We start from the raw sequence: 115343 nt of genomic DNA, 5'->3' as shown, positions 1-115343 counted from the left end.
CGGTGCATCGGCAAGCCGCACGCCTTCTCCGAGGTGGCGGTCATCGATGACGACGGCGAGAAGCTCGGCACCGGACAGGTCGGTCAGCTCGTCATCAACGCGCCCACGCTGTCGCCCGGTTACTGGAACGACTCCGTGACCACCTACCGCACCCGCCGGGACGGCTACTTCCTGACCGGCGACCTCGTCTTCCGGGACGGGGAGGGGTACTACTACCACGTCGACCGCGCGGTGGACGCCGTGGACCTCGGTGAGGGCAGGAAGCTCTTCACGATGCTCTGCGAGGAGCAGGTCCTCGCGCAGTGCGAGGACGTGCGCGAGTGCACCGTCGTCGCCCTGCGGACGGAGGGCCGGGTCGTCACCTCCGTCCTGCTGATCCTCGACCCGGCGGCGGACCAGGAGGCCGACCGGACCGAGGAGGTGCTCGCCGCCCTCGAACCCCATGTCGGCCGCACCGTCGAACGTGTGGTGGTCGTCAGCCCGGAGAGCATTCCGCTCGGGACCACCGGGAAGGTCCGCAAGATCCTGCTGCGCCAGCGCTTCCTCGACGGTGAGCTTCTCGGTACCGAGAAGAGCGCTGAGCAGGTGGGCGTATGAACGGGCGCACCACGGAGTCGGCCGCCGTCATCACGGGCATCGGCACCTTCAGCTCGCTCGGCCGCGGCGCGGCGGACACCTTCGACGCGCTGTGCCACGGCAAGTCCGGCCTGGTCAGGCCGCCGGCGGGGCACCTCCTCGACGGAACCGTTGACGTGGCCGGCATCGCGCCGGACATCGCGGCCGGTGAGGTGCTGCCGCCGAGCGAGGGCCGGCTCGTCGACCGCTACGCCCTGATGGCCCTGGCCGCGGCGGACGACGCGATGGCCGATGCGGGCCTGGTCGTCGGGCGCGATGCCGACCCGCACCGGGTCGCGGTGATCATCTCCAGCGGGGCGGGCGGTCTGACCACGTACGAGGCGCAGGCGCTGGCGCGTGCGGAGCGCGGCCCGACCGCGGTCAGCCCCTATCTGCTCCCGGGCATGCTGCCGAACATGGCGGCCGCCCGGATCGCCATCAAGTACGGGATACGTGGCTGGAGTTCGGCCATCGCGACGGCGTGCGCCGCCGGTGCCCACGCGGTGGCGGAGGCGGCGCGGCTGATCCGGTACGGCGAGGCGGACGTGGTGGTCTGCGGCGGCTCCGAGGCCCCGCTCAACCCCACCTCCGCGCTGGCGTTCGCGCACGCCCGGGCGCTGTCCCACGACTGGGACGACCCGGAGGCGGCCAGCCGCCCCTTCGACCGGCGCCGCAACGGGTTCGTGCTGGCCGAGGGCGCGGGCGTGCTCGTCGTCGAGCGTGCCGGGCACGCGGAGGCACGCGGTGCGGCGGGCTATGCCGATCTCCTCGGCTGGGGCGCCACCACCGACGCGTACCGGCCGACGGCACCGCGCCCCGACGGTGAGGGCGCCGCGATGAGCATGCGCGGCGCGCTCGCCACGGCCGGGCTCGGCCCGCAGGACATCGGCTACATCAACGCGCACGGCACGGCGACCAAGCTGGGCGACATCGCCGAGACGAAGGCCGTGCACGCCGTCTTCGGGGACCGCTCCCCGGCCGTCAGCAGTACGAAGTCGATGACGGGCCATCTGCTGGGCGGTTCCGGCGCGCTGGAGGCGGCCGTCTGCGCGCTGGCGATCTCGCAGGGCCGGATGCCGCCGACGCACAACCTCGACGAGGTGGACCCGGCCTGCGATCTGGACCATGTGCGCGGCGAGGCCAGGCAGCAGCGGATCGAGGCCGCGATCTCGAACTCGTTCGCCTTCGGCGGCCACAACGTCAGCCTCCTGCTCGGTGCGGCGAGCACCCCCAAGAAGCGCTAGAGGAAAGGGAACAACGCGTGAACATCGGAGCCGTGGACCATATCGAGTTCTACGTAGGGGACGCCCAGCAGTCGGCGTTCTACCTCTGCACCGCGTTCGGATTCCGTGTGTGCGGCCAGGCCGGTCCCGAGACGGGGCAGGCCGGCCGGCGCTCCCTGCTGCTGAAGCAGGGAGGCATCAAGGTCGTGCTGACCTCCGCGCTGAGCGCGGAGCACCCGGCGGCGGCCTATGTGGCGCAGCACGGTGACGGCGTGGCCAACATCGCGTTCGAGGTGACCGATGCCGCCAAGGCGTTCGCGCTCGCCGTCGAGCGGGGCGCCGTCGCGGTCGAGGAGCCGAGGACGCACAGCAGGGACGGTGCCGAGGTCGTCACCGCGTCCGTGCTCGGCTTCGGCGACGTCGCCCACCGGTTCGTGCAGCGCACCGGGGACCCGGAGCAGTTCATGCCCGGTGAGATGGACATCATCGCCGAGGACCCGGACGAGGGCGCGCACCTGCTGAGCACGGTGGACCATGCGGCGATATGCCTGCCGGTCGGCCAGCTGCGTCCCACGGTCGCCTTCTACGAGAAGGTCTTCGGCTTCAGCCAGATCTTCGAGGAGTTCATCGAGGTCGGGGAGCAGGCCATGGACTCCATGGTGGTGCAGAGCCCCTCGGGGAAGGTCACCTTCACCCTCATCGAGCCGGTGGCGGACCGCAAGCCCGGCCAGATCGACGGTTTCCTGGAACGTCACAACGGTGCCGGTGTGCAGCACCTCGCCCTGCTCACCGACGACATCGTGGCGACCGTGCCGGCGCTGGAGGACCGCGGGGTCAAGTTCCTCGGGACGCCCGACGCCTACTACAGCGAGCTGGAGGAGCGCCTCGGCAGCCCGGACCTGAGGATCGAGGACCTCAGGCGCACCAACGTCCTGGTCGACCAGGACCACTGGGGCCAGGTCTTCCAGATCTTCACGCAGTCCGTGTACGTGCGGAAGACCTTCTTCTGGGAGGTCATCGACCGGCACGGTGCCCGCACCTTCGGCAGCGGCAACATCAAGGCCCTCTACGAAGCGGTCGCCCGCGAGAAGGCGACCGCCTGACCTACGGGGCCTCTCGTCCGCATCATGCCGGGCTCGCGGGATCCGGCCTGATCCGAACGGAAGACCCAGGCGTGGTCTGCCGCGCGCAGAGCCGCCACTCCCGAACGAATTCGTCTCACTTGTACCGAAGGAAGACCGTGACTGTTCAGGACGCCTCTCTGTTCACCCTGACCGAGGAGGAGCGGGAGCTCCTTCCCTCCGACGAAGACGTCGCCTTCTACGCCGAGCACGGCTGGTACCTCTCGAAGAAGCTCTTCACCGACGAGGAAGTGGATCTCCTCGAGTCGGCCAGTGAGCGCTTCTACGCCGGCCACCGCGACCGCACGCTGCCGGTGCGCCCGTCCAAGCTGGCGTACTGGGAGCCGGAGCACGGCGATGTGCAGCGGCACAACGACTACATCCACTACGAGGACGACACGATAGGCCGCATCCTGCGCAAGCCACTGCTCGGTGCCGTGGCCGCGCGGCTCGCCGAGGCCGAGGAGATCCGGGTCTTCCAGTCCACCCTGATCTTCAAGCCGCCGGTCGCGGAGGAGCAGTCGAACATCGTGCCCTGGCACTTCGACCGTCACTACTGGGCCACGTCGACGTCCGAGCGGATGCTGACCGCGTTCATCCCCTTCCACGACTGCGGCGAGGAGATGGGCACGATCACGATGGTGGACGGCAGTCACCGCTGGAAGGAGACAGCCGACAACGATGCCACGTCGCTGCACTTCGCCGAGCGCGACCGCAGCGAGCTCGACCTCATGCTGGAGGAGAACGCCCAGTACAACGGCGTCGAGGTGAAGAAGATCCCCGTGCACATCCCGAAGGGGCACGTGAACTTCCACCACTGCCGGACCTACCACGGCAGCGGTCCGAACGTCAGCGACCGTCCGCGCCGCGCCATCTCGTTCCACCTGCAGGACGGCGAGAACCGCTACCGCAGTTTCCTCCGCTCGGACGGCACCCAGGTCGCGTACAACCACGACGAGCTGGTGCGCAGGACCGCGGAAGGCACGCCCGACTACAGCGACCCGGAGTATCTGCCGGTGTTGTGGAGCAGCCGCTGATGCGCAGTGCCGCAGTGGTCGGAACCGGCCTGATCGGTACGTCGATAGCCCTGGCCCTGCGGGGCCGGGGCGTGGCCACCTACCTCATCGACCAGGACCCGGAGGCGGCCCGCACCGCCGCCGGTCTCGGCGCGGGCCTGGTGGCCGTTCCGCCGGTGCCGGTGGACCTGGCGATCCTCGCGGTTCCTCCGCAGCACGTGGCCTCGGCGCTGCGTGAGCACCAACTGCGGGACCTGGCGCATGACTTCACCGATGTGGCGAGCGTCAAGGCCGGGCCGCAGGAGGAGGCGGCGAAGCTGGGCTGCGACCTGAGCCGCTATGTGGGCGGGCATCCCATGGCCGGGCGCGAGCGGTCGGGTCCGCTCGCGTCCCAGGCCGACCTCTTCCAGGGCAAGCCCTGGGTGGTCACGCCGGGCCCGGGTGCCCGGCGGCAGGCGGTCGAGCGGGTGACGGAACTCGCCGAACTCTGCGGTGCCCGCCCGGTGGTGATGAGCCATGCTGAGCACGACCGGGCGGTGGCTCTCATCTCGCACACCCCTCACATGGTGGCGAGTCTGCTGGCCGCCCGTCTGCTTGACGGGGACGAGTCCCAACTCCAGCTCGCCGGGCAGGGGTTGCGGGACGTGATCCGGATCGCCGCGGGGGACGCCGAGCTGTGGACCGACATCCTCGGCTCCAACGCGACGGCCGTCGCCGACGTCCTCGCGGAGCTCGCCCTGGATCTCCGCGAGGTCGTGGACGCCCTGCGCGACCTGGGCGCGGCCGCTCCGGAGCGGCACCTCACCGGCAGGGCGCACCTGACCACGGCCCTGGCCCGCGGCGTGCAGGGCCATGGCCGGATCCCGGCGCGGACGCCGGGCGGGATGCGACTGAGCAGTGCGGCCGCGGGCAAGTGAGGCGCGGTCACCCCGTGGGCCGGGTGGTGGGCCCGCAACGACTTCCGATCCAGTGGAGAGACCGACCATGACCTGCCGACCGTTCGACGTCCGCCTCGCCGGGGCCGGCGCATGACCCGCGGGGCGCCGGCCGCGGGTGCCGTGCTGAACGCCCTGTCCGGGCCGGCTCCCGGTCTGGCGGGCCGTGCGGTCTTCTCCCTCTTCTGTCATCCGGTCCGGCGCGGCAAGGTGCTGCCCCGCGAGCAGGCCGTTCACGAGCGGGCGGGGACCGAGGAACTGACCGTCGGCGGGCAGCGGGTGCGGGTCTATCGCTGGGGCGACGGCGAACGCCCCGTCCTGATGCTGCACGGGTGGCAGTCGAGGGCCTCCCGGTACGCCGGCTTCGTGCCGCGGCTGCGGGAACTGGGCCTGACGCCCGTCTCCTTCGACGCCCCGGGGCACGGGGAGTCGGGGGGCCGGGGTGCGACGATCCTCGAGTACCGCGAGATCATCCGCCGGCTCCAGGACGAGTACGGCGCCTTCCACTCGGTGATCGCCCATTCGCTCGGCGCCACCAGCGTGCTCCTCGCGCTGCGGGGCGGCACCGAGGCGGGCCGGCTGGTCACGGTCGCCGCGGTGAAGGACTTCGGCCACTTCCCGGACAAGTTCGCGGAGATCCTGGGGCTCCGGCCCCGGCTGCGGCAGGACCTGCGCGACCGGATCGAGCACCGGCTGTTCGCGGAGGTGCCCCGTCCGTGGGAGTTCTTCGACGCCACCCGCAGGCCCGACGAGATCAAGGTGCCGATGCGGATCATCCACGACGAGGACGACGAGATGGTCCCGGTCGAGCAGGCGTACGCGCTCAAGGCGGCGTACGGGGACCGGGCGGAGCTGGTCATCACCGCGGGGCTCGGGCACCGCAAGGTCCTCGGTGAAGCGGCGGTCATCGACTCCGCGATGGACTTCATCGCCCGTCCGGTGCCGGGGGAGTGACCGCTTCGGACCCGCGCCCGCCGTCGTATCGGCCTTTTAAATGCACGCACGGTCGTTTAGTTTTATCCCTGGGTCCAACGTCGTGGACCCCTTGACGAAGGGACCACGCATGACCACCGCTTCACCGCAGTCACCCGGGGCGGGCCGGGCTGACGTCGCGGCGTCGGCCGGGGAACAGGCGCCGCAGGGCTCAGCGGAGGCATCGGCCGCCTCGAAGCTGGCGCTGTTCGTCGCGTCCGGGGCGACCTTCCTCGCGGTCCTCGACACCACGGTCGTGAACATCGCGTTCTCCGACCTGCGCGTCGACTTCCCCGACGCCTCGCTGTCCCAGCTGACCTGGGTCGTCACGTCGTACACGGTCGTGTTCGCGGCACTCCTCGCCGTCGCGGGCCGGGTCGCCGACGTCATCGGACGCAAGCGGCTCTTCCTCTGGTCCACGGTCCTGTTCACCCTCGCCTCCGTGCTGAGCGGGTTCGCCACCGGGGTGCCGATGCTCGTCGGCGCCCGTGCGCTCCAGGGCGTGGCGGCGGCCGGAATGATTCCCTCGGCGCTCGGTCTGGTGCTCCAGCACACCCCCGCGGCCCGCCGCCAGGTCGCCGTCGGTGTCTGGGGAGCGGTCGGCAGCATGGCCGCGGCCGTGGGGCCGAGCCTCGGCGGTCTGCTGGTGGACGTGTGGGGCTGGCGCAGCGTCTTCCTGATCAACCTGCCGATCGGGCTGGCCATCGTGGCGATCTCGGCGCGGCTCGCGGGTGATGCGCCGAGCGGCCGCAGGCTGCCCGACCCGGTCGGCACCCTCGCCCTCGCCCTGGGCATCGGCGGCGTCGTCTTCGGTGTGACCCAGGGAACGGACTGGGGCTGGGGCAGCGGACGGGTCCTCGCCCTGCTGGGCGGCGGCGCCGTACTGGTGCTGGTGGCCCTGCTGCTCTCCCGCCGGCACCCCGCGCCCGCCATCGAGTGGGACCTGTGGCGCAACCGTGCCTTCGCCGCCACCAACGTCTCCTCACTGCTCTTCGGTGCGGCCATGTACTCCTACCTCCTCGGCTCCCTGCTCTTCCTCAACGCCGTGTGGGGGTACTCGGAGTTGAAGGCCGGCCTGGCCGTCACGCCGGGGGCCTTCAGCGCCGCGGTCGGCGCCCTGGTGGTGGGGCGCCGGGTCGCACCCCGGGCCCAGTGGGCCGCGGTGGCCGTGGGCGCCGGGCTCTTCGGCGTCTCGTGCGCGGCGATGTACCTGCTGCTCGGCACGGAGCGGCAGTACGCGGCGGTCTGGCTGCCCATCGGAGTCGTGGCCGGTGTCGGCATCGGCGCGGCCCTGACCGCCATCTCGAACGCGGCCACCGCCTCGCTGGAGCCGCAGCGCTTCGCCTCCGGTACCGGACTCCTCATGACGACCCGCCAGATCGGCGGTGCGCTCGGCATCGCCGCCCTCGCGGCCATCCTCGAACGCCACAACGTCCTGGACGACCAGGGCTATCTGCAGGTGTTCCTCGCGTGCGCCATCGGGTCCGTCGCGGCCGCGGTGGTCGCGCCGGTGATCCGGGCGAGGTCCCAGCGGCCCTCGTAGGGCACAGCTCCACGGAACCCCGGCAGGGATCCGCAGCGGTGGGCCCGCACGGGCCCACCGTCTGCCCCCCGGGCCCGCCCGACCTCCTTCCCTTCCTGACGAGACGAACAGAGAGCGCAATGCCACCCAGCGACCTTTCAGGCCGTCCCGACCCTTCGGACCGTTCCGCAGCACGGGCCGAGAGCTCCCTGCTGGCCGAGCTCCAGCCCGTGGTGGAAAGCAACCTCCACCGCCACCTCGACGTCGCCAAGGAGTGGTTCCCGCACGAGTACATCCCGTGGGGCCAAGGCCGGGACTTCGAGGGCCCGCTCGGCGGTGAGGCATGGACCCAGGACGAGGCGAAGCTCCCGGAGGTGGCCCGTACCTCGCTCGTGGTCAACCTCCTGACCGAGGACAACCTGCCGGGCTACCACTTCGCGGTGGCCGAGTTCGGCAGGGACGGGGCCTGGGGCAACTGGGTCAACCGCTGGACGGCCGAAGAGGCCCGGCACGGCATCGCCCTGCGCGACTACCTCCTCGCCACCCGGGCCGTCGACCCCAGGGCCCTGGAGCGGGCCCGGATGGCACACATGTCGGCGGGATACGACCGCCCCGACGGCTTCAGCGCCCTGCACGCGATCGCGTACGCCTCCTTCCAGGAGCTCGCCACCCGGATCTCGCACCGCAACACCGGCCATGTGAGCGCCGATCCGGTCTGCGACGCACTGCTCGCCCGGATCGCGGCGGACGAGAACCTGCACATGGTCTTCTACCGGAACCTGGTCGACGCCGCGTTCGAGCTCGCTCCCGACCGGGCGATGGAGGCCGTACGCGATGTCGTGACCGGGTTCGAGATGCCCGGCTCGACGATCAGGGACTTCGGGCGCAAGTCCGCGGAGATCGCCATCGCGGGCATCTACGACCTGCGGCTGCACCACGACAGCGTGGTGATGCCGATCCTGCGCAATCTGCGCGTGTTCGAGCGGGACGGGTTCGGCCCGGCCGGCGACGCGGCACGCGAGGAACTCGCCGCGTTCGTGGCCCGGCTGGACAGCCAGGCCACGTCCTTCACGGACCGGCGCGAAGGCATCCGGGCCGCACGGGCCAAGCGAGCGGCGGCCGTCGCTGCCTGACGGAGAAGATCCGGGACCGGTCGCGCCCGGAAGAAGCCGGTGTGCCCAGCGCGGCACCCGCTCAAGACCAGGGGGAAGTCATCAGTACCGAGAACGTGCGGCTGTCGCCGTATCAGCGTGACATCTGGCTCGCGGAGTCCCGGACGCCGGGCACCCCGCAGTTCAACGGGGCCGTCTTCGAACGGTTCACGGGCGCCATCGACGGCGAGCTGCTGAGGGCGTGCTTCACCCGGGCCCTGGAGCGGCACGACGCCTTCCGGCTCAGATTCGACGAGTTCGACGGCGTTCCACGGCAGTGGATGGCCGAGGCGCTGACCGACGACGCCGCGCCCGCGGTCGACCTGGTCGACCTCTCCGCCGCACCCGACCCGGCCGCGGCGTGCCGGGCCTGGCGCGAGCAGGCCATGGCCACCCCGTTCGAGCTGCGGCGCCGCAGGCTCTTCCGCGCGGTCCTGCTGCGGGAGAGCGCGGACGCGCTCCAGCTGTTCCTGATGGGGCACCATCTGCTCGTCGACGGACGGGGCGCGGAGATCCTGCACACCGAGGTGATGGAGGACTACGCCCGCCGCTCCCGCGGCCAGGAACCCCGCGACCGGGGCGCCGCCCCGTCGGTGCTCACCGCGGTCACCGGCCGGGACGCCTACTTCGGCTCCCCGGAGCAGGAGGACGACCGGGCCTTCCACCGCGCCGAACTCGCTGCTGCGGAACCCCGATTCTTCGCCCGGCGCACCCAGGACGGTGTGCCCGCCACCGGACTCCACACGTTCACCCTGCCGGGAGCGGTGGCCGACCGCATCAAGGAGAGCGGCAGCACCCCCTTCGCCTTCTTCGCCGCCGCGCTCGGCACCTGGCTCGCCCGGGTGCACCGCACCGAGCAGGCCGTGATCGGTGTGCCGCTGCTCAACCGGCGCAGCAGGACGGAGCTGACCGCGGTCGCGCAGTACGCCAACACGCTGCCCCTGCGCATCGAGGTCCCCGACGGGAAGTCCCTGGCCGGGATCGCCACCGACGTCCAGGAGGCGGTGGGCCTGCTGCAGCAGCACCAGCGGCTGCCGATCGGGGACGTTCTGCGTGAGCTGCCCGCCGACGGCTCCCGGCAGCGCCGGCTCTTCGACGTCACGCTGACCTACATGACCCTGCGCAAGCCGCTGGACCTGGACGGCGTGGTACGCGGGGGAGCGGCGTTCACCGCGCCTCCGCACGACGACGAGGCGCTGGTCGTGAGCGTCGTGGGCACCCGGGGCCGGTCCGAGCTCCAGGTCGAACTGCGGTACGCCACCGATGTGTTCGACGCCGATCTGCCCGTCTCGTCCCTCGTCGAGCACCTCACCTCGCTGATCGCCCACGGGCTCGACAAGCCCGAACGGCCCGCCGGCGAACTGCTGATGCTCAGCGAGCGCGAGCAGGACCGGATCCAGGACTTCACCCGCGGCCCGCGCATCCCGTTCGCCGACGACACGACCCTGCACGCACTGTTCGAGGAGCAGGCCGCCCGGTATCCCGGCAGGGCCGCCGTGCACGGAGCGGAGGGCCGGGACGTGCTCGGCTACGCCGAGCTCGACGCCCGGGCCAACCAGGTGGCGCGGTCACTGCGGGCGCGGGGGATACGCGTCGGCCACCGGGTCGCCGTGCTGATGGAGCGCGGCCCCCGGATGCTCGCCGCCGTCCTCGGCATCCTCAAGTCGGGTGCGGCATACGTTCCGGTGGACCCGGGACATCCCGCGCGGCGTATCGCCTTCGTCCTGGAGGACAGCGCGGCCAGGGCCGTCGTGACGGACTCGGCGGACAGCGGGGTGCCGGTGCCCGAGGGCACCGAGGTGTGCCCGGTCGGCGAACTGCTGCAAGGCCCGGCGGACGCGGTGCGGGCCGGGGCAGGCGCCCGCGACCTCGCCTACGTCATCTACACCTCGGGGTCGACGGGCCGGCCCAAGGGCGTGATGGTCGAGCACCGGTCGGTGGTGAACCGCCTGGCGTGGATGCAGCGGGCGTTCCCGCTCGGCGCGGACGACGTCCTGCTGCAGAAGACGCCCGTCTCGTTCGACGTATCGGTGTGGGAGCTGTTCTGGTGGGCCGTCGAAGGAGCCTCGGTGGCGCTGCTGCCGCCGGACGGCGAGAAGGACCCGCGGCAGATCCTGCACACGATCGAACAGCGACAGGTCACCGTCGCACACTTCGTGCCCTCGATGCTGGGCCCCTTCCTCGACCTGATCGAGGAGTCGGACCGGCTGCGCGCGCGGGCCGGTTCGCTGCGCCACGTCTTCTGCAGCGGCGAGGCCCTGACCCCCCGCCACGTGGAACGGTTCCACCGGGTCTTCGGTGCCGCAGGCGCACCCGTCCTGGTCAATCTGTACGGGCCCACCGAAGCCACCGTCGACGTCTCCGCGCAGATCTGCCCCGCGCCGGACGGGCAGGCCGCCGGGCGGGTCCCCATCGGGCGGCCGATCGACAACATCGAGCTGCACGTCCTGGACCGGGGCGGCGAGCCGCAGCCCGTGGGCGTGCCGGGTGAGCTGTGCATCGGCGGTGTCGGCCTGGCCCGCGGGTACCTCGGCCGGCCCGAGCTGACCCGGGAGAAGTTCGTCGACGCGCCGTTCGTCGACGGCGGCCGGATGTACCGCACCGGCGACCTCGCCCGCTGGCTGGGCGACGGCACCCTGGAGTACCTCGGCCGCATCGACGGGCAGGTGAAGATACGCGGCAACCGCATCGAGCCGGGCGAGGTCCAGGACGCGCTGGCTCGCGTTCCCGGCGTGCGGTACGCCGCCGTCACGGACCACACGGAGCCGGGGCGCGGCACGTTCCTGGTCGGCCACTACGTGTCCGAGAGCGAACTGGAGACGGCGTTCCTGCGCGGCCGGCTGGCCGAGGAACTCCCCGAGGTCATGATCCCGGGGCGGTTCCGGCGGATCGACGCGCTCCCTCTGACGCCCAACGGCAAGCTGGACCGGAGCAGGCTCACCGCCCCGGACGCCGAGCCTGCCGGGGAGCCGGGCGCGGCACCCCGCAACGGCACCGAGGCGGTGCTCGCCGCCGTCTGGGCCGAGGTGCTCGGGCTGCGGCAGGTCGGGATCCACGACGACTACTACGCCCTCGGCGGCGACTCCCTCCTGATGCTCCGCATCCGCGCGCTGGCCGAACGGCAGGGCATCCACTTCTCCCTGAGCGACCTCGTGCACAACCCGACGGTGGCCGCCCTCGCGGCGCACACCACGGAGGAGTCCCGGCCCGCGGACGGCCTGGCCCCCTTCGCGCTCGTCCCGCACGTGGACCGGGCGCGCCTCGGGGACGCGACCGACGCCTGGCCGCTGACCCGGCTGCAACTGGGGCTCGTCTACCACAGCCGCCGGGACGAGCGCTCCGCCGTCTACCACGACGTCTTCCGGTACCGCCTGGCCATGCAGTGGGACGAGGCACGCTTCCAGGACGCCTTCGCGCGTCTGGTCGCCCGCCATCCCGCGCTGCGTTCCTCGTTCGACCTCGGCGGGCTCACCGAGCCGCTGCAGATCGTGCACACGAGCGCGCCGGGGGGCCTGGAGATCGCCGACCTGCGGGGGCACGGGGACGCCGACGCGGAGGCGGAGATCCGCCGGCACATCGAGGAACGGCGGTTCCACCCGTACGCGTTCGGCCGGCCGCCGCTCTACTTCTTCCGCGCCCATGTGCGCGACGACGCCGTCGACCTGGTCCTCAGCTTCCACCACGCGCTGCTCGACGGAGGCAGCGTCGCGAACCTGCTGCGGGAGCTCCTCCAGGACTATCTGCACACGCTCGGCGCGGACATCGCCCCGGTCCAGGACGGTGTACCGCCCACCGCGGCCCACCATGTGCGGGGTGAGCGCGAGGCGCAGGCGGACCCCGCCGCCCGCGCGTACTGGCAGCAGCGCCTGGCGGGAGCGGAGGTGCTCCGGCTCGACGGCTTCGCACCGTCCGAAGCGCCGCGCGGCGAGGCACAGGTGGTGCATCAGCTGGTGCTGCCCGACGGGCTGACCCGGCAGGCCCGCTCCCTGGCCAGGGAACACGCGCTACCGCTGAAGTCCGTGCTGCTGGCCGCGCACTGCCTGACGCTGCGGCTGTACTCCGGGCTCGACGACTTCACCACCGGCGTGATCACGCACGGACGGCCGGAGTACGCCGACGCCGAACGCATGGTGGGCCTCTTCCTCAACACCGTCCCGGTACGCCTCGGTGCCGACGGCGCCGGGGGCAGCCTGCTCGATGTCGTCCGGGAGCTCCACCGGCAGGAGACCGAGGGCCGGGCCCATCAGCGCTACCCGCTGAGCGCCATGCAGGCGGACCACGGCGGCCCGGTCCTGCACACCGCGTTCAACTACGTGCACTTCCATGTGCTCTCCGACGTGCTGCGTCTTCCCGACGTACGCCTGGAGGAGTTCACGACCTGGGAGGAGACCGACTTCCAGCTCCTGGTCAACGCCTTCCTGCACCCGCAGGACGGCACGATCGGACTGCGCATCGACGGTGACGGCCGCACCATCACCCCGGCCCAGGCAGAACTGTTCGGGGAGACCTACACCGAGGTGCTGCGCCGTCTCGTCACCGGACCGGGGGAGCCGCCCGGCTCCGCCTTCCCCGCCGGCACGCGGCAGAGCGCCACCCCCACCGCCGACGCGTTCACCGACGACGTCGTACGGCTCTTCGACCAGCAGGCCGACCTGACCCCCGACGCACCCGCCGTCACCACGGGCGAGCGCACCTGGACCTACCGCGAACTGCGGGCGTCCACCGAGCGGGTGGCCCGCCGGCTGACCGCTCTCGGCGCCCGCCCCGGCGCCCGGATCGGCATCGCGATGGACCGTTCACCGGAGACCGTCGCCGCCATCCTCGGCACCGCCAGGGCCGGCGCCGCCTGCGTGCCGCTGGACACCGCCTACCCCGAGGCGCGGATCGCCGCGATGGTGGAGCAGGCCGAGCCGTTCCGGATCATCGCGCGCACGGCGGACGCCGCACTCCTGCCGGACCCGCACCTGCTGCTGGCCGCGGAGTCGCTCTTCGGCCCGGAGCCGGCAGCCGCGGCGGGCGGGCGGCCGAGCGCGCTGCCGGACGCCATCGGCCCCGACAGCACCGCGTACATCCTGTTCACCTCGGGCTCCACGGGCCGGCCCAAGGGTGTGGTGATGCCCCACCGCTCCCTGGCCGCCCTGACCGGCTGGCAGATCCGGGCAGAGAGCGCGTCCGCCGGCCGGACCACCGTGCAGTACGCGCCGCTCAGCTTCGACGTCTCCTTCCAGGAGATCTACTCCACGCTCTGCGCGGGCGGCACGCTGCGCCTGGTCACGGAGGAGGAACGGCGCGACATGCCGGCGTTGCTGCGCCTGCTCGACGAGGCCGGCGTCGAAAGGATCTTCCTGCCGTACGTGGCGCTGCAGCAGCTGGCCGAGGCGTCCGGCGCCCTCGGCATCGTCCCGCGAGCTCTGCGCGTGATCGTCTCCTCCGGCGAGCAGCTGAGGGTCACGGACGAGATCCGGGCCCTCGTGGCCGCGCTGCCGGGAGCGATCCTGGAGAACCAGTACGGCCCCACCGAGTCGCACGTGGTGACCCGCCACACCATGACCGGGGACCCGGCCGGCTTCCCGTCGATCGTCCCGATCGGCACCCCCGTCCCCGGCGCGGAGGTCCGGGTCCTCGACCCGCTGGGCCGCCCCGTCCCGACGGGCGTGAAGGGCGAGCTGTACCTGTCCGGACCGGCGCTCGCCGACGGCTATCTCGGGGCCGCGGCACAGACCGCCGAACGGTTCGTGCGCCTGGACGGTCCCGACGGCGGGATCACCGCCTACCGGACCGGTGACCTGGGCCGCGTCCTGCCCGGCGGCGTCCTCGCCTACGCGGGCCGGGCCGACACCCAGGTGAAGATCCGCGGCTACCGGGTCGAGCCCGCCGAGGCGGAGGTCGCTCTGATCGGCCTCGCGGCACGCCATCCGGGCATCGACGTCCAGCAGGCCGCGGTGGTCGCCCGGAGCGGGACGGACGGGCGCACCGCACTGGTGGCCTTCCTCTCCGGCGACGCCGAGCGGACCGACCTGGACGTCCTGCGCACCGAACTGCGCGCGGTTCTGCCCGAGTTCATGGTCCCGCAGCACTTCGAGTGGCTCGACGCGCTGCCACTGACCCCGAGCGGCAAGCGTGACGACAAGGCACTGCGGGCCCGGCCACTGACCCGGGCGACCACCGGGGACGGCGACGAGCCCCGGGACGCGTACGAAAGAACCCTGGCGGAGATGCTCGGTGAACTCCTCGGCCTCGAACGGATCGGTATCCATGACGACATCTTCACGCTGGGCGCCACCTCCCTCACCACGATGCGGCTCGTCGTGCTGATCGAGCAGCGGTACGGGGTCCCGATCCCGATATCCGCCTTCATCACGGCACCGACGGTGGCGGCCGTGGCCGGGCTGCTGCGGAAGGGCGGAGCCACGCTCGCTTTCGACCCGCTGGTGCCGATCCGCCGCGCCGGCAACAGACCGCCGGTCTTCCTGGTGCACCCCATGGGCGGCAACGTGCTCTGCTACGTACCCTTCGCCCGCCATCTTCCCGACGACCAGCCGCTGTACGCCTTCCAGGCGTCCGGCGGCGACCTGGGCACCGAGCCCCTGCGCACGATGCGGGCGATCGCCGCGCACTATGTCGCCGCCATGCGCCGGGTCAGGCCCGAGGGCCCCTACGTCATCGGCGGCTGGTCCTTCGGCGGCTTCGTGGCCTTCGAGATGGCGCGACAGCTGCGGGCCGCCGGACAGGAGGTCAGCCGGGTGATCCTCCTGGACACGGTTGCCCTCGGACCGGCGGATCAGCACAGGGCGTTCACCGACGAGGCGCTGCTCGGCTGGTTCTTCTGGGAACTGCTACTGCTGGGCCGTGGCGGCGACTCGCCCCTGGAGGCCATTCCCGCCGAACTCACCACCCTTGAGGAGAAGTTCGACTTCATCGCCCAAGTCGCCGCCGACGAGGGCGTCCTGCCCGCCGACGGCGGGGGCTCGCTCGTCGGGCGCCTCTTCGGGGTGTACGAGGCCAACTGGCGCGCGACACAGCACTACCGGCCCGGACCGGTGGCGGACGACGTCACCCTGATCCGGGCCGTGGAGCCGCTGCCGCAGGTCCTGCACGCGATGCACGGCGCGGGCAGCACACAGCACAAGGACCCTGCCAACGGGTGGCACACCATGACCACCGGCCGGGTCGAGGTCATTCAGGTGCCGGGCGACCACCTCTCCCTCATGGAGGAGCCGTACGTGGCCGAAGTCGCCCGCATAGTCGGCGAGCTGGCGCGAACCGAGGGTGACGGCGATCCGCACCCCGCAGGCCCGCCCGCTCCCCGCACCGCAGAGAAGGGACACTGACGTGGCACAGCGAACCAGCCCCCGGGCCATCGTGATCGGAGCCGGGATCGGAGGGCTCGCGACCGCCGTGGCCCTGCGCCGGGTCGGCGTCGACGTGGAGGTGTACGAGCGCGCGCCCGATCTGCGGCCCGCGGGATTCGGCATCTCCGTGATGAGCAACGCCGTGGCGGCCCTGCGCGCCCTCGGGATCGACCTCGGTCTGGAGAAGCGCGGACAGACGATCCTGCACACCGGGATCATGACCGACAAGGGCCGGACCCTGCGGTCCCTGCCGGTCGAGACCGCCGGTGACCGGCTCGGTGCCCCCAGCGTCGCGATGTACCGGGGCGACCTGCAGGCCGCCCTGCTCGACGCCCTCGGCGGGATGCCCGTCTCGGTGGGCGCGGCCGCCACCGGGTACGAGATCACCGGGGACGGCGTACGGGTCCGCTTCGAGGACGGCAGGGAAGCCACCGGCGACCTCCTGATCGGCGCCGACGGCATCAACTCCGCGGTCCGCCGCCGCCGTACGGGCGATGACAGCGGCCCGCGGTACGGCGGATTCCTCTGCTGGCTCTCCGTCACCCCCTTCGCCCACCCGAAGATCACCAAGGGGTTCAACGCCCACTACTGGGGCCTCGGGAAGCGCTTCGGCATCCATGACGTGGGCCAGGGGCGTGCCTACTGGTGGGGCACCCTGAACATGTCGGCCGAGGCGGCCGGCCGCTGGGACGGGGACAAGGACCCCATCGTGCGCGCCTACGCCGGATGGGCGGACGAGGTGTGCGAGGCCATCTCGACCACCCCGGCCGAGGACATCGTCGCCGTACCGGCACAGGACCGCCCGTTCCTCGAGAACTGGGGCGAGGGCCCGGTGACCCTCCTGGGCGATGCCGCGCACCCGATGCTCCCCAGCCTGGGCCAGGGCGGCAGCACGGCCATCGAGGACGCCGTGGTGCTCGCCCAGTGCCTGGCGGCGGGCACGGACACCGTCGCCTCGCTGCGCAGGTACGAGAACCTGCGGCGCGAGCGCACCCGGGAAATGGTCGAGGTCTCCCGCAAGTTCGGCGGCTTCGAGCAGCTGGAGAACCCCGCCCTGCGCGTCGTGCGCGACCTGTACCTGCGTCACGCACCCCAGTCCGTGCTGTTCAAGCCCTTCCAGCGGGCCCTGACGCCGCAGTTGCTGGATGACACCCCGGCGAACTGACGAAGCTCCCGCCCCCCCGTACGACAGATCAGCGACAACCCGAGGAGAACCGATGACCCAGGCCGCCGAACGAACCCAGGAAGACCTCGACGCCAAGAGCGTGGTGCACCGCTACCTCCAGGGCCTGCGCGAGCGTGACGCGGCGGTGATCACCGGCGTCGTCGCCGCCGACGCCGTCTACCGCATACCCGGCAGCCATCCGGTGGCGGGGACCTGGACCGGGCTGGGCGAGATCGCCGAGAGGTTCCTGATCCCCATGGGAGAGCGCTTCGACCCGACGGCCGAGTACGCGGTCGACATCCTCCACGTGATCGCGGAGGGCGACGAGGTCTCGGTCGAGTGCGTCACCCGGGCCACGACCCGCGACGGTGCCCCGTACGTCCTGGACATCAGTGCGCAGTTCACCGTCCGGGACGGAAAGATCCGGAGCATGCGGGAGTACTTCGACACCGAGTACTTCGGCCGGACCCTCTTCGGCTAGGACCTTCCGTCTGGATAGGCCCGGCCTGATCCAAACGGAAGGCCCCAGGCGTGAGAAGCACCCGCTGCGGCCCGGACCACCCGGTCCGGGCCGCAGCGGACTGCCTCGGCCTCGTCACGGGCGGCGGGCCGCGATCAGCCGGATGCCGAGGGAGTGGTCCTCCCACGCCGTGCGGACATGGCCCAGGCCCGCGGCCCGGAGCAGGCCCTCGACCTCACCGTCCGCGGGTGCCGTCCCGCCCGTGACGGCCAGGCAGAGGCGTGCCGCCGCGACCCCGAGCGCGCGCTTCGGGAGGAGCGGGCACGGCAGGACGATCCACCCGCCGGGCATCAGCGCGGCGGCGCCGGCGGCAACGGACCGGCGCAGCCCGTCGCCCGGCACTGCGCCGACGGGCAACCAGACGAGCGCGAGCCGGTCGTCCTCCTCGAAGCCGGCCGGATCAGCGACCCGCACCCGTACCGGCCCGTCGGCCGTGGGCACGGGCAACTGGCGGGGCTCCAGCGCGAGTACCGGCAGTCCGGGCATCTGGCGCGACAGCGCGACCGCGGACCGCCCTCCGTCACCGGCCGCACAGCCGACCCGCGCGCCGGGCAGATCCAGCATCGCGGGCAGTCCTTCCAGCCGGCCCAGCAGGGAGTCGACCAGCGCCTCCGCGAGCGCCGGCGCCTCGCCGCCGCATCCGGGAGCAGGCTCGCCCTCCGGGGCTGCCGCGGCCCCGGACCGCAGCCGGGCGCCCCCGGTCACCGCGCGCCGCAGCCGTGCGGCGAACGCGGAGGCACGCGGGCCACCGATGAGCACGCGTTCCAGGCCCTCGGTGGCCACGTAGCGGCCCTCGCCGTCCCGCCGTACCAGTGCGGCCTCCGCGAGAACCCTCAGCAGCCCCTCGGCAAGGTCCACGGGCAGTGTGCCGGCGGCCTCCTTCGCCGTGCACGGCCCCAGCAGCCGGGCCAGCAGCCCGGTCCGTTCCGCGACGGCACACGCCAGCAGCGCCCATGCCTGCGCGGCCACCGGTGCGAGCGGCCCGTCGAGGAGATCCGCCGGCCCCTTCGGCAACGCGTCGGGCGCCGCCCCGGAACACACCGCGGCCCACAACGTGTGGGCGCGGCCGAGCAGCGCGTCCGCCTCGGCACGGGGACCCGGACCGATGGATGCGAGGCCGGCCGCCGACAGCACCTCGCGCACGGGGCCCGCCGGTTCGCCGGGACGCTCGTCCGCGACCGCCGCGTGCAGCGCCCACCAGGAGTCCGCCAGCCGGGCGACGACGCGCTCGGCGGCCTCCTGACGCACCCGCTTTCCCTCCAGGCCGACGATCGAACGCTGGCCCAGCTGGATGAGGAGTGTCTCCTGGGAGCCCTGACCGGAGACCAGACCCAGGACGTCACGCATGAAGCGTTCCCAGGGGAACGTGGCCATGTACGCCTCGCCGCCCTGTAGCCCCATCACCAACTGGCCCACACGCAGGGCGCTTTCGGCGGTCCGGTGCTTGGCGACGGTGGCGAGTTCGTCGAAGTGCGGGTCGCGGTCGGCGGAACGGGTGCCGTCGAGCGCCCGGTAGACGCTCGCCCGGGCGCTCTGCAGCAGCACGTGCATCTCGCCGACCGAGCGCTCCACATTGGTGTAGTCGAGGACCGGGCGCCCGCCGCGTCTGCGCGCGGCCAGTGACTCCACGCAGTTCTCCACCACCGCGTCCAGGGCGCCGAGCACCCCGCACGCGCTCATCGTGCGGCGGATGCGCGCGTACGTGTTGAGTTCGCTGAGCGCGTCGGCCCGCCACACGAGCCGCCACGGCGGCAGACGCACGTCGTGCAGGAGCACCTGGCCCAGGCCCATCGTGTGCAGGCCCATGGTGTCGAGCGGCACCGGGGTGACACCCGGATCGTCCTTCTCGACCACGAAGGCGAGCATGTCGTTGGACGCCTCGTCGCGCAGGAACAGGATGAACAGGTCGGCGAACGCGGCCCCGGCGAGGAACCGCTTGGCGCCGTTGAGCACCCAGGTGCCACCTTCGAGGCGTGCCGTGGACGTGTAGTCGTACGGGTCCCGGTTCTCGTAGGCGCCCTGCACGCCGAAGCGCCGGCCGGCCGCCAGGTCGGGCACGTAGCGCTCGATCAGTTCCGGCGTTCCGCTGGACAGGATCAGCTCGGTGATCTCGACGGTGATGTCGAGCAGCACGGCGAATCCCGGATCGCGCGAGAGACGGGCGATCTCCTCGACCACCACACCCCAGGCGAGCTTGTCCCGCCCGTCGCCCCCGGCCTCGGCCGGCAGGGAGAACCGCATCAGACCGAGCTCGCCCGCCTGCTCGAACACGCGGGTGTCGAGCGGCCGGCGGGCGTGGTTGCGGAAGTGCGAGCCGGGGTTGGCGACGTCCGACACGAAGCCGGCGAACCGGCGCCGGGCCTCGGACCGGACCTCCTCCACCTCCGCGTCGAGCGTGCGGTGCGGCCCGTGGCGGTCCGCACCGCCCCGGTTCATGACATCGGCGGCGCGGGCCCGGGCCGTCACGCGGACGCCCCGGCCGCCGGGGCGTCCGCCATGGCCCGGACGATGTCGTCGAGGGTCTCGTCGCCGAGGAAGCGGGTCAGCGGCACATGGACACCGGTGCGTTCCTCGGCCTCCACGGAGAGCTGGGCCGCGGTGAGGGAGTCGATGCCCAGCTCGCCCAGCGGCATGCCCGCCGGGAACGGTTCGTCGAGGCCCAGCAGGTCGGCGATCAGCGACGACAGCCAGGTGCCGAGGGGCTCGGTGGCGGGGTCCGCGGGGTTGGTGCGCGCGGTGGTGATGGCGTACTCCTAGGGTCTTTCGGCTGGGTCGGGCCGGGTCAGGGAGCGGGGGTGGGCGCGTGCGGCTGCAAGGCGAGGGGAGTCACTGCGGAGCATCGGCGACCGACGACAGCGCGGGAGGGGGCCCCTCCCGGGTCCCTCCCGGGCCGAGCGAAGCCCTTAGCTTCGTGCGGGCGAGGGATCACGGTGCTGCGGTGCGAGCCGCATCGGTACGAGGGAGAACGCCCGGTCCGTGTCGTCGAGTTCTTCGAGCCGGCGCACGAGCAGGTCCTCGGCCTCCGGGTCGGGCGGGACGGGCAGGCCGAGCCGTGCCACGACCCGGCGCAGCGCGAGCGAGAGCCAGGCCCGCTCGGTGGCCAGGCCGCCGAGCGCGGCACGGCGCTGGAGCCAGGTGTGGATGCAGCAGGCCGCCGCGTGGACCAGGCAGTGCCGCCGGGCGGCCTCGTAGGCCTCGGCCGTCCGCAGGGTGCCGAGACCGGCGAACGCCGTCCGGGTCTCGTCCCGGACCCGCAGGAGCGTGCGGGCCAGGGCGGCGAACCCGGGGTCGTCGGCCAGTTCCTCGACCGCGTCGTCCAGGAGGTCGACGACCTCGTCGGCGCCGCCGAAGGTGAGCGAGGGGCGCAGGTCCCGCGGTGCGGGCGACACCACCGGCTCGCCGAACCCGAAGAGCAGCGGGAGCGGCAGCGTCGCCGGCGCCCGGCGGCGTCGGGCCGCACCGCTCAGCTGGGCCCGGACCGTGTCCAGCTGGACCAGTTCGGTGCCCTCGAAGACCGGGGTGACCGCGACATCGCGCAGCAGCTTCTGGAACGCGCCGTCCGCGACTCCCCGGCGCAGGTGGGCGCGTGCGCTGAGCACCTCCGCGCAGGCGGTCACGGTGTCCACGGACAGCTGCGGCACCACGTACTTGGCCACCGCGGACCAGAGCGCCATGCGCTGCCGCGCCACGTCGAGCCCGCGCGCGGCGGACAGCTCGGTGCACTCCGCGACCAGCAGATCGGCGAAGCCGCGGGCGAGCAGGGAGCGGACCGGGGCCATGGCGAGGGCCGGCCGGCCGTAGAGCATCCGCCCACGGGCGTGGCGCAGCGCGATCCGCAATGCGGTGTCGGCCGCGCCGAGGCTGCTCGCGCCGACCAGGGTCCGGGTGAACTGCAGCATGCCGGAGACCATCTCGATGCCGCGGCCGGGCCGGCCGAGCACGGCCTCGGCGCCGACCGGGCAGCCGCTGAGGGCGAAGCCGCTGAGATCATGGCCGCGCAGCCCGTGGGTGCGTACCTTGTCGAGCCGCTTCACGGTGCTGCCGTCGAGGGCGTCGAAGTCGAGCAGGAACAGTCCGTACGAGGGATCGGATGCGGCGAGGACGGTGGCGAACGAGGAGCGGCGGCCGTTGCCGACCAGCCACTTCTCTCCGTCGAGCACATACCCGCCGGGGGCCGGGACGGCGCGGGTGCCGGTGGCGAGCAGGTCGCTGCCCGCCGCCTCCTCGCTGATGCCGGCGGTGCCCCAGGCACGGCCGAGGACGAGCTCGGCGACCCTGCTCCGCTGGGTGTCGTCGCCCCAGGCCCATACCGGGGTCGCGGCGAGGAGCGTCGACCCGAGACCGACGGAGACCGCCAGGTCGCGCCGCGAGGTCGCGCGCACCACGCCCGTCAGCGACTCGAACGAGCCGAGCCGGCCGCCCTCGGACACGGGGACCAGATGTTCGTGCAGGCCGGCCGACCAGGCGGCCTCGTAGGCGGCGGTGGGCTCCGCCTCCAGCTCGTCGGCCCGGACACCTCCGGCGAGCGATATACCGCTGTCCGGGTCGAAGGGGCAGCCGAGCGCCTGCTCCAGGCGTGCCGCGGCGTCGAACGTGGACGGTGTGCCCGTGGGTCCGGCCGGGGAGGTCATATGCGCTCCACCACGACGGCGTACGGCCCGCCGTCCTCGTTCACGTGCCCGCCCTCGCCCTCGTTCCCCGCGAGCCACAGCTCATGGACGAACGCGAGCTCGTCCCCGACCTGATGGGCGCTCGTGCGGACCTCGAACAGATCCCGGAACTGGCCGGCGCGCAGCCAGGTCACGTCCACCCGGCGGAGCGGCGCGGCCAGTGCGCGGCGCAGCCCGGGAAGCGTCCTGCCGTGCCGCATCACGAGCTCCTCGCGGGCGCCGGCGGCGAACCCGAGCGTCTCGGCCCAGTACCACTGGTCGGCGACTTCGCAGTGGTGCCGGTGCACCCGGAAGCGCGCGCTTCCCGAGGCGAGCTGCTCGCCGTCCCGGGCGAACCCGGCGCGCATGGCGCGGATCCGCGAACGGTGCGGGGTGAGCTCGGTCTCGTCCTCGTGGAAGGCACCGGCGAGCGCGCCCGGCAGCGGCCCGGGTGCGCCGGAGAGCGCCTCGTCGCCGCTGAGCCGCAGCGGCACGGAGGCGGCCCGGGTGCGCACCGCGACACCGGCCGGGCCTTCGAGGGTCATCTCCACCTCCAGCTGCGAGGCGCGCGGGCCGCGGACGCGCGCGGTCACCTCGACGCGTGCCTCGTCGGCGTCGAGGAACCGCAGCGGGTGGACGTACTCCAACTGCCAGGACCACAGCACGAATCCGACCCGGTGCTCGTGCACCAGGGTGCGGTGGCTGCACACGTGGTCGCGCATCCAGCGGGTGCCCGCCTGGAAGGCGAGCCGTCCGACGGCGGTGGGCTGCAACTGGGCCGGGGTGAAGAGGCTCGCGTCGAGAACGGCCTCGTACGAGGAGCTGCGTGGCAAGGCGCTAGCCTCCGGAGACCGCGGTGACGATGTCGACCCGGTCGTCCTCGGCGGCGGCGCGCTCCAGTTCGTTCCTGGTGAGCCGTTCGCCGTTGAGGGCGATCAGATGCGTCGGGCGTACCTCTCCCGTCCGGTCGAGCAGCACCTCGCCGAGGCGGGGATAGCGCTCGGTCAGCGCGGTCAGACCGGCCCGCACGGTCCCGCCGCCGACCTCGATCTCGTTCTCGTACTCCGTGAAGCGGAGCAGGACGCCCCTGACCTTGATGATCACCGGCCGGTCCCTTCGTGGGTGTGGTTGCTGTCGCTGTTGCGGGCGGGGGCCTGCCAGCGGGCGAGTTCCTGGAGTTCACCGGCGAGGTAGGCCCGGCGGGCCAGCCAGCGCTGTACCTTTCCGCTGGAGGTCTTGGGGATGCTGCGCGGCGCCGTCAGGACGACGGCGTGCGGCGGGACGCTCAACTCCCGTGACACCGCCCGCCGGATGCCGTCGACGGCCGCCCGGTACCCCGCCTCGTCGCCGGCGTCGGCCTCGTAGACCACCACCAGCCGCTCGGTGCCTCCCGCGGTGTCCTCCACAGCGAAGGCGGCTCCGCAGTTGCGGCGGATGCCGGGGACCTCGGATTCGCAGACCCGCTCGATGTCGACCGGGTCGAGGTTGCGGCCGTTGACGATGACCAGGTCCTTCAGGCGTCCCGCCACGAAGAGCTCGCCGCTGCGGACGAACCCGAGGTCGCCGGTGCGCAGGTACGGGCCGTCCCCGGCCGCCGTCGTCGCGCCGAAGGTCTCGGCGCTCTCCTGCGGGCGCCGCCAGTAGCCGTCGGCGACACCGGGTGAGTCGACCCAGATCTCGCCCACCGCGCCGTCCGGCAGCGGTTCCCGGGTGGCCGGGTCGGCGATCAGCAGCCGGGTGTCGGGGCCGGGGTGACCGCAGCCGACCAGCGGACGGGAACTCTGCGCCGGCCCGGCAGGTGTGGCCGTGCCCCGTGTCTCCAGTGCGTCGCGGTCGACCTCCACCGAGCGCCAGCCGTCCAGCGGCTTGCCGCCGGTCACGAACAGGGTCGCCTCGGCGAGGCCGTAGCAGGGGTAGAAGGACTCGCCCCGGAAGCCGCTCGGTCCGAAACGCTCCGTGAACCGTGCCAGCGTCTCGGGGCGCACCGGTTCGGCACCCGTGAAGGAGAGCTCGACACCGGACAGATCGAGGCCCGCCACATCGGCGTCCGTCGCCCGGCGGACACAGAGGTCGTACGCGAAGTTCGGGGCGCCGGTGATCGTCGCGCCGTACCGGGACAGCATGCGCAGCCAGGCCAGTGGACGGCGCAGAAAGGTCACGGGCGACATGAGCGTCACGGGTATCCCGGCGTACAGCGGGGTGAGGAGGCCGCCGATCAGTCCCATGTCGTGGTACGGCGGCAGCCAGAGGCCTCCCGAGCTGCCCGGGTGGATTCCGAACCCGCGCTCGATGTCCCGGCAGTTGGCCAGCAGCCGGGCGTGGCTGAGCATGACGCCACGCGGGAGCGCCGTCGAGCCGGAGGTGTACTGAAGCAGTGCGAGGCGGTCCGGAGGGATCACCGGCTGCGGCCCTTCGGCGCCGGTTCCGGCGTCCGCTCCGGCCGGTGCGTCGGTCGTGATCAGCCGGGGGGCGCGGCCGTCGAGCGTCGTCGCGAGCCAGTCCGTCATCAGCGGTGCGATGTCCGAGGTGGTCAGGACGACATCGGATCCGGTGTCCCGGACGATCGCGGCGAGCCGCGGCAGCGTACGTGCCAGGCGGGCCGGGTCCGGCGGGAACGCGGGCACCGCGGGCACGCCCGAGCAGAAGCAGCCGAACAGGCCCGCGAGGTAGTCGAGGCCCGGTGCGAAGAGCAGCAGCGCCGGGTCGGGCCGCCCCCGGGTGGCCTCCAGAAGGCGTGCCGAGACCCCCAGGGCCCGCCGGTGGAGCTCGCCGTAGGTGATCTCCTCGGCCGATTCGTCCTCGGCGACGAACCGGTAGGCGACGGCATCGGGTTGCTGCCGTGCCCGTTCGCGGAGCAGCGAGGCGAGGTCGTGGTCACCGGCCGGGAACACCGGGAGCCTGTTCCGCCGGGAGCGACGCCCACTTGCCGGGCCTCCCCAGCCACTCCTCGCCGTCGGGCAGAGGTTCCACGCGCGTGGTGGCCAGGGGGAGTTCGGCCGAGAGCCGGGCGTTCCACTCCAGGGCCGGCATGAGCTCGGGGGGCAGTTCGTCCTCCGGGTAGATCGCGTCGGCGGGACACGCCTCCACGCAGTTCCCGCAGTCGATGCACTCCTCGGGGTCGATGACGAGGAACGTCCCGCCTTCACGGAAGCAGGCGACGGGACAGTAGGTGATGCACTCCGTGAACTTGCAGTGGACGCACTCCTCGGTGACCACGTGTGTCACGGCAGGTCCTTCACGTTCGCGCCCGGTATGCCGGCCTGCCCCGTGGCCGCCCGAGTGAGCAGTCCGGCATGCCGGTCCAGGAAGAGGTGCCCGGCGTCGAGACCGAGTTCATAGGCCTTGACCAGGCCCTCCGGGGTCGCCGCGGCGTAGTCGACACCCAGCAGCTTGAGGTCGTCGTCCGGTTTGATCACCAGGACCCGGGCCTCGTCCAGGACGGAGCCGTCGGCGATCTCCTCGGAGGCGTAGAGGTCGCGGAAGAGCGGGAACGGGTCGCTGCCGATCGCGATGAGCACGTCGACGCCCTTGGCCGCGACCTCCCGGGCCGGACAGGCGCACGTGTACGACGCGTCGACGTAGGCCTCACCGTCGACCTCGGCGGGCACGGCCCAGGCGTGCAGCATGCGCGTCGAGGCGTAGGAGACGGCTTCGTAGTTGTCGGCCGTCAGCCGGAACTCCTCGCCGCCGGGCGCCGCGTGGGAGGAGAACACGGCGGCGGCCAGGTTCTTCTCGACCCAGCTCCGGTCCCCGGTGAAGATGTTGCGCAGGAGCTGCTTGCCGAGTGCCTTGGCCTCCGGGCCCTGGGTGACCTCCGCCGCCTCCGCGGTGGTGACCTTGCTGGTGGCGAGGAGGAACTCGGGGGCCCCGGGGCGGAAGAGCCCTTCGCGCATCGCGGGGCCGTGCTCCTTGATGCTGTCGAGCGCGACGCTGCTCATGCCCTTCTCGGTGGCCGCCCGGGCGGCGCCGAGCCAGTAGTCCACGCCGACCTCCACCGCCCGGCCGGTCGCGGCGAGACCACCGGACAGGCCGGAGGACGAGGCGGTGCCGTACACGTCCGCGCGCAGCCCGCGTGCCTCGAAGGCGGACAGCACTCCGTGGCTGTACACGCCCTTGAGCATGCCCGAGGCGACGGCGATGCCGATGCGCTCCGTGGTGTCCGTGCCGGTCATGGCAGCAGCCCCTTCTCGAGCTCCGGTGTGGTGGCGGGGACGGGCGCGGGACAGTCCTTGAGGAGCTGCGCGTCGATCAGGCCGTCCAGATGGTCCTTGATCCACTGGTTCGGGCCGGGGCCCGTGTCGATCACTTCGCCCGTGCGGGGAGAGGGGTGCGGGAGCGTCATACCGGCCTCCAGGAGGGGGAGTGGACGGAGCAGACGTTAGCACGACCGTCCGTGCAGTTTTCTAGTCCCGCGAAGGCATTGGTGCTAAATGTGAGCGAACGATCGTGCTAACATCTCGCCGCACGATGACCGATCTGGAGGGCGTGGAATGGATCCCGCAGCCGTAGGCGCGGCCCTGAGCGACAGGGGTGAGGAGGTCTTCGACCTCTTCCGGCGGCCGAAAGGGCGCAGCAGGACCCGGCCCGACGAGCGTGCGGCCATCGAGAGCGCACGGACGAGCGAGCTGACCGTCAACGGCAAGGTGGCGGTGGTCTACCGCTGGGGCGGCGGCGAGCGCCCGGTGCTCCTCGTCCACGGCTGGGAGTCGCGGGCATCGCGCTACGCGAAGGCCGTCGCCCGGCTGGTGGAGCTGGGCTACAGCCCGGTGTCCTTCGACGCGCCGGGCCACGGGGAGGCCACCGGAGACTCCACGACCCTGCTGGAGTACCGCGACATCATCACCGAACTCCACCGTGTGCACGGGGATTTCGAGGCTGTCGTGGCGCACTCCTTCGGTGTCACCGCGACCTTCTTCTCCCTGCGGTACGGGGTGCGGACCGGCCGGATCGTGGCGATCAGCACGGTCCCCGACTTCACGTACCTCGTCGACGCGTTCAGTGCCGGGATGGGCCTCGAACCGCGGCTCAAGGAGGAGCTCCGGGGGCGTATCGAACGGGATGTGTACCCGGGCGAGGCGGACATGTGGACCCGCTTCTCGGTCTTCCACGAGGCGGCGAACGTGCAGATCCCGCTCCTCGTCATCCATGACGAGGAGGACGGCATGGTCGACGCCGGTCAGGGGAGACGGGTCGCCGAGGCCTTCGGTGACCGCGCCCGCCTGGTCACCACCCGCAGGTTCGGGCACCGGCGCATTCTCGGCTCGCCCCAAGTCGTCGACGAAATAGCGAACTTCATGACCTCCGATGTCACGGAGGCCGGACGGAAGACCGAGGTGGCAGCGGGATGAGCGGAATACTCGCGGGCAAGCGCGTTCTGGTGACCGGAGTCCTGATGGAGTCCTCGATCGCCTTTCACACCGCCCGGCTCGCCCAGGAGCAGGGCGCCGAGGTGGTCCTCACCGGGTACGGCCGGCTGAGCCTGGTCGAACGCATCGCCAAGCGGCTGCCCCGGCCGGCGCCGCTGGTCGAGCTCGACGTCCAGGACAAGGGGCATCTCGACAGCCTCGCGGACCGGATCAGGGAGAGCGTCGGTCAGGATGCCCGCCTCGACGGTGTGGTGCACTCCATCGCCTTCGCGCCGCAGGACGCGCTCGGGGGCAACTTCCTGGAGACCGGCTGGGATTCCGTCGCGACGGCCGTCGAGGTGTCCGCGTACTCGCTGAAGGCGTTGGCCGTGGCCTGTCTGCCGCTCATGGAGGAGCGGGGCGGGTCGATCGTGGGGCTGGACTTCGACGCGCAGACGGCCTGGCCCGCGTACGACTGGATGGGGGTGGCCAAGGCGGCCCTGGAGTCCACCTCGCGCTATGTCGCCCGGGATCTCGGGCCGCGCGGCATCCGTTGCAACCTGGTCGCGGCGGGGCCGATCAAGACGATGGCGGCCAAGTCCATCCCGGGGTTCGAGACGTTCCGCGAGGTGTGGAACACGCGCTCGCCCATCGGCTGGGACCTGTCCGACCCGGAGCCGGCCGCCCGTGGGGTCGTCGCGCTGCTCTCGGACTGGTTTCCCCGGACGACGGGCGAGATCGTGCACGTCGATGGCGGGGTGCACGCCATCGGGGCATGAGGCCGCCCGCGGCGGCCCCTCCTCGCCCCGCCGCCGCCACGGCGGGGGAGGGCCGCCGTGGCATCAGGAGGCGGGAAGCACCGATGCGTCGGTGGCCGCGACGCGCAGACGGTTCAGGATGCCCTTGGACGCCTTGTCGTAGCAGGTGAACTCGTTGTGCAGGACGGATTCGGCGTTCGCCATCTCCATCAGCGCGACGAGCTCGAACGTGAGCTGGGCCGCGTCGGTCCCCTCCTCGACCTCGCCCGACTGCTGTGCTTCGCGCACGGTCTGTTCGACGAAGGCGAACCAGTTGGCGCGGGCCGAGGCGAGCGTGTCGTGGACCTTGCCCTCGCGGGCGTCGTACTCGGCCGTGACCGAGTAGAAGAAGCAGCCACCGGGGAACACCCGCCGCCGTGAGTAGTCGAGCCAGCCGGTGCACACCTGCCACAGGCGGTCGAGCCCCGGGGGCAGGTCGCGGGCGGGCTGGACGACGTGCTCCAGGTAGACCTTGATGGCCGCCCGGACCGTGGCGAGCTGCAGGTCCTCCTTGGAGCCGAACAGGGCGAACACCCCGCTCTTGCTGAGCTTCAGTTCGGTGGAGAGCCGTCCCAGCGAGAGGCCCTCCAGGCCTTCGACGGAGGCGATCTCCACGGCACGCTTGAGGACCAGCTGACGTGTCTGGTTACCGCGCGCGATCCGCCCGTCGGTGTGTGTCTCTGCCATGCCCTCTGCCAATCCCCTGGGCCAGACCCTCTTGGTGCCGCCGCCGAGAGTCCATTGTACCGATTAAGTAGACGATCGTGCGGTCAGTATGTAAGGGTGTAGATGGACGAACGATCGTGCGATCAGTTCACTGTCCGTGCCGTGCTGGGGGAAGGACAAAGGATGGCCGGGCCGGTCCGTTCCATGGTCGACGTGCTGCTGGCGCAGGCGGCTGCGCAGCCCGAGAGGGTCGCCTTTCGCTTTCTGGCCGACGGGGACTGCGACGGCAGGACCGAGGAATGGACCTACGGCCGGCTGGCCCGGCGTTCCCGGGCCATCGGCGGCCGGCTTCAGGAGCGTGGCCTCGCCGGCACCCGGGCCGTCCTGCTCTACCCGCCGGGCCTCGAGTTCATCGCCGCCTACCTGGGCTGTCTGTCGGCCGGGGTCGTCGCGGTGCCCGGGCTGCCACCGCAGGGCCGGTCGCAGAGCCGGCGTGCCCTCGGGCGGATTCGGCGGCTGATCGCCGACGCGGACGCCAAGGTGATCCTGGGCACCGGACAGATCCTCTCGGCGCTCGGCGCCATGGCCGAGCAACTGCCGGAGCTCGACACCGCGTTCCGCATCGCGACGGAGGACATCCCGGACGAGGCCGAGGCGTCCTGGCGGGAGTGCGACATCGCACCGGACTCGGTGGCCTTCCTGCAGTACACGTCGGGCTCCACCTCCGCGCCGCGCGGGGTGATGGTGACCCACCGGAACCTGATGGACAACCAGCGCGTCCTGTCCCGGGGCATGGGGCACACGCCCGAGACGGTCGAGGAGTGGGGAGGCGAGCTCTATGTCAGCTGGCTTCCCGTCTACCACGACCTCGGGCTCATCGCTCCCGTGCTGAACAACCTCTACATGGGCGGGACTTCGACGCTCTTCTCCCCGCTGCACTTCCTCCAGCAGCCCGAGCGCTGGCTGACCGCGATATCGCGGTACCGGGCACACACCAGCGGCGGCCCCAACTTCGCGTACGAACTGTGCCTGCGCGATGCCACCCCCGAGCTTCTCGACCGCCTCGATCTGAGCCGCTGGCGGGTGGCGCTCAACGCGGCCGAGCCGGTGCGGGCCACGACGCTGCGCCGGTTCGTCGGCACCTTCGCCGCGGCCGGGTTCCGCCGTGAGGCGCTGCACCCCGGCTACGGGCTCGCCGAGGCGACCCTGATGGTGAGCGGCGGGCCGGTGGGGCGGGAGCCGAGGACGGCCGGGCGGCCCGGGTCCGAGGCGCCGTCGGGCGGTGCGACGGGCGGGGACCTGGTGAGCTGCGGCCCGCCGGGCGCGGGCCTGACGGTGGTGATCGCCGACGGCGAGCGGCAACGGGAGTGCCCCGAGGGCGAGATCGGAGAGATCTGGGTCGCCGGGGAGAGCGTCACCGGCGGCTACTGGCGCAACGCCCGGGCGACCCGCGAGGTGTTCGGAGCCTCCCTGAAGGACGGCAGGGGCGGCTTCCTGCGCACCGGTGACCTGGGCTTCGTGCGGGACGGGGAGCTGTACGTCACCGGGCGGCTCAAGGACCTCCTGGTGATCGACGGGCGCAATCACTACCCGCAGGACCTGGAGCTGTCGGTGGAGACGGCCCATCCCGCGATCCGGCCGGGCTGCATCGCGGCGTTCTCCGTCGAGGACGGGACGGGCGGCGAACGCCCCGTCGTCGTGGCGGAGACGACGGCGACGACAGCGTCCCGGTACGCCGAGATCGAGGCGGCGGTACGGGGTGCCATCGGTGCGGCCCACGGCCTCTCGCTCCGGCAGGCCGTCCTGATCCGTCCCGGCACCATCCCCAAGACGTCCAGCGGCAAGATCCAGCGCAAGGTCTGCAGGACGGCCTACCTCGACGGAACCCTGGACACCGTCGGTGAGCCGCTGCCGGCCGCGGGCCCGGCCGGCCCGGTGTCCTGACCGGTGTCCGTGAGCTCCTGTCCGGCCCGCGGCGCCGGCACGCACTGAAGAAGTCCCGAGACCGAGCCTGCGAAGACGGGTGCCCAGATGCCTGCGAACGAGTCTGTCGAATCCCCGGCCGGAGCACCGCCGGGGACACCGCCCGGCACCTCGGCCGGCAGCGTGTCCGACGCTTCGGCCAGCGCTTCGGCCGATACCTCGGCCGATACCTCGGCCGACACGGACGTACGCCCTCTCACCGACCCCACGCCCGAGGACGTCGAGGCATGGCTGGCGGAGGCCGTCTCCCGCACGGCCGGCATCGAGCCGGCCCAGATCGGGCTGGACCGGCCGGTGGCCGACTTCGGCCTCGGCTCACGCGCGTTGATGACACTGGGCGTGCGCCTCTCCCGGGCTCTCGGCCGAAAGCTGGACCCGACACTCGTCTACGACCACCCCACCATCACGTCGATCGCCCGGGCGGTGTCGCAGACCGGCCCCGGCCTGCCGTCCGCAGCCGGGCCGGTGCCCGCACGGGAGACCTCCGCAGCCGGGCCGGCCGCCGCGCGCGAGTCTGCCGGGCGGGCGTCCTCGGAGGCCGACGCGGTGGCGGTCGTCTCGATGGCCTGCCGCTTTCCCGGCGCCGAGGATCCGCAGGCGCTGTGGCGGCTGCTGGACTCCGGTGCGGACGCCCTCTCGGATGCCCCCGCCGGCCGATGGGACACCGAGGCGCTCCACGACCCCGACCCGGAGGCCGTGGGCAAGGCGTACTCGCTGCGGGGTGGCTTCCTCACCGACATCGACCGCTTCGACGCGGAGTTCTTCGGCATCCCGTCGCAGGAGGCGGCCGCGATGGACCCGCAGCAGCGGCTGCTGCTGCAGACCGCCTGGGAGACGCTCGAACGGGCCGGGATACTGCCCGCGTCCCTGAGCGGCAGCTCCACCGGCGTCTACGTCGGCCTGTACGGGAGCGGATATCTGGGCGCGGCCCGGATGGAACAACTGGACGGGTACGTCGGCACCGGTACGTCGTCCGCCGTGGCCTCCGGCCGGATCGCGTACCAACTCGGCCTGCGGGGGCCGGCCCTCACGGTCGACACCGCCTGTTCCTCCTCGCTCGTGGCCCTGCATCTGGCAGCGCGGGCGCTGCTCGACGGCTCGTGCGACCTGGCCCTGGCCGGCGGTGCGACGCTGATGGTCAGCCCGCGTGGCCATGTCGAGTTCAGCCGGCTCGGCGGGCTGTCGGCGTCCGGGCAGTGCCGGCCGTTCGCCCAGGACGCCGACGGCGTCGTGTGGGGCGAGGGCTGCGGCCTGGTGCTGCTGAAGCGGCTCGGTGACGCGCGACGCGACGGCGACCGGGTGCTCGCGGTCATCAGGGGCTCCGCCGTCAACCAGGACGGCCGCAGCCAGGGGCTGAGCGCCCCCAGCGGGCCGGCGCAGGAGCGAGTGGTCCGGGCCGCGCTCGACGCCGCCGGTCTGCTCCCCGGTGACCTGGACTACGTCGAGGCGCACGGCACGGGCACCGCGCTGGGCGACCCCATCGAGGGCCGGGCGCTGGCCCGGGTCTTCGGGCCCGGCCGCCCCGCGGACCGGCCGCTCGCCGTGGGGTCGCTGAAGTCCCAGATCGGCCATGCGCAGGCCGCCGCCGGCATCGGCGGGGTCATCAAGGCGGTGCTGTCGCTGCAGCACGAACGGCTGCCGGCCTCGCTGCACGCCGAAACCCCGACCGAGCAGATCGACTGGGCGGCCGGTGGCCTCGAACTGTGCAGCCGTCCACGGCCCTGGCCGCGCGGTGCCCGGACCCGCCGCGCGGGGGTCAGCGCCTTCGGGATCAGCGGCACCAACGCCCACGTGATCCTCGAAGAAGCGCCGGACGCCCCGGCCCTGTCCGGTGAGGCCCCGGGTACCCCGGCCCTGTCCGGCGAGGCCCCGGGCACCCCGGCCCCGTTCGGTGAGGACCCGGGCACCCCGGCCGCCCTGGACGGTGACGACTCGCAGGCCCTTGAGCCGTCCGTCGCGCTGTTCCCGCTGTCGGCCCGCACCATGCCCGCGCTGCGCGGACAGGCCGAGCGGCTCCTCGACGCGCTGACGGCCGATCCCCGACTGCCGTTGCCTGCCCTCGCCCGGACCCTCGCGCACCACCGCACGCACTTCGAGCAGCGCGCGGTCGTCGTCGCCCGACGGCGGGAGGAGCTGCTGAGCGGGCTGCGTGCCCTGGCCGCCGGAGAGCCCGCGCCGGAACTGGTCAGCGCGCCCCGGCAGCCGCTCACCCGGGGCAAGGTGGCCTTCGTCTTCCCCGGGCAGGGCAGCCAGTGGACCGGGATGGCACGCGATCTGCTCGACCGGTCCCCGCTGTTCGCCGACGAGATCGACCGCTGCGACGCCGCGCTGCGCCCGCACGCCGGGTGGTCCGTCCTCGCGGTGCTGCGCGGTGACGCCGGGGCGCCGTCCGTGGACCGGGTCGATGTCGTCCAGCCGACGCTGTTCGCCGTCATGGTGTCGCTCGCGGCGGTGTGGCGGGCCCGGGGGGTACGGCCGGACGCCGTCATCGGCCACAGTCAGGGCGAGGCGGCCGCGGCCTGCGTCGCCGGAGCGATCGGCCTGAACGACGCCGCGGCCGTGGTGGCGCTGCGCGCCCGGGCGCTGACCTCGCTCGCGGGGACGGGCGGGATGGCCGTGGTGACCCTGCCGCAGGCAGACGTCGAGGCGCGCCTGGCGGAGTGGGCCGGGCGGCTGTCCGTGGCCGCGGTCAACAGCGGTACGTCGACGGTGGTGGCCGGTGACACGGAGCCGCTGGAGGCCCTCCTCGCCGGGCTGGAACGGGAGCGGGTGTTCGTCCGCCGGCTGGCCGTCGACTACGCCTCGCACAGCGCGCGGGTCGAGCCCGTGCGCGCGTCCCTCCTCGCCGATCTGGAAGGCATCACCACCCATGCCACGCCCGTCGCCTGGTACTCCACGGTCCTGGCCGGACCCGTCCCCGACGAGCCGCTGGAAGCCGACTACTGGTACCGCAACCTGCGCGAGCCCGTCCAGTACGCCCGCACCGTCGCGCGCATGGCGGCCGACGGATACCGCCACTTCGTCGAGCTGAGCCCGCACCCGGCGCTGATCACCGCCACCCGGGCCGTCGTCGAGGAGACCGGCCGCGACCTGCTCGCCGTCGGCTCCCTGCTGCGTGACGAGGACGGACCCGCCTGCCTGGACCGGGCCGCGGCCGAACTCCACGCGGCGGGCGGGGAGATCAACTGGCGGCGCCTCGTGCCGGGCGGCGGTGCCCCGTTGGACCTGCCGACGTACGCATGGGACGCGCGGCGCCACTGGACCGAGGCCGCACCGTCCGGGCCGGCCGGCCGGAGCGGGACGCCACTCGTCGACGTACACGTCGAGTCCAGTGACGAACCGGACCGGCACCTCTTCGACACCCTGGTCGACCTGCGCGACCCGCGGTTCGCCTATCTGACCGATCACCGGGTCGCCGGGACGGTCCGGCTGCCCGCTGCCGCCTTCCTGGAGATGGCGCTCGAAGCGGTGTCCTCGCTCCAGGAGACGGATGAACTCCATCTGGCGGACGTCGTGTTCGAGGAGCCGCTCCCGTTGCCCGCCGACCTCCCCGTCCGGCTGCAACTGGTCCTGCGACCCGCCGACGCGCACGGCGTCCGGAGCTTCACCATCGCATCGCGGCGGACCGGTGACCGGCGGACGCCCTGGGTCCGGCACGCCGTCGGCCGGGCCGTCCCCCTGACCGCCGGGGACGGGGCGGACGCCGCCGTGCCCCTGTCCGAGCTGCGGGAACACTGCACCGACCCGGCGGACGTACCCGGCGCCTACACGGGTCTGGCGGCTCTCGGGATCGACTACGGGCCGGCCTTCCGCCTTCTGGAGGAGGGCTGGAGCGGACGGTCCCGGGCGCTCGGCCGGCTGGCGAGGACACCCGGCGCGGGGCATCTGCTGCACCCCACGCTCCTGGACGCGGCCTTCCACACCGCCGCCCTGGTGGGGGACGCCCCCTCGGGCCGGGCCTTCGTACCGCGCAGGACCGGGCGGCTGCGCTTCACCGGACGGCGTACCGCGCCCGTATGGGCGGCCTGCCGGCTGCGTGCCGTGGACGGGGACACCGTCACGCTCGATCTGCACCTCCTCGACCGGGACGGGCAACCCGTCCTGGAGATCGAGGAGTTCGAGCTGGCCGCACTCTCCCCGCTGGACGGGGCGCTCTTCGAGGTGTGCTGGCAGCCCCGGCCCGCCGCTCAGGAGCAGCCGGTCAAGGGAAGCTGGCTGATCCTGGCCGACGACTCGGGCGTGGCGGACGACCTCTCCCGCCGCCTCGGTACGACCCCGCACGTGGTCGCTCGTACGGGCCGGACCTATGCCGTCGACGCGCCGGGACGCTACACGGCCGACCCGCAGGATCCGCGGCAGCTGGCGCGCCTGCTCGACGAGGCCTTCGCCGCGGGGCCGCCGGAGCGGGTGGTCCATCTGTCCGGCCTGGACGCACCGTCGGTCGACTCGGCCGAAGCGGCGGCGGAGGCCGCCCGGCTGTGCTGTGTCAGCACCCTGAACCTGGTGCGGGCGCTCGTCGACCGTTCGCACGGCCGGTCCCCGCGCCTCTTCATAGTGACCCGCGGCAGCCGGCCCGCCACCGGCAGCGAGGACGTGACCCACCCTCAGCAGGGGCTCGGCTGGGGTTTCGGCGCGACCGTGGCCCAGGAGCATCCGGAGCTGGACACCACGCTGATCGACCTGCCGGCCGCCGGGGGCGAGGACGCGCTGTGGACCCAGCTGTGGCACGCCGACGACGAACGTCTCGTCGCCCTGCGGGACAGCGGCCGGTTCGTGCCGAGGCTGGTGCACACGAGCCCCGACCGGTCGGGCCCGGGAGCGGTCCGGCCCGACGGCACGTATCTGATCACCGGTGGTCTCGGCGGCCTCGGCCGGGTCGTGGCGGGCCGCCTGGTGCGTCAAGGGGTGCGCCGGCTGGCCCTGTTGAGCCGTGGCGCACCCGATGCGGAGGCGGCACGGTGGATCGCCGCGTTGCGGGAGGACGGGGTCACCGTCCGGCTCGTACGGGCCGATGTCGCCGACCGGGAGGGCCTGCGGGCGGCTCTCGACGCGCTGCGCACGGCCTGCGGTCCGGTCACCGGTGTCATCCATGCCGCCGGCGTGCTCGACGACGCCACGCTGCCGGGGCTGACGCCGGAGCGCATCGGGCGCGTGCTGGCCCCCAAGGTGCTCGGCACCGTGCTGCTGACCGAGCTGGTTCCCGAGGTGGAGTCGTTGGTCCTGTTCTCCTCGGCCGCCGGCCTGCTCGGCTCGGCCGGGCAGGGCCCGTACTCCGCGGCGAACGCCTTCATGGACGCCTGGGCGCACCATCTCGCGCTCGCCGGCCGTCCGGCCCTGAGCCTCGACTGGGGCACCTGGGCGGAGGCCGGCCTGGTCGCCGCATCGACGACGCGCACGGCCGCGGCCGGCGGGTCGGGGCTCGTCGCCTTCACCTCGCAGCAGGGCGGCGAGCTGTTCGACCGGGTGCTGCCCACGGCCCGGCGTCAGCTCGTGCCGCTCTCGCTCGACCGAGAGGCGTTCGTCCGTGACCCGGACCTGGCCCGCTCACGTCCGCTCCTGCACGGCCTCGTCGCGCGTCCCACGGGCGCGCAAACCGCCTCCGGGCTGTTCGGCCAGGTGATGGCCGCCGGGACTGAGGAGGAGCGGATCGCCCTCCTCGAATCCCATGTGCGCTCCAGAATCGGCGAGTTGACCGGCCACGCCCCGGCGGACGTCCCGGCTGAAGGCCTGAAGGAACTCGGGCTCGACTCCCTCATGATCGTACGGCTGCGCAACACGCTCAGCCGTGAGGCGGGTGTCGAACTGTCCGCCTCGGCGGTGTTCTCCGCGGCCGACAGTCACGGTCTCGCCAAGGAGCTGTACGCGGCGCTGGCCGGGCGGACCACCTCCCCGGAGCCCGCCGGGCGGACGCCGGCAGGCATGGGACAGGCGGTGCCCGAGGCCGAACTGAAGCCGGTCACCCGTGATGTGGTCCGGCTGCTGCGCGCGGGCCGGCACGGCACCCCGAGCGCGGCGCACTCCATAGGCCTCGCGTTCCGGCTCACCGGGCCGACCACCCGCCGGCAGCTCACGGACATCCTCGCGCGCCTCGCGGGACGCCATGCCGCGCTGCGTACCGCCATCGTCAACGGACCTGGTTCCGAGCGGCGGTTGCGGGTGGAGCGGGCCCCGGACCGTCCCCTGCTGCGATGGTCGGAGCAGGCGCCCGGAGAGGAGGGGGAAGCCGGGGAGCGGCTGCACGAGTTGCTCGCTCCTCCCTTCGATCTGACGGCCGCCCCGCTGTGGCGGTTCGAGCTGATCGATCGTGCCGGCGCGGAGCAGACCCTGCTCATCGGGGCCCACCACGCGGTGAGCGATCTGCAGTCGCTGCTGCTCGTGGCCGCCGAGATCGATGCCGAACTGTCCGGTACGCCGCTCGGCGACGAGGTCTCCAATCGCGATGTCGACCTGCTGCTCGCTGCGCAGCCGGCACCCCCGGACGCGTCGCGGTCCGGTGCCCGCCCGGACGGTGCGGCGGCGGCCTGGCGGGACGCGTTCGACGGCAGCCGCCGGCTCGATCTGACGCTCACCCGGGCCCGGCCGGATGCGCGCTCCTTCCGGGCGGGCAGTCTGACCCTGGCGATCCCCGAGGGCCTCATGGACCGGGTGGGATCCGGGGCGCGACGGCTCGGGATCACTCCGGCCGCCTTCTGCCTGGGCGCCCTGACGGTGCTCCTCGCCCGCAAGCAGCAGCAGGACCGGTTCGTGCTGGCCGTCCCGGTCGACACCCGCATCCACGTCGACGCGGCCGGCGCGGTCGGCTTCTTCGGCGTGCCGGTGCCGTTCCCGGCCGAGGCCCTGCCGGGTGAGCGGATCGACGAGGTGCTGCGCCGCACCGACGGCCGGCTCGAACGGGTCCTCGCGAAGGGCGCCATGTTCTCCGACACCCTGCCGGTGCTCGCCGCGCAGGGACTGCACCGGGAGAACGCCCCGATGGTCGAGGTCTACTTCAACTACGTACGGTCCACGGCGGAACTCGGCCGCCTCGAAGTCCTTCCGGCCGGCACCGGCCACTCCGACCTCGACCTCATGATCATCATGATGCCGGACGCCGGCCGGCTCCGCTTCGACCACAACCTGGACATCATCGACGGGGCGGCCTGCGCCGGGCTCGCCGCCGACTTCCTCCGGCTGCTCGACGAGGCGGCCGACGACCCTGCCGCTCCGGCCCGGGCAGCGCTCCCGGCGCCGGCCGCCTCCGCACCCCACGCGCACGCGGCAGCACCGACGGAGGCCGGGGACGAGACCGGGGACGAGACCGGGAACCGGGCGGGGGAAGCGACCGGGAACGGAGCCGGGTCCTTGCCCGAGGGCCCGCCGCCGGTGCGGCCCGGCTCGCTCGCCGTCGCGGCCACCTTCGCCCTCGGCGACCTGCCGCTGCTGTGCGAGGCGGCCCTGGCCGACTGTGTGTCCGACGCCCCGCAGGCCACCGCGCCCCGCGTCGCCGAGGCGCCGTACCACCATGTGCTGGCAGCCCTCAAGGACCCTTCCGGCGTCTTCACGGAGGCCTCGACGGAGATCGGTGCCGTGCTGCTGCGGGCAGCCGACCTGGAACGGTTCGGGCCGGTGAACGACGCGCTGCTCGACGAGCTCCGCACGGAGTACGCGGCCGCCCTGCGGGCACTGTCCGAGCGGACGAGGCTGCCGTTGATCGTCGGGTTCCTGCCGTCCGCCCGGCCGGACGACCGCCACGAGCGGTGGCAGCGCGAGGTCGCCGCCCTGCTGTCGGACCTGCCCGGCATCGCGGTCCTGCACCCCGACGACTGGACCCGCCACCATGCCGTCGAGGACCGGTTCGACGACAGGACCGACGAGCTGGCCCACCTGCCGTTCAGCCCCGAGTTCCAGGCGGCCGTGGCCCTCACCGTGGCCGACGTCGCCACCGCGGTCCGCCGCCCACCGCCCAAGGTGATCGCGGTGGACGGCGACGAGACGCTGTGGGGCGGGGTGGCCGGGGAGGGCGGACCGGAGAGCGTGGACCTCGGCGGCGCCCGCGCGCTCCTGGCCCGCAGACTGCTCCGGTGGCGGGCGGCAGGGGTCCTGCTCGTCCTGGTCAGCAACAACGACGAGGACACCGTGCGTGCCGTGCTCGAACGGCCGGACAGCGTGCTGCGGGCGGAGCACTTCAGCGTGCTCGACGCCGGATGGGGCCGCAAGGCAGACCGGCTGGCGGCGGCGGCACGGTCCCTGAACCTCGGCCTCGACAGCTTCCTCTACCTCGACGACAACCCGGCCGAGATCGCCGCCGTGCGCTCCGCCCTGCCCGAGGTGCTCTCCGTCTCCTGCCCCGCCGCCGGCGAACTGGAGGCGTTCCTCGCCGAGTTGTGGCCCCTGGTGCCCGCGGCGGCCACGGCGGAGGACGCGTTGCGGGCGGGCTTCTACGAGCAGGAGCGGGCCCGGGACGCTGCCCGGGAGCAAGCGGGCTTCGAGGAGTTCCTCGACCAGCTGGAGCTGGACCTCGACATCCGGCCCCTGGAAGAGCCCGACGGCCTGCGGGCCGCCCAGCTCATCCGCCGTACCAACCAGTTCACCCTGCGCGCGCGGTCGGCGGACGGGGGCGACCTCGGGCGGTGGCGGGAGCAGGGCGAGGTCTGGACCGTCGCGGCCCGCGACCGGTTCGGCGACTACGGCCAGATCGGTCTGCTGGCCCTGCGCCCGGACGGCGACCGGCTGGAGGTCCTGGCCTGGCTGCTCAGTTGCCGGGTGCTCGGCCGCGGAGTGGAGGAACGGGTGCTCCAGTGGCTGGCCGGCCGTGCCGAGGGGCTCGGCTGCACCACCGTCGGCATGGCGGCGGACCGCACCCCGCGCAACGTACCGGCGCGCCGCCTGGTCGCGGCGCTGGGCGGAGGCGACCCGGACGGCCACCCGGAGGCCCGAACGACCCCGGAGCGGCTGCGGACGTTCCGGTCGTGGCGGCAGTGAGTCGTGGCGGCAGCGAGTCATGGCGGCAGTGATGACCCGAGCCAGTGCACATCTGAGAGGCGCACCATGGGCGAAGTGAACGAGGACGTGCCGCCGAGCCGCCCGAGTACCGGGCAGCAGCGGGCGGGTGAGGCGGCCGAGCGGGGCGGAGGCCGGCTGACGGTGTCGGGCCTGCTGGCCAGGGTCCGGCCGGCGACGGCCCCGGCCGCCTCGGGGCCGACGGCCGCCGGGCCGGAAGCCGGTGGGGAGGCGGTCGGCGGGGAGCCGGCCCGGCTGGCCGAGATCATCGCGGCCGAGGCAGCCCGTCTGCTGCCGGGCGGGTCGATGGGGCCCGACACCGACTTCTTCGACGCCGGAGGAACGTCGGTCGACGCGGTGGCGCTCGTCGCCAACCTGGCCCGGGACTCCGGCCTGGAGCTCAGCCTCGACGACGTGTTCGCCGACGCCAGACCGCGCCGCCTCGCCGCACGCGCGCTCGCGGCGGACGGGGGCCGGCCACAGGCGGTGCCCGCCCCGCACCGCGGTGCCGGAACCGGTGTCGCAGCGACCGCTGACACCGACCTCGAACTCATCCTGGCCGACCTCGCCCGCGCCGACGGGCTGCCCTGGGCCCGCCGGCCGGAGGCCGCCCCGCCCCGCAAGGTCCTGCTGACCGGGGCGACCGGCTTCCTCGGCGGCCACATGCTGCTCGATCTGCTGCGCCACAGCGACGCGCACGTGTTCTGCCTGGTGCGCGCGGACGACGCGGACGAAGGCACCGAACGGCTCGGCGCGGCGCTCAAGCGGTTCTCCCTGCCCTGGTCCGGTGAGATCCGCAGAAGGGTGACGGTCCTGCCGGGCGACCTCCGCCTGCCGCGCCTCGGACTGGTGGACGAGCGCTGGAACGAGCTGGCCGGGGAGCTGGACTCCGTCGTGAGCGTGGCCGCGGCGGTCGACTTCCTGCGCGGCTATCCGTCGTTGCGGCAGAGCAACGTGATCGGGCCGCTGACGCTCGCGGAACTGGCGGCCACCGGACGGCCGAAGCCGCTGCACCACATCTCCTCGATCGCGGTCTTCAACGAGATCGGCATCGAGTCCATGGGCGAGGACGACCCCGTCGCCCACATCGACGGCCTGGTCGCCGGGTACGACAAGTCGAAGTGGGCCGCGGAGGCCGTGCTCCGGCGGGCCCGCGAACACGGTCTGGTGGTCACCCTGCTGCGGCCGGGCGGCATCGGTGGGCACACCAGGACGGGGGCGAGCAACCCGCAGGACCTCAGCAGCGGCATGATGTCGGTGTTCAGCCGGTTCCGTACGGTGCCCGCGTTCCGCCACCTCAACGCCGCACCGGTGGACTGGGTGAGCCGGGTGGCGGTGGCCGCGATCTGCGAGCCCGAGGCCTGGGGCTACAACTACCACCTCAGCGGTACGCCGAACTCCCTGCCGGACGTGGTCCATGACATGAAGCTCGGCGGCATGAACGTGCGCGTCCAGGACTGGGAGGAGTGGCGGCTCGACGTCATGGCCCGGCTGCGGGACGAGCCGGTCGCCGAACTCGACTTCCTGGCACGGGTCCTGGCGAGCCCCACCGCCGTGAAACTGTGCGAGGCGACCCTGATGGGCCCGGCGGCCACCGGTGAGCGCACCGAGGCGTTCGTCGCCGCACAGAACCTGCCCGCCTCGACCCGGTACGGCATGCAGGAGCAGCTGAAGACCTTCGAACGGCTGGCCGGGGACGGCCTTGCCCGGCTCCCGCAGCGCACCGACCAGCCCTATCTGTGGTTCCCCGAGACGATGCGGGGCGGCCTGGGCCCGGCCGGCGGCCCCGCAGACACCCCGTGCGCCGCTTCGTTCACCCTGTCCATCGTGAGCATGTACCAACTGGTCAAGGAGCGCCGGGTGGACGTGCGGGGCGAGCTCTCCTGCACCCTCCTGCACCCCGACCCCCTCGTGGTCGAGCAGGGCGATGTGTGGGTCCGCCCCGAGGAAGGCATCCCGCTGGAGCACGGGGTGCACCATCCGCTGCTGCGATACCGGCTGCGGCTGCGTGACGCCGACGGCGGCGGGTGGTGGCTGGAGGGCAGGAAGTCCGCCCACGCGCGGCGTGACCTGTGGCGCCAGACGCGCGCGCTGACGGTCGAGCTCGGGCGCGAGGGCGAACCCGCGACGCTGGAGGGCGAGATCGTCGTGCCCTCCGACAGTTACGTACGGGACCAGGTCGACGGCATCCGCGTCGATCCACGCCTGTCCGGCCAGGAGAAGCGGCTCGCCAAGCTGAGCTGGCTCGCCTGGTTCGGCCTGGAGATCGGCCGCGGACTGCTCGGCCCGTTCGCCCGGGTCGGCGCGGACCTGCTCGACCTACGCCGGCACCCGACCCTGACGGAGCGCAAGCGATGATCCTGCGGCCCCTGTACACACGCCTCGACGAGACCGTCGTCGAGGAGATCCCCTTCCGGGCGGGCGACGGCACCCGGCTGGGGCTCACCCGGGTCGGGACCGGCCGCGGGGACCGGCCCGCCGTGCTGCTCCTGCACGGCCACACGGCCTCGTCGGACATGTTCCTGCAACCGGAGACCCGCAATCTCGTCGACGTGCTCCTCGACGAGGGGTACGAGCCGTGGCTGCTCGACTGGCGGGGCAGCTGCCGGCTGCCGTACAACGAGACCGGTCGCCGCTACACGTACGACGACGTCGCGCTGTACGACATCCCCGCAGCGGTCACGTACATCCGTCAACGGCTGGGCGGCCGACCGCTGTTCGTCGTGGCGCACTGCATCGGCGCGCTCTCGCTCTCGATGAGCATGACCGCGGGACTCGTGCCGGGCCTGGCGGGCGTGGTCGCGCAGGGGGTGTTCCTGACGCCCAAGCTGGCGGCCCGGACCTCGCTGAAGATGACGATGGCCGGCGAACTGTTCCGGTCCCGCTTCGACCACATCCCGGTGGACTTCCGCAAGGTCGGGTTCTGGTCGCGCTACACCCCGCTGTTCGCCCTGGCGTCGAAGGGGGCGAGCTGCCCCGACCCCACCTGTCAGATCCTGTCCAACTCGGCCTGGTGTGTGGGTGCTTCACTGTTCGTGCACGAGAACCTGTCGGACGCCACCCATGAACGCCTGGCGCAGCTCCTCGGCCCGGCACCGCTGTGGATCCTGCCGCATCTGCGGCGGGTCGCGCTGGCCCGCAGCGTGGTGCGCTGGAATCAGGGCGACGACCGTTACCGGGCACTGCCCGAGAACGCCCTGGACCGGGCCGGCCGGATCGACTGCCCCGTCCTGCTGGTCTCCGGCAGCGAGAACGGCATGTGGCTGGACTCCCAGAAGCTCTGCCACGAGGTGCTCGCCGCCCGGCAGCCCCAACTGGACGTGCGGTACGAGGAGATCCCGGGCTACGGCCACTTCGACGCGTTCGTCGGCCGGGGCGCCGCACTGGACGTGTTCGGGCACATCGTGGACTTCCTCGACGCGCACGCGTAACGGCGGGCGCGGGCCCCGGCGGCCGTGCGGGCGGCGGCGTCAGGGGCCGGCCCGCACGGCCGCGATCACTGGGTGGCGGCCGCCTCGCTGGCCGCTTCCGCCTCGGTGGGCGCGTCCGCGGAGCGGTCCGGTCCGTGCTCGACGAAGTCCAGCACGGTGCGCACGACGTCCGCATCGCCCAGGATCCGGCGGTGCCCGAGTCCGCTCGTGATGATCAGCCGCGCCTGACCGCCGAACGCGGCGGCGAGCCGGCGCCCCTGCTTCACGCTGATCCTGGTGTCGTCCTCGTCATGGATGACCAGGAGCGGGGGCTCCAGGTCCGTCACCGTGTTCACGGCGGAGAACGGCGTCAGCTCGGCCGGCATGCCGGGGAAGAGGTTCTTCGCGACACGCTGGTGCAGCTGAGCCTTCAGCGGGCCGCGCAGCTTGAGCGCGGAGGAGAACTCCTCGATCAGGTAGTCGTAGTCGCAGACCCCGCTGATGGTGACGATCCTCTTCGCCGTCACCCCGCCCTGCAACGCGAAGAACGAGCCGAGGGCGCCCAGCGAGTGTGCGATCACGGCCTCGAACTCGCCGTACTCGTTCTGGAGTCCGGTGATGATGTCGCGGTACTCGAGAATCGTGGTGCTGCGCCCGGTGGCGTCGCCGTGGCCGGGCGCGTCGAAGGTGATGACGCTGTAGCCCCGGTCGAGGAGGCCGGGGACGAAGTCCGCGAGGCGCGAGCCGCGCGACTGCCAGCCGTGCACCAGGAGGACGGGCCGTTCGCCGTCGCCCCACCGGTAGGTCACCGCGAGTTTGCCGTTGACCTTCAGCCGCCCGGTGTCGGCCTTGCCGAACAGCTCCCGTTCCGAGTTCCGCATTCTGCTCCGGGCCAGTGGCATGTGGAACAGCGTGTAGGTGCCCGCACCCGCGAGTCCGCCCGAGACCCGGGACACGGTGTTGAGCGCGGCGCTGGCGAGTGTCTCGGTGTGGACCATGCCCAGTACTCCTCGATAGGTATCCGGAGCATGATAAGTTAGCACGAACGACCGTGCTTTTATAGGTGGGGGGAGTCCGCCGCTCCGCTCTCACGAGGAGAAACACCATGTCGGCCACCCTCTGGTTCACACCGTGGAAGCCCGGTCCCGCGGCGGACGGCGCGGCCGTCGTCAGCGTCACCGAGTTCACCCCGCACCGGCCGTTGACCGCGTTCGGCGTCACCGTCGAGGGGATCGCCCTCCGGCGGATCTGGCAGGACCTGGAGGGCGCGGTCGGTCTGTGGCTGTGGGTGGATCCCGATCCGTTCCGACCGCGGTCGGGTTCGGTCTCCGTCTGGCGTACGGAGCGGGATCTGCACGCCTTCGTGGCGCGCCGCGACCACATGCGGATCGTGCGCTCCTACCGGGACCGGGGCAGCATGCGCGCGACCACCTGGCGGACCGACGGCTTCGACATGGACGCCACCCGGGAAGCCGCCCGGGCCCTGCTCTCCGGCCGCTCCGCGTGGCCCGACTGACGCCAGGCCCGGCGCCCCGCGCGCACGCTCGGTGCGATCAGGGCGCGGTCGTCAGGGAGGCGGCCTCCCAGCCGAATCCGTCCGGGTCGGTGAAGGCGCCGGAGTCGCCCACGAGGGCCAGGCGGTGGGAGCCCGTGCCGTCGACGGGGACGCCGACGTCCTTGGCCAGGGCGCGGCGCCCGTAGAGGGCGAGCTTGACGGGGCCGTCCTGGGTGTCGAACTCGACGTACTTGCTGCCGAAGCTCTTGGCCACGGTGAGGCCGCGCCCGACGTAGAAACGCTTGCTCGCGGTCACACTGTCGACGCCCAGCAGGAGAATCAGCTGGTCGATCCGTCCGGTGGCCGGGGCGGTGTCCTTCTTCGCGGAGGTCGCGATCTTCCAGATCGTTCCGTCCGGGGACCGGACGACGCCGCCGTAGCCCCAGAAGGACTTCGAGGCGGGCTTGAGCGCGGTGGCGCCGGCGTCGACGGCGGCGTCGACGAAGCCGCGGACGTCGGCCGGCTGGGAGACCGTGAGCGACAGCGAGAAACCGCGGAATCCGGTGGTGGGCGCGTCCGAGGCGCGCAGGCCCACCCGGGTGTCCAGGCCGAGGGCGGTGTAGAAGCGGTGGGCGGCGGCGGTGTCGGCCACCTCGATGGTGAGGGCTTCGATGAAGGTCATGTGCTTCACGTTATGGGCGGCTCCGCCACCGGTGCTTCTCGATTCCTGACCGGTTCGCCCGCCGGCCTCGCGGGCACGTCGCCGATGGTGACGGGGGAGCGGCGCCGACCGTGCCCGTCGCGTACTCCTCGGCTTACGGAGCCGATGAGGGGCCGGCGGGCGGTGCCTTGACGGGGTGTGAGGGCGGGCCTAACGTCGCCAAGATCGTGAGCATGCGCCCAGAAAGGCCGTTCGTGCCTCATCCCGGTCGGACCCCGGTCACACCTTCCTCGCCTCCCTCGCCTTCCTCGTCTCCCTCGTCCGAGACCGAATCCGAGGCGGCGGCCGGGGCTGCGGCCCGTGTGCATGCCGCACTGGCCGGTCCCGGCGGCCCGTTCGCCGTGGTGCGCGCCGAGGACGGACCGCAGGCGGGCTCACTGATGTACGCGGACGGGCCCAGGACGCTCCGTGAGTTCGTGGAGACCACGTGGGCGTTCGGGGACCGGCCGTTCCTGATCGCGGGGATCGCGGGGGAACGCGGCTATGCGTACGGGGAGTTCTTCGCCGCCGCGTCCGCGCTGGCGTGCCGGCTGAGTGATACGTACGGGCTCCGTCCGGGCGACCGGGCCGTGGTGGCGATGCGCAACCGTCCGGAGTGGCAGATCGCGTTCTGGGCCGCCCAGCTGGCCGGGCTGGTCGCCGTTCCGCTGGACCCGCGGTGGACGGAGGCCGAGTTCGCGTACGCGCTCGACGACTCCGGACCCCGGGTGCTGCTGGTGGACGGCGAACGGCTGCCGCCGGTCGCGGACTGGGCGCGGAAGGCCGGGGCGCGCGTGATCGTCTTCCACGGCGAGGACCACCCCCGCGCTCAGGAGGACCGCGTCGAGCGGTACGAGGACCTGCCGGCGCCCGATCCGCTCGCCGCGCCGCCCGACGTCGAGGTCCGGCCCGAGGACGACGCGACGATCCTCTACCCCCCGGGCGTCACCGGCAGGCCCCGGGGCGTCGTCGCCACCCAGCTCGCCCAGGCGGGCGCCGCGCGCAACCCGCGGTTCCACGCGGCCGCCTCCGCACTCGCCCGGGGAGCCGTCCCCGGGCAGGAGCCCGCGCCCGTCACGCTGCTGACGTTCCCGTTCTTCCACGTCGCCGCGCTCAGCTGCCTCCATGCCGCGATGTCGGCAGGCGGCGCCGTCGTCCTGATGGGCGAGTGGGACGTGCGGGAGGCGCTGCGGCTGATCCGGGAACACCACGTCACGAGCTACGCCGGGACGCCGGAAACCGCCCTGGACCTGCTGGCCGAGGCCGACCGGACGGGAGACCGGCCGACGAGCCTGCGGATGCTCGACACCGGCGGGTCCGCGCCGTCGCAGGCCCTGATCGCGCGGCTGGCCGCCGGTCACGGGGAGCGGATCGAGCCGCACGGCGGGTACGGGACGGCCGAGACCGGCGGCGGCGTCATGGCGAACACCGGCGCCGAGTACCGGCTCCATCCGGGCAGCGCGGGGCGCCCGACGCCGAGCACCGAGGTGCGGATCGCCGGTCCGGCGGGGGAGGCGCTGCCCGACGGGGAGACCGGCGAGCTCTGGCTCCGTGGCCAGGCGCTGGCCCGTGGGTACTGGCAGGACGAGGAGGCCACGGCGCAGGCGTTCGCCGGCGGCTGGTTCCGTACCGGGGAGCCGGCGGTGATCCGTGACGGGCGGATCGATCCGGTCGGCCGGGACGCTGGTACCCCGACCGGGGCGCGCGTGGTCAGAGGCGAGTGATGCGTACCCGGTAGTCGCCCTTGGAGTCCTTGTCGAGCACCGAGATGCTGATCCCGTTGGCCCGGTCGGTGAAGGACTGGCCGGGCCGGAACGGGGCGTCGGAGAGTTCGGCGTGGACGTTGGGCAGCCGGGTGCAGCCGCTGCTGTCCTTCGTGCTGTCCGTGACCGACACGGGCCCCTGGCCGGTGTCGACGTCCGAGCTCACCTTGTAGATCAGCACGCCGGGCCGGCACACCTCCTGGTCGTTGCCGGCCTGGGTCCGCACCTCCACCGCGTAGCCGGACTCCGCGGTCAGCGGGACGAAGGCCAGCTTCGTGCCGCCGTGGGTGGCCAGCGGCTCCAGGACGTGGTCGCTGGTGCCGGGCCGGGAGGCGCAGCTGATCTGGTTGTTGTCCAGCCAGCCGAGCTTCCACTTGTGCCAGCCCAGCAGGTCGTTGTTGGCGCCCCAGTCCTCGGACATGATGTCCCAGTGCCCGACCGAGCCACCGCCCTCCATCGTGTAGAGGTCGGGCAGGCCGAACACATGGCCGTTCTCGTGCGGCAGCACGCGGTAGCCGGTCTGGGGGTACGAGCCCGAGCCGTCGTCCTGGCGGCTGTAGACGAAGGACGTGTTGGAGAGCGGGACGCCGTCCGCGTACGGGGCGTCGTCGTTGCCGGAGAAGGTCACGGACAGCACCGTGTCCAGGGCCGAAGGGCCGGCGTTCGGCGTGACCAGGACGTTGACCAGGTCGTATGCGGTGAAGTCCACCTTCGGGTCGGCGGCGGCGACGATGTCCCGGACGAGGTGGCGGTAGCCCGGTTCATAGGGTGACCCGCGCTCGATCCCGTACTCCGCGAACGGCAGCGGCATCCGCAGCCAGGTCTTCACCGGCGCTTCGGGCACATAGGTGAGCCGCCCGTACGAGCTGGTGCGGAACCAGTCCGTGGTCTGCGGGAAGAACTCCGCGAGCCGGTCCATGGCCGGCTCCTCCCCCTGCGCGTCGGGGAAGTCGATCATCAGGTTCAACGCGTGGACCTGGCCGGTGGAACGGGCGTAGCCCGGCTGCGTGGGCATGCCCTCCGACATCTGCACCCCCATGGTCGCCGCTATCCGGCACGGGCCGAGCCCCGCCGCCTGGCTGGTGGTCATCGGGCCGGCGGAGGCCCGGCTGGGCAGGGGGAGGGTGCTGCTCGCCGAGGCGAGGGAGGCGATGACCAGGGCTGTTGCCGCGCCGAGTGCGACCGGGTGGCGGTGCTTGCGTATCCGGTGGCGGGGCTGCTGCATAGAGGCGCCTTCGGGTCCGCGGCAGCCGGCCGACCCTGACTGCGCTCTGTCGATCAGCATTGGCCGGGCGGTGCGGGGCCGCGCGTTGGGTGCGCCGATCGGTTGGTTTTTCCCTCTTCAGGGCCTGTGGCGCAGGTCACATCGGCCCGGGAAATAACCGGGGATCGTTTCCCCGTTTGCACCGGTGTCCCCGCGAAACGGGGAGGCGGTCCCCGGTTACACGGAGGGGTCGCCGGAGTTACGAACACCGGAAGAGAAGGAGCGCCGCCGTGGACACCGTCACCCGCACCGCAGCCGGAACCGCGCAGCCGCGTACGCCCCGACCGAGGGCCGACGCACTGCGCAACCGGGAGCGGATCGTGACGGCGGCGCGCGAGATGTTCGTCGAGTTCGGCCCCGATGTGCCGCTCGACGAGGTCGCCCGCCGCGCCGGCGTCGGCAACGCCACCCTCTACCGGAACTTCCCCGACCGGGCCGCACTGACCCATGAGGTCGTCCTCGCGGTCACCTCCCGCACCACCGAACGTGCCGAGGAGGCCGCGAACGAGGAGCAGGATCCCTTCGTCGCGCTCAGCCGCTTCGTGCACGCGGCGGCCGACGAACGGATCGGGGCCCTGTGCCCCATGCTGTCCGGCGGCTTCGACAACGACCATCCCGAACTGCTCGCCGAGCGCCGGCGCCTCGAAGAGGCCGTCGAAGGGCTCGTCGAGCGCGCCATGTCCGCGGGGCGCCTGCGTACCGACATCGCCGTCGGCGACGTACTGGTCGCCCTCTCCCAGCTCACCCGGCCGCTGCCGGGCACAGCCTGTCTGAACATCGACCGGTTCACCCACCGCCACATCCAGCTGTTCCTGGACGGACTGGAGACCCCGGCCCGGTCCGTACTCCCCGGAACGGCGGCGACGTTGGAGGACCTGCGGCGCCGGACCTGACCAGCGCACCGGGCTCCTGAACGGGATGCCCGGCCGCGTGTCCGCGACACCGCGACCCCCTCCTCCCCTTTCTTCCTGACCACAGTTCTCTTCCCGACCACAGTCCAGCCGGTCCGACCCTCGCTTCCGCCCGGCCTTCACCGAACGCACGGTTCACGACCTCGCGCGCTCTCGCGCGTCCTTAGGTGGCTACTCCCATGTCAAAAACAGCTGATATCCGACTCCCGGACCCCAGTCGCTGGAAAGCGCTGGCGTTCATCGCGCTCGCGCAGTTGATGGTCGTGCTCGATGCCACCATCGTGAACATCGCGCTTCCGCACGCCCAGACGGACCTCGGCATCACCGATGCCAACAAGCAGTGGGTCATCACGGCCTATGCCCTCGCCTTCGGCGGTCTGCTGCTCTTCGGGGGCCGGATCGCCGACCTCTGGGGCCGCAAGCGCACCTTCGTCGTCGGTCTGATCGGCTTCGCGCTGGCGTCCGCCCTCGGTGGCGCGGCGCAGAACCAGGGCATGCTGTTCGGCTCCCGCGCCCTTCAGGGTGTGTTCGGCGCGCTGCTCGCCCCGGCGGCCCTCTCGCTGCTCGCGGTGATGTTCACCGATGCCAAGGAGCGCGCCAAGGCGTTCGGCATCTACGGGGCGATCGCCGGTGGCGGTGGCGCCGTCGGCCTGATCCTCGGCGGTTTCCTCACCCAGACGCTGAACTGGCGCTGGACGTTCTTCGTCAACATCCCGTTCGCGATCGTCGCCGCAGCCGGTGCGTACTTCGTGATCCGCGAGCCGGCCGGCAGCCGTAACCGCTCGTCGCTCGACATCCCCGGTGTCGTCCTGTCCGCGCTGGGTCTGGTCGCGCTGGTCTACGGGTTCACCCGCGCCGAGTCCAGCGGCTGGTCGGACACGCTGACCATCGGCACGTTCGTCGCCTCCGCCGTGCTGCTGCTCGCCTTCGTCCTGGTCGAGTCCAAGGTCAAGTCGCCGCTGCTCCCGCTGCGCGTCGTGATGGACCGCAACCGCGGTGGCGTCTACCTCTCGCTGGGTCTGGCCATCATCGCGATGTTCGGCCTGTTCCTGTTCCTCACGTACTACCTGCAGGTCGTCAAGGGCTACTCGCCGATCAAGACGGGCTTCGCCTTCATGCCGATGATCGTCGGCATGATCACCGGTTCGACGCAGATCGGCGCCCGGCTGATGACGCGGGTCCCGGCCCGCATGCTCATGGCTCCCGGCTTCCTGGTCGCCGGCGTCGGCATGCTGCTGCTCACCCAACTGGAGATCGACACGTCCTACGCGGCGGTCATCCTGCCCGGTCAGCTCCTGCTGGGTCTGGGCATGGGCACGGCGTTCATGCCGGCCATGTCCCTGGCCACGCACGGCATCGAGCCGCGTGACTCGGGAGTCGCCTCCGCGATGGTCAACACCTCGCAGCAGGTCGGCGGTGCGATCGGTACGGCGCTGCTCAACACCATCGCCGCCTCGGCCGCCACGGCGTACGCCACCTCGCACGCCGCTCTCGGTGCCACCGACCCGGAGCAGCTGAAGCTCCAGTCGATGGTGCACGGCTTCACCGGCGCCATCTGGTGGGCCGTCGGCATCCTGGTGGTGGCCGCCGCGATCGCGGGGACCTTCATCAACGCCGGCCGTCCGTCGGCCACCACGACGTCCGGGGGCACCGGCTCCGGTGACGCCGAGGGCGTCGAGGACGAGTTCAGGATCCCGGTCGTCGCGCACTGAGCGCCCGTCCGTGAGGTTCTGTCACTGCCGTGACGGGGCGTGAAGCGAGTTCTGCCCCGGTTCCGTGTCCACGGAGCCGGGGCAGAGGCGTGTGCGGGGTGTGCGGGGGTGTGGTCAGCGGAGCCAGGGAAGGTCCGCGTCGGTGCCCTCCGGCTGGAGCCCGGCCGCCATGACCTGCATGATCTCGCCGAGCGTGTGTACCTGCTCGGGGGTGAGCCGGTCGAACATCGCCTGGCGTACGGCGCTGACGTGCCCGGGGGCGGAGCGGCGGAGCATCTCGTAGCCCTCCTGGGTGAGGACCGCGTTCTGGCCGCGCTTGTCGGAGGGGCAGTCCTCGCGGCGCACCCAGCCGCTCTTCTCCAGCCGGGCGACGGCGTGCGAGAGCCGGGAGCGGGTGATCTTGGCGTTCCTGGCCAGTTCGGTCATCCGCAGTCGGCGGCGGGGTGCCTGGGCGAGCTGGACGAGCAGCCCGTAGTAGATGTGCGGCATGCCGGCATCACGTTGCAACTGGCGGTCGAGGTGATCCTCCAGGAGCGTGGTGGCGTGGAGATACGCACGCCAGACGCGCCGTTCTTCGTCGGTGAGCCAGCGCGGCCCACCGGTGGATGCCGTGGTCATGTACTCCACTGTACGACCTTTTCTTGAAAGTTGAACTAGATAGAGCTAAGGTCTCCAGGGATCGGAACTTGAAGTTTAAAGAAAAGCTCCGTCGAAGGCCCGGTGGATCCCGGTAGAAGACTTACCTTGAGTAGCAGTGGATGGGGAGTGTCATGACAGTCACAGCGGAGCGCATGCCCGCCCTCTATCTCTCCCACGGCGCACCGCCGCTGGCCGACGACCCCGTCTGGCCCGGCGAACTGGCCGCCTGGTCCGCCGGGCTGCCGCGCCCCACCGCGATCCTCATGGTCTCCGCCCACTGGGAGGAGGCCCCGCTCGCGCTGGGAGCCACCGAGACGGTCCCGCTGGTCTACGACTTCTGGGGCTTCCCCGAGCACTACTACCAGGTGCGGTACGCCGCGCCGGGCGCCCCCGCACTGGCCGAGAGCGTCCGCAAGCTGCTGCGCGGCGCCGGTACGCCGGTCCAGGACATCCCGGACCGCGGGCTCGACCACGGGGCGTACGTCCCCCTGGTGGAGATGTTCCCCGGGGCCGACATCCCGGTCCTGCAGATTTCCATGCCGACGCTGGACCCGCAGAAGCTGATGGACATCGGGCGCAAGCTCGCGCCGCTGCGCGACGAGGGCGTCCTGATCGTCGGCAGCGGCTTCTTCACACACAACCTGGCCGCGCTGCGGCACACGGGCGGCGGCGTGCCCGGCTGGTCCGCGGAGTTCGACGACTGGGGACAGCGCGCGCTCCAGGCGCAGGACATCGACGCGCTGCTGGACTTCGAGCACAAGTCCCCGGCCGGCCGCCTCGCCCACCCGCGCACCGAGCACTTCGCCCCCCTCTTCGTCACGCTCGGGGCGGCGGAGGAGGAGCTGGGGCAGGGACGCAGCGTCATCGACGGGTTCTGGATGGGGCTGGCCAAGCGCTCGGTGCAGTTCGGCTGAGGCGCGCGCTCCCGTACTGAGGCGCGCCCACCCGTACACGCCCCCCGCTCAGAATGCCGACGGGTTCAGCTCCACCGACCGGAGCGCGGCGGCCAGCGCGGTCGCGTCACCGACGTCCAGGGCGGTGTCGGTGAACTTGATGGTGTGGTCGTCGCCGTGCGCGGCCGCCCGCGCGAAGACCTCTTCCGGGGACAGCCCGCCGGACACGGCCGCGCGCTCGGCGGGCCGGGCCGGGGAGTACGCGGCCGTGACCGCCGCGCTCGCCGCCCAGGCGGCCGCCAGGCTCGGCGTCCACAGCTCGCGGGGGAGCGCGGGCAGGGCCCGCAGCACGGCGTTGGGTGCGGTGGCGGCGTGCACCAGCATGATCGGCTCGCCGTATCCGTACGCCGCGTAGCGGTGGGTGGCGGCCCGCACCAGTTCCTCCAGCCGGGCACGAGCGGCTTCGGGGCCGTCCACGAGCTGCCCCGGCCACGCCGGGAACGCGGTCAGCTGGTCCAGCCGGTGCCGGATGCCGCCGCTCTGATCGGGGACCGGTGCCACGGCGTCCAGTGCGCCGGCGGCGTTGGCTGCCGGGGCGAGCGGGGACAGCGGGGGCAGCGGCTGGTAGCGGGCCGCCCAGTAGCCGAGCGCGTGGGCCAGCTCGGTCACCCGGGGCGCGGTCTCCGGCGCGCCCAGCAGGGTGCGCACGCTGTGACCGACCCGGATCACCGGGTGCGTGGCCCCGGCGGCGATGCCGGGCAGCAGCCGCGGCCACCACTCGGCGAGGACCTCGCGCCAGGGCCGGTCCGCCGTCTCCCGCTCGAAGTACACCGCCCAGTCGGCGATGCGCCGCGGGTCGCCCAGCGCCTGCCGCCAGTTGTCCGGGGTCACCTCGGCGACCCGGTCCGGCATGTCCTCCAGCTTCGCCCGGTAGTGGTCCAGCCAGCGGTGCACTCCGGGCGCCCCGCCGTGGCGCACCAGCGCCTCGACGGCCATCGGGGCGTGGTTGCTCAGCCAGCCGCCGCGCTCGGGGCCGAAGGCGTGAAGCCGCTCCAGTGCTTCGTCGAGGGTTCCTGAGGTGTCGGGCGGGGTGTGCCTCGTGAGGTCCATGCCCCGTCACACTAGGCGGGTCACGGGCGTCCGGTAACGGGCTGCGGTCCCGGACGGGGCGGGCGCCGGGACTAGGTCTGCGGTCCCAGTTGTTTCTCGTACCAGGCCACGTCCCAGTACCGGTCGAACTTCCGGCCGACCTCCGTGTACGTGCCGATGGGACGGAACCCGAAGCGTTCGTGCAGCCGGACCGAGGAGTCGTTGGGCTGGGTGATGCCCGCGTACGCGCGACGCAGGTCCTCACCGGCGAGGGCCTCGAAGAGTGCCGTGTAGAGGAGAGTGCCGATGCCGCGGCCCGTGGCGTCGGGGGAGCAGTAGACGCTCACCTCGACGGAGGTGGAGTACGCCGCCTTGGGGCGGAACGCGCTGCTGGTCGCGTAGCCCAGGATCCGGGCCCCGGCCCCTCCGTCCGCATGGCGGACGTCCTGGGCAACCAGAAGCCGGTGCGGGCCGTCTTCAGGATGGGAGCGCAGCCACGGCAGGCGCTGCTCGGGGGTGAAGGGGGTTACGTCGAATGTGAGGGCGGTCTCACGTACGTAATGGTTGTAGATGTCCGTCAGAGCGCCCAGATCGCTCTCGACGCCCGGCCTGACCTGCACTTCCGTGCCCAGCTGTGTCATGTGCCCTCCCCTGTCGGCGCGACAGGGTACTGCATGATCGCGAAAATGAATGCCGGTCATGGGAATTCTGTCCGGATTCCAGTCGTTGTTTCCATCGGATGCAGGGCACCCGAAAGGGTGTCGCGACCTACTCAGCAAGGGAGCACGCATGGCAACCCGTGCCGTCGCCCGACGTTCGTCCGCCACCGGCGGGACCAACCGGGCAAGCAGTGTTCGCGCCGCGGGCGGGGAGATCGCCGATCGCGACCTGGTCGGCATGTACCTGGACGAGATCGCGCGCACGCCGCTGCTCGATGCCGCCAAGGAGGTCGAGCTGTCGCAGACGCTGGAAGCAGGCGTTTTCGCGCAGCAGGTCCTCGACGGTGCGGTGGAGAGCGAAGCCGGCGGGGCCTCGCGCGAGGAGCTGGAGGCGCTGGTCGCCGAGGGCGAGCGCGCCAAGGACATATTCATCCGTTCCAACCTCCGACTCGTCGTTGCCGTCGCCCGCCGCTATCCGAGGGCCGGGCTGCCCCTGCTCGACCTGATCCAGGAGGGCAACGCGGGCCTGGTGCGCGCGGTCGAGAAGTTCGACTACGCCAAGGGCTTCAAGTTCTCCACGTATGCGACGTGGTGGATCCGGCAGGCCATCACCCGTTCCATAGCCGACCAGTCCCGCACGATCCGGCTCCCCGTCCACCTGGTGGAGGAGCTCGGCCGGATCCGTCGTGTCCAGCGCGAGTTCAACCGTGAGAACGGTCGCGATCCCGAGCACTCGGAGATCGCCGCCGAGCTGGACTCGACCACGTCGCGGGTCAGCGACGTCCTGGACTGGGCCCGTGACCCGGTCAGTCTGAACATGTCGGTGGACGACGCCGGCGACACACAGTTCGGTGACCTCCTGGAGGACACCTCCGCGGTGTCGCCCGAGCAGTCCGTGATGACGCTGCTGCGCAGTGAGGAGCTGGAGGAGCTGATCGGCAAGCTCGACCACCGCACCGCATCGATCATCCGTATGCGGTACGGCATCGAGGACGGCCGTGAGCGGACCCTGACCGAGGTGGGCAAGCAGCACGGGCTCACCCGCGAGCGGATCCGCCAGATCGAGAAGCACGCACTGCTCGAACTGAAGCGAATGGCTCACGACACGGGCTTTGACGCTGCGGCGTGAGCCCGAGTCCAGTAACCTCCGAATTGGGCCGCTTCACATCGGCGGCCCCCTGAAGCTGAGTCCCGGCGCCCACCCCCCCCTGGCGCCGGGGCTCATCCTTTTTCCGGACCGCGAGAGCGCGGGCCCCTATGAGCCGGGCGCCGCCGCGCGGGTGAGCCTGCCGCCCAGGTCGTTCAGATACGTCACCAGCTGAGGCGGCCGGTGCGCGGTGAACTCGCAGTCCACCAGTGCGAGGCGCAGGGCCACCCATTCCAGCGAGTCGGTCAGCACCGCCCGCAGCCGGCAGCCGTGCTCGCCGTTCTGCTCCAGCGGACCCATCGAGGCGGGCAGCCGTGAGGCGACGAACTCGGCGGGGGCCGCGAAGCTCACGTCGACCTCCAGCTCCGGCTGGAGGCGCGCCATGGAGCGGCTGAGGAACTCCGCCGCATCGCCGGTGGGCAGCTCACGCGGTGTGAAACGGGCTCCTGTTGCGAACGGGTCGCTCACCCGGTCGACCCGGAACGTGCGCCAGTCCTCCCGCTCCAGGTCGTACGCGACGAGATACCAGCGCCACCCCGTGCTGACCAGGCGGTACGGCTCCACCTGCCGTCGCGTCTCCGCGCCGTCCCCCGCCCGGTACCCGAACCGCAGCCGCTCCCGCCCGGTGACCGCCGACGCCATCACGGTCAGCGTCTGCGGGTCGATGGTCGAGCCGTCGCCCCGGGCCAGCGGCATCGTCGCGTTCTGCAGGGTGGAGACCCGGTGGCGCAGCCGTGAGGGCAGCACCTGTTCCAGCTTGGCCAGCGCCCGTACGGAGGCCTCGTCGACGCCCTCGATGGCGTGGCCGGCCCCGGCCCGCAGTCCCACCGCGATGGCCACCGCCTCCTCGTCGTCCAGCAGCAGCGGCGGCATCGCCGTACCGGCCACGAGGCGGTAGCCGCCGACCGAGCCGCGCGAAGCCTCGACGGGATAGCCCAGGTCACGGAGCCGGTCGATGTCGCGGCGGATGGTGCGGGCGCTGACGTCGAGGCGGTCGGCGAGTTCACTGCCCGGCCACTCGCGCGGCGTCTGGAGCAGTGACAGCAGATTCAGCAGTCGTGCCGGGGTGTCGGTCATGTCACCCAGGATGCCCGTCCATTGGGTCATGACCTGACCTAATGGACGTTTAACTTCTTCATATGACTTCTTCCGCATCCCAGCCGTCGCCGACGGCCGTTCCCACGGCGTCCCCGGACCCGTCGGACCGCCGACGGTGGTTCGCGCTGGCCATCGTGATGACCGCGGCCTTCATGGACCTGGTCGACGTCACGATCGTCAACATCGCCATCCCGAGCATCAAGGCGGACACCGGAGCCTCGTTCAGCTCGATCCAGTGGATCACCGCCGGGTACGCCCTGGCCTTCGCCGCCGGTCTGATCACCGGTGGCCGGCTCGGTGACATCTACGGTCGCAAGCGGCTCTTCCTCATCGGGATCGGCGGCTTCACCGTGGCCTCCGCGCTCTGCGGATTCGCCGCCAACCCGGAGATGCTCGTCGCCTCGCGCATCCTCCAGGGCGGCACGGCCGCACTGATGGTGCCGCAGGTGCTGTCCATCGTGCACGCCACGTTCCCGGCGCACGAGCGCGGCAAGGTCTTCGGCCTCTTCGGCGCGATCGTCGGCCTCGGCGCCGTGTCCGGCCCGCTGCTCGGCGCACTGCTCACCGAGTGGAACATCGCCGGTCTGGAATGGCGCCCGATCTTCCTGATCAACCTGCCGGTCGGCATCGCGGGTCTGATCCTGGGCCGCAAGTTCATCACCGAGTCCAAGGCGCCGCAGGCGCTCCGCCTCGACCTGGTCGGTGTGGTGCTGGTGACGCTGGGGATGCTCATGCTCATCTACCCGCTGACCCGCGGCGAGGAACTGGGCTGGCCGCTCTGGGGCTACCTGTCGATGGCCGGCAGCATCGTGGTCTTCGCCGGCCTCGTGCTGTTCGAGCGGGTGAAGGCGCGCCGGGACGGTTCGCCGCTGGTCGAGCTGTCGCTGTTCCGGGTCAAGAGCTTCGCCGCGGGCATCGCCGTGCAGCTGACCTTCGGCATCGGCCTCGGGATCTTCTTCCTGGTCTGGACGCTGTACATGCAGGAGGGGCTCGGCTGGAGCGCGCTGCGGGCCGGTACGACCGGTATCCCGTTCTCGATCGCCGTCTCGTTCGCCGCCGGTATCTCCGTGCAGAAACTGGTGCCGCGCTTCGGTCGCAAGGTGCTCCAGGCGGGGGCGCTGCTCATGATCGCCGGTCTGCTGCTCTACATCTGGGAGTCCGGCCGCTACGGCATGGCGATCACGTCCTGGCAGATGGCGCTGCCGCTGGTGGTCATGGGTGTCGGGATGGGGCTGATCGTCGCCCCGCTGGCCGACGCGGTGCTGTCCGAGGTGCCGAAGGAGCACGCGGGATCGGCCTCCGGACTGTTCAACACGGTGCAGCAGATGGGCAACGCGCTGGGGCTCGCCCTGGTCTCGGTCGTCTTCTTCGGGGCGATGGGCGACAAGCTGACGCCGCCGGAGATCGGTCCGGCGTTCGCCGACGCCTTCGAGCAGTCGCTGTGGTGGGTGGCCGGTGTGCTCGCGGTGATCTTCCTGGTGATGTTCGCGCTGCCGGCCCGTCCGAAGCAGCACGTGGAGGGTGGCGACGAGAGCGCCGAGCCGTTCGAGGAGCCGGCCAAGGAGCCGGTGCTGACGCACTGAGCGGGCGGAGCGGAAGCGGAAGAACATGACGGTGCCCGCACCCCGGCCGGGGTGCGGGCACCGTCATGTCCGGACGGGCCCGGGCCGCCCGTCATACGGGGGCCGGGCCGCGCGCGTCAGCAGATGCGCGTGCGGCTCTCCATCGCGCCGCGCGCGGCCTCCTCGTCGCCGTACACCTCGCACATGTGACGGCCGTCCGGCGTCGCCGTGTGCTCGACCTCCCACAGGCTCGTCTCGCTGCCGTCGAGCAGCAGGAAGGCGTGCTCGTACAGCGTGAACCCCGCGTCGCGCCCGTCCACCTGGCACTGCCGGCCGAAGATCTGGGTGATGTGGTGAGCGAAGGCCGCCCGCAGCAGGAGGGCCGTCTCTTCGCCCGGCCCGTTCCGGTTCTCCGCCCGGCGCAGCACCCGGCGGGCGTGGTCCGCGGAATTGTCCGGGGCGTACATCCGGGGCAGCGGGGCGGGGGGTGCGGCCAACAGGGCGTCGATGATCTCCAGGTCGGCCTGCGGTCCGTCGTGCCCGAAGACCGGGCCGTCGCAGAAGCCGCCGGTCAGCCGGGCCGCCGCGATGTGGGCGTCCGCCTCGTCGTCGTACAGCTCGTGCTGGAGCGGGCCCGGCTCCGCGCCGTGCCCCGGGCCGCGCGGGGCGGCGGCCTGGCGCGGGCCGCTGTGCACAAGCTCCCACACGGCGAGCGGCGTGCCGTCGGCCAGCAGATAGGTGTGCCGGTAGGTCTCGCGGTGCAGGGAGGGACTGTGGTGCGAGGAGTGCAGGGAACTGCTGTGGGCGAGTGCGGTGCCGAGCCGCTCGACCGTGCGGTCGGGCAGGTCGAACGAATTGAGAGCCCGTCGCAGGATTCGCTCGAGGTGCTGCTCGGTTGTCTCGTACGGATCGCTCAAGGTGCTGTCTCCAGGCCGTCGCCGCGTGTGACTTGGTGCGTGCTCAACGTAGTCCCTGGGTCTGACATCGTGACCGGGGTTGGGAAAAACGTACGGTGCACGCAGAAGGTTCCCGCTGTTCGCCCGAACTTCCCTAACTGGACGGCGAGTCGGCTCCGCGCCCCGTATTGTCCGGTGGCCGCGCCGATTGCCGTGGTGTGTCGTAGAGGTCGCCGTACGCGAGGTATGTGCCGCCGCCGGCACGGCCGTTGACGCCCGTGGCCGCCCGTACCGCCTTCACGACGGCCCGCGTCACGGCCTCCGCACCCGCCGCCAGCAGGTCGTTGACGGCGAGCGGGTTCGCCGGATCCAGTGTGCGGACGCCGGTGGCCAGGGCGAAGACGGTGTCCCCGTCATTCATCAGGTGGACGGGCCGGACGGCGCGCGCCAGCCCGTCGTGGGCCGTCCCCGCGAGCTTCTGCGCCTGCGCGCGGCCGAGGTCGGCGTCCGTGGCGACGACGGCGAGCGTGGTGTTGAGCGGGGGGCGCGTGTTCGCGTCGTGCGCCTGCGCCAGGCGCCGTTGCGCCTCCTGGTGGATCTCCGGCGCGGGTGCGAGGGCCGGCTCGGCGCCCCCGTACTCCCCGTACAGCACCCCGGTGCGGGGATCGAGCACGGAGCCCGCCGCGTTCACCACCGCCAGGGCGGCCACCGTGATCCCGGACGGCAGCCGGACGCTCGCCGTGCCCACCCCGCCCTTCAACTGCCCGGCGACCGCACCCGTGCCCGCGCCGACGCAGCCCTCCGCGACCGCGGCCCCGGCCTCCGTGCGCGCCGCGTCCTCCACCGCGGCCCGGCCCGTCGAGGCGTCCGGGCGGGCCCGCCAGTCGCCGCCCCTTCCCAGGTCGAAGACGCAGGCGGCGGGGACCACCGGAACCACCTGGGACGGATCGGCGCCGACCCGCACGCCGCGCCCCTGTTCCTCCAGCCAGGCCATCACCCCGGACGCCGCGTCCAGGCCGAACGCGCTGCCGCCGGTGAGGACCACGGCGTCGATGCGCTGCACCAGATTGCGCGGATCCAGCGCGTCCGTCTCGCGGGTGCCCGGTCCGCCGCCGCGTACGTCGACGGCCGCGACCGCGCCGCCCTCGGGCGCGAGGACCACGGTGGTGCCGCTGAGCGCCCCTTCGCCCGCGACCCGCGCGTGCCCGACGCGGATCCCGGCGACATCGGTCAGCGCGTCCCGCCGGTGCGGTGCGGGTGAAGGCGGTGATGCGGGGGCTGGGGTGTCCTGGCCGGTCATCCGGTGCTCCTCGGGGTGACTCTTCTCGGGGGCGCGCATCGTGAACGTACCCGCCGGACGGTGAGGGGAAGCAGGACGGACCGAAATATTTGTGAATGCATTCACAAGCGAACGATGGTCCAAAGTCCCGGAAGAAGTCCCAGCTCGGACGGTGTACGCGTGCCGCCTGCCGGCTGCCGACGGGACCAACGACACTTCGCTGAGGACCAATGCGGGCCGCCGGACGTGCTGATCGGGAGTGCAATGGACGCAGCGGCGAAGAAGACGCGCGGACGACAGCGGAAGGTGCGGGCCATGACGGCGACTGCGGCAGAGGCGACCACGGACAGCGGAGCCTGGGACGGCTTCAGGGGCGGACTGTGGCGCGACGCGATCGAGCATCGCCGGTCTCTCGGTCGCCGCCGACTCGCTCTCCGCCGTCAAGTACGCCCGGGTGAAGGTGATCCGCGACGAGACCGGCCTGGCGACGGACTACGAGATCGAGGGCGACCACCCGGCGTACGGGAACAACGACGAACGGGCCGACGCCCTGGCGCGAGGCATCGTCCGCGACTTCATGGAGAAGATCCGCAAGCACCCCACCTACCGCGACGCCGTGCACACCCAGTCGGTCCTGACGATCACCTCCAACGTGGTCTACGGCAAGAAGACCGGCAACACCCCGGACGGCCGCCGTTCCGGCGCCCCGTTCGCCCCCGGCGCCAACCCGATGAACGGGCGCGACGAACACGGTTACATCGCCTCCGCCCTCTCGGTCGCCAAGCTGCCGTACGACGACGCGGAGGACGGCATCTCGCTGACCCACACCATCACGCCCGACGCGCTCGGCCGGACCCCGCAGGAGCGCGTCCGCAACCTCGCCGGTGTGCTGGACGGATTCACGGCGAGCGACGGCTTCCACATGAACGTCAACGTCCTCGACCGGGCCACCCTCCAGGACGCCATGGAGCACCCGGAGAACTACCCGCAGCTGACCGTCCGGGTTCTCCGGATACGCGGTCAACTTCACGCGGCTGACCCGCGAGCAGCAGCTCGACGTCATCAACCGCACCTTCCACAGCTCACTCTGAACCCGGCTCGGGGACCGCCGAAGCGGCGGCCCCCGAGCCCCTGAACCGCGCGGCGCCGGGTGCCCACCCCCCGTAATGGCCCCGGCGTCGCGCGCTCCCCTCGGCGGCCCCAGCCGGCCGCAGACCCTCCGCGAAGAAGGTCCCGTCATGGCCGTCCTCCTCGACCTCACCGACACTCCTGCCTCCCCGGTCGCCCCCGCCACTCCGGCGGGCGCGGTCACACAGCGGGCGGTCTCCGGCTCGGTCCACTCGTGGGACCTGTCGACGGGTGTCGACGGTCCCGGCACCCGCTTCGTCACCTTCCTGGCCGGCTGCCCGCTGACCTGCCTCTACTGCCACAACCCCGACACCATGCGGATGCGCAGCGGCACCCGGACCTCGGCCGACGACATGGTCGCCGAGGCGGCCAAGTACACGACGTTCATCCGTGCGGCCGGCGGCGGAGCGACCATCAGCGGCGGCGAACCCCTGCTCCAGCCCGTCTTCGCCGGTGAGCTCCTGCACCGCTACAAGCACGAGCTCGGGCTGCACACCGCACTGGACACCTCCGGCTTCCTCGGTGCGCGCGCCACCGACGCACTGCTGCGCGACGCCGATCTGGTCCTGCTCGACATCAAGTCCTGGGACCGTGCCACCTACCGCGAGGTCACGGGCCGGCCGCTGGAGCCCACCCTGGACTTCGCCCACCGCCTCGCCGCTCTCGGCAAGGAGGTGCATGTCCGCTTCGTGCTGGTCCCCGGACTGACCGACGACCCGGCCAACGTCGACGGTGTCGCGTCCTTCGCCGCCTCCCTCGGCAACGTCTCGCGCGTCGACGTCCTCCCCTTCCACAAGCTCGGCGAGGCGAAGTGGCAGGCGCTGGGCAGACCGTTCACCCTCTCCGGCACCCCGTCACCCACTCCCGGGCAGGTCGCTGCCGCCCGCAAGATCTTCACCTCGCACGGCTTGTACGCCGTGTGAGTGATCGTCCGGCTCGTCGCCGGAGACCGACGAGCCACGACGCGCTCACCCCGTAAGGACATAAAACAGGACTAATATCCCCATACGGTCCTACGCTGACGTGGTGACCGAGCCACCAGAAGCCTCTGCCGCAGCAGCGCAGCCCGCCCCCGGTGACCCCACCGGTTCCGCCGGCGCGGCCGTCGACCCGCCGCCCGCCGGCGGATCCGCCCGCTCCGGCGCCGCCGTCCCCCGGTCCGTCACCGCCCGCGCGACAGCGGCCGGTGTGATCGTCTCCCTCCTGCTGATCGTGGCCATCGTGCTGGGCAGCAGATTCCTGGAGAACTTCGACTCCGCGCTGCTGCCGTACGCCGTGGCCACGGTTTTCCTCGCCTTCGGCGTCGCCTACCGCTACACGGTCTGGGTCTCCGCACCCGGCGCCCGACGGCTGTTCAAGAAGGGCTGGGGGAGCCTCTTCTCGGCCGAGAACTTCCGTAAGGCGCCCACCGCCCTGCCGAAGATGATCGCCACCTACCTCGGCTTCCAGAAGTTCCTCGGCGCCCGCTCCCACGCCCGCTGGGCCGCCCACCAGCTGATCTTCTGGGGGTGCATCCTCGCGTCCCTGATCACCTTCCCGCTGACCTGGGGCTGGTTCACCTTCACCTCGGGCACCGGATCCGGACCCGGTTACGAGATGCGTATCTGGGGCTTCAAGATCATCGGCTTCGACTCCCTGGACATCCTCGGCTGGCTGATGTTCCACGGCCTGGACATCGCCGCCGTCCTCGTCATTCCCGGCGCCTCCTACTTCCTGTGGCGCCGGATGAAGGACCGCGGCGCCATCACCGGCCAGCGGTTCGGCTACGACCTCGTGCCGCTGATCGCGCTGATCGTCATCTCCGTGACGGGCCTGCTCCTCACCTTCTCGTCGATCTTCCTGCACGGCGGCGGCTACGAGTTCCTGGCGATCCTCCACATGGTCTCGGTGGTCTTCACCCTCATCTACATCCCGTTCGGGAAGTTCTTCCACATCGTCCAGCGCCCCGCCGCCGTGGGCATGCAGCTGTTCAAGTACACCGGCCGGCAGGACCAGGAGGTCTTCAGCTGCCGCCGCTGCGAGGAACCCATCGACACCACCCCGTACGTCGAGAACCTCCGCGGCACCATGCGTGACCTCAGCCTCGACTTCGACGAGTGGGCCGAGTACTGCCCGCGCTGCAAGCGGGTGCTGCGCGGCAGCGCCTATCTCTCCCAGGTGAAGAAGGGCTTCAAGTGACCGCGGACCCGCGAGCAGCCGACACCCGTGCGGTCGTCCCCCTCGACCCCTCCCTCGCCCCGCCCGGCACCCGCGCCTTCCGGGACGCCGGCGGCATCCCCGCCGACAAGTGGCACGCCGACCAGAACGGCGAGACGCTCGTCCCCACTCACTGCTGCTTCTGCGGAGTGCAGTGCGGGATGTATCTGCGCGTCGACCGCGGCGGCAAGGTCTTCGGCGTCGAACCCCGCAACCACGACATCAACCGGATGCGCCTGTGCCCCAAGGGCATCAACGCGTACCAGCAGGTCAACCACCCCGACCGGCTCACCGCCCCGCTCATGCGCCGCTCCCGCGACGAGGAGTTCCGGGAGGTCTCCTGGGACGAGGCGCTCGACTTCACCGTCGCCGAGATCAAGCGCATCCAGCAGACCTACGGCAACGACGCCTTCGGGCTGCTCGGCGGGGCGAGCCTCTTCTCCGAGAAGACCTATCTGGTCGGCAAGTTCGCCCGGGTCGCCCTCAAGACCCGGCACGTCGACTACAACGGCCGGCTCTGCATGGTCAGCGCGGCGGGCGCCAACAAGCTCGCCTTCGGCATCGACCGGGCCGGCAACCCCTTCTCCGACATCCTGCTCACCGACTGCCTGCTCATCGCGGGCTCCAACGTCGGCGAGTGCTTCCCCGTGATGACCCAGTACGTGTGGGGCGCCCGGGACCGCGGCGCCAGCCTGATCGTCATCGACCCGCGCGAGACGGCCATCGCGCGGACCGCCGACATCCATGTCGCCCTCAAGCCCGGGACCGACGCGGCGTTCTTCAACTCCGTGCTCCACGTGATCATCGAGGAGGGCCTCACCGACGAGGCGTACCTCGCCGCCCACGCCACCGGCTGGGAGGAGGTGAAGGCCAAGGTCGCGGAGTACCCACCGTCCCGGGCCGCCGAGATCTGCGGAATCCCCGCCGAACAGGTCGTCCAGGTCGCCCGCACCTTCGCCCGCGCGCCCAAGGCCATGGCCTGGCACGCCCGCGGCATCGAGCACCACTCGCAGGGCGTCGAGAACTGCCTCACCGTGATCAACCTCTGCACCGCCACCGGACACATCGGCAAGCCCGGCTCCGGCTACGGCACCATCACCGGACAGGGCAACGGACAGGGCGGCCGCGAGCACGGTCAGAAGTCCGACCTCCTGCCCGGCGGCCGCTCGATCATGAACGACGAGCACCGCCGGCAGATCTGCGAGATCTGGGGCATCGAGGAGTCCGAACTCCCGCGCGCCGGCACCTCGATGATGGAAATGGTCTGGCAGATGCAGCGCCGCGAGATCCGCGGCCTGATCGGCATCTGCAACAACCCCTTCGTCTCCCTGCCCAACTACAAGGTGGTCAAGGAGGGATACGACACAGCTGAGTTCCACGCTCAATTCGACTTCTTCCTCTCCGAGACAGCGGCCAACGCGCATGTGGTCTTCCCCGTCACCACCTGGGCCGAGGACGAAGGCGTGATGGCCAATGCCGAGGCCCGGGTGGTCAAGCACAACAAGGCCCAGGACCCGCCCCCCGGCGTACGGACCGACACCTGGGTGATGTGCGAACTCGCCAGGCGTCTCGGCGCGGGCGACAAGTTCGCCTTCGCCGACTCCCGCGAGGTCTTCGACGAACTGCGGACCGCCTCCGCCGGCACCGTCAACGACTACTACGGCATCACCTACGAACGCCTGGAGGAGACCGGCGGAATCGCCTGGCCCTGCCCCTCCACCGATCACCCCGGCACCCCCCGGCTGTTCGAGGACGGCAGGACCTACCACCCCGACGGCAAGATCCACATGCAGGTCGTCGAATGGCACCTGCCGATGGACCCGTACGACGACGACCACCCCATGTCCCTCACCACCGGCCGTACCGTCGCGCACTTCCTCTCCGGCAATCAGACCCGCCGCCTGGGCGCCCTCGTCGAACAGACCCCACGCCCCTGGGCCGAGGTCCACCCCTCCCACGGCTTCCGCAACGGCGAACCGGTCCGCGTCGTCACCCGGCGCGGCAGCGAGGTCTTCCCCGCCCTGGTCACCGAGGCGATCCGCCCCGACACCGTCTTCATCCCGTACCACTGGCCGGTCCCCACCGCCGCCAACGCGCTGACCATCGACGCCCTGGACCCCCGCTCCAAGATCCCCGAGTACAAGGTGTGCGCCTGCCGCATCGAGCACGCCGAGAAGATCGACGAGGTACCCGCGCCCCCGGTCGCGCCGGGCCACGTCGCCTACCCGGAGACCCAGGTCTCCCGCACCGACCCGCTGCCCCCCACGTCCCCGCAGGGCCGTGGCACCTCGGAGAGGAGCTGATGCCCGCATGATGGGCAGAACGATCTTTATCGACCCGGGGCGCTGCATCGGCTGCCAGGCCTGTGTCTCCGCCTGCCGGGAATGCGACTCCCACCGCGGCAAGTCGATGATCCACCTCGACTACACCGACGAGGGCCAGTCCGTCGCCTCCCTTCCCACGGTCTGCATGCACTGCGAGGACCCTGTCGCCCCCTGTGCCGAGGTCTGTCCCGCCGACGCGATCCTGGTGACCGCGGACGGGGTGGTGCAGCAGGCGGACACCACCCGCTGCATCGGCTGCGCCAACTGCGTCAACGCCTGCCCCTTCGGCGTACCGAAGATCGACCTCCAGGCGAAGCTGCAGATGAAGTGCAACCTCTGCTACGACCGCACCGCCTACGGTCTCGCCCCCATGTGCGCCACCGTCTGCCCGACCGGGGCGCTCTTCTACGGAACGGTCGAGGAACTCCAGGCCGAACGCCCCGGCGTCCAGGTCGCCGACACCTTCGTCTTCGGCGAGACCGAGGTCCGCACCGGAGTCGCCATGGTCGTGCCCGCCGACCGGGTCCAGTGGCCGGTGCCGGGCGGCCTGCCCGTCGTGGAGATCAACGGGAAGGACGTCCGCCGATGACCGTCACCGAACAGCCGCCCCCCGGGGACCCGCGGCAGCCGTCCTCCGGGGACCCGCGCGAGGCCCTCCACGACCGGATCGCCGCCGACTCCCTGACCACCCGCCGGGACTACCTCCGCATCGTCGCCACCGTCTCCGGCGGCCTCGCGGTCGGCGGACTCGGCGTCGCGGCCGGCATGCTCCCGCGCCACGGTGACCCCGAGGACGACAAGGCACCGGCACCGAAACGGATCAGCTCCCAGCTGCTGCCCGGGGAGTCCCTCGCCTTCAGCTACCCGGAGGAGGAGGACAAGGCCGTCGCCGTCCGGCTCGATGACGGCACCCTCGTCGGCTATTCGGCGATCTGCACCCACCTGGCCTGCGCCGTGCTGTGGCGGAAGGACCGGGGTTCCGAGGGCGAGCTGTACTGCCCCTGTCACGAGGGCGTCTTCGATGCCCGCACCGGCGAGGTCACCGCCGGCCCGCCGCCCCGCGGGCTGCCCAAGGTCGTCCTCACCGAGCAGACGGACGGCAGCATCTGGGCCGTCGGCACCACCCGCTCCGGCGAGAGCATCGAGAAGGGGCTGTGCCGCCAGCTCGGCGACGACCGCCCGGACCTCGCCTCCCGGATCGGCTGCCCCGGAGTCCGCGGGGGCGCCGAAGCCCCGGAGGCCGCCGGCAGCTCCCGTACCGGAGCCACCCGGCCCGAGACCCCCGGCAGGCGGACATGAGCGACGCGCAGCAGCCTCCCGGCCCGCACTACCCGGAGTACCACCCGGGCAGCGCACGGCCCGAACTCAACCGGCCCGTCCACGAGCGCTACCCGCAGATCCGGTCCACCAGCGGCTACGGCGACCCGCGCGTCCGCCACACCGGGCCCGGCCCGGGGGCGGGCACCGACCAGGAACCGGAGCGGTCCTCGAAACTCACGGCACGGCTGACCCTGGCCATGACCGTCGTCATCGGGCAGCTCTGGGGGCTCACGGTCATCGTCGACGAATACATGGAGGGCAACACCGGCACCGCCTGGTGGGGGGCCGGATTCCTCTGCCTGTCGTTCCTCGTCGCGCTCGGCCTCTGGTGGCTCGACCCCAAGGACCGCTGACCGGGCCGGTGCTCCGGGCAGGGCACCCCGCCCGCGCCCGGAGGCGGGCTCAGGGTGTCCCCGCCTCCGCAGGGCGGCCGTACCCTGGGAGGTATGAGTACCGCCCCCGCCCCCGGACCGCGCGATTCGAAGCCGAGCGAGCCGGACCGGCCGAAGCCCAAGCCGGCACTGATCTTCGACGATCCGCTGGACCAGCAGTCCGCGGACGATACGGACCGGGGGTGGGGTGAGCGGGCCCCCTCCGGTGGCAGCGCCGCCGACCTGGCCCGCTTCCTCGACGAGAAGCCGCCCCACCACGTCTGAGCCCGCCCCCGCTAGGCCCGCGGCGCTACGTCAGGTCGCCCCGCCCCGGCTCCTCGCCGCGGTTCCCCTCCACTGAGCCGCTGCCGCTGCCGCCGCTGCCGCTGCTGCCGCCGCTGCGCTGCGCGACCAGAGCGTCGCGGATCTCCTTCAGGACCTCCAGCTCGCTCACCTCCATCGTCTCCTGCACGCCTTCCTTCGCCGCCTGCATGGCAGCCCGCTTGGCGAGGTACTTCGCCATCGGGAGCACCATCAGGAAGTAGACGACGGCAGCGGTGATCAGGAAGCTGAGGGTGGCGCTGAGCACCGAGCCCCACAGGATCCGGATGCCCTCGGTCGCCTCGCCCGTCTTCGGGTCCGTCACACAGGGGCCCTTGAGACAGGAGCTGTAGTTCTCCAGATCCTGGGTGCCGAACGCACCGACGAGCGGGTTGATGACGCCCTTGACGACGGCGTTCACGATGTTCGTGAACGCGGCGCCGATGACGACGGCCACCGCCAGATCGATCACGTTGCCGCGCGTCAGGAAGGCCTTGAAGCCCTCCAGCAGACTGACTTTCTTCTTCTCGCTCACGCCCGAGCCGTCCTTCGTATGTGCCGTAAGAGGAGCAAACTGTTCCGCAACCTACGGCAGTACAAGGGGAATCCACCCCATCCACGGCTGATGTCAGGTGACGTGATGGTTCGTCAGTGCGAATCAACACAGGATCACCGCAAACCCGCCTGAGATTCCCGCACCGGCCAGCGTCGTGGCCGTCGCCCGCGGCACGGAGAGCACGATCAGCGCCCCGTTCTCCGTGGAGCCCTCGGCGGACGCCGCCGGCACCCGGGTCACCCGCGCCCCCTTCGCCAGTACCCGCGAGCCGGCTCCGGTGCCTTCGGACGCGATCACGTCGACCCGGTCTCCCGGGCGCAGCAGCCGGACGGTTTCCGCATCGGCGATCCGGACGGGCGCGGAGACCAGACGGACCGGCGGCGGCACCCGGCGCGAGGCGGTTCCGGCTGCATCGGCCGCACCGCGCCCGCTGATCTGCCCGCCCCCGCCCCCGCCTCCGCCCCCGTCCCCGCTCCCGGCTCCGCCACCGAGCCCCGAAGCGGCCAGTGCGGCAGCCGTCAGGGCCAGCCCTGCGGCCATCGCCCGCCGCTGCCGCCACACCGCCCGCCGCAACCGCCGGCCGCTGCCCCCGCGCACCCGCAGCGGGGGGAACGGCGGCACCCCGCCGGGCGGCGGAGCGGACGGGGGCGTGGAGAGGGGAGAGGGGGAGCCGTACGGAGACATGCCAAACACCGCCTGCGGTAGGGGAGTTCAGGGACAGGGGAACGCGTGCAGATGAATCGGATCGAGCGGTCCGGCGGCCGGAGAGGACCGGCCGCACAGCACCCACGATTCACCACCCGCGAGATTCCCGCTGAGCCCTGTGGACGGCCCACACGATGTGGAAAACTCCCTCACCCGCTCAAGCGACCTTGCCCGCTCACGAGACCTCGCCCGCTCACGAGACCTCACCCGCTCACGAGACCTCACCCGCTCAAGGAACCTCACCCGCTCACGAGACCCCAGGCGCTTTGAGCGACCCCAGGCGCCGAGCGCCTACGGCAGCTCGATCCCCGTCTCGATCCCGTCCAGCGCGTGCGCGCACGGACAGCTCCGGTCCGCTTCCGCCGGCAGCGCGGCCACCGCGTCGAAGAGCACCGAACGCAACCGGTCGACATTGGCCGCGAACACCTTGAGCACCTCCTCGTGGGAGACGCCCTCGCCGGCCTCCGCGCCCGCGTCCAGGTCCGTCACCAGTGTCATCGTCGTGTAGCAGAGGCCCAGCTCACGGGCGAGAACGGCCTCGGGGTGACCGGTCATGCCGACCACCGACCAGCCCATCGCCGCATGCCAGCGCGACTCCGCACGGGTCGAGAACCGCGGCCCCTCGACGACCACGAGCGTCCCGCCGTCCACCGCTTCCCAGTCCCGTCCGCGAGCCGCCGCGAGGGCGGCCTTGCGCCCCTCGGGGCAGTACGGGTCCGCGAAGCCCAGGTGCACCACCTTCGGCGCCACTCCGTCCGGCCGGGTCTCCCCGTCGTAGAACGTCTGGACACGGGTCTTCGTACGGTCGACCAGCTGGTCCGGGACGAGCAGCGTCCCCGGCCCGTACTCCGGCCGCAGTCCGCCCACCGCGCACGGGCCGAGCACCTGGCGTACGCCGACCGAGCGCAGCGCCCACAGGTTGGCGCGGTAGTTGATGCGGTGCGGCGGCACATGGTGGCCGCGGCCGTGACGGGGGAGGAAGGCGACCCGGCGGCCGCCGATCTCACCCAGGAAGACGGAGTCGCTCGGCGCTCCGTAAGGGGTCTCCACGCGTACCTCGGTGACGTCCTCCAGGAAGGAGTACAGCCCCGAACCGCCGATCACACCGATCTCTGCGTTCACCATGCGGTCACAGTAGGCGTTCGCCCGGCGCGCGAGGCAGCCGGGCGGGAAACGCCGAGGACCCCACCGAGTGAATCGGCAGGGTCCCGGTGAAGCCAGGTGTGACGGTCGGACAGGCGCCTCAGGCGGCCGACGAACCGCTCGACGAGGACGAAGAAGAAGAGGACGACGACGAGGAAGACGCCGTCGAGGAGCCGGACGAACCGGAGGAGGACGTCGACGACGAGGACGACGACTTCGCGTCCGATCCCGTCGAGGACGACGATCCGGAACCCGAGGCCTTCGCAGCGGCCGGGGCCGGCGTGCTGCTCGACGAGGATCCGCGGCTGTCATTCCGGTAGAAACCGGAACCCTTGAACACGATGCCGACCGCCGAGAACACCTTCTTCAGGCGTCCATCGCAGCTCGGGCACACCGTGAGGGCGTCATCGGTGAACTTCTGCACCGCTTCGAGGCCCTCGCCACACTCGGTGCACTGGTACTGATAGGTCGGCACTTGTTCCTCCTGGCACTCTGACTCGATGAGTGCTAACGACGCTCCATACTGACGTATTCCGCTGGATCAGTCCACCGTGACCGGTCCGCGGTGACCGATCCCACGTGCCACGGTCCGCCCCGAAGACCTCGGGAGCAGCCGCGAGCGCAGCGCCACCAGCGTCACCAGAGCCAGCACCGTGCCCACCAGCGGCACCAGGAATCCGGTGCTTGCGCCATGGGCGTCCGCGAGCCTCCCGGCCACCGTCACCGCGGCCGCCTGGCCGAGTGCGACCGCACCCGTCAGCCAGGTGAACGCCTCGGTCCGTGCGGAGCCCGGCACCAGGGCCTCGACCAGGGTGTAGCCGCTGATCAGGGCGGGTGCGATGGAGAGGCCGACCAGCAGTCCGAGCCCGGCCAGCAGGGGCACGGAGTGCACCGCCCACAGGCCCGACGCGGTGAGGGTCAGGGCCGCGTATCCGGCGATCAGCCGGCGTCGCGGGCCGGTCTTCCAGGCGATGGCGCCGCAGGCGATCCCGGCCAGCATGTTGCCGGCCGCGAAGATCCCGTACAGCAGACCGTTCGCCCCGGGGCTGCCGATCTCCTCGGCGAAGGCGGTCAGCGAGACCTGCATCCCGCCGAAGACCGCGCCGATCCCGAGGAATGCCACGGCGAGCACGCGTACGCCGGGGATGGAGAGCGCGGAGGCGTGCCGCTGCGAACCGGCGGGGCCGGTGGTGCGCACCGAGGGCTGAGTGGCACGCTGCGCGGCGAAGAACAGGCCGCCGAACAGGGTCAGGGCGGCTTCGGCGATCAGGCCCGCCGCCGGGTGCACTCCGGTGCACAGCGCGGTGGCGAGGACCGGACCGATGACGAAGGTGAACTCGTCCGTCACCGATTCGAAGGCCGCCGCGGTCGACATGAGCGGCGACGCCTCCCGGCCCGGTGCCGCCCCGAGCACGGCGGCCCAGCGGGCCCGGACCATCGGTCCGATCTGCGGGACGGAGGCACCCGTCGGAACGGCCGCGGCGAACAGCGCCCACATCGGGGCGCCCGCCAGCGCCAGCGCGGTCAGGCCCGAGACGGACGCCGTGTGCACGAGGACGCCGGGCAGCAGCACGGCGCGCTGCCCGAAGCGGTCGGCGAGCTTGCCGGTCTGCGGAGCGAACAGGGCCATGGAGACCCCGGTCACGGCGGCGACGGCGCCGGCGCTGCCGTACGAACCGGTGGTGTGCTGGACGAGCAGGACGATGCCGATGGTCAGCATCGCGAAGGGCTGCCGTGCGGCGAAGCCCGGCAGGAGGAAGGTCCACGCACCCGGAGTGCGCAGCAACTGCCCGTATCCGGGGCGGTCGGAGACCGTGGATGCCACGGTCCTTGCCTTTCTGCCGCCTGGTGGCCGTGCCCCTGTAGTACCGGCAGGCACGCGTGTGTGCCGACCCGGTCAGGAGCTGCCGAGAGCTGTCCTCTTCGCGCGGAACTGCGGTAGATGCCGGGCGCTCGCAGAAGGCGGAGGACGCCACGACCGCCATACGGTCGCGCCAGCTCTGCGTCAGGCAGAGTTGGTGGATCAAATAGGTCGATCTAGGTTTTCTTTATGCTACAGGCAAAAGCCCTGGAGCACCTGTGATTGTGTCCAACTCGACCCTTTTGACCTGTGAACGCGGGTGTGTCCTCAGTGGTGCGCCTTGGCATCCCGGGAGGTCCGGCCGTCGTGCTTCCGATGGTCGTCCGTCCTGCCCAGCTTCTTCACCGCTTTGAGCGCGTTGGCCACGTTCGGTCCGGCGAGGGTCTCGTCCGCGGCGTTCCCGCCGGTTCCCAGCCAGCCGGCCAGCTTGCCGCCCTCGCCGATCGCGCGCAGCCGGGCCTCCGTCGCGTCGCGTACGGGGTCGGTCGTCACGACCAGCAGTTCGTCGCCGCGGCGCAGCACGGTCGAGGGTGCGGGCACGAAGCTCTTGCCGTCCCGGACGATCAGCGTCACCGCCGCTCCGGCGGGCAGCCGCAGTTCGCCGACCTCGACGCCGTGCATCTTCGACTTGGCGGGGATGGCGACCGAGAGCAGATGACCGCGCAGCCGTTCCAGGGGTGCCGACTCGATGCCCAGGTCGGCCGCCTCGGACGGGTCGTCGGCGATCTTGAGGGCCTTCGCGAGCCAGGGCAGCGTCGGTCCCTGGATGAGGGTGTAGACGACGACGAGGACGAAGACGATGTTGAAGACCCGGGTGGAGCCCTCGATTCCGGACACCATGGGAATGGTCGCCAGGATGATGGGCACCGCGCCGCGCAGGCCGGCCCAGGACATGAGGGCCTTCTCCTGCCACGGCAGCCGGAAGGGCGCCAGCGAGATGAAGACCTCCAGCGGGCGGGCCACCACGGTCAGCACCAGTCCCACCACGACGGCGGGCCAGAAGTCGTCGATCAGGTCGTGCGGGGTGACCAGCAGCCCGAGCAGGACGAACATGCCGATCTGGGCCAGCCAGCCGAGCCCGTCGGCGAAGCCGCGGGTGGCGGGCCAGTGCGGCAGCTTGGCGTTGCCGAGGATCATCGCGGCGAGGTAGACGGCGAGGAATCCGCTTCCGTGGAGCATCGCGCCCGCCGCGTACGCGGACACCGCGATGGCCATCACGGCGATCGGGTAGAGCCCCGAGGCGGGCAGGGCCACATGCCTCAGTCCGTACGAGCCGAGCCAGCCGACCGCGATGCCGATCGCGGCGCCGATCGCCAGCTCCAGGGCTATCTCGCCGACCAGCACGTACCAGTGGTCGACCGGTCCCACGGTCGAGAAGGCCACGACGAGGATCACCACGGGGGCGTCGTTGAAGCCGGATTCGGCCTCCAGGACGCCGGTGATCCGGGCGGGCAGCGGCACCTTGCGCAGGACGGAGAAGACGGCGGCGGCGTCCGTGGAGGAGACGACCGCGCCGATGATCAGCGCCTGCCGCCATTCCAGGCCGACCAGGTAGTGCGCTCCGGCCGCGGTCACGCCCACGCTCACGCCGACGCCGACGAGCGAGAGGACGACGGCCGCGGGCAGCGCGGGTTTGATCTCTTTCCACTTCGTGCCGAGGCCGCCCTCGGCGAGGATCACGACCAGGGCCGCGTAGCCGATCACCTGCGTCAGTTCGGCGTTGTCGAACTTGACGTCGAAGAACCCGTCCTGCCCCATGGCGATCCCGATGCCGAGATACAGGAGCAGGCTGGGGAGCCCGCTGCGCGACGAGATGCGTACCGCCGCCACCGCGACGAGCAGGACAAGCGAGCAGACGAGCAGGAGTTCGTTGAGCGCGTGGACAGTCAGTGGCCGGTCCTTCCCTGCGTACGCCTGCCGGATCGACTTCCGGTAGCACGGTGGTACTTCGTTACCTTACCTAATCTTTAACGTTTTCTTGATGCCTTCGAGTGTTCGTGCGATCGCTACGCAATTCGAACGATCCCCATACCGCGTCGGACCGGCCTCGACGCTGCGCCTATGGTTGCTCCTGCACTCCCAGGACCACCCTGCCCCTCGAAGGACAGCGATGCCCGCCAACACAACCGCCTCTTCCGGCTCCACCGGTTCCGCCGGCGGCGGGCCGCGCAAGAAGAAGGGGCGACGCGCCCGCCTGATCGTGATCGTCCTGGTGCTGGCGCTCGTCGCGGGTATCGGTTACGGAACGTACTGGTCCGTATCCACTGTGCGAGCCTCGTACCCGCAGACCAACGGGACGATCCAGCTCGCCGGACTCGACAGCAACGTCGAGGTCAAGCGCGACAGCTACGGAATCCCGCAGATCTACGCGGACTCCGACGCCGACCTGTTCCGCGCCCAGGGGTTCGTCCAGGCGCAGGACCGCTTCTGGGAGATGGACGTCCGCCGCCACATGACGGCCGGCCGGCTCTCCGAGATGTTCGGCTCCGGCCAGGTCGAGACCGACTCCTTCCTTCGCACGCTGGGCTGGCGCAAGGTCGCGCAGGAGGAGTACGACACCGTCCTGTCGGACGAGACGAAGAAGAACCTCCAGTCGTACGCGGACGGCGTGAACGCCTACCTCAAGGGCCGCGACGGCAAGGACATCTCCGTCGAGTACGCGGCCCTCGGCTTCACCAACGACTACAAGCCCACCGAGTGGACCCCGGTCGACTCGGTCGCCTGGCTGAAGGCCATGGCCTGGGACCTCCGCGGCAACATGCAGGACGAGATCGACCGTTCGCTGATGACCAGCCGGCTCGACGCGGACCAGATCGAGGACCTGTACCCGGCCTACCCGTACGACAAGCACAAGCCGATCGTCAGCGAGGGCGGGATCTCCCCGGCCACCGGGAAGTTCGACCCGGAGGCGACACCGTCGGACGGCATCGGCTCGGCGACGGCCGAGGGCGCAACCGAGGGCCTCACCTCCCAGCTCGGCGCGCTCTCCGACACCCTTGACGAGATCCCCGCGCTGCTGGGCCCCAACGGCAACGGCATCGGGTCGAACTCCTGGGTCGTCGCGGGCAAGTACACGACCACCGGCAAGCCGCTGCTCGCCAACGACCCGCACCTGGCGCCGCAGCTTCCCTCGCTCTGGTACCAGATGGGGCTGCACTGCCGCGCCGTCTCGGCGACCTGCAAGTACGACACCGCCGGCTACACGTTCTCCGGTATGCCCGGTGTGATCATCGGCCACAACCAGGACATCGCCTGGGGCTTCACCAACCTCGGCGCCGACGTCACCGACCTCTTCCTGGAGAAGGTCTCGGGCGACGGCTACCTGTACGACGGCAAGGTGAAGCCCTTCACCGTCCGCGAGGAGACCATCAAGGTCGCGGGCGGCGACAGCCGGCACATCACCGTGCGCGAGACCAACAACGGCCCGCTGGTCTCCGACCGCAGCGGCGAGCTGGAGAAGGTCGGCCAGAAGGCCCCCGTCAGCAATGCCGCCCCCGACCGGGCGGACGGCTACGGAGTGGCCCTGAAGTGGACCGCGCTGGAGCCGGGTCACTCCATGGACGCCGTCTTCGAGCTGAACCGGGCCAAGGACTTCACCTCCTTCCGCGCCGCGGCCCAGCACTTCGAGGTTCCCTCGCAGAACCTCATCTACGCCGACACCGAGGGCCACATCGGCTACCAGGCGCCGGGGAAGATCCCGGTCCGCAAGTCCGGTGACGGCACGATGCCCAGCCCCGGCTGGTCCTCGTCGTACGGCTGGAAGAAGGACCCGATCCCGTTCGACGAGCTGCCCTACGAGTACGACCCGGCGCGCGGCTACATCGTCACCGCCAACCAGGCCGTGATCGACGAGGACAAGTACGAGCACCTGCTCACCAAGGACTGGGGCTACGGCAGCCGCAGTCAGCGGATCAACGACCTCATCGAGTCGAAGATCAAGGGCGGCGGGAAGATCTCGACCGAGGACATGCAGAAGATGCAGATGGACAACACCAGCGAGATCGCCGCGCTGCTGGTGCCCGAGCTGATGAAGATCAACATCTCGGACAAGGACATCCGCGAGGCGCAGAAGCTGCTGGAGGGCTGGGACTACACCCAGGAGGCCGACTCGGCGGCCGCCGCGTACTTCAACGCGGTCTGGCGCAACATCCTCAAGCTGGCCTTCGGTGACAAGCTGCCCAAGGAGATGCGCGTCGAGGGCGAGTGCCTGAACGTGCCCCCGGCCAAGAGCTCGGGTCCGGTCGACGAGCAGGACCGGCTGGTACGCGAATGCGGCCAGCGCGACGCCGACTCGGCGCAGCCGGACGGCGGTGACCGCTGGTACCAGGTGGTCGCCAACCTCATGGACAAGCCGGACAGCGCCTGGTGGAAGGCGCCCGCGAACCGCAAGGACCGGGCGACCGACAACCGCGAGGAGCTCTTCGCCCGCGCCATGGAGGACGCTCGCTGGGAGCTGACCGCCAAGCTCGGCAAGGACATCACCACGTGGAGCTGGGGCCGGCTGCACCAGCTGACCCTGAAGAACCAGACCCTCGGCACCGAAGGTCCCGGACTGCTCCAGCGGGCGCTCAACCGCGGCCCCTGGAACCTCGGCGGCGGCGAGGCCGCGGTGAACGCCACCGGCTGGAACGCGGCCGGCGGCTACGAGGTCGTCTGGGTCCCGTCGATGCGGATGGTCGTCAACGTGGGGGACTGGGACAAGTCCCGCTGGATCAACCTCACCGGCGCCTCCGGGCACGCGTTCAGCGCGCACTACACCGACCAGACCGACAAGTGGGTCAACGGCGAACTGCTCGACTGGTCCTTCGGGACGAACGCGGTGGCCGGGGCGACGAAGGACACGCTGACGCTGAAACCGTAGGGGCGGGCCGCGGGGCTCCGGGGGCTTGCTCCGGAGCCCCGCGGCCCGGCCGGTGTCCGCAGCCTTCAGCCGTCGGCGAAGCGGCGCGGGCCGGCCGGTGTCACGACGGCGTCCACGGGGTGGTCGTGCGGTTCCTCCGGGACCCGCGCGGTCACCTCGTCGTCGTACAGCAGGACGATCAGAGCGGGGTGCGCCCCGGCCGCCGAGAGACGGGCCAGCACCCGGTCGTAGCTTCCGCCGCCGCGGCCGAGCCGCATTCCGCGGCCGTCCACGGCGAGGCCCGGCAGCAGCACCACGTCGGCGGCCAGGACGGCGTCGGGGCCGAGCGGTGTCCCGGCCGGCTCCAGCAGCCCGCGCCCGGCCTTCCTGAGGCTCTCCGCTCCCTCGTACGGCGCCCAGTCCAGGTCGTTGTCCGCCAGGAGCACCGGCAGCAGGACGCGAACGCCCCGCGCGCGCAGCACGTCCAGCAGGGCGCGGGTCCCCGGTTCGCTCCCCACCGAGACGTACGCGGCGACGGTGCGGGCGCCCGCGACCTCCGGGAGTTCGAGTGCGCGACGGGCCAGAGCCGTGGCGGCCCGCTCGACGGCCTCACCGGTCAGAAGACGTCGTGCGGCGAGCAGTTCACGCCTCAGTAGTGTCTTTGCGGACATGTCGGTGTTCAACGGGGCACCCATAGATCTCTTGTACCGTCATATTTGAGTACAAAGTTAACCGGAGCCTCATCTTCCGCCCATGCGTGACCGTTAAGGTTCTGCGCATGACTCAGTCGAACCACGGGATCAGCAAGGCTGTCATCCCGGCGGCGGGCCTCGGCACCCGCTTCCTGCCGGCCACCAAAGCCACTCCCAAAGAGATGCTGCCTGTCGTCGACAAGCCTGCCATCCAGTACGTCGTCGAGGAGGCGGTCGCCGCCGGACTCTCCGACGTCCTGATGATCACCGGACGCAACAAGCGTCCCCTGGAAGACCACTTCGACCGCAATTACGAGCTGGAGTCCGCGCTGACCCGCAAGGGCGACGCGGAACGGCTGCGCAAGGTCCAGGAGTCGAGCGATCTCGCCACCATGCACTACGTCCGCCAGGGCGACCCGAGAGGCCTCGGCCACGCGGTGCTGTGCGCGGAACCGCACGTCGGCGACGAGCCGTTCGCGGTCCTGCTGGGCGACGACCTGATCGACCCGCGTGATCCGCTGCTGTCCCGGATGGTGGAGATCCAGGAGCGCGAGGGCGGCAGCGTCATCGCGCTCATGGAGGTCCCGCCCGAACTGATCCACCAGTACGGCTGCGCGGCCGTCGAGCCGACCGCCGAGGCCGACGTGATGCGGATCACCGGCCTGGTCGAGAAGCCCGAACCGGCCGAGGCGCCCAGCAATCTCGCCATCATCGGCCGCTACGTCCTGGACCCCGCGGTCTTCGGCATACTGCGCAGGACCGAGCCGGGCCGCGGCGACGAGATCCAGCTGACCGACGCCCTCCAGCTCCTCGCCGAGGACGAGAAGGCGGGCGGCCCGGTGCACGGCGTCGTCTTCAAGGGCCGCCGCTATGACACCGGTGACCGGAGCGACTACCTCCGTGCCATTGTCAGACTCGCGTGCGAACGTGAAGACCTGGGCCCGGACTTCCGGACCTGGCTCCGCAGTTACGTCACCGAGGAGATGTAGCACCTTGAGCAGCACGATCTGGTCGGTGGACGAGCACCTGGAAGACATCCTCGCCGCGGTGAGGCCGCTCGAACCCATCGAGCTGCAACTGCCCGAGGCCCAGGGCTGTGTCCTGGTCGAGGACGTCGTGGTGGAGATCGCCCTGCCGCCCTTCGACAACAGCTCGATGGACGGCTACGCGGTCCGCGTGGCCGATGTGGAGGGCGCCACCGAGGAGTTCCCCGCCGTCCTCACCGTCATCGGGGACGTCGCGGCGGGCGACGCCGGACTGAGCGGCGACCAGCGCGTGGGGCCGGGGGAGGCCGCCCGCATCATGACGGGCGCCCCGCTCCCGGCCGGCGCCGAGGCCGTGGTCCCGGTGGAGTGGACCGACGGCGGCACGGGCGAGGGCCCCGCCGCCACGATGCGCGCCCACAGCGACGCCCCCGAGGGTGCGGCGGGCGAGGTCCGCGTCCACCGCCCGGCCGGGGCCCGCGCCCACGTCCGGGCCCGCGGCAGCGACGTACGGCCGGGCGACCTCGCGCTGCGCGCGGGGTCGGTGATCGGGCCGCCCCAGATCGGCCTGCTCGCCGCGATCGGCCGGTCGACGGTCAAGGTGCGGCCCCGGCCGCGCGTCGTCGTCATCTCCACCGGCAGCGAACTGGTCCAGCCCGGCGTGGAACTGACCGGCGGCCAGATCTACGACTCGAACAGCTTCGCGCTGACGGCCGCCGCGCGCGAGGCCGGAGCGATCGCCTACCGGGTCGGCGCCGTCTCCGACGACGCCGAGACGCTCCGGGCCACGATCGAGGACCAGCTGATCCGCGCGGACATCGTCGTCACCACCGGCGGCGTCAGCGTGGGCGCGTACGACGTGGTCAAGGAGGCCCTGTCCTCCGTCGGCGACGAGGACGAGCCCGGCGGCGGCGTCGACTTCCGCAAGCTCGCCATGCAGCCGGGCAAGCCCCAGGGCTTCGGCTCCATCGGCCCGGACCACACCCCGCTCCTGGCGCTCCCGGGCAACCCGGTCTCCAGCTACGTCTCCTTCGAACTGTTCGTACGACCGGCGATCCGCACCCTGATGGGCCTGCCCGACGTGAACCGCCCGACCGTCAGGGCCTCGCTGGTCACCGACAAGCCCCTGTCCTCGCCGTCCGGAAAGCGGCAGTTCCTGCGCGGGACGTACGACGCGGAAGCGGGCACCGTCACCCCTGTCGGCGGCTCCGGATCCCATCTCATCGCGGCTCTCGCCCAGGCGGACGCGCTGATCGTGCTGCCCGAGGACGTCACCTCCGCGGAGCCCGGCGCGGACACCGAGGTGATCCTGCTCCGCTGACCGGCGCCCGGTGGCGGTACGGTATCTGCCGCTGTGCCTTCCGGGGGACACCCCCCGGACCCCGGACCTGCACCCCGGTGCAGCACCGGGGCAACCGGCGCCCTACCGCTAGGCGGAGTTAGTTGAGTACGCAGAACAGGCTGACGCACATCGACGAAGCGGGGGCCGCCCGCATGGTCGACGTCTCCGCGAAGGACGTCACCGCGCGCGTCGCCCGCGCCAGTGGCCGGGTCCTCGTCTCGCCGCGTGTCATCGAGCTGCTCCGGGGCGAGGGGGTCCCCAAGGGCGACGCCCTCGCCACCGCGCGCATCGCCGGGATCATGGGCGCCAAGCGCACCCCGGACCTGATCCCGCTCTGCCATCCCCTCGCCGTGTCCGGCGTCACGGTCGATCTGGCCGTCGCCGACGACGCGGTGGAGATCACCGCCACCGTGAAGACGACGGACCGCACGGGTGTGGAGATGGAGGCCCTGACCGCGGTCTCGGTCGCCGCGCTCACCGTCGTCGACATGATCAAGGCCGTCGACAAGTCCGCGGTCATCACGGACGTCCGGGTCGAGGCGAAGTCGGGCGGCAAGTCCGGCGACTACCGGCGCACCGTGCCCGGCGGGGCCGACGCATGAGCGCCCCGCAGCCGGATCGTGGCTACCGCGCCCTCGTGGTGACCGCCTCGAACCGGGCCTCCGCCGGGGTCTACGAGGACAAGGGCGGACCGCTGATCGCCGAGGCGCTGTCCGGGCTCGGCCTCACCGTCGACGGGCCGCGGGTCGTGCCCGACGGCGACCCGGTCCAGCAGGCGCTGCGGGACGGGGTGGCCGCCGCGTACGACGTCATCGTGACCACCGGCGGTACGGGCATCTCGCCCACCGACCGCACCCCCGAGGCCACTCTCGCCGTCCTGGACCACGAGGTCCCCGGCATTCCGGAGGCGATCCGCGCGGAGGGCCGTGACAAGGTCCCCACGGCCGCGCTGTCACGCGGGGTGGCCGGGGTGGCCGGACGTACGCTCATCGTCAACCTGCCAGGCTCCACCGGCGGGGTGCGTGACGGACTCGCGGTCCTGAGCCGACTCCTGGTGCACGCCGTCGACCAGCTCCGCGGCGGCGATCACCCCCGACCGGGGAGCCCGAGCTGAACGTCCCGACCTGGCCGGTGATCCTGGTGGACGGCGACGTCACCCTCCGGCCGATAAAGATGCGCGACCAGCGCATGTGGCGCGAGGTCAACCGGCGCAACCGGGACTGGCTGCGCCCCTGGGAGGCGACCGTGCCCCCGCCCGCGCCCGGCGGACCGGTCGCCCAGCGCCCCACGTACCGCCAGATGGTCCGCCATCTGCGTTCGGAGGCCAACGCCGGCCGGATGCTGCCGTTCGCCATCGAGTACGAGGGCCGCCTGGTCGGTCAGTTGACCGTGGCCGGGATCACCTGGGGCTCGATGTGCTCGGGCCACGTCGGCTACTGGGTGGACCAGGAGGTGGCGGGCCGGGGTGTGATGCCGACCGCGGTCGCCCTCGCCGTCGACCATTGTTTCCGGGTGGTCGGACTCCACCGCATCGAGGTGTGCATTCGCCCCGAGAACGGGCCCAGCCGGCGGGTCGTGGAGAAACTCGGATTCCGCGAGGAGGGGATCCGGCCCCGCTATCTGCACATCGACGGCGCCTGGCGGGACCACCTGATCTACGCGCTCACCGCGGAGGAGGTGCCCGACGGCCTGCTCCGGAGGTGGCGCCGGTCGCGTCCGGAGCGCCCCGAGCGGCCGGAGTACCGCTAGGAATGAAATATCTGTTCGAAATTGATCGGGCGGCGACCGCTAACGAACGCGCAAACACCGACTGTTGATCCGAACAATCACAAAAAAAGTCCGTGATATCAGCCGGATCGTGCGACACACCGTGCCAATTGGCGGATGCCTCCACGCAAACCCCTCTACGGTGTGAGATGTGAGCAGCAGCGGCCTCATCTACGCAGTCATTGTCGGGGCCTGGGCCGCCTACTTGGTACCGATGTGGCTCCGCAGGCAGGACGAGCTCAACGAAGCCCGTCCGACGGAACGCTTCAGCACCGCCATCCGGCTGCTGTCCGGACGGGCGGCGATGGAGCGCCGGTACGCCAAGGAGCTGCGGGAGCGCACCGACGAGGAGGCGGCGCCCGACGCCGACCCGGACGAAGTCACGGACCGAATGGATTCCGTCGACGTCCGGGCCTTTTCCGCGCCTCCGGCGCACACCGAGGCCCGGGTCCACGACCCGGCTCGTACGCCGGAGCACTCCGCCCAGGAGCGCGCGGCGCAGAAGCGCCCGGCGCGCGACCGCCCCGAGCCCTCCCTCGATTCCGCCGCCTCCGCACCCGCCTCCGCCCGGCGCCCGCGCCCCGGTGGAATCGACGCGGAGCGCGCCCGGCGTGCGCAGCGCCTCCAGGTCCTCGCGCGCCGCCGACGCACCACCGTGGTCCTCTTCCTCGGCTTCACTCTCGGCGCGGTCGTCGCGGCGGTGGGAGGCCTTCGCTTCCTCTGGGCGCCCGCGGTCCCCGCCGTGCTGCTGAGCACGTACATCGTGCATCTGCGCGCGCAGGAGCGTCGCAGGTTCGCCTTCACCATGGACCGGCGCCGGGCGGAGGTCGCCGCGCAGCGGCTCCGCGAGAGCCGCCCCCGCCGGCACCAGCCGGCCGCGACGGCCCCCGCCGACGCCGACGAGGACCCCGAAGCCCGCCACCCCGCGCCCGAGCCCACGGTCTCGCCGCAGGAGGCGGGCCGCCGCGCCCTGGTCGAGCAGACGGACCACGCGGAGTGGGTCGACCAGCAGCGCGAGCGCGGCCGGGTCCAGGGCGACAGCTGGGAGCCCGTTCCGGTCCCGCTGCCGACCTACGTCACGGCCCCGGTCGCCCCGCGTGCCACGGGCGGCATCGAGGTCGGCAACCCGGAGACCTGGAGCGCGGCCCGCTCCTCCGCCGCCGAACCCGCCCAGCCGGCCACCCCGCAGCCCGCGGCACCCCCGGTGGACCCGGCGCCCCGCCAGCGCTCCGCCCAGTCCCGCCGCGCCCGCGACCGGGGCCGGACCCCGCTCTTCGACCAGTACGACGAGGACGACCGGCCCCGCGCGGCCAACGAGTGAGACGGCCACTCCGCCCGCTGCGACGCCGACTCGGCTGACCAGCACGGAATGGATTTCCGAGCACCCCGGTCGGGGTGCTAAAGTTTCACTCGTTGCAAGGGCCTGTGGCGCAGTCTGGTAGCGCACCTCGTTCGCATCGAGGGGGTCTGGGGTTCAAATCCCCACAGGTCCACCTGCGACTGTTCTTGAGTCAGCTCAGGAATGGTGACGAGATCCCGTCCGATCGAAAGATCGGGCGGGATCTTCGCGTTGCGCCGATGGCTGACCCTGCGCCCGGCGCTGGTTCGATCGATCAGCCGGGAGGGGTGTGAGGTTGCGGCGCGCCGGGCAGGCGCAGTCGGCCGTGGATGTCCAGAGCGGCCGTGGAGTGGTTGAGGGTGATGTAGTGCAGCCCCGGCGCCTCCGCTTCCAGGAGGGTCTGGGCGAGGCCGGTGGCGTGGTCCACCCCTATGCGGTGGGCCAGGGCGGGATCGTGGCGGGCCGCGTCCAGGCGGGCGGCGAGGTCGTCGGGGAACGTGGCGTCGCTGAGTTCGGCGAACCGGCGGATCTGGCGTACGTCGGTGGCGGGCATGATCGCCGGGATGACCGGGGTGTCGCAGCCCGCGGCCAGGAGCCGGTCGCGCAGGCGGAGGTAGTCCTCGGCGCGGAAGAACATCTGCGTGAGGGCGTAGTCGGCGCCTGCCCGGCACTTCGCGGTGAAGTGCCGGATGTCGTCGTCCCAGCTCCCGGAGCGGGGGTGGCGCTCCGGGAAGGCCGCCACCCCGATGGAGAAGTCGCCGCAGGTACGGATCAGCCGCACCAGGTCGGCGGCGTGCCGGAGTCCCCGCGGGTGCGGTGTCCAGGTCCCGCGCGGGTCACCGGGAGGGTCACCGCGCAGGGCGAGGATGTCCCGGATGCCGGCGTCGGCGTAAGCGCCGATGATCCGGCGGAGCTCGGCCACGTCGTGGCCGACGGCGGTGAGGTGGGCGACCGGCCGGAGCGTGGTCTCCTCCGCGATGCGCCGGGTGACGTGGACGGTGCGGGCGCGCGAGGAGCCGCCCGCGCCGTATGTGACCGAGACGAACGAGGGGTGCACCGCCTCGACGCGGCGTAACGCCTCCCACAGGAGGCGCTCGCCCTTCTCCGTACGGGGCGGGAAGAACTCGAAGGAGTACGAGCGCACTCCGGCCGCCAGGATCTCCGCCACGGACGGCCGGGCCCCGGGCGATGCGACGACGGGTGGACGGGCAACGGCCGCCGGGGCGGTGGTCATCGCGCTGCTCCCGCGACCGGCGCCGCCGCGCCGGGACCGCTGCGGGCCGGGGCCGGTGCGGTCTCCAGCAGGCCGGGGTCCGGCTCGTACGTCTGCGGTCCCAGGTTCCGCAGGGCGAGGGTGGCCAGGGCGGATCCGGCCCTGGCGGCACCCACCGCGTCGTGCCCGCGGCCGGTCGCGGACAGGTACCCGGCGCGGAACGCGTCACCGACACCCGTGGGGTCCACGGCCTTCGTGGTGGGCACGGCCTCGACCTCGACGGTGGGCTCGCCGCGGCGGTCGATGCGGCTGCCCTCGGCGCCCCGGGTGGTGATCCAGGTGCCGACCCGGTCCAGGACGTCCCGCTCGTGCCAGCCGGTCTTGTCGAGCAGGAGCGCCCGCTCGTACGCGTTGGTGAACAACAGCTCCGCGCCGTGGACCAGTTCGCGGATGGTGGGGCCGTCCAGCCGGGCCAGTTGTTGTGAGGGGTCGGCCGCGAACGGCATGCCCAGCGTGCGGCAGGCCCGCGTGTGGCGGGACATCGCGGCGGGGTCGTCGGCACCGATGTGCACGAAGTCGATCCCGGGGTTGCCGCGCAGGACGTCGGCGAGGTCGATGGCCGAGGCCTCGGCCATGGCCCCGGCGTAGAACGAGGCGAGCTGGTTGTCCGAGGCGTCGGTGGTGCAGATGAACCGTGCGGTGTGCCTGCTCTCCGATACGCGGACCGCGGCCATGTCGACGCCCAGCGAGGCGAGATGGGCGTGGTGTGCCTCGAAGTCCCGGCCCACCGCCCCCACGAGTAGCGGCCGGTGGCCGAGACGGGCCAGGCCGTACGCGATGTTGGCGGCCACGCCGCCGTGCCGGATGTCGAGGGTGTCGACGAGGAACGACAGCGAGATATGGCCGAGTTGGCCGGCCAGGAGCTGCTCCTCGAAGCGTCCGGGGAAGACCATCAGGTGGTCGGTGGCGATGGAGCCGGTGACGGCGATCCGCATGTCACAGCCCCGCAGCCGTGCGCAGGGCGTCCGTCCGGTCCGTCCGTTCCCAGGTGAAGTCGGGCAGTTCGCGGCCGAAGTGCCCGTACGCGGCGGTCTGCGCGTAGACCGGGCGCAGCAGGTCGAGATCGCGGATGATGGCGGCCGGGCGCAGGTCGAAGACGTCGCCGATGGCGGCGCCGATCCTGCTCTCGTCCACCGCGGCCGTGCCGAAGGTCTCGACGAAGAGCCCGACCGGTTCGGCCCTGCCTATCGCGTACGCGACCTGTACCTCGCAGCGTGTGGCGAGTCCGGCGGCGACGACGTTCTTGGCGACCCAGCGCATGGCGTACGCGGCGGAACGGTCCACCTTCGAGGGGTCCTTGCCGGAGAAGGCGCCGCCGCCGTGGCGTGCCATGCCGCCGTACGTGTCGATGATGATCTTGCGGCCGGTCAGTCCGGCGTCGCCCATCGGCCCGCCGATCTCGAAGCGGCCGGTCGGGTTGACCAGCAGCCGGTAGTGGTCGGTCTCCAGCTTCGTGCCCTGTGCGGCGAGCTCCGCCAGGACCGGCTCCACGACATGGTGGCGTACGTCGGGGGAGAGGAGCCCGTCGAGATCGACGCCGGCCGCGTGCTGGCTGGAGACGACGACGGTGTCGAGCCGGGACGGGCGGCCCTCCCGGTACTCGATGGTGACCTGCGTCTTGCCGTCGGGCCGCAGGTAGGGCACGGTGCCGTCCTTGCGCACCTGCGTCAGCCTGCCCGACAGCCGGTGGGCGAGCTGGATCGGCAACGGCATCAACTGCGGTGTCTCGTCGCAGGCGTAGCCGAACATGAGGCCCTGGTCGCCCGCGCCCTGGCCGTCCAGGTCATCGGCCCGGCCGTCCTTCACGTCGATGCCGAGGGCGATGTCGGGCGACTGCGCTCCGATGGAGACCGAGACCCCGCACGAGGCGCCGTCGAAGCCCTTCGCGGACGAGTCGTAGCCGATCTCGAGGATCTTGTCGCGGACCAGTTGCGCGATCGGCGCGTACGCCGTGGTCGTGACCTCGCCGGCCACATGGACCTGGCCGGTGGTGATCAGGGTTTCCACGGCGACCCGGGAGGCCGGGTCGCTGCGGAGCAGCGCATCGAGAATGGTGTCGCTGATCTGGTCGGCGATCTTGTCGGGGTGGCCCTCGGTCACGGACTCGGAAGTGAACAGACGACGGGACACAGTGCTCCCTCGGGTTGCGGCGGCTACCGGCTCGGACGGGGTGGGGCGGGAGGGGCGGGAGGGGCGGGACGGGCGGGGGCGGCGCCCGGTGGGACGCCGGATCAGGCCGTCGCGCGCGGGCCGCCGGCCGTGGATACGGTCGGCGGCCCGCGCGGCGGCTCCGGCTGGAGGGCTCCGGTTGAAGGGCCCGGTTCGCGGCTCCGGCTGGAGGGCTCCGGTTGAAGGGCCCGGCTGGAGGCTCCGGTTGGAGGGCTCCGGTCGAAGGGCCCGGCTGGCGGCTCCGGCTGGAGGGCTCCGGCGTCTCAGCTCTCCGGGTGGTGCAGCGCGTAGACCGTGTAGGCGTGCGCGTCGGGCTTGGCAAGCTCCGCCGCGCGCTCCCGGACGGCCTGGATGTCGGGGTCGCTCAGCGCCGCCTTGATGTCGGCCTTGCTGCGCCACTGCGCGATGTAGAGGAGCCGCTTGCCGTCATTGCTGGTGAGGAGGTTCACCGAGAGGCATCCCGTGTGGTGCCGGATGTACTTGTCGGCGCACTCGCTCATCAGCTCGGCGAGTTCCTTCTGGTTCTCGGGGGCGACGTCGAAGACGTTGATCATGAAGGCCGCGCCGTCCTCGGCGCGGATGACGGTCTCGGTCATGGTGGTGTGTTCCTTTCCTAGGGGGTGGCACACGCGGGGGGCTTGCCCAGCGGGCTGCCGGGCCTGCCGCGGGTGCCGGAATCTCATGCGGGCGGGTTCGCCCACACGCGGGCCACTTCCACGGCCTGCGCCGGGTTGAGGCGGGGGTCGCAGTGGGAGGACAGGAGGGGGCGGGACGGTCCGCGGGCGCCGTGGGCGGCGTCCACTCCCGAGAGGTCGTCTCCCCAGACGCATTCGGTGACGTCGTGCGGGGTCGTCTCCAGGTGCAGGCCGGCGGGCGTTCCGCCGGCCTCGGTGACCGCCTTCAGGAAGCCGCGGACCTCGGCGACGATCGCGGTCACCGGGCGGACCTTCGTCCCGGCGGGCGAGGTGGCGGTGTTGCCGTGCATGGGATCGCTCAGCCAGACGACGCGGTGACCGGCCTCGCGTACGGCCGCGACGAGCGGCGGCAGCGCGGTCGCGACCGCCCCGGCGCCCATGCGGGCGATGAGGGTGAGGCGGCCGGGCTCGCGGCCCGGGTCGAGGCGGGCGCACAGGGCGAGCAGGTCCTCCGGCCGGGTCGTGGGTCCGACCTTGCACGCCACCGGGTTGGCCACCTGCGCCAGCATCATGGCGTGCGGGCCGTCGGGCTGCCGGGTCCGCTCGCCGATCCACGGCAGGTGGGTGGAGGCCAGCAGGGTGTCACCGGTGACGGTGCGGCGCAGCAGGGGAAGTTCGTAGTCGAAGACGAGCGCCTCGTGGCTGGTCCACACGGGGGCGCCGGTGGGCGGCATCCAGGCGCTGGTGCGCTGTCGCAGGTAGGTGACGGCGCGGAACGCCGCGTGGTAGCAGTCCAGCATCCGCGTCGGATCGGCCCGCCGGGCGGCGGGGGTCGGTTCGGGCCCGTTGACCAGATGGCCCCGGTAGACGGGCAGTTCGACGCCGTCGACGGTCTCGGTGGTCGCGCTGCGGGGCTTGGCGAACTGGCCGGCGATGCGTCCGATGCGGACGACCGGTTTGCCGGTGCCGGCCACCATGACACCGGCCAGCGCGTCGATCAGGCCGGCCTTGCGCATGACTGCCCAGGGTTCGCACTCCGCGGGGTCCTCGGCGCAGTCCCCCGCCTGGACCACCAGGTACTGTCCGGCCGCGGCCTCGGCGAGCAGGGTGCGCAGCAGGCGTACCTCCTCCCAGGTGACCAGGCCCGGCAGCCGGGCCAGTTCGGCGCGCATGGCCGCGGCCTGTACGGGGTCGCCCCAGACGGGCTGCTGTTCGGCCGTGCTCAGGTCCCAGGGGTAGTCCTGGTCGAGTTCGACGAACGGGCCCTCGGCCCCGAGCGAGGGCAGCGGGTAGCCGGTTCCGGTCGCGGCGCTCACGTGTGGCCTCCTGCCGGGCGGAGCTGCGGGCGTGGGGATCGGTGCACGCTGTGGTGCGCCATCAGGCGGGGAATTCGCCGGACGGCAGCCGGCGGGCCATCGTCAGGCCGTCGGCGAGCGGCAGCATGACCAGTTGCACGCGGTCGTCCTTGCGGGCGTGCTCGTTGAACGCCCGGACGGCGGCGGGTTTCGGCGCGGGCTTGTCGTCGATGACCTCGCCGTTGAAGAGTGTGTTGTCGACGAGCAGGAGGCCGCCGGGCCGCAGCCGCGGAACCAGCTCTTCCCAGTAGCCGATGTAGCCCGGCTTGTCCGCGTCGATGAACGCCAGGTCCAGATGGGGTTCGGCGGGCATCGCGCGCAGGGTGTCCAGCGCGTCGCCGAGCCGTAGTTCGATGCGGTCGGTGACACCGGCGCGGGCCCAGAAGTCGCGGGCGAGTGCGGTCCATTCGGCGGAGACGTCGCAGGTGATCAGCGAGCCGCCGGGCGCCAGGCCGCGGGCCAGACAGAGCGAGGAGTACCCGGTGAAGGTGCCCACCTCGACGATGCTGCGGGCGCCCAGCAGCCGTACCAGGAAGGTCAGCAGGGCGCCCTCCTCGGGCGCGACCGTCATGTGCGCCTGGTCGGGTATCGCCTTGTGGGTGTGCTCGATCAGTTCGGCGAGGACCGGGTCGGGCGTCATCCTGCCCTGGTCGAGGAGGTAGGCGTGCAGTTCGGGGGTGAGGGCCAGGTTCCTGGCGGTCAGCGTGTCGTTCCGCAACACAGTGTGCTCCTGAGGATGGGGGGTGGGGCGGGGCAAGGACACAGAGCCGGGGCGGGGACGGGGCTCAGAGGTGAGCCGCGTGCTCGGTGCGGCGCCACGCGGTGTAGGCGTGGCGGACGGCTTCGGTGTCGCGCGGGATGTGGGTGGTGAACTTCCGGAGGTCGCCGGCGCAGTGCAGTTCGAACCGCCGTCGCCGTGCGGGCCAGGTGTGGTCGCGTACGAAGTACATGACCGTCGAACCCTGCGGGCCCTCGTGCGGGTTGTAGCCGCCGCCCTCCCACAGGAGCCCGGCCTCGGTGCGCCATGCGGTGACGAGACTTTCGAGTACGGGCGCGCTCGGGCGGCCGCACACGAACGCGGTGTGCTGCTCGAAGCCGTGCGCGGCCTCGGACTCCTCGATCCGCCCGTCGAAGGCCGCTTCGTCGCGGGGGAGGAGGAACACCTCGACCGAGGCGTGGTGCCGGCCGTCCGGTAACTCCGGCCGCAGGCGCGTGATGTGGACGCGGCACTTCGCCGGGTCGAGGCCGTATCGCTCGCTCAGTCTCCCGCGGACCACTGTGCTCGGCACGGTGGGCAGTGGTGCGAGCCCTTGCTGTTCCAGGTGGCGCAGGCCCGAGTCGAGGGTGCGCGGGAAGAGCAGCACGGCGCAGTGGTCGAAGACGCAGTGCTGTTCGGTCAGGGAGAGGGCATCGCCGCCGGGCCCCACCTGTTCGAGAAGTGACGACGCCGACGCCGTCCACGCGGAACGGGCATCGCCGACGGCGCCGGCGAGACGTCTCAGGTCGGCGCCGGAGAAGGCGCTTTCGCCGGACATTCCGTCGGCCGACCGCATGCGTTCATTCGCTTTACCGAAAGGCTGAGCAACGGACATCGATACCTCCTGTGTCGGGGCCGTCGACATTCTGGGGTGGTTCTCATTCGCTCAGCAAGCCCACCTGTGGTCGCGAAATGAAGAATGACGCGAACGGAAATGAGCGGGCCCCGGAAACGTAGCGGATGTCCTGGGTAAATGCGATGGTTCGATCTTTTCGATGGCATCCATCGGCCCCACCGAACGGCTATGCGGCAGCCGGACGCAGGGACGTCCAAGGTGGATTCCGGCCCGTCTTCATTGAGATTTCTTACCGATACGATCCCGCGGAAGCGCAGGCAGGAGGGCGACGGCGCAGTAGGGCACCCGTCTTCTGGACGGCAGCGGAATCGTTCGGCCCAGCCGATGCGACGGATCGGCCGACGCGAACACCGGAGTGGCGCCGGGCGAAAACCGGGGCCGCTACCGGTAATCGGCCGCCGGATAAGGATTGGTTATCGTTCGGACCGGCCGGCCAGCATTACGAATATTTATGAGGGGTTCCCTGGACGATTCCTTCTCCCGCAGCCCAGAATCCGTGTCGGCAAGTCGGCGTACGTTCGTTCTGCCGTAGACGGAGGATCCTCGTGAGCACTCCCCACCCGGAATCGACGACCATGCTTCTGACGTTCACCGAAGCTCTGGAGCGTGCCGCGGCCCGTGGCACGGGACCTGCCGTGTGGGACGGAACCCGCTGGCGGACCTGGCGCGACTGCCGGGTCCAGGCCGAGCGGACCGCCGGGGCGCTGGCCCGGTGGGGGCTGCGAGCCGGTGAGGTCCTGGCGGCCCAACTGCCCAACTGCTGGGAGCTGGTGGTGCTGCACGCGGCCACCGCCCGGCTGGGCGTCCTGCTGCTGCCCCTGCACGCCGGCTACGGGGCCCACGAGGTCCGTTCACTGCTGGGTCAGTCCGAGGCCGTCGCGCTGGTGGCACGCGGTTCACACCGTGGCCGGGACCGTGTGGGCGACCTGCTCGCGCTGCGCGAACACTGCCCGTCCCTGCGGCACGTCTGGGTCTCCTCCGGCGAGTCGCCGGCTACCGGTGCGCCCCGGCCGCAGACGCCCGGGCTCCGGGACTCGGCCGAGTTGCTGGACGAGGCACCGGAACCGGCGGGGGCGCCGGTGGGCTGCCCGCAGGGGCCGGACGCGGCCCATACGCCGGTGGGCCGCCCGCAGGGGCCGGACGCGGCCCATACGCCGGTGGGCCGCCCGCAGGGGCCGGACGCTCCGCTGATGCTTCTCGCTTCCTCCGGAACGACGTCCCAGCGACCCAAACTCTGTGTGCACAGCCATGCCGGGCTCCTCGGCAACGCGGCAGCCGTGGCACGGGACGGCGGCCTCGGCGCGACGGACACGATCGTCTCCGCGAGCCCGCTCAGCCATGCCTTCGGTCTGCTCTCGGTGCACCTGGCGCTGGTCACCGGGGGGCGCGTCGGCCTCTTCGAGGGGTGGGACGCGCGACGCTTCCTGGAGACCCTGCGTGCCGCCTCGGCGACCGCCGCCTTCGCGGTCCCGGCCCAACTGCGCGACGTACTGGCCGTGTTGAAGGAGAAGGAAGAGGCGGAGGAGGGGAAGAAGAAGGAGGAGGCGTACGACCCCGGTGACCTGGCCGACCTGCGGGAGGTACGCACCGGCGGCGCGCCCGTGCCCCGCGAACTGGCCGACGACGTACGCCGCACACTGGGCGCCCGCCTCATCGTGCAGTGGGGGATGACGGAGATCGGCGCGGGCACCTGCACCCGCCCCGGTGACGCGCCCGAAGCGGCGTCGACCATAGGGCGGCCGGTGTCCGGCGCGGAGGTCAGAGTGGTGGACCGCGAAGGTGCCCCGGCCGCGCAGGGCAGGGCCGGCGAGCTGCAGTACCGCAGTCCGTACATGTTCCGCGGATACCACGGCGCCCCGGAGCTGACCCGGGCCGCGCTCACCGGCGACGGCTGGCTCCGCTCCGGGGACCTGGCGGCGCTCAACCCGGACGGCTCGGTCAGCTACCGGGGGCGCGCCGACGAGCTGATCAACCGGGGCGGGCTGAAGTTCAGCGCGCTGGAGGTGGAGGAGCTGCTCAACGACCTGCCGCAACTGGCTCAGCACGCGGTGCTGGGGCGGCCGGATCCGCGCCTGGGCCAGCGCTCCTGTCTGGTGGCCGCGCTCCGTGAAGGCGCCGGCGGTCTGACCCTGGGCGAGGTGACCGCCCATCTGGCGGCCAAGGGGCTGGCCACGTACAAGCTGCCTGAGCAGCTCGTGATCGTGGAGACGCTGCCGACCACGGTCACCGGCAAGATCGCCCGCTCCCGGCTGAGGGCGATCCCCCTGCCACCGCTCGCGGGCCCCCGCACCCCGGCCGCGCCCGCACCGCGGACCGCCGTGCCCGCTCCCGCACCGGGTCCGCGGTCCGCGCCGCAGGCACCCCAGCCGCAGCAGGCCCGGCCGTGACCGGGTGCGGCCCGCGGTCAGCCGCCCAGTTGCTCGCGCAGCACCGCCTGGAAGCCGGCCAGGCTGGGGTTCGTGGAATTGCGGTCGAGCCACGTCATGGTCACCGTGGTGCGCAGGTCGGTGTCGCCGATCTCCACGACGGCCACCTCGCCCCGGTCGGCCTGTCCGCGCACCGAGATCAGCGGGAGCAGCGCGCAGCCCATCCCGGCCGCCACGCACGCGCCCAGGGTGCCGATGCCGGAGACCTCCGCGATCGGTTCCTTCGACGGCGCCGAGCCGAAGGTGCTGTCGTACATCTCGCGGAATCCGCATCCCCGCTCGGTGGCGAGGAAGGGTTCCGCCACCAGCTCGTGCAAGCCGGCGCGACCGCGTTCGGCGAGGTGGTGGTCCGGAGGCACGATGACGACCAGTGGCTGTTCCGCCAGGGTCTCGAAGCGCAGTCCCGCGTCGGCGGGCGGGTCGCCGAAGGTGAGGCAGAGGTCCAGGTCGCCCCGGCGTACCGCCTTGTACAGCTCGCCGCGACTGTCCTGGCCCACCCGCACCCGGGCCTGCGGGTAGAGCGAACGGTAGGACGAGAGAACGGTCGGCAGCAGGTGCAGCCCCACGGTCTCCAGTGTGCCGATGGCCAGTTCCGAACCGGGCCTGGAGACCGCCCACCGGGTCTCCTCCAGAAGCTTGAGGATTCGGTCGGTGTACTCCGACAGCACCGCACCCTGTGCGGTGAGCCGAACCCTTCGCTGCGACCTGTCGAGCAGGTCGACGCCCAATTCACGCTCCAACGACTGAATTTGATCGCTCACGCTGGACTGTGCGTAGTGCAGTTCACGGGCCGCCTGCGTGACGCTCAGTGTCCGGGCCACTGTTTCGAACGTCCGGAGATGCCGCAACTCCATGCTTCTGCCCCCCAGTTGCTGAACCATCGGCCGTGCCGATGTCACCCATAGGGTATTCCCTCCGTCACCACCGTCAATTCCGCTTCCGCCTCCGCTTGAATGAAGACTCCGTCCCGACGAGCCGGCTTCGGCGACGGAAAGACCGATTCTGAAAACGAGGAGAAACACATGGCAACGCAGGCGGAACCACAGCGGGCTTCCGTCACCGGCGAGGAACCGACCGGTAAGCCTTCGCGCACTCTGCTGGTAGGACTTTCGCTCGGCTACTTCATGGTCCTGCTGGACATGACCATCGTCTCGGTCGCGCTCCCCGCCATCTCCCGCGACCTGCACATCGGGCTGAGCGGGCTCCAGTGGGTCACCAACGGCTACACCATCACCTTCGCCGCGCTGCTGCTCACGGCGGGCTGGCTGTCGGACCGGTACGGCGGTCGCCGGATCTTCCTCTGGGGGCTCGTGGCGTTCGGAGTGCTCTCCGGCGTCTCGGCCGCGGCGACGACGCTCAACGCGCTCGTCGTGCTGCGCCTGGCCCTCGGCGTGGCGGGAGCGCTGCTGCTCCCGGCGTCGCTGGCCGTGATCACCAACGCGTACACCGACGCATCCGAGCGAGCCCGTGCGGTCGGTTCCTGGGCCGCCATCACGGGCGCCGCGCTCGCCGCCGGCCCGCTGGTGGGCGGTGTCCTGACCGACACGGTCGGGTGGCGCGCCATCTTCCTGATCAACGTGCCGCTGGCAGCGGCCAGCCTCGTCATCACCCTGCGGCTGGCCCCGGAGACCGCGCGCAAGCAGCGCAGCGGCCTCGACCTGACCGGGCAGCTCAGCGGCGTGACCGCCCTGGCAGCGCTGGTGTACGCCCTGATCGAGGGCCCCTCCAAGGGCTGGTCGGACGGTGGCGTGCTGATCGCCTTCGCGCTGGCGGCGCTCGCGGTGGTGGCCTTCCTCGTCGCGGAGTCGCGCGCCGGTGACGCGGCCATGCTCCCCCTGCGGATGTTCCGCAGCCGTGGCTTCTCGGCCGCGCTGGGGGCGGGTCTGCTGGCCAACTTCGGTCTGTCCGGGCTCCTGTTCGTCCTGTCGCTGTTCTTCCAGGACAGCCGCGGCTACTCCTCCTTCAGCGCCGGCCTCGCCTTTCTCCCGCTGACGCTGCCGACCGCGTTCAACCCGATCTACACCGGCCGGCTGGTCGGCCGCATCGGCCCGCGCCGCCCCGCCACCATCGGCTTCGTCCTGATGGGGATCGGCGCGCTGCTCCAGGCGCCGTTCACCGGCAACTCCGGCGTCGACCTCACGGTCACCGTGGTGGGCCTGCTCGCCTTCGGGTTCGGGATCTCCTTCGCCCTGCCCGCCCTGGTGGCCGGGATGGCGAGCTCGATCCCGGTCGACCTCGCCGGAATCGGCGCGGGGGCTCTCAACTCCGCACGCCAGGTGGGCGCCTCGCTGGGTGTCGCCGCCTTCGGTGTGATCCTCAACCTCGCCTCGACGAACGCCGACGGGACCCGGTGGGCCCTTGTCGCCGCCGGCGTGGCCCTGCTGGCCGGAGCTCTCATCACCGGCACGGGGCTGCGCGGGAAGACGCCCTCCGCCGCTCGCTGACCCGCCTCACCGGCAGCGCGCCGGTCCCTGCCGTCCCGCCCCTGTGAACGAGGAGGAACATTGCAGAGCGCATCACCGCCCCCGCAGACCCGTGAGCCGGGACTGCGTCTGGACGGCGTCGACCACCTGGCCTTCGTCACCTGGAAGCCGCGCGCTACCCATGAGTTCTACACCCGGGCCCTTGGAATGCCCCTGGTCCACGCCATCACGGCGACGGGCTGGGTCACCGAGGACTATCCGGACTTCGTGCACTTCTTCTTCGACATGGGCCGGGGGAACCGGATCGCGTTCTTCTACTACTTCGGCCTTCCCGACGAGGAGCCGCCGAGCGACCTGATGCACCGCTCGCGCCACGTCGCCTTCCACGTCGACACGGAGGAGGAGCTCCTGGCGTGGCGGGACAGGCTCAAGGCGCACGGCGTCCGGGTGACCCGGCCGATGGGGCACGAGCTGATCGAGTCGATCTACTTCGACGACCCCAACGGAATCCAGCTGGAGATCACCCGGCCGCTGCGCGACATGTCCGGGATCGACTCCCGCGACGCGGAACTGACCCTGGCCGCGCTCGCCGACGTCGCCGAGTCCTCACAGCCCTCGGCGCAGGCGCTCTGGCAGCGCAAGGCGGAGCTCATACGCAAGAACGCGGAGGTGCCGGGCGCATGACGGTGTCGGTGTACGTGCTCGACGTACCGGAGTTCGAACCCGTGGTCCGCACCGCGCTGACCGCCGGAATGGACGTCCACCGGGCGGGCGACTACCTGAAGTTGACCACCCAGGACCGCGAAGTGGTCCTGCGTCGCGAGGAGACCGGAATGCGCCCCGCTCTGTGGCACGCCATGCTGACCGGCGGCCTCGACGGCCGCATCGTCGCCTTCACGCCCGAGGTCGTCCACCTGGCCGAGGGGGCGGGAGCATGAACAGCGGCACCGGACCGGCCTCCCGCCATCCCGTCCTGGTCGTCGGCGCCGGCCCGGCCGGGCTCAGCGCCGCACTGGCACTGCGCGCGGCCGGTCTGCCCGCGGTGGTCCTGGACAAGCGCGTCCAGGACACGGTGCGGCCGGGCAGCCGCGCCGCGTACCTGCACGGAGCGTCACTGCGCGAGCTGGAGCTGGTCAGTCCCGGACTGGGCCACGAGATCGCCGGCCGTGGCCTGATGTGGTCCACCAAGCGGTCGTTCTGGGCCGGGCGGGAGATATACGCGCGCACCTATCCTCCGCTGCACCGCGAGGGCCTGCCGCCGTTCACCAGCCTGCCGCAGGTGCAGACGGAGGACCTGATGGCCACGGCCTGCGAGAAGCAGGGGGTGGAATTCCACTGGGGCGTGGAGGTGGCCTCGGCGCACAGCGGCCCGGACGGTGTACGGCTGGTGGACTCCTCGGGCAAGGAGTGGCAGGCGGAGTACGTGATCGCCGCCGACGGGTCGCGCTCGCCGCTGCGGTCCGCCATCGGCAGTCCGCTGGAGGGTCCGCGTTCACGGAACACCTTCGTGGTGGTGGACCTGGACGACGACCCCGCGCACCCGTTGCCCATCGAGCGGGTCTTCCACTACCACCACCCGGGGGCCGGCGGCCGCAACGTCCTGATCGTCCCGTTCGCCGGCGGCTGGCGGGTCGACCTCAACCTCCTGGTGAACGACGACCCCGAGCAGTACATCTCGCCCGAGGGGCTGCGGCGGTGGATCCCCCGGGTGATGCCCGAGTCGTACGGGGAACGGGTGCGCTGGGTGTCCACCTACCGTTTCGCCCAGCAGGTGGCGGCCACCTTCACGGACACCCACCGCCGGGTCCTGCTGACGGGGGAGGCCTCGCACCTGTTCGCACCGTTCGGTGCGCGGGGCATGAACTCCAGCATCCCCGACGCGGTCCGGGCGGTGCGGGCCGTCGGGGCGGCGCTGTCGGCGCAGGGTCCCGCCGAGGCCCAGGCGGAGATCGTCCGGTTCGCCGACGAACGCAAGGAGGCCGCCGTCTACAACCGTGCCTGCGCCAGTGCGGCTCTCGAACACATGCTGGCGGAACGCCGGTCGGTCCGTCTGCGGCGACGGGCGGCCGCCGCGGTGGCCTCGGCCGGCCTGAAGGCGGGGGCGTGGCTGGACGCAGCGCCCTACGGCCCGAAGCTGGTGCAACGCGGCGCGGCCCGGACCTCGTACTGACCCGGTCGCATGGCCGGCCGACCCGGCCGGCCATGCGGCGCTCGCCTCACAGGGGGAGCGCGGTCGTGCGGCGCTCGCCTCACAGAGGGAGCAGGGGCAGACTCCTGAGCGTCGCGCGGGCGACGGCGCGCGCCGCCTCGAGGACCGGCTTGCGGGCCGTGGCGGAGAAGGCGAGGTGGACGAGCAGGGGTTCGGGCGCGGGCCCGAGAACCCCCTCCGGGGTGGGGCGCAGGGAAAGGTGGTTGTGATGAGTGTTCGCGGGGAGGGCCGTGTAGGCCAGGCCCGCCTGTACGGAGGCGCGGACCGACAACGGGTCGGAGCACCAGGGCACCGAGTGCCAGGGGACTTTGCGCTCGGCCAGGGTGTCGATGATCCGTACGCTCAGCGCCGACCGCTCGCTGTCGAACGCCATGGGAAAGCTGTTCCCGGAAGCGAGGGTCGCTTCGCCGAACCACGCCAGCCGCAACCGCCCCAGCACCTCGCTGCGGGGGGTCTCCGTCCCCAGCAGCAGGGCCGCCTCCAGCTCCCCACGAGCGAGCTTCTCGGCGAGCGCGGAGCTGAGTCCTGTCGTCATCGCTCCACGTAAGTGCGGCCGCTCCACCGCCAGTTGGCTGATCATGCTCTTCAACCCGTCGGCAAGGTGCACCGAACATCCCATGCTGAACGACTGATGGCTCTGGATCGCCGACAGCTCGCTGAGGACTTCGCTGTTCAGCAGGATGACGCGACGGGCATGCGCCACCAGCTCCCGACCGGCCGGCGTGAGTTGCAGAGGCCGTTTTCCGCGCTGGAACAACGGGGCCTGGATAACTGATTCCAGCCGTTGCATTTGCTGACTCACCGTCGGCTGCGTCACGTGCAGCGTCTGCGCCGCGCGCGCGAAGCCGTTCTCGTCGACAATGGCCACAAGGGTTCTGAGAAGTTTTACTTCGATGTCACGCTGCAACATTGTTCAGCACCTGATCCCGGTCGGCATGGGCAAAGGCATGAGCATGCGTACGGTCATGACGTACTTGTTGACGCGTCGCCTACCGGTAATGGGGCGCGGGCCGTGCGGCGGCCCCGTCTTCCGGTCCTATGCGGGTGCGAACAATCAGAGCCTGAGTACGTGGGGGTCGCGGGTGACCCGCTGCGCGAAGGAATGGCGCCCGGTGCGCGCGCATTCTTCAGATGCTGCCGATGGCAGAAGAGAGGAGAGACAGAACACAGTGGCCCCCGTGTGGCTACGTCTCCGATGTAGCGGTCGGCCCCATCTTCACATAATAAGTCAGTTGTACGATGTTGGATTTGCCATTCGAGCGCCCGTGGCGCCCGGAATGTCTGCCAAATTTGACTTTCCCTATACTCGCCGATGGCCCCCGCATGGGCACTCAATATCGGCCAAGCTGACCAGTATTGGCGCTCGGGACTCGGGCCCGAGTTCCGGGATTCGAGCGATGTCATATACGGAAACGGCAACGGTTGCTCTGCCCGTCTTCGCCCGCACACCCGGGGCCGAGGAATACGTACGGACGCGAGTGACCGAGCGGCCCTTTCGCGCAGGCGAGCCGTGAGGCTTTGCGTCGGCGGGAGTGTAAAACGTTCGGCGTAACTCCCGATCATGGAAGATGCATCGATGACCAGCAACAACGTGACCGAGGCCGAGCCTGTCGAGCCATCTGGGGCGGCGCCGTCGAAGTCTGTGGACGACCGGTTGATCGACGAGCTGGTGGGCCGGGATCAGGCCGAGGGCCTGCAGCTGACCGGCGAGGGTGGGCTGCTCCAGCAGCTGACGAAGCGACTCCTGGAGTCGGCCGTCGAGGGCGAGGTCACCGACCACCTCGGCTATGACGAACACGATTGTCCGGCGTGAGGAAGACCGGTGGGCAGGGCGACGGCCATGGACCGCCCGAACGCGGGGAGGGCTACGGCACGTCCGGGTCGCGTGCGCTCCAGCCCGGTGCGTCGAGCCGGATCGCATGGTCGCCCACGAGCGATCGGAGCGCCTCCTCGACCACGGAGACGGACGAGGCGCCCACCTGCTCCTCCCACTGCTCACGCAACTCGTCGAAGATCGCTTCGCCTTGCGCCAGCAGCGCGAGTCCGTGATCGGTGACGCGAAGTCGCGTCCGTCGTCCGTCGGCCGGGTCCGGTTGCCGCGCTACGTAGTCGCGCTCCTCCAGTACGGCGAGCGTCTTCGCGGCCGCCTGCCGCGTCACCGACATCCGGCGGGCGAGCTCGGACACGCTGTCCGCGCCGGACAGGATCGAGTGGAGGGCGAAATCGTGCACCGTCCGCACGTCCTCGTGCCCGCGCTCGGCGAGCTCGGCGGTGGCTCGGTCCGCCAGGGTACGGAAGCCGGCGAGCAGGAGCAGCGCGAGATCGGCGCCTGATCTGGACATGCGGCCAGCATACGGTCACCTTTGACATAGGTAACCTGGTTGCCTACCTTGGTTGGCAACCAGGTTGCCTATGTGGGAGCTGCTCGTGACCGTCACCCTGCCCGCCGGTGCGACCCTTCCGGGCGTCACCCACCACCTCGCCGACGTCAACGGCACGCGACTGCACTACGTCTCCGCCGGCACCGGCGGCTCTCCGGTCCTGCTGGTGCACGGGTGGCCGGAGACGTGGTGGGCGTTCCGCAAGCTCATTCCGCTCCTCGCCCGGACCCACCGGGTCCTCGCCCTCGACCTCCGCGGGTTCGGCGACTCGGGCAACGCCGACACCGAGTACGGCGAGGCGGTGTCGGCCGAGGATCTGCGCCATCTCGTCGGACACATCGGCGCAGGGCCCGTTCACCTCGTATGCCAGGACATCAGCGGCGGCACGGCCTTCCGCTTCGCGGCGACGCACCCCGAGGACGTCATCAGCTTCACCGGAATCGAGACCGCCCTGGCCGGCTACGGATTCGAGGCACTTGCCGACGTGAACAACCGCGGTTCCTGGCACGTCGGATTCCTCGGCGCCCCGGGCATCCCCGGAATGCTCCTGCCGGGCCATGAGCGCGAGCTTCTGGCCGACTGGGCCTTCCCGTTGATGAACGGGACGGAGGGCTCCCTCCGGGAGGAGGATGTCGACGAGTTCGTCCGGACCTACGCGCGCCCGAACGCCTGGCGGGGTACGGAGGGGCTCTACCGCGGCATCTTCTCCGACGGAGGTGCGACCCGAGCGCTCGCCGAGTCGCACCCGATCGCCGTGCCGGTGCTCACTGTTGAGGCAGCGGGCCATGGACGGATCACGGAGAAGACCTTCCGGCAGGTGGCCGCCGGTGAGGTCACCGCGGTGCACCTCGAAGGGGTCGGCCACCTCATCGCGCAGGAAGCCCCTGAAGCGCTCGCTGCCGCTCTCCTGGAGTTCACCGGAAGAATCGACGCCAAGAAGGCCTGAGTGCCGTGGGGGCCGGGGCGCTGAAGCGCCACGAATCCGAGCCGGGCCCGGCTCGGATTCGTGGCCTGAGTGGTCAGGACGTTCAGGCGTTCAGGTGGTCAGCCCTCGGCCTGGTCCACGCGCCGGCCCACCATGCCCGTGGCCCCGGCAGCGCCGCCGTAGCGTGACGTTCCCCGATCCGGCGCAGACGACCGCCCACTCGTACGAGTTCCCCCGGTTCGGCTCCGGTTCGCTGTGGGAACCGTCACCGACCGCTCAGTGCGCCCCGTCCAGCCGCCCCCGCTGCTCGTCCGTCAGTTCCAGATCCACCGCCGCCAGGTTCTCCTTCAGCTGCGCCACCGACGAGGCCCCGGCCAGCGGGATCACGGGCAGCCGGCCGCCGATCTGCCAGGCCAGCACGACCTGGTTGACGCCCGCCCCCGTCTCCGCGGCGACCTCGCGCAGGACCCGGAGGCGGGCGGGGGTGCCGGGGTGGTCGTAGTCCTGGGGAAGCGGCTTGTCCGGACGGGTGTACGCACCGGCGAGCAGCGGTGAGTAGGCGACCAGGGTCAGGTCCTGTTCGGCGCGCAGATAGCTGAGCAGTTCGGGCCCGGCATGGCCCAGGCTGCCGTCCTCGAAGAGAGGGCTGGGGACGTCGAAGCGGGGGCGCAGATGGCTGTGCTGGTACTGGAGCACCTCGTAGCCGGGCAGCCCGGCGGAGGCCGCGAGTGCCCGGGCGCGCTCCACCCGCCAGATGGCGTGGTTGCTGGCACCCAGCAGCCCCACCGTGCCGGCCGCGCTCAGTTCCCCGAGCGCCTCGACCGTTTCGGCGAGCGGGACGGAACGGTCCTCTATGTGGGCGTAGAGCAGGTCGAGCCGTTCCACCCCGAGGCGTTCGCGGCTGCGTTCCACGGCTTCACGGACCGCCTTCGCCGACAGGCCCTCCGGGTTGTCGACGAACCCGGTCCCGGGGGCGAGCGGTTCGGCGCCCAGCTTGGTGGCGATGACGATCTCGTCCCCGATGCCGCGGCTGCGCCGCCACTTGCCGAGCAGCCGCTCGCTCTGGCCGCCGAGGCCGCCCTCGACCCAGTACGCGTAGTTGTCGGAGGTGTCGATGAACGTGCCGCCGGCCTCGACGAAGTGGTCCAGGATCGCGAACGAGGTCTTCTCGTCGGTGACCGACCCGAAGAGCATGGCGCCGAGTGCGAGGGCGCTCACCTCGCGGCGGGTGTCGGGATCTGTGCCGATGGTGCGGTACTTCATGTCGTTCCCCTCCGGTTCCGGTCACCGTCGTCCGGTGGCCGTGAAGGGGAGTGTGCTTGTTGAAGCGCACTTCAAGGCAAGCGCGTTGGCAGGAAAGCGGCTGACGGAGTCTGATCTCCGTCGCCTAGTCTTGAAGCGTCTCACCGCGTGTGAAGTACTCCGCATCGAGGAGCGACCAGTGACGGCAGACCTACCCGGCCCCCGGCCCCCGATCGACACCAGCAGGCCTCATCCTGCCCGCGTCTACGACTGGTTCCTGGGCGGCAAGGAGAACTATCCGGCGGACCAGGAGTTCGCGCGGACGCTGCCGGAGGAGACGCGCGGGAACGCCGCGCGGAACCGGGCGTTCATGCACCGGTCCGCCGCCTGGCTGGCGCGCGAGGGGATCGACCAGTTCCTGGACATCGGGGCCGGCATCCCCACCGAGCCCAACCTCCACCAGATCGTCCAGGCGATCACGCCGACGGCCCGCGTCGTCTACGCGGACAACGACCCGATCGTCCTGCGGCACGCGGAGTCACTCCTCGCCGGCACCCCCGAAGGGGCCACCCACTACCTTCACGCCGATGTGCGGGAACCGGAGGCGATCCTCGAACGGGCGGTGCGGTTGCTGGACTTCGACCGGCCCGTCGCCCTGTCACTGATCGCGCTGATGCACTTCCTGCCGGACGCCCAGGACCCGTTCGGTATCACCCGCACCCTGGTCGACGCGCTGCCCACCGGCAGTTACCTGGTCCTCTCGCACGGCACGGCCGACCAGCACCCGGAGCTGCGGCAGGAGACCGAGAAGGCGTACAAGGAGGGGGCCATCCCGCTCCAGATGCGTACGCGTGCCGAGGTCGAGCCGTTCTTCGAGGGGCTGGAGCTCGTCGAGCCCGGGCTCGTCCCCGCGGCCGAGTGGTACCGCGAGGAGCCGGCGCCGGTCGTCGAGCGCAGTGGCTTCTACGTGGGTGTCGGCCGGGTGGTCCGGTGAGCGGCCGGTTCACGGCGGACGACGGCACCCTGATCGTGTACGACGACCTTGGAGCGGCGGACGCCGAGCCGCCGCCCGTCGTCCTCGTGCACGGGCACCCGTTCAACCGGACCATGTGGCGGCCGCAGACCGACGCGCTGGTCGCGGCCGGGTACCGGGTGATCGCGGCCGACCTGCGGGGGTACGGAGACAGCGGGGTCGTCCCGGGACGCACCCTGTTCGCGGTCTTCGCCGCGGACATCGCCGCACTGCTGGACCACCTGGGCATCGCGCGGGCCGTCGTCGGCGGGGTGTCCATGGGCGGGCAGATCGCCATGGAGTTCCACCGCTCCCACCCGGACCGGGTGGCGGCGCTGGTCCTGGCCGACACCTCACCGGTCGCCGAGACCGAGGACGGCAAGGCGTTCCGTAACCGTCTCGCCGGCCGGCTGCTCGCCGAGGGGATGAGCGGGTACGCGGACGAGGTGATCGACAAGATGCTGGCGCCGTACAACGTCACCGGGCAGCCGGATGTCGCCGCTCAGGTGCTGGGGATGATGCGCGGTACCGCTCCCGAGGGAGCGGCGGCCGCGCTGCGGGGCCGGGCCGAGCGGCCCGACTACCGTGACTCGCTCGCCGGTGCCGGGGTGCCGGTCCTCGTCGTCGTCGGCGCGGACGACGTCTACACGCCCGTCGCGGAGGCCCGGGTCCTGCACGGGCTGATTCCGGGCGCGGAGCTGGCCGTGGTCGAGGGGGCGGGTCACCTGCCGGGTCTGGAGCGGCCCGAGGCGTTCAACGATGCGCTGGTGCGATTCCTTGCGGCCGGGGTGCGGAAGAGCTGAGTGCCGGTGCGGAAGAGCTGAGGGCTAGAGCTTTTCGGCCCGGAGCGGCTTCGCGAAGCAGAGGCTGCTGTCGTACGTCCGGTAGTGGCCGAACTTCTCGCAGGGTGCGTAGCCGCTGGAGAGGTACAGCGCGATCGCCTCGGGCTGCTGGTCGCCGGTCTCCAGCACCATGCGGGTGCGGCCCGCCGCCCGGGCGTCGTCCTCCAGGGCGGCCAGGATGCGGCGGGCCAGGCCCTGCCCGCGTCCCTCGGGTATCACGAACATCCGCTTGAGCTCGGCGTCACCGTCCGAGTAGCCCTCGGCGTTGCGCTCCTGCGAGCGCCAGCCACCGGTGGCGACCGGGCGGCCCTGCGCGTCGTAGGCGAGCAGGTACAGCCCGTGCGGCGGGTCGAACATCGTGGCGTCCAGCGGTGTGATGTCGCCCTCGTCCCCGTAGCGCTCGGCGTATTCGAGCTGCACCTGGTCGTTGAGTTTGACGGCGTCGGGGTGGTCGTAAGGCCGCTGCTGGATATTCATGCGAACGATGGTACATGTATGCGACCGGCTGGGTCGGTATCGTGCCGGAATGCTCACCGTTACCAGCGTAAATGTGAACGGACTCCGTGCCGCCGCCAAGAAGGGCTTCGTCGAGTGGCTGGCGCAGACCGATGCCGATGTGATCTGCCTCCAGGAGGTGCGGGCCGAGGCGCAGCAGCTGCCCGACGAGGTGCGTGAGCCGGAGGGCTGGCACACCGTCCACGCACCAGCTGCCGCCAAGGGCCGGGCCGGGGTCTCGCTCTACTCCCGCCGGGCGCCCGAGCGCGTGCAGATCGGATTCGGCGGCTTCGGGGCCGAGGGGAGCGAGGAGTTCGACGCGAGCGGCCGGTACGTCGAGATCGACCTGCCGGGCGTCACCGTCGCGAGCCTGTACCTGCCCTCCGGCGAGGTCGGCACGGAGAAGCAGGACGAGAAGGAGCGCTTCATGGCGGCCTTCCTGCCCTACCTCACCGGCCTGAAGGCGCGTGCCGCCGCGGAGGGCCGTGAGGTCTTGGTGTGCGGCGACTGGAACATCGCGCACCGGGAGGTCGACCTGAAGAACTGGAAGGCCAACAGGAAGAGCTCCGGCTTCCTCCCCGAGGAGCGGGAGTGGCTGACCCGGGTCTTCGACGAGGCCGCGTACGTCGACGTCGTACGTGCCCTGCACCCGGACGTCGAGGGGCCGTACTCGTGGTGGTCCTATCGCGGGCGCGCCTTCGACAACGACACGGGATGGCGCATCGACTACCAGGTGGCGACACCCGGTCTGGCCGAGCGCGCCGTGAAGGCCCTGGTCGAGCGGGCCGCGACGCACGGCGAGCGGTGGAGCGACCACGCGCCGGTGACGGTGGTGTACGAGCGGTAGGACGCGGTACGAGCGGTGGGGCGCGGTACGGCCTACGCCGGCGGCTGCGGCGGCTTCGCGTCGCGGCGCAGTCGCCGGTCCAGGGCCATGGAGAGTTCCGCGTCCACCACCGCCCGGGCCAGTGGGCGCAGTTGGGGCGGTTCGGCCTCCGTGCTGTGGGCGCGCAGGGTCGCGACGAAGAGGTCGGCCAGGGCGTCCGCGTGCTCGCGGACCCGGCGGCCGGAGGCGAGCACCTCGGCGAGCGGGACGCCTTCGCGTACGAGCTCGGCCGACACCTCCAGCAGGCGGCGGCTGATGTGCACGATCTCGTCGCCGTCCGTGCCGAGGTAGCCCAGCTCCATGGCCGTCGCCAGGTTCTCCGGCGTCGAGTCGTCCTTGAAGTAGTCCGCCAGTTGCTCGGGCGTGAGCCGGACCGGGGTCTCCTCGGTCGGTTCGCCCAGGCCCAGCACCTCGGCGACATCGCGGCCGCTGTCGAAGGTGCGGGCCAGGTCCGCGATGCCGGTGAGGGTGTGGCCGCGCTCCAGCAGGCCGGCGATGGTGCGCAGGCGGGCCAGGTGGTGGTCGTCGTACCAGGCGATGCGGCCCTCGCGCCGGGGTGGCGAGATCAGGCCGCGCTCCCGGTAGAAGCGCAGGGTGCGGACGGGGATACCGGCCTCCCTGGCCAGCTCCTCCATGCGGTACTCGCGGTGCTCGCGTCCTTCTGCCACCTCCGTACCCTATCGGCCTCCCTCGTGTGCGGGCCGCTTGTTGTACCGCCGGTAACTTTCCCTCGCCGCACCCCTACCCATCGGTACGAAGCTGCTCTACTCTCCCAACAATGCCAGTGATTGCTGGCATGGTCGTGGGACGTACCGCAGGAGGCGGCAGTATGGCCGAGCACGAACATGTACGCGTGGCGGTGATCGGATCCGGGTTCGGAGGTCTGGGGGCCGCCGTCCGGCTGCGCCGCGAAGGCATCACCGATTTCGTGATCCTGGAACGAGCCGGCTCGGTCGGTGGCACCTGGCGCGACAACACCTATCCGGGATGCGCCTGCGACGTACCGTCCCACCTCTACTCGTTCTCCTTCGCGCCCAATCCCGAATGGCCGCGCACCTTCTCCGGGCAGGAGCACATCCGCGCCTACCTGGAACACGTCGCGGACACCTTCGGACTCCGGCCGCACCTCAGGCTGAACCACGAAGTGAGCGTGATGCGCTGGGACAACGACGAGCTGAACTGGGTGATCGAGACCGCGAACGGCGCCACGATCGTCGCCGACGTCGTCGTCTCCGCGACCGGCCCGCTCTCCGACCCGAAGATGCCCGACATACCGGGGCTCGCCGACTTCCCCGGCAAGGTCTTCCACTCCGCCCGCTGGGACCACGACGCCGACCTGGCCGGCAAGCGCGTCGCGATGATCGGCACCGGCGCCTCCGCCATCCAGATCGTGCCGTCGATCCAGCCCGAGGTCGGCAAGCTGACGCTCTTCCAGCGCACCGCCCCCTGGGTCATGCCCCGGATGGACCGGCAGATCAGCGGCGCCGAGCGCTGGCTGCACCGCACGCTCCCCTTCACCGGCACCGCACGCCGCGGACTGCTGTGGGGGATAAGGGAGTTGCAGGTCGGCGCCTTCACCAAGCACCCGAACCAGCTGGGCATGATCGAGCGGATAGCCACGTCCAACATGGCGCGCTCGATCAAGGACCCGGCCCTGCGGGCCAAGCTGACCCCCTCGTACCGCATCGGCTGCAAGCGCATCCTGCTCTCCAGCGCCTACTACCCGGCGCTGGCCCAGCCCAACGTGGACGTGGTCGCCTCCGGTCTGAGCGAGGTCCGCGGCTCCACGGTCGTGGCGTCCGACGGTACGGAGGCCGAGGTCGACGCGATCATCTTCGGTACCGGCTTCCACGTCACCGACATGCCGATAGCCGAGCGGGTGGTGGGCGCGGACGGCATCACGCTCGCCGAGGCGTGGAAGGGCGGCATGGAGGCGCTGCGCGGGACGAGCGCGGCCGGCTTCCCCAACTGGATGACGGTCATCGGCCCCAACACCGGGCTCGGCAACTCCTCCATGATCCTCATCATCGAGGCCCAGCTGAACTACATGGCCGACTACATGCGGCAGTTGAACGTGCTGGGCGGCCGCGTCGCACTCGACGCACGCCCCTCGTCCGTCGCGTCCTGGACCCGCCGCGTCCAGGAGCGGATGAAGCGCACGGTCTGGAGCACCGGCGGCTGCGACAGCTGGTACCTGGACGCCAGTGGACGCAACACCACGGTCTGGCCCGGCACCACCGCCGAGTTCCGCAAGGTGACGCGGGAGGTCGACATCACGGAGTACCAGGTCATACGCGCGAAGGCGCCCCAGGACGCGAAGAAGGCCAGCACCGCCGAGACCGCCACCACCGCTGTCACCGCTGTCACCGCTGTCACCGAGGAGGTGGCGGGATGAGCCGGCCGCTGCGCAGCACGCCCGACCGGCCGCTGCCCGTGCGGGAACTGATGGCCGTCTCCGCCGACGGCTCCCGCATCCACGTCGAGGTGCACGGCCAGGACGGCGCCCCGGCCGTGGTCCTCGCCCACGGCTGGACCTGCAACACCCGCTTCTGGGACGCCCAGATCCGGGACCTCGCCGTCGACCACCGCGTCGTCGCCTACGACCAGCGCGGCCACGGCACCTCGCCGTCGGTGGGGCGCGGGGGATACAGCACCGAGGCGCTGGCCGACGACCTCGAAGCGGTGCTCGCCGCCACCCTCGCACCGGGGGAGAAGGCCGTACTGGCCGGGCACTCCATGGGCGGCATGACGATCATGTCCGCCTCGCGCCGGGCCGGGCTGCGCGAGCACGCCGCCGCCGCCCTGCTGTGCAGCACGGGCAGCTCCCGGCTGATCGCGGAGTCCCTCGTGGTGCCGATGCGGCCCGGCGCCGTGCGGACCCGGATGACGCGTGCGATCCTCGGGGCGCGGGCGCCGCTCGGACCGGTCACGCCGGTCTCCCGCCGCATCCTCAAGTACGGGACGATGGGGGCTGGTTCGGCCCCGGACCGGGTCGACGCCTGCGCACGGATCGTGCACGACTGCCCGCGGGCGGCCCGGGTCGCCTGGGGGCACGTGCTCGCGGACCTCGATCTCGACGAGGGCGTACGGGAGTTGCGGGTGCCCACCGCGGTGATCGCGGGTACGGAGGACCGGCTGACCCCGCCCGTCCACGCCCGGGCGCTGGCGGCGGCGCTGCCCGACTGCCTCGGTCTGACCGAACTGACGGGCATGGGCCACATGACGCCGGTCGAGGCGCCGGAGACCGTCACCGCGAAGATCCGGGAACTGGTGACCACGTACCTCCCGGTACGGGGAGCGACCCACATCGACGGCAAGGAGGAGGTCGTATGAGCGGCAGGGGCAGGGGCAGTCTCGAAGGACAGGTCGTCGTCGTCACGGGCGCGGCGCGCGGTGTGGGCGAGCTGCTGGCGCGCAAGCTCTCGGCGCGCGGGGCGAAACTGGCGCTGGTCGGCCTGGAGCCGGACGAGCTGAAGAAGGTCTCCGAGCGGCTGCACGGGGACAGCGACCACTGGCACGCGGACGTCACCGACCACGAGGCGATGGCGCGGGTCGCGCAGGAGGTCAAGGAGCGCTTCGGGAAGGTCGACATCGTCGTCGCCAACGCGGGGGTCGCCACGGGCGGACCGTTCGTCGACTCCGATCCGGTGGCCTGGCGGCGGGTGATCGAGGTCAACCTGATAGGCGGCGCGGTGACCGGCCGGGCGTTCCTGCCGGTCCTGATGGAGAGCCGCGGCTACTTCCTCCAGATCGCCTCGCTCGCCGCGATCACCCCGGCGCCCATGATGACGGCGTACTGCGCCTCCAAGTCGGGCGTCGAGGCGTTCGCGCACAGCCTGCGGGCGGAGGTCGGCTACCGGGGCGTGAAGGTCGGCGTCGGCTACCTGTCCTGGACGGACACCGACATGGTGCGCGGCGCGGACGAGGACGACGTGATGCGGGAGCTCCGCCAGCGGCTGCCGTGGCCGTCCAACCGCACGTACCCGCTGGGCCCGGCCGTCGACCGCATCGTGGCCGGCATCGAGCGGCGCTCCCCGCATGTGTACGCCCAGTGGTGGCTGCGCGGCATGCAGTCCGTACGCGGCTACCTGCCGGGCCTGATCGGTGCGGTCGGCCAGCGGGAGATGAAGCGCTTCGGCCCCCGACTGGAGGGGGTCGGCAAGGGTCTCGTGGGCGCCGGCGGTGCGGCTGACCAGGACGAACGGGCGGCGCGGGCGGCGTCGGACACACAGCGTAAGTGATCGAAATGCGTTGAATGTCCGGTCGTGTAAGTCTGGTCGAGGCCCCCACGGGGCCATCCCCCACGCACCCCCACATAGGAGTGAACAGCATGGGCATCGCCGACCAGTTCAAGGACAAGGCGCAGGAGCTTGCCGACCAGGGTCAGAAGAAGATGAAGGGCGGCAAGGGCGAGGACCAGCGTCAGGGTCAGCGCCAGGGTGAGCGCCAGGGCCAGGGTCAGGACCGTCGTCAGGACGCGTCCGACCGTGCCCGCCAGGCGTCCGAGCAGGGTCGTGACCGCGCCCAGGGTGCGGCGGACGACATGCGGGAGAAGTTCGACCGCTGACGTCGCGCCTGCGAGCGTTACGTGCTGAGGGGCGCGCCCGGTTCGTTCCGGGCGCGCCCTTCCGTGTGGTGCGGGCGCCGTACGTATCGGCCGGTCCTTCACGTGCCGTCGGCGGCCGCTTCGATCCGTTTCACAAGAGGCGCCAGGATGCGCGGCAGGTCGTGCTCCGAGGTGAGCACCGGGTCGTCCTGCCAGGTGTGCCCGGTACCGGTGTCGATGAAGAGCAGTGAAGCGGCCCCTGACTCCCACAGGGACACCAGCCCCGTGCGCTCGCCCGATTCCAGGGTGAGCTTCACGGCCGTGGACTTCGGCCGCCTCCGGGACTGCGTTCCCGGGACCGGCCGACTCACGGCAGAGCTGATCCCGCGGGAACGGAGCCCGTGTTCATGGGTGGCGTGCCAGGCCTTGAGCCACTGAGCGATCTCCGACATTGCCCCCACCCCCGTGCGAGCCTCGGACGGGCCGGCAGTTTTGATCGTAAGGCCGGCGCCACGGCCGCCCTTCACCCCTGCGGGACGACGCCCCGCAGGGTGAGGCCGAGCAGTCGGTTCGCCTCGGTGGCGGGGTCCTGATGGTGTTCCGTGGCCAGGACGATGCCAGTGACCAGTGTGACCAGGTCGGCGGCGGTCACTCCCGGCGCCACCGCACCGGCCTGCGCGGCGCGTTGGAGCAGCGGGTCGGCCGCCCCGGCGAGCTTCGCCGAGCAGCAGGCGGGCGCGTGGTCCGGGTCGTCCGTTCCGGCCAGGGTCAGCGCCTCGGCCAGGCCCCGTGCCGAGGAGGCGTACGCGGTGAGCGCGTCCAGCCACTCCAGCAGTGCTGCCCGGGCGTCGGGCGCCCCGGCCGACGCCGTGGCGCGGGCGACCAGGGCGTCGATCCGCTCGCTGAAGACCGCCTCCAGCAGTGCCTGCCGGCTGGGGAAGTGGCGGCGCACCGTGGCCGATCCGACTCCGGCCGTGCGGGCGATGTTCTCCAGGGAGGCATCGGCGCCGCGTGCGGCGACCTCCTCCTCGGCCACGGCGAGGATCCGTGCGTAGTTGCGCCGGGCGTCTGCGCGCTGGACGGTCATGGCGTCATCTCCGGCCTTGCTAAGTGGTGGGGCCCTCCGTATCGTACCGAAGCGTAAGTGGCGGGGCCCGCCACATGTCCTGTGTCACCACCTGAGGAGCACCATGCCTTCGGAATCCTCCCCTGCCCTGGTAGTCGGAGCCACGGGTCAGCAGGGCGGCGCCACCGCCCGCGCACTGCTCGCGACCGGCGTTCCCGTCCGGGCGCTGGTCCGTGACCCGGACACGCCCCGGGCGAAGGCCGTCGAAGCGCTCGGCGCGGAGCTGGTCACCGGCGACCTCGACGATCGCGACTCCTTGGCCCGGGCGGCCGAAGGGGCCCGCGCCGTCTTCTCCGTCCAGATGCCCGACGTGAACGGGCGCGCTTTCGAAGGCGAACTCGACCAGGCCGTCAACCTGATCGAGGGCGCGAAGGCGGCAGGAGTGCCGCAGTTCGTGCACACCTCCGTCTCCGGTGCCGGGCAGCACGTCAACTGGGTCAAAGACCGCTGGGCCTGGATGGAGCCCTACTACACCGCGAAGGCCGGGATCCAGGACCGGGTGCGCGAGGCCGGCTTCACGCACTGGACACTCATCAAGCCGGGCTTCTTCATGGAGAACTTCCTCCCGGCCAAGGAGATCATGTTCCCCCGAGGGGTGGAGGGTGGCCTGGTGAGCCTGCTGAAGCCCACAACTCGGCTGTCCCTCGTCGCAGTCGAGGACATCGGCAGGGCAGCCGCGGCAGCCATGGCGGAACCGGCACGGTTCGACGGCGTCGAACTGGAGCTGGCGAGCGACTTCCTGACGATGACGGAGATCGCCGCGATCCTCTCCCTCCACCTCGGCATCGAGCTGACCGCGCCCGACCTGACCGGAGAAGAGGCAACCGCCGCCGGGATGCCCGACATGGGCTTCGGCCAGTCACATATCAACGAGCACACTCAGCCCGCCCGCCCGGAATTCGCGCGGGAACTGGGCATCCCGCTCACCACCTTCGAAGAATGGGCCGGAGATCATCTGCGGGTCACCACGGCACGGTGAGAGGGAGCAGTGCCCAGATGCGCCCCTCCGCACATCACTGTGCGGTGAGGTCCGCCCGGGGCTGCGCTTCCGTATCTCACCGTGCGGTGAGGTCCGGCCGGGGCTCTCGCGGGCCGCGCTGCGGCAGGGTCCGGCTGAAGACGAGGTTGGTGGTCGTGCTCCCGAACTCCGCCAGCGCGTCCACGATTTCCTCCAGGTGCGCCATCGACGTGGCCGCCACCTTCAGGACGTAGCAGTCGTCCCCGGTGGTACGCAGGCACTCCAGGATCTCCGGCCGCTCATCGAGCATCCGGTGCAACGGCTCGTGCCGGCTCCCCGGGTACTTCAGCCGGACCACCGCCAGTGCCCCATACCCGGCCCGCTCCAGATCGACCTCGGCCCGGTACCCCGTGACGACTCCGACCGCCTCCAGCCGGCGCACCCGCTCCGTCGTCGCCGACGCACTCAGGTTCACCCGCCGGGCCAGCTCCGTGAAGGCGATCCTGCCGTCCCGCTGGAGCTCGTCGAGGAGCGCCCAGTCGGTCGCGTCAAGATTCTCGGCCATCTGCCCAGATTACCGGGGGATCCACGGGTGAACTCCGCCTGGACCGGCAGGAATCTCTTCTGCCGGCCGGTGCGGCCTGGCTAGGCTCGGTCCCGTGAAGATCGGAGTGAACGTCCTCAACTTCGGACCCGGCACCGACCCCGGCGTCCTGCACGACTGGGCCCAGACCGTGGAGGGACTGGGCTTCGACCTGCTGATGGTCTCCGACCACATCGCCATCACGCCCGACGTCGCCGAGCAGTATCCGGCCCCCTTCTACGAGCCCTTCACCACCCTGTCCTGGCTGGCCGGCCTCACCACCAGCATCCGGCTCGGTACGACGGTCCTCATCGCCCCCTACCGGCACCCGCTGCTCACCGCCCGGATGGCGGCCAACCTGAACGCACTCAGCAGCGGCCGCCTCGTCCTCGGCGTCGGGATCGGCTGGGCGCGCCAGGAGTTCGCCGCCCTCGGCATCCCCTTCGAACAGCGGGGACGACTGACCGACGCCGCCCTGCGGGACCTGCGGGCCGCCTGGGCCGACACGGACGCGTACGGGAACGGGACGATCCCGCTCTGGGTCGGCGGCAACAGCGACGCGGGCCTCCGCCGGGCGGTGCGGCTCGGTGACGCCTGGCATCCGCTGCGGTGCACGATGCCCTGGCTCCGGGAGGCGGCGGACCGGCTGAAGTCGGCCGCGTACGAACAGGGCCGCCCGGTCCCCGCCTTCGCTCCCCGGATCGTGCTCCGGCCCACCGCGACCCCGGTCACCGGCCCGCAGCGCCTCGCCGGCGAGGGCACGTTCGACCAGATCATGGACGACCTCGGCCAACTACGGCTGCTGGGCGCCGACACGGTCGTCCTCGACCCGTACAACGGCGACCCCCGAGAGACCAGTCACCCACAGCCGGCCCGACAGGCACTCGCCACGGTGGCCGCGCACCTCCAGCTGAAGGAGCGGCCATGACCACGCCCGACGACCACATCCTCCTCCGACGTGCCATCGCCCTCGCGGCAGAGGCACGCGAGAGCGGAAACCCACCGTTCGGCTCGCTGCTGGCGGCCCCGGACGGGACGGTCCTGGCGGAGGACCGCAACACGACGCTCACCGACCGGGACATCACCGCGCACCCGGAACTGAAGCTCGCGCGATGGGCGGCGAGGGAACTGGACGCGTCCACGGCGGCGGCCACCACGATGTACACCAGCTGCGAGCCCTGCGCGATGTGCGCGGCGGCCATCCAGCAGGCGGGCCTGCGGCGCGTGCTGTTCGCCCTCTCCGGCGAACAGCTCCTGGACCTCAGGCCGGGCAACGGCCGCCCGCCCGTGCCGCAGGAGGGCCCGGCGTTGCTGGAGGAGGTGCGGGCGGTGATGGAGCCGTACTACGGCTGACCGGCGGCATCGTTCGCTGAGCGCGGGAAAACCGCTGGACCCGCCGACGGGGGTGCGTCGTAGGGTTCGGGGCGCGAAGGCGCGTGGGCGCGGTCGGCGAAGAGGGAACGGTGGATGGCGGAACTGTACGAGATCTGGCAGCGGGCGGAAGTTTCCCGCAGGCTCGACGTGCTGTCGGGCTTCGTCGCGATGTGCGCGGCGGGGGACGACGACGCGCGGCGCCGTCTCGCCCGACTGGTCGCCGAAGCGGACGCCGCCCTGTCCGCCTCGCCCCCGGATGCGGATGTCGCCTCGGAGCGTCTGGAAGAACTCGTCCAGTGGGCTGACACGGAGTGGGCCGATCATCCCTATCGCCCCGTGGAAGCCCGGCCTGACGAGGCGGACCGGCAGACGCGCGACTACGTCAAGGATCTCCGGCACACCGCGGTCCCGGCCCACGTCGGGTGCGAGATGGGCCGCATCGAACTCAGCCTTGAGGTGCGGTTCCTGGCCCTGTGCCGCCAACCGGGCTTGGACTGTCGGACCCGCCAGGACGTCTTCTACGTCGCCGGGCGTGCCGCGATGGCCCTCGACCTCGGGCACCTGGACGTGGCAGAGCTGGAGATCCGCCGCATGGAACAGGCGGGTTCCGCGGAGCCGCAGGAGTGCGGTTGCGGCAAGGTCCATCGCTCTGCGGCGCAGGGCGGCTGACTTCCCGACGTCAGGCTGCCTTGACGGCCTCTACGAACGGTGCCCAGGCGGCTGCGTTCACGATGAGCACGGGGCCGCTGGGGCGCTTGGAATCGCGAACGGGGACGAGGCCGGGGTGGCCTTCGGCGACTTCGAGTTAGTTGCCGCCATCGCCGTTGACTGTGCGCGAGCGGGTGCGGAGCAGGGTACGGAACCCGATGCTGACCGTGCGTCAACGCAGCTTCAGCTGTTCGCGCAGCCGCGTCACGTGGGCCTGGATGTCGCGCTCGATGCCGGGCCTCTCGGCGGACGCCTGATCGGCGTCGGGGCTCCGGGCGGGTTCGCGGCAGGGACCGCACAAGCCGTCGCGGAAGGCTTCGGGCCTGCCGGGTGCGCCGCAGTCGGTGCACTCGGCCATCAGGCGGGGTGTCGATGTGCCCGGTGGTGCGGGGAGCGGGGTGGCGAGTCGCCGGGGCGGGAGCTTGGTGATGAGGCGCTTCCTGACGAAGCCGAGCGGGGAGTCGACGGCCGGGGGCAGCCCGGAGGTGAGCGTGTGGACGAGGTAGTCGGCGTCCGCGCCGCGTGCGAACCATGCGGCGGCCAGCTCCTCCAGGTCTCGGCAGTCGTCCTCGGAGAGGCCCAAGCGCTTGCCGGCGGCGCCAAGTTGGGACAACACGGCATAGGCGGGTGACTCGTCCTGCGAGGCAGTGCGCTGCTGCGGTACGAGCGGGGTGGGGGCGGGCTCGTCTGGCGCGGTGTGTTCCGCCGGGACCCACGGGGGTGGGGGTGTGGCCGATGTGATCACC

General features: G+C 71.7%; 98 protein-coding genes, 1 tRNA gene and 3 pseudogenes (2 of these 102 cut by a window edge). 58 read left to right on the top strand and 44 right to left on the bottom strand.

Features of this window, described 5'->3' with window-relative positions; genetic code table 11:
- From OG446_RS15290 to OG446_RS15240, 11 genes are all read left to right on the top strand, one after another.
- Positions 1 to 597, top strand: the 3' portion of a protein-coding gene (locus tag OG446_RS15290) for a class I adenylate-forming enzyme family protein (protein WP_328894566.1). The gene continues 1053 nt to the left of window position 1, outside the view; 597 of the gene's 1650 nt are visible here — the last part of the coding sequence; its start codon lies beyond the left edge, outside the window; the stop codon is at positions 595 to 597.
- A complete protein-coding gene (locus OG446_RS15285; protein WP_328894565.1) occupies positions 594 to 1859 on the top strand; it encodes a beta-ketoacyl-[acyl-carrier-protein] synthase family protein in 1266 nt (421 codons plus the stop codon). The genes OG446_RS15290 and OG446_RS15285 overlap by 4 nt, the downstream gene beginning before the upstream one ends.
- 17 nt (positions 1860 to 1876) lie before the next feature.
- The gene (gene hppD / locus OG446_RS15280) at positions 1877 to 2941 is read left to right on the top strand and encodes a 4-hydroxyphenylpyruvate dioxygenase (protein WP_328894564.1); all 1065 of its coding nucleotides are present in this window, start codon (positions 1877 to 1879) and stop codon (positions 2939 to 2941) included.
- A gap of 137 nt (positions 2942 to 3078) precedes the next feature.
- Positions 3079 to 3996 (top strand): phytanoyl-CoA dioxygenase family protein, encoded by a 918-nt coding sequence (locus OG446_RS15275; RefSeq protein ID WP_328894563.1) that lies wholly within the window; start codon positions 3079 to 3081, stop codon positions 3994 to 3996.
- Positions 3996 to 4892, top strand: coding sequence for a prephenate dehydrogenase (locus OG446_RS15270; RefSeq protein ID WP_328894562.1), 897 nt, complete (start codon positions 3996 to 3998; stop codon positions 4890 to 4892). The genes OG446_RS15275 and OG446_RS15270 overlap by 1 nt, the downstream gene beginning before the upstream one ends.
- Before the next feature lie 111 nt (positions 4893 to 5003).
- Positions 5004 to 5864 carry an alpha/beta hydrolase gene (locus OG446_RS15265; RefSeq protein WP_328894561.1) on the top strand — a complete coding sequence of 287 codons (861 nt, stop codon included), beginning with the start codon at positions 5004 to 5006 and terminating at the stop codon, positions 5862 to 5864.
- A gap of 109 nt (positions 5865 to 5973) precedes the next feature.
- Positions 5974 to 7425: a DHA2 family efflux MFS transporter permease subunit gene (locus OG446_RS15260; protein WP_328894560.1), complete on the top strand. Its 1452-nt coding sequence runs from the start codon at positions 5974 to 5976 to the stop codon at positions 7423 to 7425.
- A 119-nt stretch (positions 7426 to 7544) separates the two neighbouring features.
- Positions 7545 to 8537 carry an acyl-ACP desaturase gene (locus OG446_RS15255; RefSeq protein ID WP_328894559.1) on the top strand — a complete coding sequence of 331 codons (993 nt, stop codon included), beginning with the start codon at positions 7545 to 7547 and terminating at the stop codon, positions 8535 to 8537.
- A gap of 41 nt (positions 8538 to 8578) precedes the next feature.
- The gene (locus OG446_RS15250) at positions 8579 to 15886 is read left to right on the top strand and encodes a non-ribosomal peptide synthetase (RefSeq protein ID WP_328894558.1); all 7308 of its coding nucleotides are present in this window, start codon (positions 8579 to 8581) and stop codon (positions 15884 to 15886) included.
- A 1-nt stretch (position 15887) separates the two neighbouring features.
- A complete protein-coding gene (locus OG446_RS15245) occupies positions 15888 to 17072 on the top strand; it encodes an FAD-dependent monooxygenase (protein WP_328894557.1) in 1185 nt (394 codons plus the stop codon).
- A 52-nt stretch (positions 17073 to 17124) separates the two neighbouring features.
- Positions 17125 to 17553, top strand: coding sequence for a nuclear transport factor 2 family protein (locus tag OG446_RS15240; protein ID WP_328894556.1), 429 nt, complete (start codon positions 17125 to 17127; stop codon positions 17551 to 17553).
- Positions 17554 to 17667: 114 nt separating this feature from the next.
- Here OG446_RS15240 and OG446_RS15235 read toward each other — a convergent pair whose 3' ends face one another.
- The 9 genes from OG446_RS15235 to OG446_RS15195 form a co-directional block, all read right to left on the bottom strand.
- The gene (locus OG446_RS15235) at positions 17668 to 20058 is read right to left on the bottom strand and encodes an acyl-CoA dehydrogenase family protein (RefSeq protein ID WP_328894555.1); all 2391 of its coding nucleotides are present in this window, start codon (positions 20056 to 20058) and stop codon (positions 17668 to 17670) included.
- Positions 20055 to 20270, bottom strand: a complete 216-nt coding sequence (locus tag OG446_RS15230; protein WP_328898306.1) for an acyl carrier protein — start codon at positions 20268 to 20270, stop codon at positions 20055 to 20057. The genes OG446_RS15235 and OG446_RS15230 overlap by 4 nt, the downstream gene beginning before the upstream one ends.
- 225 nt (positions 20271 to 20495) lie before the next feature.
- Positions 20496 to 22223, bottom strand: a complete 1728-nt coding sequence (locus tag OG446_RS15225) for an acyl-CoA dehydrogenase family protein (protein WP_328894554.1) — start codon at positions 22221 to 22223, stop codon at positions 20496 to 20498.
- Complete coding sequence (locus OG446_RS15220; protein WP_328894553.1) at positions 22220 to 23074, bottom strand: acyl-CoA thioesterase; 855 nt, start codon at positions 23072 to 23074, stop codon at positions 22220 to 22222. The genes OG446_RS15225 and OG446_RS15220 overlap by 4 nt, the downstream gene beginning before the upstream one ends.
- A 4-nt stretch (positions 23075 to 23078) precedes the next feature.
- Entirely contained in the window at positions 23079 to 23345 is a 267-nt protein-coding gene (locus OG446_RS15215) for a MoaD/ThiS family protein (protein ID WP_328894552.1), read from the bottom strand.
- A complete protein-coding gene (locus OG446_RS15210; protein ID WP_328894551.1) occupies positions 23342 to 25132 on the bottom strand; it encodes a fatty acyl-AMP ligase in 1791 nt (596 codons plus the stop codon). Before OG446_RS15210 ends, OG446_RS15215 begins: the two co-directional genes overlap by 4 nt.
- The gene (locus tag OG446_RS15205) at positions 25116 to 25466 is read right to left on the bottom strand and encodes a ferredoxin family protein (RefSeq protein ID WP_328894550.1); all 351 of its coding nucleotides are present in this window, start codon (positions 25464 to 25466) and stop codon (positions 25116 to 25118) included. Before OG446_RS15205 ends, OG446_RS15210 begins: the two co-directional genes overlap by 17 nt.
- Entirely contained in the window at positions 25463 to 26413 is a 951-nt protein-coding gene (locus OG446_RS15200) for a hypothetical protein (protein ID WP_328894549.1), read from the bottom strand. The genes OG446_RS15205 and OG446_RS15200 overlap by 4 nt, the downstream gene beginning before the upstream one ends.
- Positions 26410 to 26583 carry a hypothetical protein gene (locus OG446_RS15195; RefSeq protein WP_328894548.1) on the bottom strand — a complete coding sequence of 58 codons (174 nt, stop codon included), beginning with the start codon at positions 26581 to 26583 and terminating at the stop codon, positions 26410 to 26412. Before OG446_RS15195 ends, OG446_RS15200 begins: the two co-directional genes overlap by 4 nt.
- A 148-nt stretch (positions 26584 to 26731) precedes the next feature.
- Between OG446_RS15195 and OG446_RS15190 the strand changes: the two genes are divergently transcribed.
- Positions 26732 to 27589 (top strand): alpha/beta hydrolase, encoded by an 858-nt coding sequence (locus OG446_RS15190; protein ID WP_328894547.1) that lies wholly within the window; start codon positions 26732 to 26734, stop codon positions 27587 to 27589.
- Complete coding sequence (fabI, locus tag OG446_RS15185; RefSeq protein WP_328894546.1) at positions 27586 to 28365, top strand: enoyl-ACP reductase FabI; 780 nt, start codon at positions 27586 to 27588, stop codon at positions 28363 to 28365. Before OG446_RS15190 ends, fabI begins: the two co-directional genes overlap by 4 nt.
- Positions 28366 to 28428: 63 nt before the next feature.
- On the opposite strand, the gene OG446_RS15180 is transcribed toward fabI, so the two are convergent.
- Positions 28429 to 29070, bottom strand: coding sequence for a TetR/AcrR family transcriptional regulator (locus OG446_RS15180; RefSeq protein ID WP_328894545.1), 642 nt, complete (start codon positions 29068 to 29070; stop codon positions 28429 to 28431).
- A gap of 162 nt (positions 29071 to 29232) precedes the next feature.
- Here OG446_RS15180 and OG446_RS15175 point away from each other — a divergent pair, with 162 nt between their 5' ends.
- From OG446_RS15175 to OG446_RS15160, 4 genes are all read left to right on the top strand, one after another.
- Positions 29233 to 30993: a fatty acyl-AMP ligase gene (locus OG446_RS15175; protein WP_328894544.1), complete on the top strand. Its 1761-nt coding sequence runs from the start codon at positions 29233 to 29235 to the stop codon at positions 30991 to 30993.
- A gap of 87 nt (positions 30994 to 31080) precedes the next feature.
- Positions 31081 to 39993, top strand: a complete 8913-nt coding sequence (locus OG446_RS15170) for an HAD-IIIC family phosphatase (RefSeq protein WP_328894543.1) — start codon at positions 31081 to 31083, stop codon at positions 39991 to 39993.
- A 66-nt stretch (positions 39994 to 40059) separates the two neighbouring features.
- Positions 40060 to 42369 (top strand): thioester reductase domain-containing protein, encoded by a 2310-nt coding sequence (locus OG446_RS15165; RefSeq protein ID WP_328894542.1) that lies wholly within the window; start codon positions 40060 to 40062, stop codon positions 42367 to 42369.
- Positions 42366 to 43442, top strand: coding sequence for an alpha/beta hydrolase (locus OG446_RS15160; RefSeq protein ID WP_328894541.1), 1077 nt, complete (start codon positions 42366 to 42368; stop codon positions 43440 to 43442). The genes OG446_RS15165 and OG446_RS15160 overlap by 4 nt, the downstream gene beginning before the upstream one ends.
- Positions 43443 to 43507: 65 nt before the next feature.
- On the opposite strand, the gene OG446_RS15155 is transcribed toward OG446_RS15160, so the two are convergent.
- On the bottom strand, positions 43508 to 44419 hold the full coding sequence (locus OG446_RS15155; RefSeq protein WP_328894540.1) for an alpha/beta hydrolase: 912 nt from the start codon (positions 44417 to 44419) through the stop codon (positions 43508 to 43510).
- 107 nt (positions 44420 to 44526) lie between these two features.
- On the opposite strand from OG446_RS15155, the gene OG446_RS15150 reads away from it, so the two are divergent.
- The gene (locus tag OG446_RS15150) at positions 44527 to 44937 is read left to right on the top strand and encodes a hypothetical protein (protein WP_328894539.1); all 411 of its coding nucleotides are present in this window, start codon (positions 44527 to 44529) and stop codon (positions 44935 to 44937) included.
- Positions 44938 to 44974: 37 nt separating this feature from the next.
- On the opposite strand, the gene OG446_RS15145 is transcribed toward OG446_RS15150, so the two are convergent.
- Positions 44975 to 45598, bottom strand: coding sequence for a glyoxalase (locus tag OG446_RS15145; protein WP_328894538.1), 624 nt, complete (start codon positions 45596 to 45598; stop codon positions 44975 to 44977).
- Positions 45599 to 45939: 341 nt separating this feature from the next.
- Here OG446_RS15145 and OG446_RS15140 point away from each other — a divergent pair, with 341 nt between their 5' ends.
- The gene (locus tag OG446_RS15140) at positions 45940 to 47340 is read left to right on the top strand and encodes a class I adenylate-forming enzyme family protein (protein WP_328894537.1); all 1401 of its coding nucleotides are present in this window, start codon (positions 45940 to 45942) and stop codon (positions 47338 to 47340) included.
- Here OG446_RS15140 and OG446_RS15135 read toward each other — a convergent pair.
- Entirely contained in the window at positions 47327 to 48604 is a 1278-nt protein-coding gene (locus OG446_RS15135) for a M6 family metalloprotease domain-containing protein (RefSeq protein ID WP_328894536.1), read from the bottom strand. The two genes, OG446_RS15140 and OG446_RS15135, sit on opposite strands and share 14 nt — an antisense overlap.
- A gap of 269 nt (positions 48605 to 48873) precedes the next feature.
- Between OG446_RS15135 and OG446_RS15130 the strand changes: the two genes are divergently transcribed.
- Together OG446_RS15130 and OG446_RS15125 are read left to right on the top strand one after the other, a co-directional pair.
- Positions 48874 to 49536 (top strand): TetR/AcrR family transcriptional regulator, encoded by a 663-nt coding sequence (locus OG446_RS15130; RefSeq protein ID WP_328894535.1) that lies wholly within the window; start codon positions 48874 to 48876, stop codon positions 49534 to 49536.
- A gap of 197 nt (positions 49537 to 49733) precedes the next feature.
- Positions 49734 to 51266: an MFS transporter gene (locus tag OG446_RS15125; protein ID WP_328894534.1), complete on the top strand. Its 1533-nt coding sequence runs from the start codon at positions 49734 to 49736 to the stop codon at positions 51264 to 51266.
- Between the two features lie 114 nt (positions 51267 to 51380).
- Here OG446_RS15125 and OG446_RS15120 read toward each other — a convergent pair whose 3' ends face one another.
- Positions 51381 to 51893 carry a MarR family winged helix-turn-helix transcriptional regulator gene (locus OG446_RS15120; protein ID WP_328894533.1) on the bottom strand — a complete coding sequence of 171 codons (513 nt, stop codon included), beginning with the start codon at positions 51891 to 51893 and terminating at the stop codon, positions 51381 to 51383.
- A 143-nt stretch (positions 51894 to 52036) separates the two neighbouring features.
- Between OG446_RS15120 and OG446_RS15115 the strand changes: the two genes are divergently transcribed.
- Positions 52037 to 52819 carry a dioxygenase family protein gene (locus tag OG446_RS15115; RefSeq protein WP_328894532.1) on the top strand — a complete coding sequence of 261 codons (783 nt, stop codon included), beginning with the start codon at positions 52037 to 52039 and terminating at the stop codon, positions 52817 to 52819.
- A gap of 48 nt (positions 52820 to 52867) precedes the next feature.
- Here the strand turns inward: OG446_RS15115 and OG446_RS15110 are convergent, their stop codons facing one another.
- Positions 52868 to 53908 (bottom strand): questin oxidase family protein, encoded by a 1041-nt coding sequence (locus tag OG446_RS15110; protein WP_328894531.1) that lies wholly within the window; start codon positions 53906 to 53908, stop codon positions 52868 to 52870.
- 71 nt (positions 53909 to 53979) lie between these two features.
- Positions 53980 to 54528 (bottom strand): GNAT family N-acetyltransferase, encoded by a 549-nt coding sequence (locus tag OG446_RS15105; protein ID WP_328894530.1) that lies wholly within the window; start codon positions 54526 to 54528, stop codon positions 53980 to 53982.
- 148 nt (positions 54529 to 54676) lie between these two features.
- Between OG446_RS15105 and OG446_RS15100 the strand changes: the two genes are divergently transcribed.
- Complete coding sequence (locus tag OG446_RS15100) at positions 54677 to 55675, top strand: sigma-70 family RNA polymerase sigma factor (RefSeq protein ID WP_328894529.1); 999 nt, start codon at positions 54677 to 54679, stop codon at positions 55673 to 55675.
- A 126-nt stretch (positions 55676 to 55801) separates the two neighbouring features.
- Here OG446_RS15100 and OG446_RS15095 read toward each other — a convergent pair whose 3' ends face one another.
- Positions 55802 to 56770, bottom strand: coding sequence for a helix-turn-helix transcriptional regulator (locus tag OG446_RS15095; RefSeq protein WP_328898305.1), 969 nt, complete (start codon positions 56768 to 56770; stop codon positions 55802 to 55804).
- 62 nt (positions 56771 to 56832) lie between these two features.
- On the opposite strand from OG446_RS15095, the gene OG446_RS15090 reads away from it, so the two are divergent.
- Positions 56833 to 58374, top strand: a complete 1542-nt coding sequence (locus tag OG446_RS15090) for an MFS transporter (protein ID WP_328894528.1) — start codon at positions 56833 to 56835, stop codon at positions 58372 to 58374.
- 116 nt (positions 58375 to 58490) lie between these two features.
- Here OG446_RS15090 and OG446_RS15085 read toward each other — a convergent pair whose 3' ends face one another.
- Entirely contained in the window at positions 58491 to 59270 is a 780-nt protein-coding gene (locus tag OG446_RS15085) for a DUF6227 family protein (RefSeq protein WP_328894527.1), read from the bottom strand.
- A gap of 133 nt (positions 59271 to 59403) precedes the next feature.
- Entirely contained in the window at positions 59404 to 60549 is a 1146-nt protein-coding gene (locus OG446_RS15080; RefSeq protein ID WP_328894526.1) for a P1 family peptidase, read from the bottom strand.
- Positions 60550 to 60928: 379 nt separating this feature from the next.
- Here OG446_RS15080 and OG446_RS15075 point away from each other — a divergent pair.
- From OG446_RS15075 to OG446_RS15040, 8 genes and pseudogenes are all read left to right on the top strand, one after another.
- A pseudogene (locus tag OG446_RS15075) lies at positions 60929 to 61619 on the top strand (glycine radical domain-containing protein); the annotation flags it as partial.
- A gap of 147 nt (positions 61620 to 61766) precedes the next feature.
- Positions 61767 to 62579, top strand: a complete 813-nt coding sequence (pflA, locus tag OG446_RS15070; RefSeq protein ID WP_328894525.1) for a pyruvate formate-lyase-activating protein — start codon at positions 61767 to 61769, stop codon at positions 62577 to 62579.
- A gap of 103 nt (positions 62580 to 62682) precedes the next feature.
- Positions 62683 to 63834, top strand: a complete 1152-nt coding sequence (locus OG446_RS15065; protein WP_328894524.1) for an MFS transporter — start codon at positions 62683 to 62685, stop codon at positions 63832 to 63834.
- Positions 63831 to 66155, top strand: coding sequence for a molybdopterin oxidoreductase family protein (locus tag OG446_RS15060; RefSeq protein WP_328894523.1), 2325 nt, complete (start codon positions 63831 to 63833; stop codon positions 66153 to 66155). The genes OG446_RS15065 and OG446_RS15060 overlap by 4 nt, the downstream gene beginning before the upstream one ends.
- A gap of 7 nt (positions 66156 to 66162) precedes the next feature.
- A complete protein-coding gene (locus tag OG446_RS15055; protein WP_136327991.1) occupies positions 66163 to 66765 on the top strand; it encodes a 4Fe-4S dicluster domain-containing protein in 603 nt (200 codons plus the stop codon).
- Positions 66762 to 67475 carry a Rieske (2Fe-2S) protein gene (locus tag OG446_RS15050; RefSeq protein ID WP_328894522.1) on the top strand — a complete coding sequence of 238 codons (714 nt, stop codon included), beginning with the start codon at positions 66762 to 66764 and terminating at the stop codon, positions 67473 to 67475. Before OG446_RS15055 ends, OG446_RS15050 begins: the two co-directional genes overlap by 4 nt.
- A complete protein-coding gene (locus tag OG446_RS15045; RefSeq protein ID WP_328894521.1) occupies positions 67472 to 67849 on the top strand; it encodes a hypothetical protein in 378 nt (125 codons plus the stop codon). Before OG446_RS15050 ends, OG446_RS15045 begins: the two co-directional genes overlap by 4 nt.
- A 93-nt stretch (positions 67850 to 67942) precedes the next feature.
- Positions 67943 to 68152: a hypothetical protein gene (locus tag OG446_RS15040; RefSeq protein WP_148019148.1), complete on the top strand. Its 210-nt coding sequence runs from the start codon at positions 67943 to 67945 to the stop codon at positions 68150 to 68152.
- Positions 68153 to 68177: 25 nt separating this feature from the next.
- On the opposite strand, the gene OG446_RS15035 is transcribed toward OG446_RS15040, so the two are convergent.
- The 6 genes from OG446_RS15035 to OG446_RS15010 form a co-directional block, all read right to left on the bottom strand.
- Entirely contained in the window at positions 68178 to 68723 is a 546-nt protein-coding gene (locus OG446_RS15035) for a large conductance mechanosensitive channel protein MscL (protein ID WP_328894520.1), read from the bottom strand.
- Between the two features lie 123 nt (positions 68724 to 68846).
- A complete protein-coding gene (locus OG446_RS15030; RefSeq protein WP_328894519.1) occupies positions 68847 to 69428 on the bottom strand; it encodes a hypothetical protein in 582 nt (193 codons plus the stop codon).
- A 312-nt stretch (positions 69429 to 69740) separates the two neighbouring features.
- On the bottom strand, positions 69741 to 70574 hold the full coding sequence (locus OG446_RS15025; RefSeq protein WP_328894518.1) for an S-methyl-5'-thioadenosine phosphorylase: 834 nt from the start codon (positions 70572 to 70574) through the stop codon (positions 69741 to 69743).
- A gap of 118 nt (positions 70575 to 70692) precedes the next feature.
- Complete coding sequence (locus OG446_RS15020; RefSeq protein ID WP_326661164.1) at positions 70693 to 71067, bottom strand: FmdB family zinc ribbon protein; 375 nt, start codon at positions 71065 to 71067, stop codon at positions 70693 to 70695.
- Positions 71068 to 71133: 66 nt separating this feature from the next.
- Complete coding sequence (locus OG446_RS15015; protein ID WP_328894517.1) at positions 71134 to 72417, bottom strand: MFS transporter; 1284 nt, start codon at positions 72415 to 72417, stop codon at positions 71134 to 71136.
- Between the two features lie 303 nt (positions 72418 to 72720).
- Entirely contained in the window at positions 72721 to 74283 is a 1563-nt protein-coding gene (locus tag OG446_RS15010) for a potassium/proton antiporter (protein WP_328894516.1), read from the bottom strand.
- A gap of 280 nt (positions 74284 to 74563) precedes the next feature.
- On the opposite strand from OG446_RS15010, the gene OG446_RS15005 reads away from it, so the two are divergent.
- A complete protein-coding gene (locus OG446_RS15005; protein WP_328894515.1) occupies positions 74564 to 77314 on the top strand; it encodes a penicillin acylase family protein in 2751 nt (916 codons plus the stop codon).
- 65 nt (positions 77315 to 77379) lie between these two features.
- On the opposite strand, the gene OG446_RS15000 is transcribed toward OG446_RS15005, so the two are convergent.
- Positions 77380 to 77964, bottom strand: a complete 585-nt coding sequence (locus tag OG446_RS15000; protein WP_328894514.1) for a 5-formyltetrahydrofolate cyclo-ligase — start codon at positions 77962 to 77964, stop codon at positions 77380 to 77382.
- Between the two features lie 107 nt (positions 77965 to 78071).
- Here OG446_RS15000 and galU point away from each other — a divergent pair, with 107 nt between their 5' ends.
- From galU to OG446_RS14965, 7 genes are all read left to right on the top strand, one after another.
- Entirely contained in the window at positions 78072 to 78974 is a 903-nt protein-coding gene (galU, locus tag OG446_RS14995; protein WP_328894513.1) for a UTP--glucose-1-phosphate uridylyltransferase GalU, read from the top strand.
- Between the two features lie 4 nt (positions 78975 to 78978).
- Complete coding sequence (gene glp / locus OG446_RS14990; protein ID WP_328894512.1) at positions 78979 to 80289, top strand: molybdotransferase-like divisome protein Glp; 1311 nt, start codon at positions 78979 to 78981, stop codon at positions 80287 to 80289.
- A gap of 122 nt (positions 80290 to 80411) precedes the next feature.
- Positions 80412 to 80912: a cyclic pyranopterin monophosphate synthase MoaC gene (gene moaC, locus OG446_RS14985; protein WP_306070417.1), complete on the top strand. Its 501-nt coding sequence runs from the start codon at positions 80412 to 80414 to the stop codon at positions 80910 to 80912.
- On the top strand, positions 80909 to 81424 hold the full coding sequence (locus tag OG446_RS14980) for a MogA/MoaB family molybdenum cofactor biosynthesis protein (RefSeq protein ID WP_328894511.1): 516 nt from the start codon (positions 80909 to 80911) through the stop codon (positions 81422 to 81424). Before moaC ends, OG446_RS14980 begins: the two co-directional genes overlap by 4 nt.
- A 17-nt stretch (positions 81425 to 81441) precedes the next feature.
- Positions 81442 to 82059 (top strand): GNAT family N-acetyltransferase, encoded by a 618-nt coding sequence (locus tag OG446_RS14975; RefSeq protein WP_328894510.1) that lies wholly within the window; start codon positions 81442 to 81444, stop codon positions 82057 to 82059.
- 169 nt (positions 82060 to 82228) lie between these two features.
- A complete protein-coding gene (sepX, locus tag OG446_RS14970; protein WP_328894509.1) occupies positions 82229 to 83398 on the top strand; it encodes a divisome protein SepX/GlpR in 1170 nt (389 codons plus the stop codon).
- 98 nt (positions 83399 to 83496) lie between these two features.
- A tRNA-Ala gene (locus OG446_RS14965) sits at positions 83497 to 83570 on the top strand.
- 120 nt (positions 83571 to 83690) lie between these two features.
- On the opposite strand, the gene metF is transcribed toward OG446_RS14965, so the two are convergent.
- From metF to OG446_RS14930, 7 genes are all read right to left on the bottom strand, one after another.
- Positions 83691 to 84650, bottom strand: coding sequence for a methylenetetrahydrofolate reductase [NAD(P)H] (gene metF, locus OG446_RS14960; protein ID WP_328894508.1), 960 nt, complete (start codon positions 84648 to 84650; stop codon positions 83691 to 83693).
- Positions 84647 to 85624 carry a carbohydrate kinase family protein gene (locus tag OG446_RS14955; protein ID WP_328894507.1) on the bottom strand — a complete coding sequence of 326 codons (978 nt, stop codon included), beginning with the start codon at positions 85622 to 85624 and terminating at the stop codon, positions 84647 to 84649. Before OG446_RS14955 ends, metF begins: the two co-directional genes overlap by 4 nt.
- A gap of 1 nt (position 85625) precedes the next feature.
- Positions 85626 to 86819, bottom strand: a complete 1194-nt coding sequence (gene metK / locus OG446_RS14950; RefSeq protein WP_328894506.1) for a methionine adenosyltransferase — start codon at positions 86817 to 86819, stop codon at positions 85626 to 85628.
- Positions 86820 to 87121: 302 nt separating this feature from the next.
- A complete protein-coding gene (locus OG446_RS14945; RefSeq protein WP_328894505.1) occupies positions 87122 to 87454 on the bottom strand; it encodes an antibiotic biosynthesis monooxygenase family protein in 333 nt (110 codons plus the stop codon).
- A gap of 83 nt (positions 87455 to 87537) precedes the next feature.
- Positions 87538 to 88719: a 3-deoxy-7-phosphoheptulonate synthase gene (locus tag OG446_RS14940; protein ID WP_443050272.1), complete on the bottom strand. Its 1182-nt coding sequence runs from the start codon at positions 88717 to 88719 to the stop codon at positions 87538 to 87540.
- A 151-nt stretch (positions 88720 to 88870) separates the two neighbouring features.
- On the bottom strand, positions 88871 to 89569 hold the full coding sequence (locus OG446_RS14935) for an O-methyltransferase (RefSeq protein ID WP_328894503.1): 699 nt from the start codon (positions 89567 to 89569) through the stop codon (positions 88871 to 88873).
- A gap of 64 nt (positions 89570 to 89633) precedes the next feature.
- Positions 89634 to 90383: a hypothetical protein gene (locus OG446_RS14930; protein ID WP_328894502.1), complete on the bottom strand. Its 750-nt coding sequence runs from the start codon at positions 90381 to 90383 to the stop codon at positions 89634 to 89636.
- A gap of 623 nt (positions 90384 to 91006) precedes the next feature.
- Here OG446_RS14930 and OG446_RS14925 point away from each other — a divergent pair.
- Positions 91007 to 92848, top strand: a complete 1842-nt coding sequence (locus OG446_RS14925; protein ID WP_328894501.1) for a class I adenylate-forming enzyme family protein — start codon at positions 91007 to 91009, stop codon at positions 92846 to 92848.
- A 17-nt stretch (positions 92849 to 92865) separates the two neighbouring features.
- On the opposite strand, the gene OG446_RS14920 is transcribed toward OG446_RS14925, so the two are convergent.
- Positions 92866 to 93741: a LysR family transcriptional regulator gene (locus OG446_RS14920; protein ID WP_328894500.1), complete on the bottom strand. Its 876-nt coding sequence runs from the start codon at positions 93739 to 93741 to the stop codon at positions 92866 to 92868.
- A gap of 168 nt (positions 93742 to 93909) precedes the next feature.
- On the opposite strand from OG446_RS14920, the gene OG446_RS14915 reads away from it, so the two are divergent.
- The 4 genes from OG446_RS14915 to OG446_RS14900 are packed head-to-tail and all read left to right on the top strand — an operon-like array spanning position 93910 to position 97480.
- Complete coding sequence (locus OG446_RS14915) at positions 93910 to 95331, top strand: MFS transporter (protein ID WP_328894499.1); 1422 nt, start codon at positions 93910 to 93912, stop codon at positions 95329 to 95331.
- A gap of 60 nt (positions 95332 to 95391) precedes the next feature.
- Positions 95392 to 95994 (top strand): VOC family protein, encoded by a 603-nt coding sequence (locus OG446_RS14910; RefSeq protein ID WP_328894498.1) that lies wholly within the window; start codon positions 95392 to 95394, stop codon positions 95992 to 95994.
- Positions 95991 to 96248 (top strand): hypothetical protein, encoded by a 258-nt coding sequence (locus tag OG446_RS14905; RefSeq protein WP_328894497.1) that lies wholly within the window; start codon positions 95991 to 95993, stop codon positions 96246 to 96248. The genes OG446_RS14910 and OG446_RS14905 overlap by 4 nt, the downstream gene beginning before the upstream one ends.
- Positions 96245 to 97480 (top strand): FAD-dependent monooxygenase, encoded by a 1236-nt coding sequence (locus OG446_RS14900; RefSeq protein WP_328894496.1) that lies wholly within the window; start codon positions 96245 to 96247, stop codon positions 97478 to 97480. The genes OG446_RS14905 and OG446_RS14900 overlap by 4 nt, the downstream gene beginning before the upstream one ends.
- Before the next feature lie 79 nt (positions 97481 to 97559).
- On the opposite strand, the gene OG446_RS14895 is transcribed toward OG446_RS14900, so the two are convergent.
- Entirely contained in the window at positions 97560 to 98429 is an 870-nt protein-coding gene (locus OG446_RS14895; protein WP_328894495.1) for a LysR family transcriptional regulator, read from the bottom strand.
- A gap of 666 nt (positions 98430 to 99095) precedes the next feature.
- Between OG446_RS14895 and OG446_RS14890 the strand changes: the two are divergent.
- Positions 99096 to 99320: pseudogene (locus tag OG446_RS14890) on the top strand (IS256 family transposase); the annotation flags it as partial.
- Positions 99321 to 99384: 64 nt separating this feature from the next.
- On the opposite strand, the gene OG446_RS14885 reads toward OG446_RS14890, so the two are convergent.
- On the bottom strand, positions 99385 to 99861 hold the full coding sequence (locus OG446_RS14885) for a MarR family winged helix-turn-helix transcriptional regulator (RefSeq protein WP_328894494.1): 477 nt from the start codon (positions 99859 to 99861) through the stop codon (positions 99385 to 99387).
- Between the two features lie 85 nt (positions 99862 to 99946).
- On the opposite strand from OG446_RS14885, the gene OG446_RS14880 reads away from it, so the two are divergent.
- Positions 99947 to 100846 (top strand): alpha/beta hydrolase, encoded by a 900-nt coding sequence (locus OG446_RS14880; protein ID WP_328894493.1) that lies wholly within the window; start codon positions 99947 to 99949, stop codon positions 100844 to 100846.
- A 255-nt stretch (positions 100847 to 101101) separates the two neighbouring features.
- Here the strand turns inward: OG446_RS14880 and OG446_RS14875 are convergent, their stop codons facing one another.
- Complete coding sequence (locus OG446_RS14875) at positions 101102 to 102088, bottom strand: aldo/keto reductase (protein ID WP_328894492.1); 987 nt, start codon at positions 102086 to 102088, stop codon at positions 101102 to 101104.
- Between the two features lie 178 nt (positions 102089 to 102266).
- Here OG446_RS14875 and OG446_RS14870 point away from each other — a divergent pair, with 178 nt between their 5' ends.
- Complete coding sequence (locus OG446_RS14870; RefSeq protein WP_328894491.1) at positions 102267 to 103061, top strand: SAM-dependent methyltransferase; 795 nt, start codon at positions 102267 to 102269, stop codon at positions 103059 to 103061.
- Positions 103058 to 103882 (top strand): alpha/beta fold hydrolase, encoded by an 825-nt coding sequence (locus OG446_RS14865; protein ID WP_443050125.1) that lies wholly within the window; start codon positions 103058 to 103060, stop codon positions 103880 to 103882. Before OG446_RS14870 ends, OG446_RS14865 begins: the two co-directional genes overlap by 4 nt.
- Positions 103883 to 103906: 24 nt before the next feature.
- On the opposite strand, the gene OG446_RS14860 is transcribed toward OG446_RS14865, so the two are convergent.
- On the bottom strand, positions 103907 to 104398 hold the full coding sequence (locus OG446_RS14860) for a GNAT family N-acetyltransferase (protein WP_328894490.1): 492 nt from the start codon (positions 104396 to 104398) through the stop codon (positions 103907 to 103909).
- Between the two features lie 49 nt (positions 104399 to 104447).
- On the opposite strand from OG446_RS14860, the gene OG446_RS14855 reads away from it, so the two are divergent.
- Entirely contained in the window at positions 104448 to 105263 is an 816-nt protein-coding gene (locus OG446_RS14855; protein WP_328894489.1) for an exodeoxyribonuclease III, read from the top strand.
- Positions 105264 to 105295: 32 nt separating this feature from the next.
- Here OG446_RS14855 and OG446_RS14850 read toward each other — a convergent pair whose 3' ends face one another.
- On the bottom strand, positions 105296 to 105937 hold the full coding sequence (locus OG446_RS14850) for a MerR family transcriptional regulator (RefSeq protein WP_328898303.1): 642 nt from the start codon (positions 105935 to 105937) through the stop codon (positions 105296 to 105298).
- 194 nt (positions 105938 to 106131) lie between these two features.
- Here OG446_RS14850 and OG446_RS14845 point away from each other — a divergent pair, with 194 nt between their 5' ends.
- The 4 genes from OG446_RS14845 to OG446_RS14830 all read left to right on the top strand — a co-directional run bounded on the left by OG446_RS14845 (position 106132) and on the right by OG446_RS14830 (position 109869).
- Complete coding sequence (locus OG446_RS14845; protein ID WP_328894488.1) at positions 106132 to 107697, top strand: flavin-containing monooxygenase; 1566 nt, start codon at positions 106132 to 106134, stop codon at positions 107695 to 107697.
- Positions 107694 to 108635, top strand: coding sequence for an alpha/beta fold hydrolase (locus tag OG446_RS14840; RefSeq protein WP_328894487.1), 942 nt, complete (start codon positions 107694 to 107696; stop codon positions 108633 to 108635). Before OG446_RS14845 ends, OG446_RS14840 begins: the two co-directional genes overlap by 4 nt.
- Positions 108632 to 109543 (top strand): SDR family oxidoreductase, encoded by a 912-nt coding sequence (locus OG446_RS14835; RefSeq protein WP_328894486.1) that lies wholly within the window; start codon positions 108632 to 108634, stop codon positions 109541 to 109543. The genes OG446_RS14840 and OG446_RS14835 overlap by 4 nt, the downstream gene beginning before the upstream one ends.
- Before the next feature lie 89 nt (positions 109544 to 109632).
- Positions 109633 to 109869 carry a hypothetical protein gene (locus tag OG446_RS14830; protein ID WP_328894485.1) on the top strand — a complete coding sequence of 79 codons (237 nt, stop codon included), beginning with the start codon at positions 109633 to 109635 and terminating at the stop codon, positions 109867 to 109869.
- A 98-nt stretch (positions 109870 to 109967) separates the two neighbouring features.
- Here the strand turns inward: OG446_RS14830 and OG446_RS14825 are convergent, their stop codons facing one another.
- Positions 109968 to 110300, bottom strand: coding sequence for a hypothetical protein (locus OG446_RS14825; RefSeq protein ID WP_328894484.1), 333 nt, complete (start codon positions 110298 to 110300; stop codon positions 109968 to 109970).
- 71 nt (positions 110301 to 110371) lie between these two features.
- Positions 110372 to 110935, bottom strand: coding sequence for a TetR/AcrR family transcriptional regulator (locus OG446_RS14820; RefSeq protein ID WP_328894483.1), 564 nt, complete (start codon positions 110933 to 110935; stop codon positions 110372 to 110374).
- A 103-nt stretch (positions 110936 to 111038) separates the two neighbouring features.
- On the opposite strand from OG446_RS14820, the gene OG446_RS14815 reads away from it, so the two are divergent.
- Complete coding sequence (locus OG446_RS14815) at positions 111039 to 111953, top strand: NmrA/HSCARG family protein (RefSeq protein WP_328894482.1); 915 nt, start codon at positions 111039 to 111041, stop codon at positions 111951 to 111953.
- A 76-nt stretch (positions 111954 to 112029) separates the two neighbouring features.
- Here the strand turns inward: OG446_RS14815 and OG446_RS14810 are convergent, their stop codons facing one another.
- Entirely contained in the window at positions 112030 to 112497 is a 468-nt protein-coding gene (locus OG446_RS14810; protein WP_328894481.1) for an Lrp/AsnC family transcriptional regulator, read from the bottom strand.
- Positions 112498 to 112591: 94 nt separating this feature from the next.
- Between OG446_RS14810 and OG446_RS14805 the strand changes: the two genes are divergently transcribed.
- The 3 genes from OG446_RS14805 to OG446_RS14795 all read left to right on the top strand — a co-directional run bounded on the left by OG446_RS14805 (position 112592) and on the right by OG446_RS14795 (position 114558).
- Complete coding sequence (locus tag OG446_RS14805) at positions 112592 to 113443, top strand: TIGR03619 family F420-dependent LLM class oxidoreductase (RefSeq protein ID WP_328894480.1); 852 nt, start codon at positions 112592 to 112594, stop codon at positions 113441 to 113443.
- On the top strand, positions 113440 to 113868 hold the full coding sequence (locus OG446_RS14800) for a nucleoside deaminase (protein ID WP_328894479.1): 429 nt from the start codon (positions 113440 to 113442) through the stop codon (positions 113866 to 113868). The genes OG446_RS14805 and OG446_RS14800 overlap by 4 nt, the downstream gene beginning before the upstream one ends.
- A 114-nt stretch (positions 113869 to 113982) precedes the next feature.
- Complete coding sequence (locus OG446_RS14795) at positions 113983 to 114558, top strand: hypothetical protein (protein WP_328894478.1); 576 nt, start codon at positions 113983 to 113985, stop codon at positions 114556 to 114558.
- A 10-nt stretch (positions 114559 to 114568) separates the two neighbouring features.
- Here the strand turns inward: OG446_RS14795 and OG446_RS14790 are convergent.
- Together OG446_RS14790 and OG446_RS14785 are read right to left on the bottom strand one after the other, a co-directional pair.
- Positions 114569 to 114742, bottom strand: a pseudogene (locus tag OG446_RS14790) (DUF397 domain-containing protein).
- A gap of 27 nt (positions 114743 to 114769) precedes the next feature.
- Positions 114770 to 115343, bottom strand: the 3' portion of a protein-coding gene (locus tag OG446_RS14785; RefSeq protein WP_328894477.1) for a MarR family transcriptional regulator. The gene runs 428 nt beyond the window's last position; the window shows 574 of its 1002 coding nt (coding positions 429-1002); its start codon lies beyond the right edge, outside the window; it ends in the stop codon at positions 114770 to 114772.

It is taken from the genome of Streptomyces sp. NBC_00236 (assembly GCF_036195045.1).
Taxonomy (GTDB): Bacteria; Actinomycetota; Actinomycetes; order Streptomycetales; family Streptomycetaceae; genus Streptomyces.
The sequence above is the reverse complement of the archived record's forward strand: the minus strand, read 5'-3'. Positions and strand labels throughout refer to the sequence as shown.

Excerpts from the sequence above, each read along its gene's own strand:
- OG446_RS15285 (WP_328894565.1), top strand. The coding sequence starts at position 594 with ATGAACGGGCGCACCACGGAGTCGGCCGCCGTCATCACGGGCATCGGC.
- OG446_RS15270 (WP_328894562.1), top strand. The coding sequence starts at position 3,996 with ATGCGCAGTGCCGCAGTGGTCGGAACCGGCCTGATCGGTACGTCGATA.
- OG446_RS15265 (WP_328894561.1), top strand. The coding sequence starts at position 5,004 with ATGACCCGCGGGGCGCCGGCCGCGGGTGCCGTGCTGAACGCCCTGTCC.
- OG446_RS15260 (WP_328894560.1), top strand. The coding sequence starts at position 5,974 with ATGACCACCGCTTCACCGCAGTCACCCGGGGCGGGCCGGGCTGACGTC.
- OG446_RS15255 (WP_328894559.1), top strand. The coding sequence starts at position 7,545 with ATGCCACCCAGCGACCTTTCAGGCCGTCCCGACCCTTCGGACCGTTCC.
- OG446_RS15240 (WP_328894556.1), top strand. The coding sequence starts at position 17,125 with ATGACCCAGGCCGCCGAACGAACCCAGGAAGACCTCGACGCCAAGAGC.
- OG446_RS15225 (WP_328894554.1), bottom strand. The coding sequence starts at position 22,223 with ATGACCTCCCCGGCCGGACCCACGGGCACACCGTCCACGTTCGACGCC.
- OG446_RS15200 (WP_328894549.1), bottom strand. The coding sequence starts at position 26,413 with ATGACCGGCACGGACACCACGGAGCGCATCGGCATCGCCGTCGCCTCG.
- OG446_RS15195 (WP_328894548.1), bottom strand. The coding sequence starts at position 26,583 with ATGACGCTCCCGCACCCCTCTCCCCGCACGGGCGAAGTGATCGACACG.
- OG446_RS15190 (WP_328894547.1), top strand. The coding sequence starts at position 26,732 with ATGGATCCCGCAGCCGTAGGCGCGGCCCTGAGCGACAGGGGTGAGGAG.
- fabI (WP_328894546.1), top strand. The coding sequence starts at position 27,586 with ATGAGCGGAATACTCGCGGGCAAGCGCGTTCTGGTGACCGGAGTCCTG.
- OG446_RS15180 (WP_328894545.1), bottom strand. The coding sequence starts at position 29,070 with ATGGCAGAGACACACACCGACGGGCGGATCGCGCGCGGTAACCAGACA.
- OG446_RS15175 (WP_328894544.1), top strand. The coding sequence starts at position 29,233 with ATGGCCGGGCCGGTCCGTTCCATGGTCGACGTGCTGCTGGCGCAGGCG.
- OG446_RS15170 (WP_328894543.1), top strand. The coding sequence starts at position 31,081 with ATGCCTGCGAACGAGTCTGTCGAATCCCCGGCCGGAGCACCGCCGGGG.
- OG446_RS15165 (WP_328894542.1), top strand. The coding sequence starts at position 40,060 with ATGGGCGAAGTGAACGAGGACGTGCCGCCGAGCCGCCCGAGTACCGGG.
- OG446_RS15160 (WP_328894541.1), top strand. The coding sequence starts at position 42,366 with ATGATCCTGCGGCCCCTGTACACACGCCTCGACGAGACCGTCGTCGAG.
- OG446_RS15155 (WP_328894540.1), bottom strand. The coding sequence starts at position 44,419 with ATGGTCCACACCGAGACACTCGCCAGCGCCGCGCTCAACACCGTGTCC.
- OG446_RS15150 (WP_328894539.1), top strand. The coding sequence starts at position 44,527 with ATGTCGGCCACCCTCTGGTTCACACCGTGGAAGCCCGGTCCCGCGGCG.
- OG446_RS15145 (WP_328894538.1), bottom strand. The coding sequence starts at position 45,598 with ATGACCTTCATCGAAGCCCTCACCATCGAGGTGGCCGACACCGCCGCC.
- OG446_RS15135 (WP_328894536.1), bottom strand. The coding sequence starts at position 48,604 with ATGCAGCAGCCCCGCCACCGGATACGCAAGCACCGCCACCCGGTCGCA.
- OG446_RS15125 (WP_328894534.1), top strand. The coding sequence starts at position 49,734 with ATGTCAAAAACAGCTGATATCCGACTCCCGGACCCCAGTCGCTGGAAA.
- OG446_RS15115 (WP_328894532.1), top strand. The coding sequence starts at position 52,037 with ATGACAGTCACAGCGGAGCGCATGCCCGCCCTCTATCTCTCCCACGGC.
- OG446_RS15110 (WP_328894531.1), bottom strand. The coding sequence starts at position 53,908 with ATGGACCTCACGAGGCACACCCCGCCCGACACCTCAGGAACCCTCGAC.
- OG446_RS15105 (WP_328894530.1), bottom strand. The coding sequence starts at position 54,528 with ATGACACAGCTGGGCACGGAAGTGCAGGTCAGGCCGGGCGTCGAGAGC.
- OG446_RS15100 (WP_328894529.1), top strand. The coding sequence starts at position 54,677 with ATGGCAACCCGTGCCGTCGCCCGACGTTCGTCCGCCACCGGCGGGACC.
- OG446_RS15095 (WP_328898305.1), bottom strand. The coding sequence starts at position 56,770 with ATGACCGACACCCCGGCACGACTGCTGAATCTGCTGTCACTGCTCCAG.
- OG446_RS15090 (WP_328894528.1), top strand. The coding sequence starts at position 56,833 with ATGACTTCTTCCGCATCCCAGCCGTCGCCGACGGCCGTTCCCACGGCG.
- OG446_RS15080 (WP_328894526.1), bottom strand. The coding sequence starts at position 60,549 with ATGACCGGCCAGGACACCCCAGCCCCCGCATCACCGCCTTCACCCGCA.
- pflA (WP_328894525.1), top strand. The coding sequence starts at position 61,767 with ATGGCCGTCCTCCTCGACCTCACCGACACTCCTGCCTCCCCGGTCGCC.
- OG446_RS15055 (WP_136327991.1), top strand. The coding sequence starts at position 66,163 with ATGATGGGCAGAACGATCTTTATCGACCCGGGGCGCTGCATCGGCTGC.
- OG446_RS15050 (WP_328894522.1), top strand. The coding sequence starts at position 66,762 with ATGACCGTCACCGAACAGCCGCCCCCCGGGGACCCGCGGCAGCCGTCC.
- OG446_RS15045 (WP_328894521.1), top strand. The coding sequence starts at position 67,472 with ATGAGCGACGCGCAGCAGCCTCCCGGCCCGCACTACCCGGAGTACCAC.
- OG446_RS15040 (WP_148019148.1), top strand. The coding sequence starts at position 67,943 with ATGAGTACCGCCCCCGCCCCCGGACCGCGCGATTCGAAGCCGAGCGAG.
- OG446_RS15030 (WP_328894519.1), bottom strand. The coding sequence starts at position 69,428 with ATGTCTCCGTACGGCTCCCCCTCTCCCCTCTCCACGCCCCCGTCCGCT.
- OG446_RS15025 (WP_328894518.1), bottom strand. The coding sequence starts at position 70,574 with ATGGTGAACGCAGAGATCGGTGTGATCGGCGGTTCGGGGCTGTACTCC.
- OG446_RS15005 (WP_328894515.1), top strand. The coding sequence starts at position 74,564 with ATGCCCGCCAACACAACCGCCTCTTCCGGCTCCACCGGTTCCGCCGGC.
- OG446_RS15000 (WP_328894514.1), bottom strand. The coding sequence starts at position 77,964 with ATGTCCGCAAAGACACTACTGAGGCGTGAACTGCTCGCCGCACGACGT.
- galU (WP_328894513.1), top strand. The coding sequence starts at position 78,072 with ATGACTCAGTCGAACCACGGGATCAGCAAGGCTGTCATCCCGGCGGCG.
- OG446_RS14980 (WP_328894511.1), top strand. The coding sequence starts at position 80,909 with ATGAGCGCCCCGCAGCCGGATCGTGGCTACCGCGCCCTCGTGGTGACC.
- metF (WP_328894508.1), bottom strand. The coding sequence starts at position 84,650 with ATGACCACCGCCCCGGCGGCCGTTGCCCGTCCACCCGTCGTCGCATCG.
- OG446_RS14955 (WP_328894507.1), bottom strand. The coding sequence starts at position 85,624 with ATGCGGATCGCCGTCACCGGCTCCATCGCCACCGACCACCTGATGGTC.
- OG446_RS14945 (WP_328894505.1), bottom strand. The coding sequence starts at position 87,454 with ATGACCGAGACCGTCATCCGCGCCGAGGACGGCGCGGCCTTCATGATC.
- OG446_RS14930 (WP_328894502.1), bottom strand. The coding sequence starts at position 90,383 with ATGTCCGGCGAAAGCGCCTTCTCCGGCGCCGACCTGAGACGTCTCGCC.
- OG446_RS14920 (WP_328894500.1), bottom strand. The coding sequence starts at position 93,741 with ATGGAGTTGCGGCATCTCCGGACGTTCGAAACAGTGGCCCGGACACTG.
- OG446_RS14915 (WP_328894499.1), top strand. The coding sequence starts at position 93,910 with ATGGCAACGCAGGCGGAACCACAGCGGGCTTCCGTCACCGGCGAGGAA.
- OG446_RS14905 (WP_328894497.1), top strand. The coding sequence starts at position 95,991 with ATGACGGTGTCGGTGTACGTGCTCGACGTACCGGAGTTCGAACCCGTG.
- OG446_RS14900 (WP_328894496.1), top strand. The coding sequence starts at position 96,245 with ATGAACAGCGGCACCGGACCGGCCTCCCGCCATCCCGTCCTGGTCGTC.
- OG446_RS14895 (WP_328894495.1), bottom strand. The coding sequence starts at position 98,429 with ATGTTGCAGCGTGACATCGAAGTAAAACTTCTCAGAACCCTTGTGGCC.
- OG446_RS14885 (WP_328894494.1), bottom strand. The coding sequence starts at position 99,861 with ATGTCCAGATCAGGCGCCGATCTCGCGCTGCTCCTGCTCGCCGGCTTC.
- OG446_RS14875 (WP_328894492.1), bottom strand. The coding sequence starts at position 102,088 with ATGAAGTACCGCACCATCGGCACAGATCCCGACACCCGCCGCGAGGTG.
- OG446_RS14860 (WP_328894490.1), bottom strand. The coding sequence starts at position 104,398 with ATGAATATCCAGCAGCGGCCTTACGACCACCCCGACGCCGTCAAACTC.
- OG446_RS14855 (WP_328894489.1), top strand. The coding sequence starts at position 104,448 with ATGCTCACCGTTACCAGCGTAAATGTGAACGGACTCCGTGCCGCCGCC.
- OG446_RS14850 (WP_328898303.1), bottom strand. The coding sequence starts at position 105,937 with ATGGAGGAGCTGGCCAGGGAGGCCGGTATCCCCGTCCGCACCCTGCGC.
- OG446_RS14845 (WP_328894488.1), top strand. The coding sequence starts at position 106,132 with ATGGCCGAGCACGAACATGTACGCGTGGCGGTGATCGGATCCGGGTTC.
- OG446_RS14840 (WP_328894487.1), top strand. The coding sequence starts at position 107,694 with ATGAGCCGGCCGCTGCGCAGCACGCCCGACCGGCCGCTGCCCGTGCGG.
- OG446_RS14835 (WP_328894486.1), top strand. The coding sequence starts at position 108,632 with ATGAGCGGCAGGGGCAGGGGCAGTCTCGAAGGACAGGTCGTCGTCGTC.
- OG446_RS14830 (WP_328894485.1), top strand. The coding sequence starts at position 109,633 with ATGGGCATCGCCGACCAGTTCAAGGACAAGGCGCAGGAGCTTGCCGAC.
- OG446_RS14825 (WP_328894484.1), bottom strand. The coding sequence starts at position 110,300 with ATGTCGGAGATCGCTCAGTGGCTCAAGGCCTGGCACGCCACCCATGAA.
- OG446_RS14820 (WP_328894483.1), bottom strand. The coding sequence starts at position 110,935 with ATGACCGTCCAGCGCGCAGACGCCCGGCGCAACTACGCACGGATCCTC.
- OG446_RS14815 (WP_328894482.1), top strand. The coding sequence starts at position 111,039 with ATGCCTTCGGAATCCTCCCCTGCCCTGGTAGTCGGAGCCACGGGTCAG.
- OG446_RS14810 (WP_328894481.1), bottom strand. The coding sequence starts at position 112,497 with ATGGCCGAGAATCTTGACGCGACCGACTGGGCGCTCCTCGACGAGCTC.
- OG446_RS14800 (WP_328894479.1), top strand. The coding sequence starts at position 113,440 with ATGACCACGCCCGACGACCACATCCTCCTCCGACGTGCCATCGCCCTC.
- OG446_RS14795 (WP_328894478.1), top strand. The coding sequence starts at position 113,983 with ATGGCGGAACTGTACGAGATCTGGCAGCGGGCGGAAGTTTCCCGCAGG.